Below are 115,343 nucleotides of genomic sequence, written 5' to 3'. Positions count from 1 at the left end.
AAAAATAAAACCTCTAAGACCCCAGTTCTTGGGATTACAGGAACGGGTGGTGCTGGAAAATCTTCATTAGTTGATGAGCTTGTTCGTAGATTCTTGATAGATTTCCCGAACAAGACCATTGGATTGATCTCTGTAGATCCATCTAAGCGAAAAACTGGAGGAGCCTTGTTAGGGGATCGTATTCGTATGAATGCTATCAACTCTCCTAGAGTATATATGCGCTCATTGGCAACAAGGCAATCTAACCTTGCTTTATCTAAATATGTTGCAGAAGCGATTGAAGTATTAAAAGCTGCAGAATTTGACCTTATTATTTTGGAAACTTCAGGTATAGGTCAATCAGATACTGAAATTCTTGAGCATAGTGATACGTCTTTATATGTGATGACTCCAGAATTCGGAGCTGCAACACAACTTGAAAAGATAGATATGCTAGATTTTGCAGATTTAGTAGCGATCAATAAGTTTGACAAAAGAGGTTCTCTTGATGCATTAAGAGATGTAAAAAAACAATATATGCGTAATCATCAGTTATGGGATATTCCTCAAGATGATTTACCAGTATACGGAACAATTGCTTCGCAATTCAACGATCCAGGAATGAATACACTCTATAAAGCCATTATGGATAAGGTTGTAGAGAAAACAGGAGCTGATCTTTCTTCAGATTTTCATATTTCTAAAGAAATGTCTGAAAAAATATTCGTAATTCCACCTAGTAGAACCAGGTATTTATCCGAAATCTCTGAAAACAACAGAGCTTATGATAAAACGGCCTACGCACAGGTAGAAGTTGCTCAGAAATTATATGGTGTATACAAAACTATTTGTAGTGTTGCTAACTTAGATTTTTTAGACTTATCTAAAAATGGTATTGATGAAGAGAGTCTAAGAAAAGCTAAGAACAGTGATAATGAAGATTTTTTAAAGTTATTGTTAGCCGAGTTTGATAGAATCAAATTGAATCTAGATCCTTATAATTGGGAAGTAATTATAGGATGGGCGGCAAAAGTTCAAAAATATAAAGACCCTATTTATTCTTTTAAAGTTAGGGATAAAGAAATTAAAATAGAAACACATACTGAGTCACTTTCTCATAGTCAAATTCCTAAAGTAGCACTACCTAAATATCAAGCTTGGGGAGATATCTTACAATGGTGTCTGCAAGAAAATGTTCCAGGAGAGTTTCCTTTTGCATCAGGATTGTATCCTTTTAAACGTACAGGAGAAGATCCTACAAGAATGTTTGCTGGAGAAGGAGGTCCAGAACGAACTAATAGACGTTTTCATTATGTGAGTTTAGGGATGCCAGCAAAACGTTTATCTACGGCTTTTGATTCTGTAACTCTTTATGGAAATGATCCAGATCATAGACCTGATATATATGGTAAAATAGGAAATGCAGGAGTATCTATTTGCTGTCTTGATGATGCCAAAAAACTATATTCTGGTTTTGACCTTACTCATGCAATGACATCTGTTAGTATGACTATAAATGGTCCTGCTCCGATGTTGTTAGGGTTTTTTATGAATGCTGCGATTGATCAAAACTGTGAAAAATACATTAAAGAAAATGGTCTAGAAACTGAAGTAGAAGCTAAGATCAAAAAAATATACAAAGAAAAAGGAATTACACGACCAGCATATCAGGGAGATCTTCCAGAAGGTAATGATGGGTTAGGATTGATGCTATTGGGAGTGACAGGTGATCAAGTGTTACCTGCAGATGTATATACAGAAATAAAAGCAACGACATTAAATACAGTTCGTGGAACAGTACAAGCAGATATTTTAAAAGAAGATCAAGCGCAGAATACATGTATTTTCTCTACAGAATTTGCACTGCGATTGATGGGAGATGTACAAGAATATTTTATTGAAAAACAAGTTAGAAACTTTTATTCGGTTTCTATTTCTGGATATCATATAGCAGAAGCTGGAGCTAATCCTATTACACAATTAGCACTTACATTGGCTAATGGATTTACCTATGTAGAATACTATTTAAGTCGTGGAATGGATATCAATAAGTTTGGACCAAACTTATCGTTTTTCTTCTCTAACGGAATTGATCCAGAATATGCTGTAATTGGTCGAGTAGCTCGTAAAATATGGGCAAAAGCGCTAAAAAATAAATATGGCGCAAATGCCAGAGCGCAAATGCTTAAGTATCACATACAGACATCAGGTCGTTCATTACACGCTCAAGAAATTGATTTTAATGATATTCGTACAACCTTACAAGCATTATATGCGATATATGATAATTGTAATTCATTACATACAAATGCGTATGATGAAGCGATCACCACTCCAACAGAAGAGTCTGTGCGTAGAGCGATGGCAATACAGTTAATTATCAATAAAGAATTAGGATTGGCTAAAAACGAAAATCCAATCCAAGGATCATTTATTATTGAAGAATTAACTGATTTGGTAGAAGAAGCTGTATTGACAGAATTTGATAGAATTACTGAGCGAGGAGGTGTATTAGGAGCTATGGAAACTATGTATCAAAGAAGCAAAATACAAGAAGAAAGTTTGTATTATGAAACCTTAAAACATACAGGAGAGTTCCCAATTATTGGTGTAAACACTTTTTTAAGCTCAAAAGGATCTCCAACAGTAACTCCTGGAGAAGTAATTCGTGCAACAGAAGAAGAGAAACAATATCAAATCACAATGCTGAATGAATTGCATAAAGGTAATGTAGATGCAACTTCTGAATTACTAAAAGATTTACAGTATAAAGCAATCAATAATCAAAACATTTTTGAAGCATTGATGGAGGTTTGTAAGAAATGTTCTTTAGGTCAGATTACGTCATCTTTATTTGAAGTAGGAGGTCAGTATCGAAGAAATATGTAAAATAACTACATAGAAATACTTGAAATCCCGTTTTTAAAAACGGGATTTTTCGTTTCTAACAGTTTTTCTATCTTTAGAGAAACACAACTCATCATGAAAAGAATACTTCTAACCTTGCTTATTTGTAGTAGTACTTTTGGGCAACAAAACTCATTAAAAGCATTAGTCGGAGGAACGTTAATTGATGGTTTTGGTGCAACTCCTATAAAAAACAGCGTCATTATTATAGAGAATGACAAAATCAAGGCGGTAGGTACAACTAAAACCTTAAAAGTTCCCGCAAATGCAGAGGTGATTTCTACAGAGGGAATGTCCGTGTTACCAGGATTATGGGATATGCATGTACATACTATGATCAATGGTCATGCAGATTATTCATATTGGGATAAAACATATCCTCCATTACTGGAAAATGTTATTATGCCTTCGTCTGCAGAACAATTATTTACTAGTGCAAGAGATCTTGGAGCTCCTCTTAAAGAAAGTATTTCGGTTAGAGATCGCATTAATAATGATGAAATACCTGGTGCTACGTTGTACGTTTCAGGACCGTTTATTCAAAAGAAACCTTATCCAGGAACCGAAGCTTTTCGTTGGGGAATCAATGGAGTAGAAGATGCAAAGAAGAAAATTAAAAAATTAGCTGATGCAGGTGTAGATTGCGTAAAACTAATCGATCAGGATCAAATGACTGCAGCAGAGTTACAAGCTGTAGTTGATACAGCCCATAAATACAACTTAAAAGTGGTTGCTCACGGACATCGCCCTCAAGAAATAAAAGCAGGACTTAAAGCAAATGTAGATTGTTTTGAACATACAGGCTTATCATCAGCTCCCAGATATCCCGATGATGTAATGAAAGCCATACAAGAACGAACTGCACAAATGAATCTTGGCCCATTATTTTGGTGTCCCACAGTAGAAGGTTTGTATAATTATGAATATGTAAGAGATCATGGAGAACATCTGGATAATGATTCGTGGCATCGAGGATTACACGATACGATCGTAGCAGATATAAAAAACAGCTTTGCACATAAAGATCGTTTACCTTATTTTCAATTAACACCGTTACGAAAACCAACATTAGAAACTAAAATTAAACAATTAATGGAAGCAGGAGTAGTGCTTATGATAGGGACAGATAGTGGTATCCCCATGAAATTTCATAGTCAGTCTACTTGGAATGAATTGGATGTCTGGGTCAATGAGTTTGGGATTGATCCCATGTATGCAATAAAAGCAGCTACCTATTGGCCATCAGTTTGGATGGGAGTATCTGATAAGGTAGGTACAGTGACAGAAGGGAAATATGCAGATATTATTGCAGTAAAAGGTGATGTGCTGCGTCATATTAGTCTGTTGCAAAATGTGGATATGGTGATTAAACATGGAAAAAAATATAAATGATTTTACGACAAATAATAATGCTTTGTATTTGTGCAACAACTTTTGCGCAAACATATGAATCTGGAAAAATTGTAGATTCTATTTCTGTATCGGGAATGACGGATGAAACATTTGCATTGTATCTACCTAAATCGTTTGATCCGAATATAGTATCTCCAGTGGTTTTTGTTTTTGATCCAGGAGCTGAAGGTAAAAGAGGAATTACTCAATTTATTAAAGCATCAGAAACCTATGGATATATCTTAGTCTGCTCTAATAATACTAAAAATGGTCCATACGATCGTAATTTTGAAATCACGAATCGATTATTCGAATTTGTCTTTGCTAATTTTAAGATTAAGCAAAATGAAGTATACTTATCAGGGTTTTCAGGTGGGTCACGACTAGCTTCAGCTATTGCAGTATTGACTGATCAAATCGCTGGAGTTATAGGTTGCGGAGCTGGTTTTTCTTTAGAACAATCTCATATCCCAACTACTCAAAGATTTGTTTACGCAGGTGTTTGTGGAAACAGAGATATGAATTATCAGGAAATGATCAGGGCAAAGGGATATTTACAGAAATTAAATTTTACAAATACTTTGATTACTTACGATGGAACACATAGCTGGACTCCTTCGGATCAGATTCTAAAAGCATTCGATTGGTTAGAAATTCAGTTACATATTAAAGAGGTTAAGGTCAAAGAAACTTCAGAGATTTATAAAAGTTATCAGAAGATGTATAATCTTGCATTAAAGGCTGAAAGAGAAGAAGATTTGTTAGTAGCAGTAGAAAATTATGAACGTACACTTACTACATATAATTCTTTTTATCGTTTAGATAGTATAAAAAATAAGCTTACAGAAATCCATAATAGTAAAGCATATAAAAATGTGCTGAAATCAGTATCCAAAGCCTTTGATAAGGAGAATGAACTAACCAAAATGTTTACGAAACGTCTTTTTGAGGATTATAAGAATCCTGATAAGATTAATGTGAAATGGTGGCAAAAAGAATTATCCAAATTAGAAAAATTTGAGGATGAGGATATAGAAATGAAAAAAATGTTAGAACGGTTACGTTTTCAAATCTTCGCTATAGCCCATTCTATGAATAACCCTAATTTGTATACTTCTAATGAAAAACAAAAAGAATTGACATATCTAATTCGTAAGCTTGTCTATCCAGAATTTAAATAAAGATATTACAGAGACATCATCCAACTACGTTGTAATCTCTTAAATTTTTTGAGTTCTTTACGCAAGAGTTTTATAAAGTCTTTACCATTACTTTCAGAACGTTCCAGTCTTTCGCAGTTTTTATATAATTTGTTAGTTAGAGACTCCAACGAAATGGCGTGTTTAATGCGATCATTCTGAAAAGGTTGATTTTCTGCCTTAATAATTTCTGGAACCAAAGAATCTGACTGTTTAACAATATCTCCAGTAAAGTAAATAAATGGATTTTCGTTTCCATTTTTTTCTAATGGAGAAAGATCGTGCACAAGATATTTAGAAATACTCTTCGATAATATCAATATTTCGAGAGCCTTCTTGTACAGAATTTTATTTTTAGGGCTTTGTTCCATTGCTATTCCAAAAATAAGAGTATTTATAAGGATATTACTTTTTAGTTTAAGGTATAATTGTTAATTTGCTTTAAAAAATAATGTATAATTCTTTTTTTACTTAAAATAGTTATGGATGTAACAAACTGGAAAATTCTTCACCTATTACAGCAAAATGCCAGATCATCTAATGCAGAAATTGGAAGGAAAGTTGGGTTAAGTTCTCCCGCAGTTGCTGAGCGAATTAAAAAAATGGAGGATTATGGGATTATAGAAGGGTATACAGCAAAGGTTTCTTATGCCAAAACAGGATATCAGTTAAAGGCAATTATAACATTAAGAGCTTTTATGGGACGATTGAAACCTTTCTTGTCAAAAATTTCAGGATTTAATGAAGTCTTAAATTGTTATCGAATTACTGGTAATGAAAATATAATTATGGAAGTGGTATTACAGGATCAATCACATCTTCAGAGTTTTATAGATAGGCTTATTACTTATGGAGAAGTTAAAACACACATTATTTTATCTAATGTGGTAGAGAATAACCCAATTCTGGATAGAAGAGAATTAATAAAATAGAATATATACTATCTTTAGAATATTATGTACGCTACCTTAGAACATTATGTAACAGCAATAGTATGCCTAATTACTGCTTTTGTAATTCATCGAATATATTACAAAGAAAAAATAAAGAACCAGTTTTCGATATCAATTATTGGGATTAAATGGTTTGGTTTTGCAATTTTTTTGTGGGGTTTTGGAGCATTTATTAATATAATTTTAGTGCAGCTAATGGAGATAAAAACAACAGACAAAGTTGTTATTTATTTGGGAGTACTAATCTCGCTAGCGAATTCTCTTAGTATTCTACTTTCTTTACCTTCAATTGAGCATCATAAGGAGCGTAACATTATGGTTAGAATGGTACAACGTTTTTCTGAAAAAGAATTTATTACTCTTTTTAGTGGTGTACTTATAATGATTGCTTTTGTTTTTATTGTCACTTCATATAGTAATACAGAGATTAGCAATAATTTTATTTGGCTAATTGATATTCCAATTTCTTTGATTGTAGCATTTGCATTACTCAATGAACTGAATAAAGCATTTGCAAATCGAAATATGAAATTCATGGTATTTCCTTGTTTTGTTTTATTTATACTAATTGTGGTTGCGGTTACCCATCGAATTATTCCTCAGGATAAGGTGTTAGAATTTATGGATCAGAAATTTTGGGGTTTATTAGGAGTAATTACGGGTTTATCGTTTAAGTTTTTATTTATTTTATTGTTCTCTATACTTTTATACAGTTGGAAGTTTCTTTCTGAAAAAGAGCTAAAACAAACAGAGTTAGAAGTGCTATTACAGGAAAAATCTGAATTATTAAGTACTCAGGAAAAACTTAAGATAGCTAACGAAAGTCATTTAGATACAATTTCTTCATTACAAAAACGAATACAAGAAAAAGATATTAAAATTGATTCTTTGAAAGAATCTACCCGAATAGTGTTATCAGATAGGCAAAAGGAAGTGCTAGGTAATCTAGGAGTTTGCGGCACTAATAAATCCTATACAGAAATTGCTGATGAAATGAATATTAGCGTAGATGGTTTCCAGACTCATATCTATCAAATTAAAAAAGTGCTTAAAATTAGTGGAGCAGATGGAAAAGAACAGCTTATAGCATTCGCTAAAAACAACCAACTGTTACAATATGCTAGTATACAATGTGATAATACTGATTAAGCATATACTTAAGCATTCTGATTTTTAAATTTCATCACTGCGTAACCTTTTGTTATAATTCCTTTTACCTAATCTTCGTCTGAAAATCATAACAAAAAAACAGATGAAGAAAACAATAGTAAGCTGCATTACTTTTTTTGCATACACCTATGTTAATGCTCAGGAAGCATATCAAGAATCTTTAGATCAACGTATCAATGATGGATTTAAAAATGCAACAGATTGGTTTGTAGATGCGATTTTTGAAGAAATTCCGATAACATCTGAAGTTGGAATTCCTTGGGTTTTGGTTGTTTTATTATTAGGAGCTTCTTATTTTACTATATACTTTAAAGGGATAAATATTAGGAGCTTTTTAACATCAATTCGTATCGTTAGGGGTAAATATGATGATCTAGAGGAGTCCGACACTCTAGAGGTTTCAGAAAATGTTCATACTACAGAAGGAGATTTACCAGATACAATCAGAATAGAAGGAGGTGATGGAGAAGTAAGTCATTTTCAGGCTTTAACTGCAGCTTTATCAGCAACAGTTGGGTTAGGAAATGTGGCAGGTGTTGCAATTGCATTATCTATTGGTGGACCAGGAGCTACTTTCTGGATGATTTTAGTAGGATTTCTAGGTATGGCTTCGAAGTTTGTAGAGTGTACATTAGGTGTAGCATATAGAGAAATTGATGAACATGGAACTGTATATGGTGGACCAATGTATTATTTGAGTAAAGGCTTAAAAGAAAGAGGATTTGGTGGTTTAGGAAAGGTGTTGGCAATTATTTTTGCTATTATGTGTGTTGGAGGATCTTTTGGCGGAGGAAATATGTTTCAGGCGAATCAGGCATTTAAATTGTTTGAACATGTGACTGGAGCCGAAAATAGTTTTATTCATGAAAAAGGATGGTTGTTTGGTTTGATTATGGCAATTTTTGTGGCCATTGTTATTATTGGAGGAATTAAAAAAATAGCAAAGGTTACCGATAAGATTGTTCCTTCCATGGTTGTGGTGTATGTAGTAGCTGTAATTACGGTAATAACGATTAATTACAAGATAATACCTGAAGCTATACTTGCTATTGTTGATGGCGCTTTTAGTGCAGAAGGAATAAGCGGAGGAATAGTAGGGGTTATGATTCAGGGCTTTAGAAGAGCAGCTTTTTCTAATGAAGCTGGGATTGGATCTGCTTCTATAGCACACGCAGCAGTAAAGACTAAATATGCAGCTAGTGAAGGGTTGGTAGCATTGCTAGAGCCGTTTATAGATACTGTGGTGATTTGTACTATGACTGCAATGGTTTTAATTATCACTGGACAGATTGAAGTTGGAGCTCAGATATCAGATGAGCAAGGAGTATTGCTTACAGCTAGCGCGTTAGAAAGTGGTATTTCTTGGTTCCCATATGTTTTAAGTGTGGCAGTCATTCTTTTTGCTTTTTCATCCATGATTTCCTGGTCTTATTATGGGTATCAAGCTTGGTCTTATTTGTTTGGAAGAGAAAAATACGTAGCGTACATATATAAAACTATATTTTGCATCTGTGTAATTATAGGATCCGCAGCGAGTTTAACAGCAGTTACAGATTTTTCTGATGCAATGATTTTTTCAATGCTTGTACCTAATATGATAGGGTTATTTATAATGGCTCCAAGAGTGGCAAAAGAACTTAAGAAATATAGAGAAGCAATCTCTAAAAATACTTTTCTATAATTGATTAATTAATTCATTTTGGCATAAGATTTGATACTATATAAGTGTATAGAATTTATCTGCATCTTGTGTGAGGACATTAGGTTAGAAACTAAAGATAGTACGGGAAAAAGATAGGAAAAACGCTCAATTTAAACGTTGAGCGTTTTTTTATAGATATGATTTAAGAATGCTTTTCTTTTCCTATTTTTAGGTGCAATAAAACATATATATGGATAAAATACAGGAATATTTAGAGATTGGTATTGATAAAATAGTCTTTTTTGCTCCAAGAATTATTGGTGCAGCGTTAATACTTTGGATTGGATTCAAGGTCATTAAAAGAATACTGAAATTGATAGATACTGCATTAAAGCGGATGAATATTTCTGATACGATGCGTCCGTTTCTTAGTTCTATTATTTCGGTATTGTTAAAAATTGCGATTCTTTTTATTGTGATTTCTATATTAGGTGCTGATCTATCTGGTTTTGTAGCAATTCTTGCGGCAATTAGTTTTGCTGTTGGGCTTTCACTTCAAGGAAGTTTAGGAAATTTCGCTTCAGGGATTTTAATTATGTTTCTGAAACCATATCAAATTGATGATTGGATACAGGTTGGAGAATCTTTTGGAAAAGTTCAGGAGATAGGCATTTTTAATACAATAGTAACAACTCCAGGAAATAAAGTTTTAATTATCCCTAATGCTAAGATCACTGATGATGTAGTTGCAAATTATTCTAAGAAAGGATTGATTAGATTAGAAATAGGAGTTACGATGCCCTATAATGAAGACTTTCCTAAAGTCAAAAAAATTATTGAAGATACCTTAAATCCTATAGAAAAGATATTAGATACCCCAGTTCCTGAAATAGGAATAGAAAATTTTGATTCTCATAATATTTTAATCGCGGTAAGACCTTATGTGAAACCTGATGATTTTTGGGAAGTGACCTTTGTAGCTCATCAAGAGATCAAAAGAGCTTTTAGCGAACATAATATAAAAGTAGCATATTCTGAAGGAGTAGAGTTAGGAAGTATTGGAGTATAGTATTCATTACTATTGTTTTTAATGCTGCAATAAAAGGTGTTTTTTGTGACGTTATTTTTTAACCAAAATTGAATTGATGTGATATTACATTTGATTAGAACTGTTTTGTTAAGTACATTTTTGTGCACAATTGCACAATCATATGGTCAAGAAAGGCTAAGATTGAAAAAAGGTGTAGTCATTGATTCTTTAAGTATTCCCTCTAAAGAAGGAAGTAATTATAGCATATACTTGCCCAAATCTTTTGATTTAAGTAAAACTTGGCCAATACTTTTTGGATTTGATTCTACAGGCAATGCGAATGCCATCACTACACTGTTTAGTAAGGCTGCAGAAGAATTAAACTATGTTGTAGTAGTTGCCGATTTTCCCGAAAAATCAAACATTAATGATAAATCGGATTATGTACCGTTAATTATGGAACATATTTTTTCTCTTTTGCCAATTCATAATAGAAGAATTTATGTAACAGGTATCGGTGAGGATGCGACACTAAATAGTTTGTTACCTATTATATATAAAGAGTTTAATGGTGTAATCGCAATAAATAACACTTACTATTATAACGAATCTGTTAAGGTAAGAAAAGACTTCTCTTATATAGGAGTAGTACATGATAAAAATTTTAGGTATCAATATTTTTTGAATACAAAAAAGTACTTAAAAAGGAAATCTGTACCTACAGATATATATGTCTATGATAAAAATGAAGCCCTTCCATTACAAAGTCTAATGAAAAAAGCTTTGTTATCTTTTACATTACAAGATATGTTAAAAGGTAAAATACTAACAGATTCTACTTGGGTAAAACAAGCATATGAAAAAGACCTTAGAGAAGTAGAATTATTAGAAAAGAAAAAAGCCTACTTACATGCATATGATGAGTTAACAAGAATAAGGAATAAATATCATTTATTTTTTGAGACTGATTTTTTAAAAGAAGAACAAAAAAGAATTAAGAAGCTCAGTGTGTATAAAAAAGAAAAAAGATTAAGATCAAAATATCATAATAGAGAAGGGTTTCTACGAGAGACATTGTTTTTGTCTTTAGAAGAGGATGTTGAGTTTAGTCAATATGAGAATTTAGGTTGGTGGCAATATCGAATGAATGAATTAGATACGCTAATAGTATCGAATGAAAAATATGCCACTAATATGGCTTTTAGAATAAAAGGATACCTCAAAAACCTTATTAAAGAATATAAAAAAGAAGATAAGACTAAAGAAGAACAAGTATTGGATCAAAAAATATTTTTAAATGTTTTGAGTACAATAGTGGATAAAGAAGATTTCGAATCGTATCGAAATGTTATTTCTTTTAGTGCGATGGATCAAGATTATGAAACAGCACTTTTTTACTTAGAAAAAATGTTACAGCATGGATTTAAGGACATAGAACAACTGTATGTAATAGAAGGTACATTGGCATTAAAATTATCTAAAGAGTATAATGAACTAATTAAAAAGTATTTAGGCACCTCTAAATACCACTCTTTTGAATAACCTTTTGGATTAGATTTTGTGTATTTTAACGGGTTTAATTAACACTTAATCGTTATTTTGTTAATAACTTTTTGTTTTACTACCGTTTTGGTACAGAAATTAATATATCTTTATAACTATAAAAAAGTATGTAATGTGTGTTCATTAAAATAAGATTTCAAGAAATATGACGATATGGTTTTGAAATTTTTTTTGGAATACACATTGGGATAAATTAAGTGTGAGGATATTAGTCTAAAGACCCCAAATCTAATAACTAAAGAGAGTACGTAATTTACCCATAAGCAAAAGTGATCTTACCTAAGATCACTTTTCTTTTTTTATAAAACCTCAAAATCAGGAATTCATAGATATATTCACGGGACATTTTTAGTCTTTATTCTCTTTAAAATGTTAAAAAACACACTATTTTGTGTATTTCATCGAATATTTATGTTTTTTAACGTGATTATTTTTGGATTAACAGTTTTTTTACAATATCTTTACTACAACTTAAAAACACTTTGATGTATGGCCAGAATTAACATTTTAACCTGTGTGACGATACAGATTTAAAATTTTAGTTTGGAATACGTCGGGGCTCATTAGGTGTGAGGACATTAGTCTGAAAGACCCCAAATCTGGAAGCTAAAGAGAGTACGTGATTTGCCCTAAAATTGAAAAAAGCGTTCTGTAAAAGGAACGCTTTTTATATGTATAATGTTTTGTTACTTTTCAGAAATAATCAAATGAGGAACTTCTTCAAGGTTCCAGTCAATAACAAGACCTCTTGCAAGCGATCTTGCTATTTCTGCTCCATATAAATACTCGCACAGATATAAAGCCGCCTCAAAACTTTTAGCACCACCAGCAGAGGTAATATATTTACCATCATGAACAAATAAAACGTCTTTTCTAATATCTAAACCAGGAAACATAGTACGCATCTTGTCTATATCACTAGGAAAAGTAGTCGAAACAACATTGTTTAATATTCCTGCTTTAGCAAGCACAAAGGCACCATCGCAATGAGAAGTCATATATGTGGCAGATTTATCGACCGTTTTTACAAAGTTTATCATAACATCATCTTCTAGGTCTGAATCTAAATGATGTTCAGCACTTGGTACAACCAGAATATCAATTTTTGGTAAAGAATCTTTTGTGTAATTATAATCTGGGATGATCTTTACTCCTTCAAATGTTGTAATAGGCGCATCTGTATTGGCAACAGTAAAAACATTCATCTGCTTGATGTTTTCACGATATTGCGTATGCTGGAAAATGTCAAAAGGTGCAGTAAATTCAGTATTGTAGGTGCCATCCATAATTAAGAAAGCCACGTTGTAACGGTTAGGCTCTAATTTTGGAAATGTTTTTTTCTTTTCAGCTGTGTTAACTTGTTCAGCTGTATTTACAATAGATTTTTCTGTTTTCTTTTCTTTACAACCAAAAACAATTATGGTTATAATAATGAGGCATAGATGTTTCATATGATGATTTCTTAAAAATGTGTTACAAAAGTACAGCTGTTTCTTTGTTGATTTGTCGTTTTACAAGAAACAATAAAAATGTTCCAATAGCTGCAATTCCTGCCATAAATAACCATGCATTATGGTAACCATATATATTGATAAATTGCATTCCAGAATTATGACCTAGGATATGTGCTACCGAAAAAGACATGCTATACAATCCCATATAGGCACCTTGCCTTCCCTTTTTTGATCGATCTAATGCAAAAGCGTTTCCAAAAGGAAAAGAAATCATTTCGCCAATTGTTGCGACAATCATCCCAATAATAACAATACCTGCCCAAGGAGTGATTAACAGTAAAATAAAACTAATTCCTGTAAGAATAAAACCACTGATTACATTTCCGAGTTTAGAAAGAGATGTTGATTCCAGATAGGCAATTAAAGGCATTTCAAAAACAAAAATTAATGCTCCATTCAATGCCAATATCAATCCTATATTTTTTTCTGATAATAGGTGCACCTCTTTGTAGTATAATGGTATTGTAGAAAAATATTGCACAAAAATAAATCCAAATAAAGTCAATGCGATTAGAAAAAGAATGTAAATTCCGTCACTGTGAGCTGGAGTAGGGTTATCTACTACAATTTCTTTATCAATAATTCTGGCTTTTTTAGGATGTAATGTTTTAATCATAATGAAACCAGCGATAACACAAGTAATTCCATCAACCCAAAACAATCCAGAATAACCAATCGTAGCGATGATTAATCCTCCTAATGCTGGTCCCATAGAGAATCCTAAATTTATTGCTAATCGGATAAAGGTTAAAGATCTGGTTTTATTTTCGGGTTTGCTATAGGCACTAAGTGCAACAAAAAAAGCTGGTCGAGCAGCATCAGCAATAGCTATAAGTACAAAAAAACTAATGCAAATACTCCAAAAACTGGTAAAGTATTGAACTATAAAGAATGATATTCCTGTTAGAAATAACGATCCCAGTATTACTTTATAATAACCAATCTGATCACTTAATTTACCACCAATCCATGCGCCAAGCAAAGAACCAAGCCCAAAACTTGTCATTACCCAACCAATTTGGCTTAGAGAAAAACATAAATCATCAGAAAGGTATAAAGATAAAAATGGGATTACCATTGCTCCCATCCTGTTAATCAATGTGATAAGTGCTAACCACCAAACCTCTTTGGAAAGACCTGAAAAAGTATCAATATAATTAAGTAGAAGTTTCTTCAATTTTAAAGAGGTTGGTTGTTTAATAACCCGCAAAAGTAACTGTTTGTCTAAAAATTATATACAATTTTAGAGAATATTAACTTGTTTATTACTAATGCTTTGTACTTTTGCAAAAAAAAAATAAGGGGACGTGTATAGATTATCTTTTTTATTAATTCTATTTTTTAGTAATGTAATTGCGCAAGATTCTACTGCGATTCATAGAGTTTTGGTATTCCAAGAGGAACTTAATAGAGATTTTGCTTCTGAAGAAGAATCACCATTAACTCCGAAGGATTTTAAAGAATTTAAAGAATTAGAATTTTTTGACATTGATACTACTTATAGTGTTTTAGCTTCCTTTGTGCGTACACCATATGAGACGCCTTTTATTATGAAAACGACAACCAATCGTGAACCGATTTATGTAAAGTATGGTGAGGCTCATTTTGTACTTCAGGAGAAAGAATGGGTTTTGAATATATATCAGAACCAAGGCTTAAAAACACAACCAGAATATAAAGATTATTTGTTCTTACCATTTACAGATTTGACTAATGGAGAAACTAGTTATGGAGGTGGACGTTTTATGGATCTTAAAATTCCAGAAGGAGATACTATTGTGATTGACTTTAACACAGCCTATAATCCATATTGCGCATATAGTGCAAGATATTCTTGCCCTATTCCACCAGAAGAGAATCATTTGGAGTTAGAGATTCCAGTTGGTGTTAAGAAATATAAGAAACACGAAGAAAATAAATAAAAAAGCGTTCTGAATCTATCAGAACGCTTTTGGCATAAACAAACAATATATTAAACGTATCGTAATATATTAGAATTTATAGATTGCTCCCAGAACAAAAGAAGAAAGACTTTTTGTAGCTTCTCCATCATTATCTAAGAAGAAATCCTCGGATGTAGTGTCTAATCTCAATTCAGGTTTTAGTGTTAGATTACCGATATCGTAACTTCCAGTAAGTGTAGCTGCAATAACGCTACCGTCACCTTCTCCATCAAGACCAACTACTCCTGTTAAACCGTTATTAAATACAGAGAAATATTCTCCTCTTAATCCTAAGGTGAATTTTTCTGTAGCTTTAAGTTGTGGGTATAATGCAATACCATAGAATCCCGAAGCATCAGCATCTCCTTGGTCTTCTGTTGTTAAGTAAGTTGCATTAACACCTAGATAAAACTTGTCTGCAAGATCCCATCCAGTAGTAAGATCGGCTTGAAATGTTGGGCCAACAAGTCCTGGTTCACCTTCGTTTCCATATCTAAAATTTAGATATGCACTACCATTGTCGGCAGAGTATCCTAATTGAGCTCCAAAAATATAAGTATCAAAAGGGTTGTTTTCTGTGTAGTCGGTAGGATTCATAACCGCTATCATAGCTGACCATTTTTCGCTAAGCGCAAAATCTGCCTTAAGTCCTGTATGAGAAAAAGGCCCATATGAGAACATATATGAAGTTGAATAATTAAAGTTTCCTACTGGAGAAATTACTTCATAACCAAGAAAGGTGTTGAAATTACCAAAAGTAAGTTTGAATTTTTCGGTTACATTCCAGTATGCATATAATTGATTTACAATTTGAGCAGAACCATCAGAATTAAAGACAGCGTCTTCACCTCTTTGGCCATATACAAGATCTGCTACAAATCCTACTTTTTCTCCTTCATAACCAAGAATTACGTTAGCCATTCCCAAAGCGAAACCAGATTGATTTGCAAAAGAAGTAGCTGGTGCGGTAGAGTTGTCATTTTGTGCTCCAAAATTATATCTAAAATACCCATCTACTGATCCACTAACAGAAAAGTTATCGAACCATTTTTTTTCTTCTTCTTCCTGCGCAATTGAAGCGAAACTAATTAGAGCTAAAGAAAAAAGAGATACTTTTTTAAAAAGATTTGTTACGGTTTTTGTTTTCATAATAAACATTAATTGGTATTAATTTGTTTTTAATTGGTGCTGTAAAATTATGTTAAAACGATTTTACCCCAATAAAAAAAGGGGTATAACGCATCATTTTTATGTATTTTTTATTTTAACCCCCTAAAAAATTAGGCATTGATGGTTATAAGGTTAAATTTTAGGAATTTGAAAGTGCGTTTTCTAACTTTTTAACTTTTTTATGGAAACTTTAAAAATGAAAGTAAAATCCTTAACCATTTTCAGAATAATAAAAACACTAAAGAATAAAACAAAAAGGTTAGATGTATTTAATAATTCTATACACCAACATCCTGTTATTACATTAATAAAGTAATAGGATATAAATAAGAGCCTTGAAGTATACTTATTTATAAAAACTCTCTTCTTGATCATTAGCGATACTTGACTAAGAGTTCTATGTAATACCTATAATTATATATAGAATAGAGTAAATCAATTGAATGTTTGTATTAATAATTTCAAAAATCATTCGAAATAACCAATCTAGGTTTAATAAGTCTTGAATGATTAACTATCCGTTTTTTATCCCACACAAAAGAAAATAAAGAAAGATTGTAGGCATTTTTTTTATCTGGATATAAAGTGAATTTAAGAAAGAATAGATATTAAGAAGTGCAGAGAAGCAGGTCTTTATATTATTCTATCTGATTGCAATATGATCTTACCCAATACCCTAATCATCGTTTGATTTATAAATAATATATAACAATTTCACTGCTGAAATAATTATCTAAACAGAAGGTATGAAAACAAAAAATGTTAGTTTGTCAGTACTATTACTGATACTTGTGACACATTTCACTTATGCACAAGAAAGATCCATTTCTGGTAATGTATCGTCATCATTAGATGATGCACCATTACCAGGTGTTAATGTTGTTATTAAAAATACAACAAACGGAGTTCAAACGGATTTTGATGGTAATTACACTATCAGGGCATCTAAAGGACAAACGATAGTATTTTCATATATAGGTATGAAAAATACTGAAGTGATTATAGGCGATAGCGCAACAATTAATGTGAAGATGGAAGAAGACCTTTCCACATTACAGGAAGTTGTTATTGAAGGGTACCGAACTAGGCCAAAAGCTAAATCGACGATAGCTTCAGTTACCATTACAGCAGAATCTATTGAAGGTAGATCTAATGCAAGTACTATCCAAAGTTTGGCAGGTCAAGTGGCTGGTTTGGATATTTCTACAGCAGATGGACAGCCTGGAGCTAATTCTTTAGTTCAGATAAGGGGTGTTAGTTCCATAAATGGAAATACAGAACCCTTATTTTTAATGGATGGGATTCCAATTAATGAAGATAATTTCAGAAGTTTAAATCCCAATGATATCGAATCTATATCCGTTATTAAGGATGCTGCGGGAACTTCAATATTTGGTAGTAGAGGAGCTAATGGAGTTGTTGTTATAAAAACGAAAAAAGGAACTGTAGGTTCTGGTCTAAAGGTCAGATATACAGGAATTCAAAGTTTTGCAACATTACAAGGGCATGATTACAATTTACTGTCAACTCCTGAGTATTTGAGATTAGAACGGGATCGTAACGTAGGAAGAGGAGGAACAGGTGGTGTTAATGGAGGACCTTTAACAGATGCTGAGATTGCTGAACAACCAGAAACAGATTGGCTTGATTACTTTTTAAGAACCGCCTTGACCGTAAATCATAATATTTCTTTTAGTAAAGGTGGTGAAAGATCATCATCCTTTACATCACTAGGATACTTTGATCAAGAAGGAATATTAAGAAATACAAACTTAAAACGTTTCAATTTTAGAAATAACGTAAGTGGGACTTCACGAAATGATAAATTTAATTATTCCTCAAATTTTACTGCAAATTACTCTAAAAGTGATATTGCTGGTGATGTAGGAAGTACTGCGGTCAATAGAAATCCATTTTACGGAGCTAATTCATCATTACCTTATTTTACTCCAGAAGATTATCCTGGTGGTGCGGTTCTTGCTCAGGATTTTAGACTGGCAAATACTCCTTTATATATTATTGATAGGCTGTTAACGTATGATCGTCTAGAAGAAGAAGTGAAAATTATTGCAGGATTTTCTGCCGACTATAAAATATTTAATGATTTAACCGCTAAAATCAATTTTGGAGGAGATTATGAAAACATTATATTCTCTCAATCCGAAGGTCCAAATTCTAGAAATTCACTTCGTTTTGCCCAAAACGGAAATACAACTCCTGGATTTCAAGATCAACAAACAACACGAAATTTTGCATTCAATAGTACGGTATCTTTAAATTACAATAAAATTTTAGGTCAACACACTATTGATGCTAGTGCTTTTGTAGATTACTTTAAAGCACATTTTCGCACATTCGGATTTAGAGCAAATGGTTTAAATCCAAGAACTTTTTTTCCTGGAGATGGCAGTGGTTTTGTAGATGATAATGGAGATAATGATTTCTTTGTAGATCAAGCAAATTCTAATAGATTAGATGCAGGTCTATTTTCTTATTTTGGTAATGTAGATTATGATTATGATACTAGATATGGTATTTCTGCTACAGTAAGACGTGATGCGTCTTATAGATTTTCTACTACAAACAGATGGGGTACATTCTATTCGGTTGGTGCACGATGGAATATTTCTAATGAAAATTTTATGGAATATTCTGTATTCAATGATTTAAAGTTAAGACTGTCTTATGGTACTACAGGTAATCAAAGAATAACGGGTAATACATATTTTTCTGGAGGAGATTTACCTTTTTCTTTCTTTGGGACTGGTCAAGGCTATGCTGGTACAAATGCTATCTTTTCAAATCAAATAGGAGTTAATACTTTAAAATGGGAAGAAGTGACACAAGCTAATATTGGTTTAGATTTTGGACTTTTTAATAGCAGACTTAGAGGTAGTGTTGATTTTTATAGAAAAAAGACGAAAGATTTATTTCAATCATTACCAATTACTTTGATTAATGGTCAAGGGACCGTAGATGCCAATGTTGGTGATTTAACCAATACAGGTGTAGATTGGAATCTTTCTTACGACCTTATTAAAGGTAATGACTTAAAAGTAACACTAAACTTTTTAGGGAACTATAATAAAAATGAGTTAGCCAATTTACCATCAGAAACAGGAGAAATTCTAGGTATTGGTAGAAACGGAGGAAGAATCTTTGAAATCAAAACAGTGCGTTATGCTGGTGTAAGTCCTGCTACAGGTAATTTATTGTTTTTGGATGTTAATGGCGATTTAACTGAGAATCCCAATTTTGATAGAGATGCAGTATGGACAGGAAAAAATAATACTCCTGATGCTTCTGGTAATTTTGGGTTTGACATAAATTATAAAGGTTTTTATTTGACTACTCAATGGAATTATGTAATTGGGGTTGATCGATTTGATTTTGATTATGCTGGTTTCATAGACAGAGATCTTATTGGTGATTTTCAATTATCAGGTGATATTCTTAATGCCTGGACACCAGATAACCGCATAACAGATATTCCTAGTTTAGATGCTACAAATTTGGATGTCGCTTCGGATAGATTTTTAAGAACCTCTGATTATTTAAGACTTCGATTTTTAAATGTAGGATATGTTTTTCCACAAAAATTCTTAAAAGGAACCAGAATTGACAGGATAAAAATATTTGGAACTGCTGAAAATTTATTCACATTTTCAGAATGGAGAGGGTATGATGCAGAGGCTCGTTTTGGTACAAGAACCTACCCAACACCAAGAATATTATCATTCGGAATTGAATTAGGATTATAAAAAAATATAAAAATGAAAACATTAAGATTTATACTTATACTATGTTTAGCATTTCTTTCTAGTTGTGAAGATGCTATAGATATTCAACAAGTAGGAAGGATCACTCCAGAAGTAGCTTTTCAGAGTTTAGAAGATTTGTCGGATGGATTAAGCGGTGTATACATTGCATACGATGCCGTACAGGATATAGCATTTTCAGCAGTATTTACGGATGAGGTTTCTATTGGGGTTGAAAGTGGAGGACAAGGATTAGTAGATTATACATTTCAACTAGATGCCACTTCTAATGCTGCAGATTCGTTCTGGTCAAGAGGTTATTTTGAAATAAATAGAGTGAATAGATTGATCGCAGGAGCAGAGTTTGTTACACCAGAAACCGATGAACAGGAAGAATATGATAATATATTAGGACAAGCTTATGCATTGAGAGCATTTTCTCACTTTAAATTATTGACGTATTATTCTACCGACCTTACGGATGATAATGCATTAGGAGTTATTGCTGTAGATTTTGTGCCAGGAATTGATCAGAAGTTACTTAGGAATACAAATGGTGAAGTTTTTGCTTTGATTGAATCTGATTTAAATACTGCAGAGAATTTATTGAGTACGCAGTCTAGTTCAATATTTGTATCCAAAGATTTCATAACAGCTTTGAGAGCAAGAATGGCGGCATATCGTCAACAATATACTGCTGCAGCTTCATATGCAAACCAACTTTTAGCGACTTACCCTCTTGCAGATCAAGGACAATACTTTAATATGTATCTAGATACAGATGTTAGTGAGATTATATTTAAATTAGAACGAACTGTTGGTGATGCTTATGATCGTCAAGGTACATCAGGCCTTGTTTCTTCTACTGGATGGGCAGGTGGGCGATTCGCTTTTACTAATGCTACAATTGATGGAGGACCCTATTTCGAAATGGGTAGATCCTTATTTAATTTACTAGATACAGGAGATATTAGGTTTAATGTGAACATTTCACCGAGCTCTATAATATCTCCAGATTATCAAAATGCTACGGATTTTGTGAATGAAGATGTATTGGTTATTAATAAGTATCAAGGATCTGACAATCAGCCGTTAATGAACGATTTAAAAATATTTAGATCTTCAGAAATGGTGTTAATATTGGCAGAAGCAAGCGCTAATGATGGAAATATTAATGGTGCTAGTAACTCTACAGCTGCATATATAAAGCAATTACGAGATGCTAGATTTGGAAGTGATCAAACCTTACCAGTATATGCAAATCAAACAGAGGCCTTTGCCGCTATTTTGAATGAAAGACGAATAGAGTTTGCTTTTGAAGGTCATAGATATCTTGATTTAAAGAGATTAGGCGAACGTGCTGGTCAAGGAATATCAAAAGACCCATTGGATTGCGAGTTTAATGGAGCATGTACATTGCCAGTTACTGATCATAGATTTACATTACCAATTCCACTTAGAGAGCTAAATGCGAACCCAGGTTTGCGTGCACAACAAAATCCAGGGTATTAATAAAGAAGAAATAGAAATTATGAAAAAATATTTTTTGATAACATTGTTAACAACGATTATTTTATCTTCTTGTGAAGAGGATAAAATACTCTTCGACGGAAACCAAGCGCTAGTAACTTTTTCGGCAGGAATAGTTGATCTCCCAATCGAGATAGATGCTACTGGATCTGTAGATGTAATTGCAAATGTAACTACGTTAAGTACATCTGAAAGAACTTTTAATGTAGCTGTTGTAGAAGATGAAACAACAGCAGGACCAACTACGTATTCTTTTGGATCTATTGTGATACCAGCGAATTCATATCATGGAACTCTCACTATTAACGGGGTAGATGATAATGTAACACCAACTCCAGAGAAGTTAGTTTTGAAAATTATTGAAGGTCAGGATTTTGTTACACCTGATGAGAATTTGATTGTTAATATTTTTCAGGTTTGCCCAGTGAGTGATACACTTTTTACAGGGATGTATAGAATTGATGAAATTACACCTTTCCTACCTTTTAGTGGCCCGACATTAAATAATGGAGGTGTCGTGGAAATTACATCAGATGGATTGACGAGAGTATTTAATACTCCTAATTTTCCCAATTTTTGCTCTGCACCGATACCTTTCACTTTTAACTTAGTCTGTAATGAAACTGTTGTAATTATCCAGAACACTAATTGTGCCTGTAATAGTGGCACCGATTGGTTTGGACCAAGCACAAGTGGTAACTCAAGTTACGACCCTAGTGATGACTCGGTATTTGAAGTTACTTTTTCGAATGATGTACAAAACGATTGTGGTTCAGGACCTGTTCAAACTACATATAGATTTACTAAACAATAAAATGTTAGTTAAATTCCTTAATTAATTGTTTTAGATATTTATATGGATAAATAAGGAATAATGAGGTTATTATCTCACCTCATTATTCTTTATACATATTTATTTTTTTAAATAGTAAAAACTCTAATTTGTAGAAAAGACGGATTAATTGACAACGTTGAATTTTCAGCAAATAAAGGGTGGATAACTAATAATAATCAGAATAAGACCATTTTTGTTAAGCAATTTCATTAAACTTTGCTTTTATGAATATTTGAGTTCGCCACCATATAGACCTCTTATTCTGAATTAATGTACAGCATCCTTCTGTAATAGACTGGATGCTGTACTTTTTTAGAATAAACTATTTTATTATTAGTTTAAAGCTTGATTGCCCTGTTCCTCTGTTCTTATTCTATATGTATTTTGTATGTCTGATACAAAAATTTTTCCATCACCTATTTCACCCGTTTTTGCAGCATTAATAATGGTGTGGATGGTCTTTTCTTCGAATTCATCAGATACAACTATAGATAAATACCTGCGTTGTATATCTGAAGTATCATAACTTATACCTCTATATACATGACCTTTTTTTTCATTTCCAACACCTGTTACATCCCAATATGTAAAGAAGTTAACTTCGATTTCATGTAATGCATCTTTTACTGCTTTAAACCTTGATTTTCGTATGATTGCTTCTATTTTTTTCATGTGATAACGTTGTTTAGAGATTAGTGAATTCTAAAACTGTGATTGATACTGGATTAAAAATAATAGTTTCTTATTTTACGATCCACATCCCTAAAAATACTAAAAGAAAGCCTATAATAAATGAGCCAATCGTATACATGAAAAAACTTAAGAAATCACCTGAACGTAAAAACAGATGATTTTCATAAGCAAAGGTTGAAAAGGTAGTGAATCCACCACAAAATCCAGTTGCAAGTAATAAAACCGTGTTTTGAGATACAGCATTATTTTTCAGCGCCAATCCTAAAATGACCCCGATAAGAAAACTCCCTAAAGCATTAGCAGCAAAAGTCCCATAAGGAATTCCATTTGTTGGGTCGTTTAAGAATTTACCAATAAGATATCTAGCTACACTACCAGTACCTCCACCAATAAACACCAGTATTAGCTGTTTCATTTAGAAGTATAATTTAAAATTGAGTACCACATAAAATTTAAGTTAAAGACACCTAAATTTTATGTTGTACGTTATTCTTATTGTATTGGGATATATATTTCTGTAATCCATTCTGCTGGATTAGGTTGTAAACCAGGATCGGTTCTGTATACTTCAAATGCGGGAGATGCTGCGTTAGCTTCTAAGCCATTATCATTAATATACTTATAACCAGCTTCCCAAGCTTCTTTCAGATTTGAAATATCTCCTTTTAAAGTAGTTTTTACGACTCTTTGTTTTGGTAGTGAACCACATAAAATATTACTATCCGTAGGAGTAATTACTTCTTCTCTAACTGGTATCCCTGTAGAATAAATAGCAGTCCCTTGTTCTTGATTGAATTCATTATATAAAGTAAAAGGCATACCAGTCTGTGGAAGGTTGTTTTGTTTTACATATGCCATTACCGCTGGAAGCATTTGTGCCATTTTCTGTGGGATTTCAGCAATTGATGAAGCTGTAGCACTATACATATAAAAACCACCTTTATGTTCTGTGATACCATCTACATTTACAGAGTATTCTTTCATTTTTTCATGTACAAAAACATCAAGTTTTTCTAAACCTTTACGATACATAGGCTTTAGGTTTTTAGAAAGTGTACTGTCTTGGGTCATCCAAAATGCTTTTTCCATAAAGGATTGTTCACCTTTCATTCCCCAGGTAACTTTGGTTTTTTTACCTTCTATTTTTTCAAATTTCCAATATACATCACTAATACTTTCGCCCATTGGTGTAATAAAAGTAATTTTTTGGTCTATGCTAGAAAATGGAGCTGTTTTAATCGTTTTCATACTTCCATCTCCTTGTGTCTCACTCTTCCAGCTATAAGAAGCACCATTGCCACTAGTCTGACTTGAATATTCCATGATTAAGTCGTCAGATTCATCCATCCAAGGACCCCACTTTTCCCACGTTTTATACTCATTAATAGTGTTAAAAAGTAATTCGTCTGGTGCATCGATAACCCTGCTTTCTTCCGCCTGAAATGTGCCATCTTTTGTTGCAACATATACACCACCACCAATGACTATGAGTAATAAAAGAAAAAATAAATATTTTATGATTTTCATGTTAGTTAGTTTAGATTGTTTGAGTAGCTAATATAATCAATTTTTAAAATGAGTTTTAGTCAATAGATTCTCAGAGAGTTAATGTCTGGGTACAAATGTAAATAGACTAAACAGAAAATTAAATCTTGGATTTTTTTTATTTCGTTACATTTGCTGAAAACAATAAACAAAAACAAATGAAACTTAATCGTATAGTATTTTTTATGGCTGTCAGCGTTATGCTAATAGCTTGTAAAAATGATCCAAGTATACAGGATCAGATTAATCAACAAGAAACAGAAAAGGAAGCTGTAGAAGAAAAATTTGACTACGTTGTAGAACAGTTTGCTGATATTAAGGTATTAAGATATCAAATTCCAGGATGGGAAAATCTTTCTTTAAAAGAGCAAAAATTAGTGTATTATCTTACACAGGCAGGTCTAAGTGGAAGAGATATTATGTGGGATCAAAACTATCGTTATAATTTAAGTATTCGTAAAGCACTAGAAAAAGTGTATACTTCATATGCTGGAGATAAAACAGCAAATGATTGGAAGGCTTTTGAAACATATCTGAAACGAGTATGGTTCTCTAACGGAATCCATCACCATTATAGTAATGATAAAATTCAACCAGAATTTAATAAAGATTATTTAAATAATCTTTTAACAGAGACTAACACTGAATTATCTAAAGAAGCAATTGAGGTTATCTTTAGTGAAGCTGACGCTAAGAAAGTAAATCAAGCTAAAGGTGTAGACAATGTAGCATTGTCTGCAGTTAATTTTTATGGCCCAGGAGTGACCAATGATGACGTAACATCTTTTTACGGAAAGATTAAATCTCCTGATCCGAAAAAACCACTTTCGTATGGATTAAATTCTCAGTTGGTAAAAGAGAATGGAGAACTTAAAGAGCGCGTGTATAAATCTGGCGGTTTATACGGTCAAGCTATAGATGAAATTATCAAGTGGTTAGAAAAAGCGCAAGGTGTTGCTGAGAATAAAGCACAAGGCGATGCATTAAGTTTATTGATTCAATATTACAAAACAGGTGATTTACAAACTTGGGACGATTATAATGTAGCATGGACAGCTGCTACAGAAGGGAATATTGATTATATCAACAGTTTTATTGAAGTGTATAATGATCCACTTGGATATAGAGGATCTTATGAAACAATCGTGCAGATTAAAGATTTTGATATGTCTAAAAAAATGGCTGTTTTATCAGAAAATGCACAATGGTTCGAAGATAATTCTCCATTGATGGAGGAACATAAAAAAGATAGCGTAGTTGGTGTTACATATAAGGTTGTAACGGTTGCAGGAGAAGCTGGAGATGCATCCCCTAGTACTCCAATTGGTGTAAATCTTCCTAATGCTAACTGGATTAGAGCTGCTGTAGGATCTAAATCTGTTTCTCTTGGTAATATCATAGGAGCGTATAACAATGCAGGTAGTTCTGGTCGTCTTAAAGAATTTGTACACGATGATGAGGAGTATGAATTAGAGAAAAAGTACGGTCAATTGGGTGATAAGTTGCATACAGCATTACATGAAGTAGTTGGGCATGCATCTGGTCAATTAAATCCTGGAGTAGGAGAGACAAAAGAAACTTTAAAGAATTATGCATCAACAATGGAAGAAGGTCGTGCTGATCTTGTGGGTCTATATTATTTAATGGATCCTAAATTACAAGAATTAGGGTTAGTAGAAGATTGGGAAAAAGTAGGAAAAGCTGCCTATGATGGATATATTAGAAATGGATTAATGACGCAGTTAATACGCCTTAATCTAGGAGATGATGTAGAAGAAGCACATATGCGTAATCGTCAATGGGTAAGTGCTTGGGCTTTTGAACAAGGAGCAAAAGATAATGTAATCGAAAAAGTAACTAAAGAAGGTAAAACGTATTATAATATTAATGATTATATGAAATTACGTGATATTTTTGGACGTTTATTAAGAGAAACGCAGCGTATCAAATCAGAAGGAGATTTTAAGGCTGCCGAAGCATTAGTTGAAGGATATGGTGTAAAAGTAGATCAAGCTATTCATGCAGAAGTGCTAAAAAGAAATGAGCAATTTACATCAGCTCCATATAGTGGTTTTGTAAATCCAGTATTAGTTCCTGAAATGAATGAGAGTGGAGAAATTATGAAAATAAATGTAACTCAGCCTAAGGATTTTGTAACTCAGATGTTAGAGTATAGCAAAACCTATGGTTTCTTACCTGAAGTGAATTAAAAAGTAGTATTGTAAATATATAAAACACCATTTGGTATAAATTCCAAATGGTGTTTTTTTATAGATGTATTATGAAGCAATATCCAATGCACCGATCTTAGTGAGTTGTCGTGTAACCATAATTTTGCTATCATCATCTAGGTTGCATTCAATTTGATTAATTGGCAATGGTTTATTTTGAGATAGTAAATTATTTAAAAAAGACTCACATGCTATCGGCATGGTTAATTTAAGATCATAGAATTTCACATCGATTTTTTTACAATTTGCAAGCATTCTAAATTTATTCTTTTCACGAATTTTGATTTTAGAATTGTGATTGATGTTGTCAATGTTTATTATTTGATGTAGATGACCTTGCGCTATGGGCTTTTGTCTGCTATAGAAATCATCGATAATTTCTTCATCGAGTTGCAATCCTTTAATCAGTTTTGTTACTACATTAGTGACCTCTTCAATTTCTTTGTTTTTGTTATTTTCATCCATAGCATGGAATTTAGTGAATTTCCTTAGAGGTAGAATATGTTTAGATTTTTCAATAAGAACCTCTGCCACATGTTCTGCCCATGTTTTTCCGAGGATACCTGTGGTAATATGTCCTGAGTTCTTGTTAGTACAATAAGCATCGTGTACAACTCCTCTTGGGATATATAATACATCTCCTTTCTCTAAAGTAAATTCATCTATCACATTGCCAGGAATGAATTCATCTTTTTCAAAAGGGGTTGTTTTATCTGCTAATGGTACCGATTGATCATATATACGCCAGTTTTTGGAGCCTTCAAATTGAAAAATAAATACATCATGTGTATCATAATGAGTAGAGAAACCTTGTGATTTTTTCGGAGTTAAATAAATATTTGTCTGTACGCGATGTTTGAAAAAGGTTTCTAACTCATTGGTTAATTTTCTTAAGCTGTAAATTTTGTTTTGAAGTCCAGACATAACTAAAGTACTTCCGCTTTCAAAAGCTTTAGAAAATTTTAGTGGATCTATAATATCAGAGTTTTTTATAGTGTATTTTTTATGATCAGGTTTCTCTGTTTTAGAATGATCTGCTAATCTAAAATCTGGATGATGGTTTGTTAGAGAAAATAAAATAGCATCAAGATCTTTTATGGATAATAGGTTTTCAAAAATGTTTCGATCTTTATTTTTGATAACTACATGCTTTTTTTCAAAATATTCATTAAAAAAAGTATTAGTAGTTAATGGATATAATATTTCCTGTAGATTCATCTTTAATATTTTTATGTGAATGGCGATTTTAAAATGGTTTAGCATATGCTATATGTAACCGCATAATGTTATAGGTTAAAAGGATTATGATAAGAACAAGCTGAGAGTATTAGAAAACTTGTTAGAAAAATGACTAAGCAGGTTTTCTTAAAAATATCACCTTTAAAAAATCGTAGTTGTTTGATGTTACTATATCCGTATCTGATCATAACTCTAATATTTGGTTTTGTTAAAATTACGGATGGGTTCGAAGCAAAAAAATACCCAAAAGAGGGTATTTTTCCAGTTACAGTTTTGTAAAATAATTAGGTAACTTTTTTTGTTTTTAAAATCGGATTCATCAAATTAATCCGAGTCTGCGCAATTAACTCCTGCTCCAATAGTATCTCCACTATTACTATCTGTGCATACAGGACTATCTGTAGTACAGGAAGTCAGTGCAAGTGATGATACGATTAGGGCAGAATAGAAAGTTCTTCTGAAATTGTAGTTTTTAGAAACATTATCAATTTCAAAATCTGAAAGTTTCAATTTTGTCATAATTAAATATTTTAAAGTTTTGCTGAAATTAAAAAGAGGTGAAGCATAAAAAAATACCCAGTTACAGGTATTTTTATGGCTAATTGATAAGATAATAGTCAATACATTTAGTTTTTTGTATATGATAATGTATTAGAGTCTCCACTACTTATACTGCCAGTAAATGTATTAACGGTACTGCCATTATCCCTAACGGTTATGGTATATGATGCAGAACCACCGCTAAAATGATTTACATAGAATTGATAGACGCCAGATGGTCCGCCATTAGCCCAAGTAATATTTTCTGAATTACCTCCAGCACAGTTTCCTGTGCAGTCGACATCCAATGCTCCGCCAGAGCTGGATTGTGTATTGTTAAATGATAATGTTTCACCATTTGGATCTCTTACATATAGGTCCAAGTCTGCACCACCTGACCAGGTTAAGTTAAATCTTGGACTCCCATCTTGTCCTGCGAGACCTCCGCAATCAGCAGCGTCCACTAAACCTTGGCAAGAAGGTTCATCACAATTACCACAAAGCATTGCGACATCTCTGATATTTGCTCTTGAAATATTACCCGAAGAAGTTTGTGCAAATTCATAACATTTGATATCATGGCATACCTGTGATAGGTCAGCACAAATTCCCTGATTAATCAAGAAATCAAAATTTCCTGTACCTGCTGTTGCTCCATTTGTATTTACTGGAACAAAATAAATGGGTCCACTAGTTCCAAAACGCATTCCAACAGCATTAACATTACCATTCGGAGCATTAAAGGATATAGAATTGGTCATGGCTTGTCCTGATGAAATAGGAACAACATTGGATGAACCAGCTCCTATAGTAATGGATTCATCAATTTGCACTGTACTTGGGTCTACTACAAAAGAACCAGGAGGTAACACTAAATTGTCGTTCATAAGGTTAGAAATTTGTACAGAATCAGAAATTCCTGGATTTCCAGAATCGCCATTGTCTTCACTACAACTGCTACATATCAGTAAACCAATAATCGTAAATAGATAAAAATTTTTCATTAGAAAGATGTTTTTTGTTTACATCAAATCTATCTTAGAAAAGAGCATAAAAAAATACCCAAAACAGGGTATTTTTGTTTAACAGTAGATACGTTGTAAGCGTTAAAAATCATACTTTTTTTCGATAGCATATCTCAGTAATTCTCCTTTTCCGTGAAGTCCTAGTTTCCGAATGATATTTTTACGATGTGTTTCTACGGTTGACACAGAATTAAATCTAATCGCTGCAATCTCTGAAGAGGTTTTTCCTTGTCCGATCAGTGTAAGTATTTCTCTTTCGCTTTTTGATAACACTTGCTTTTTTACTTGTTGAGCAGCTTCCTCAGAGAAAAACGAAGGATCAATGGTAGCATCATAATAAGTATTTCCTTTCATTACTTCTTGGATAGCTTTAAGAACTTCATCTAATGGAGAGTTTTTAAGCAAATATCCAGAAGCTCCTGCAGCTACCATTTGTCTTACAGCATCTTCTTGATCAAACATAGAAAAAGCAATGACTTTAGTATGTGGTAACTCTTTTTTGATAATTTTTGTGGCAGCTATACCATCAATTTTAGGCATTCTAATATCCATCAATACTACTTTGGGTCGTTTTCTCCGAACAATCGATAATAATTTCTCTCCATCATTAGCCATGCCAACAATACTTATTTCTTCTTCGTATTTCAATAATAAATGAATTCCATCGATTAAAGATTGATGATCTTCTGCTATAGCTACTGTGATCATATAGGTATGTTTATGATGATATTGGTTCCTTTTCCTACGGTAGAATCAATTTCGAATGTTCCTTCCATATGTTCTATTCGTTTTTCAATACTTTTTAATCCCATTCCATCTTTTTCGGGTAATATTTTAGCCTGAAAACCTTTTCCGTTGTCCTCAACTATAATATTCAGTAAAGAATCATGATTGGTAAGAGAGATATGAATTTCGGTTGCATTGGCGTGTTTAATGGTGTTGGTAATCAACTCCTGAATAATTCTGAAAATTGATATCTCTAAGGTATTGTCTAATCGTTCATCTAACCCATAATCCTGAACTTCGATTTGTAATCCATCACTATTAGAGGCTTTTTTAGCAAGGTTTTTTATTGCAGGTAATAATCCTTGTTTAGCCATAACTCCACTATTTTTTTCATGAGCAATCGTACGAACTTTTTGATAGGCTTCCTCTAGGAGGTTGTTTGTTTTGGTAAATAATTCTTCAATGTTCTCTACTTTTGGATTGTCTCTATTGTGTTGCAAGTGATCAAAATGAAGTTTTACTGTTGCTAGCGTACTTCCTAGATTATCATGAAGATCATTAGCTAATCGTTGTCGTTCTTTTTCTTGACCAGAAATCATAGCATCAATTGCTGTGAGTTCTTGTTCTTTGAGAAGCTTTTCGGTTTTTTGAATTTCGATCTCCCGTTCTTGTTCTGCAATGCGTTGCTTACGTTTGGTGTTTTTATAGATTAAAAATGCAATAATGAATCCAAAAATAAATAACGAAATAGAGCCAATTAACAAGTTCCTGTTTCTTTTCTCACGTGCCTCGGTTTTTAGGTTCGTATTAAGTAGTTGAACTATTTTTTTTTCTTTTTCAATGGTTTGATATTCGGTTTCTTGATTTGAAACTTTTAGTTTGTTTTTAGCTTGTTCAGCTTCTATCTCTGCTCTAAGATATTTATTGTTGAAAACTAAGTGTTTTTGTTCATCTCCTATAGCTTTATATGCTTGCGATTTATAGGAAAACACAAATTTCTCTAACAATTTATAGACGTAATCTTCTTTAAGAATTTTTACAGATTTTAATGTCTCTAATGATTTTTTTGGTTTTCCAGATTCTAATTCTAAAATTGCTTTGGTGATTTTAGTAGCTTCGAGCCTTTCTTTTTCGAAATATCCTAAATGCTCCTTTTCTAATGTTTTAAATGTTCTGTTAAGATAGAATTTCGCGCTATCATAATTTTTTCTATCAAGCAATCTGTAATGCGTTAAATGCGTTAAATCCCTCTTGGCTTCAAAAGCAGGCGATCTAAGATGTTCTAATTGTTCTTTTATACTATAGAAATATTCGGAAGAATAGTTCTTTAAAGACCTTTGCCTCACTCTGTAGTCATATAACCTTGATAAATTCTTCTCAAAATCATTGTAGGCATACTTTTGATACTCTTTTATGAAATATGTATAGGAATTGTCTCCAATCGCAATATGAAAACGTTCATATATTTCCAAAACGTATTGAATAGATAAGCAAACCATTAAAGAATCATTTTTCTCTTTTGCCAGATTTATACTTTTCTTCAATAGTTCATAGGCTTCAACTTCTTTTCCTTCTTTAATATATTTATGTAAAGCATTGTTGATTAGTTCTACGTTAAATGCGGTAGATGTTGAATCATTAGTATGTTTAAATACGTTTTGATTAAAATCGAAAATACCTTTAGATACAATCCCTAAGTACTCTTGAAGTTCTCTTTTTAAGGTAATATCAGAAAAGGTGTTTAAAACTAACATTGCCTTTTCGTATTCTCCTTTTTTAGTATATAAAAAAAAATCTTCCAACTCCTCTTGGGAAAAAGAGTTGAAAGAGATTATAAATGTGAATATGATTAATAAATGTTTCAAGCTTGATTAATTATTGTAGATAAATCAGGTGCACATATTCCTAGTCCAGGTGTTCCAATTCCTCCGTCATCGATACTTTTAAAAACACCGTTAGAATTATATGGACGTGTACCAATCTCGATAACAGTGTCTCCATCTCTTCTGTATCTATACGGATCAAGGTATTTAGTTTTTATTGGATCTTCTTCATTGTAAACATCTGAAGGAGGTAAATGTCTTTCTAAACCAGTTCTTAAAACAAAATCGTGATCAATAGGTTGTGGAAGTTTTAAAATTACTCCTTCCTGAATTTCGTTAAAATTAAAAGGTGAAATTTTTAGAATTATGTTTACGTCTACTCTGTTTACTTCGTCTGGAGTAACTGGATTTTCGTTTAAGCTAATTAAAGGAGTCCCAGAGAATCCCATTGTAATTTCTCCTCTAAAATTTTGTATTCTAAAGTCACAATTGTACTTATATTCTGTAACCCCGAAATCATTTGCTTCAGAATAAATCTGATTAAATTTTATATAGATCATATAAAAAGTATTGTAATCTTGGTTGCCTAGAATGGGTTGCCAGTTTTGATTGTTTAAATTAACACTGAATTTAAGGTTTTCGTGCGCCATTGTTTTTGAAATTTAATTTTTAAAAGATTTAATTTTATTCAGAGATTCTAATCTCAGATTTAATTCTTCAGGGCTTACCCATTTAGATTCTATCTGATAATCTGAAGGAAATGAGATAGGTTTTAATTGAATTTTTTCGTTTTTAATTCTTTTTCTTAATGTAATTGCATAGTTATCTAGGTAAATTTGATCATTCGGAATGATGTTGAAATCATAATCATTGTTAATTATTTTTTCAGTTAACACTGTAATCTCTCCAACAGAACTACTAGTTAACCCGCCTAACTGCCACATTTCAAGTATAGAATTAGAGCAATCTTCTATGGTGTCAGTTTGCACTGAATTGAATATGATGTCCTTTCTGTTTTTTATTTCGGTATTAGGATCTTGATCTAGTGTTATTGGAGTTTTTAGCAATGAATAGGCTTTTAGGAATAAGAAAGGATTATCAAAATTTTGATTCCAATTTTCATTGTTTTCGTTTTTTTCTTTAACTATTATTTTGTTAATAGTATTATGAACTTCAATTAAGTCTTTATCTGGGTTTAAATTTTTAGAATGATTTTCGTTTGATTTTAACTTAGATACCCACATTTCTTTAATTTTGTTTTTATAATTAGAGTAAAAACAATCAATAGGGTAATATTTTTCTTTGTATTCTTTTAGTGGATTGCTTATAAATACATACTCTGTGTTATTTTTTTTTCCAAAACCAGAAATCATTTCTAGATGAGGACCACTACCATTATTAGTTTTTAAAATTATTGGAGAATCATTGTCGATTAAAGTTTTTCTGATAAACTCATAGCTCTTTAATTTGTCTAAATAATTATTTACAGTGTCACATTCAAAACCTCCTTTAAGAAATACTTCTTTTATGTGTTCTGTCTGTATGGATAGGCTATCACATTTTTTACTAGTATCAAGGCCACAACATTTTTCATTAGACCTTAATGTTCTTCTGTTGAATTCGTAATATTGTCCATAATGCTGAACTAGATCACACATTTCTTTTCCTATAGATGAGGAAGCATCCAACCCTTTAATCATTTGTGAAAGGCAAGCGGCCCAACACCATTGAGATTTTGGTGGTTGGGATTCATACCGCATTTTTGTGAATTTATAAAAAGATATTACAGTGTCATTATTAAGTGACCCATTATTAATATTAGGAAGTTCTTTTCTAATATTTGAAGCTAATGAATTACTACTACTCTCTTCGATATAAATAGAAGACTCATTATTAGAGTTGCCTTTATACAATTTTGTTCCAAAGAATGAAGCTGCTACAATTATTAGAGTTGAAGAAAGTATTTTTTTTAACATATTTTCTTTTGATTTAACACTCCAAAACTCTTCAAAAAAATAAAACCATTCCATACCCGATACAGGGTATTTTTGTCATTTTTGATAAAAATACCAAAAACAAATCTAAGCTAGATAGTAAATGATACTAGCAATAATTATAAGTACTTAATTGAAAACTAGGGGTATAGTTTAATTACTCTGGTCGTAAATACGTCTTTAAGACAAAAAGTAACAAAATAAAGATAATAAAACCGATGAGAATGAAAATACTGCCTTTGTAATATTTACGGTGTAGCTTAAGATCCTTACGATAGCTAAATATCATCAAAATGATAAAAGCAATGACAAAAAATCCTGCAAATATTAACTGACCAGTACTGAACATATTTTGTTATTTTTACGGCAAAGATAACTTATTAGGAGAAATACATGAAAGATAAAATTGCTGCGGTACAGGAATTTCATACCGCGTTCGAAATAGGGTATAAAAATGAGCCAATAGCAGATTTGGGAGTAGCTAAAAATACCCTTCGTTTTAACTTAATGAAAGAAGAAAACGAAGAATACCTTGAAGCAGCCCAGAATAATGACTTGGTAGAAGTGGCGGATGCGCTAGGGGATATGTTGTATATTTTATGCGGAACTATTATTGAACATGGGATGCAATATAAAATAGAAGAGGTGTTCAATGAGATCCAACGAAGTAATATGAGTAAATTAGGTGAAAACGGTAAACCTATTTATCGTGAAGATGGAAAGGTACTAAAAGGGCCTAATTATTTTAAACCTAAAATCAAGGAAATATTAGATAGATAAAAACAAAAAAATCCGGAATATATTCCGGATTTTTTTATCATTTTAATTTCTTATAAAACTTACACCTTTACTCTCCATCCAAAGGCATCTTCAGCTTTATTATATTGTATATCCATTAATGCTTTTTTGAAATGAGAAGCATAAGAGTTTTCTTGTTTCTGTAATTCATAATGTGCTCCTTGATAACCAAAAGCTTTTACAGGACTTACAACAGCGGCAGTTCCTGCACCAAATATTTCTTTTAGAGTTCCATTATTAGAAGCTTCAACTATCTCGCTCACTTTTATTGGTCTCACCTGTACATCAAATCCTTGTTTTTCGGCTAATGCAATTAAACTCTTACGAGTAATCCCATCCAAAATTCTATCACTTGTAGGTGCAGTTAATAAAGTGTCATTTATTCTAAAGAATACATTCATCGTCCCAGCTTCTTCAACATATTCGTGAGTATTAGAATCTGTCCAAATAATTTGTTGGTACCCTTGCTCTTTTGCTAATTTAGTTGGATAAAATTGACCAGCATAATTTCCTGCTGCTTTTGCATACCCAAAACCTCCATTAGCCGAACGACTAAATTTTTCTGCGACCAATACACTAACATTTCCGCTATAATAAGATTGTGCAGGAGAACAAATGATCATAAAACGGTATTCATCTGCTTCTGATGCAGAAACACTAGGCTGTGTAGCAATTACAAAAGGCCTAATGTATAAGGAGTTGCCAAAACCAGATTTAATCCAATCATTATCTAGTTTTAATAAAGTATTTAGTCCATCAAAGAAATATTCTTCAGGAAATTCTGGCATCGCCAATCGCTCTGAAGATTTATTAATCCTATTAAAATTTTCATCTGGTCTAAATAAAAAAGTATCTCCGTTATCGTCTTTATAGGCTTTCATACCTTCAAAAACCGCCTGTCCGTAATGAAATACGCGAGCAGAAGGATCAAGAGTAAGAGGTCCATAAGGGACAATTTTTGGAGTTTGCCATTCACCATTAATATAGTCACAGACAAACATATGATCTGTAAAAACTTTACCAAAAGCTAAGTTTTCAAAATCTATTTGTCCAATTTTAGATTCATTTACTTTGGTGATTTCAATCTCTTGCGGAACTGCATTTCTCATCCGAGTAGTTATTTATATGGTTGTGAAAGTTTATATAATCAGTTGTTGTGTTCTTGAATTAAGTCAGAAAAATAATAAAATACTTACGTTGGCTGAAATTCTTAACAAAAATACCCTTTTCTTGTAAATTAAAAATTTTAAAAATGTTTAATTTTGCTAAACACCATTAATAATAATGTATTATGAAAAAAATCGCACTGCTTTTTGCAGGATTATCATGTTTGATCGCTTGTAACTCAACTCAAAAAGAAGAAGAGTCTTTCTCTGTTAAAGATGTTGCCATACAAGAGTATAATAATTTTGGAGGAGCAGTTTCATCTGATAAAATCTATTATAAAAATGTAATTGCCGAAAAATATCAAAACCTTGAAGAAGGAGATACTATTGATATAGCTTTTGCCAGTACCGTTAATGATGTGTGTAAAGCTAAAGGATGTTGGATGAAAGTGGCTCTTGATAATGGGCAAGAGACTATGGTGAAATTTAAAGATTATGGTTTTTTTGTACCTAAAGATATTGAGAAAGATTCTGTAATTGTTCAAGGTAAAGCATACGTATCTGAAACCTCTGTAGAAGAATTACGCCATTTGGCTAGCGATGCAGGAAAAACAGAAGCCGAAATAGCAGCGATTACAACTCCTAAGAAAACTTTTTCTTTTATGGCAGAAGGGGTTTTGGTAAAACAATAATGAAAGGTAATTTAAAACGTGAAATAATTACCACTTCTGATGGCTCTACTACCATTCATTTTCCAGAAATAGATGAACATTATCATTCTAAACATGGAGCAATCAATGAAGCCAAACATGTATTTATCAAACATGGATTTGATCATGTTTTAGCAACAAAAACAATTAAAGAATTAAACATTCTTGAAATTGGGTTTGGTACAGGTTTAAATGCCTTTATAACGTGCCTTGAAGCTATAAAGATTAATCAAACCGTTAACTATGTGGGTGTCGAAGCATATCCTGTTGCTATAGATGAGATAAAGCAATTAAATTATGTAGCGCAATTATCTGAACAAGATTTTAATGTAATATTTGATGCGATGCATCAATCTTCCTGGGAAATTCAGAATGAAATATCTCCTACGTTTTTGCTGACAAAACGCAAACAGTTTTTTAAAGATATAAAAGATCAAAATCATTTTGATTTGATCTATTTTGATGCTTTCGGAGCGAGAGTACAACCAGAACTATGGAGTGTAGATATTTTTAAGAAAATGTATTGTGCACTCGGTGATGTAGGTGTTTTAGTTACTTATTCTGCAAAAGGTAGTGTGAGGCGCGCCATGCAGGAAGTAGGTTTTGTTGTAGAAAGACTTCCAGGACCACCAGGGAAACGAGAAATGTTAAGAGCAACAAAAAAGAAATAACTATTGTTTTTTTGAAAGTTTAGGATAACCTTTAACGATTGTTAAACCTATAATAAAGAGGTAGGTTATCTTGAGCGCTGATGTTATTTTGCACTAAATTAAGTAATAATGAAAGTTTTAATTACTGGTGCTACTGGTCTTATTGGTCAGGAAATAGTTAGGGTATGTCATCTGTCAAAAATAGATGTACATTATCTTAGTACGAGTAAAAGTAAACTAGTATCTGAAAAGAATTATAAAGGTTTTTATTGGAATCCCAGTTCAGGAGAAATAGATATAGAATGTTTTAAAGATGTTGAAGTAATTATTCATCTTGTAGGCGCTACTGTTGCCAAACGTTGGACAAAAGCATATAAACAAGAAATTCTGGCGAGTAGAATACAAACTACTTCTCTTCTTTTAGATACTCTAAAGCATACAAAACATACTGTTAGACATATAGTATCAGCAAGCGCAATAGGGATTTATCCAGATTCTTTTCAGAATTATTATATGGAAGATTCTCTCGAAAAAGACACTGGATTTTTGGGCGAAGTAGTCCAGAAATGGGAAAAGGCTGTTCAGGAATTTGAGACATTGGATATAGAAGTAAGCTTGTTAAGAATTGGATTAGTTCTTTCTGATAAAGGAGGAGCATTTCCTAAGATAGCTAGCCCTATTAAACAAGGAATGGGAGCTGTTTTTGGAGATGGAAAACAATGGCAAAGTTGGATACATCTTCATGATCTTGCACGCTTATTTATGTTTATTGTAGAAGAAGAATTGACAGGGATATTTAATGCTGTAGCTCCTAATCCAGTATCTAATGAAAAATTGACTACAGTTATTGCTAATGAAATGGAAAAGAAAATAGTGCTACCTAATGTGCCAAAATTTATGATGAAATTACTGCTTGGAGAAATGCACTCATTGTTGTTTAGTAGTCAAAGAGTTTGTAGTAACAAAATCTTGCAAACTGGTTTTGAGTTTACATATGATAATATTGCTCAAGCAGTCGGAGATTTGGTTGAGTAATCAATAAAAAAAACCAACATTAATAATGTTGGTTTTTTTTATTTTAAAACGAAGCGTTTTATTAAGCTTTCTTTGCTTTTAGACTAATTTTTAATTCTATATCATCGTTGATGAATTTATCACCAATATCTGTGAATATAGATTTCGATGCATAGTTTACACCCCAATCAGTACGATTAATAGTGAAGATGTCAGTTGTAAGTGTCATTACATCACCTTCAGTATTAGCAGTAGCAGGAAAAGAAATGTTTTTCTTGATACCTTTTATTGTAAGATTTCCTTCGATATACATTTTTCCTTCTTTTTCAGAAATACCAGTAACATCAAAAGATGCCTGTGGAAATTTTGCTACATTGAAGAAATGATCTTGACTTTCTTCAGAAGCTCCTTTAAGATGACCTTCTAAGCCTGCTTTTTCATCACCTTCAAGATCTGTTACATTGATCGTATTCATGTCAATAACAAAAGATCCACTTTGTATTTTTCCATCCAAAGTTTTTAAGCTTCCTTTAGAAAGACTAATCGTACCTGTGTGTTGACCAACAGGCTTTTTTCCTGTCCACTCTATTACACTTGTAGCATTGTCTACAACGTATGTTTCTGCAGTAGCTGGAGCTTCAACTACTTCTTCAGCAGCACTCGCTTCAGTGTCATTTTTTTTATCACCTTTACAAGCGACAGTACTTGCTATAATGGCTATAAAAGCAAATAAGTTCATCAATTTGGTCTTCATAATAATTCTAGTTTATAGTTTTGAAAGCCAAAATTATTTTTTTAGAAAATGAATAGTCTTAAATATATACTAAAATATTCCTGTGACATTATGACATTTATTCAAAAATGGCAGTACTTTTGCATCTTCAAAAAAGAAACTTATAAAAGGTACTAGTTACATGAGTAAGAAAAGTAAAAATACAGAAGATGTAAAAGATCAGGTAGAAGAGGTACTTGATACAACGGTTGAGGAAACTGAAATTGAAGAAGTAGATGCAGAAACGCAGCTAAAAGAAGATTTGGAAAAAGAAAAAGATAAGTTTTTAAGACTTTTTGCAGAATTCGAAAACTATAAAAAACGTACTTCTAAAGAGCGAATAGAATTATTTAAGACTGCTGGACAGGAAGTTATGCAATCTATGCTGCCAGTATTGGATGATTTTGATCGAGCGATGAAAGAGATAGAAAAATCTGAAGATAAAGATTTGATTAAAGGCGTAGAGTTGATTCATAATAAATTGAAGGAAACTTTAAAAAACAAAGGTTTATCTGAAGTAACGGTAACCGCTGGAGACGCATTTAATGCGGATGATCATGAAGCAATAACGCAGATTCCTGCTCCTAGTGATGAGCTAAAAGGTAAGATTGTAGATGTTGTAGAAAAAGGATATAAGTTAGGAGATAAAGTAATTCGTTTCCCTAAGGTGGTAACTGGACAATAAAAAAGATATGAAGGAAGATTTTTATGATATATTAGGCATTAGTAAAGGTGCTACGGAAGCTGAAATTAAAAAAGCATATCGTAAAAAAGCGATAGAATATCATCCAGATAAAAACCCAGGAGATACATCAGCAGAAGAGAAGTTTAAAAAAGCAGCTGAGGCGTATGAGGTATTAAGCGATCCAGATAAGAAGGCTCGTTATGACCAGTTTGGCCATCAAGCCTTTGAAGGTGGCGGTGGTTTTGGCGGTGGTTTCGGCGGCGGCGGAATGAATATGGATGATATATTCAGTCAGTTTGGAGATATCTTTGGCGGAGGCGGTTTTGGCGGTTTCGGTGGAGGCGGCGGAAGACAACGTCGTGTAAAAGGTAGTAACCTAAGAATACGTGTCAAACTTACCCTAGAAGAAATCGCTAATGGTGTAGAAAAGAAAATTAAAGTAAAACGTAAGATTCAAGCTCCAGGAACTACGTATAAAACGTGTAGCACCTGTAATGGTAGTGGTCAAATGACCAGAATAACCAATACAATCCTTGGTAGAATGCAAACCTCTACTACCTGTTCTACTTGTGGAGGAGCTGGTCAGAGTATCGACAAAAAACCATCCGATGCAGATGGGCAAGGTTTAAAAATCTCTGAAGAAACGGTTAGTATTAAAATACCTGCAGGAGTAGAAGATGGAATGCAACTTAAAGTATCTGGGAAAGGAAATGAAGCACCAGGAAATGGTGTGCCAGGTGACTTGTTAGTTGCAATAGAAGAACTTGATCATGCAGAATTACAACGTGAAGGGGATAATCTTCATTATGACCTTTATATTAGTTTTTCTGAAGCAGCATTAGGAGCTTCTAGAGAGATCGATACAGTATCTGGTAAGGTTCGTATTAAGATTGAAGAAGGAGTTCAGAGTGGTAAGATATTACGACTTAGAGGAAAAGGTATTCCTAGTATTAATGGTTATGGCAAAGGAGATTTGTTGGTTCATGTAAATGTATGGACACCAAAAACATTAAATAAAGAACAAAGAGAATTTTTTGAAAGAATGGCGAAGGATGATCATTTCAGACCTAACCCAGATAGCAGAGATAAATCATTTTTTGAAAAAGTAAAAGATATGTTTTCTTAATAAAGTAGAAGTTTCTATTCATTTTAGAATCATTCTTCTATGCTAATTTTTGTTTAATAAAAATTCGTATATTTGAAACATCACTAGCGCATTTAGTGATAATTTTTCTTTTTCATAGCAATTTTTTTCCCATCCTTAATACTTGTATTCAGGGTGGGTTTTGTTTTTTTAAGCTTTTGTTTACTAGTGAGTTGTAGTATAACTAGTGTTTCTTCTAATCAATTATCATTCTCATTATGAGTACGGATCTACTTATGTATGGCTATTTTATTTTATTTCATTAATATTTTGACTTAATTAGCATAAGTTTTTGAATTTTCGAATAAATCACATTTTTATATATGACTCATCTTTTAGAGGTACAACATGCAACAAAAAAATTTGGAGATTTTATTGCTCTGAATGATGTTTCCATTCAAGTACCTAAAGGAAGTATTTTTGGGCTGTTAGGACCTAACGGAGCTGGTAAAACAACACTGATACGTATTATTAACCAAATTACGCTTCCAGATACAGGAAACGTGTTTCTTGATGGAGAACCATTACAACCACATCATATTAAAGATATTGGTTACTTGCCAGAAGAACGAGGCTTGTATAAGTCTATGAAAGTAGGAGAGCAGGCTTTATACTTGGCACAGTTAAAAGGACTTAGTAAAAAAGAAGCTATAGAGCGTTTAAAATATTGGTTTGATAAATTTGATATATCACATTGGTGGGATAAAAAAATACAAGAACTTTCTAAAGGAATGGCCCAAAAAGTACAGTTTATTGTTACAGTACTTCATAGACCTAAATTATTGATATTTGATGAACCATTTAGTGGATTCGATCCGATAAATGCAAATGTGATTAAAGATGAAATTCTACAACTGCGTGATGAAGGAGCAACCGTAATATTTTCTACACATCGAATGGAAAGCGTAGAGGAGTTATGTGATCACATAGCGTTAATCAATAAATCCAATAAAATACTGGAAGGGAAAGTTTCTGATATCAAAAGAAAATATAAATCAAATACTTTTGAAGTTGGTTTGTTATCAGAAAATAAAGATAATTTGCTGGAAACATTACAAAGCAAATTTAGTACTGAGCCAGCAGATTTTAAAACACTCGAAGATCAGCTAAAATTGAAAATATCTTTGGATGAAAAGACATCTCCAAATGAACTTTTGATGTTTTTAGCAGAAAAAGCACAAGTTGTACGATTCAATGAGGTAATACCAAGTGTTAACGAAATATTCATTAAAACCATTACAGAAAATGAGTAGTAATCTACAATTAATTATCAAGAGAGAATTTATTGCTCGTGTTCGTAATAAAACGTTTATCGTGATGACTTTTTTAAGCCCACTAATTATGGTGGGAATGATTGCATTAATCACCTGGTTAACAACTCTAAATAACGATGAGATTAAAAAAGTTGCTTTTGTTGATGAAACAGGATTATTTACAACTGACCTTAAAGATTCTGAAGAGGTAAAATATATTAATTACAGTAGTTTTGATCTTGAAGAAGCGAAAGACTCTGTGATTTCTAAAAAATTATATGGTTTATTATATGTTCCAAAGAAATCTTCTAATCGAGAACTATCAGAATCTATTCAGTTCTATGCAGAGGAATCCCCTAATTTTTCAGTGCTTAATACTATAGAACGAATTATCGCCAATAAATTAACAAAACAAAACTATAAAGCAGAAGGATTAGATTTATCAGCAATCGAAGGTTCTAAAGCAAGAGTAAATATTCAGATAGAAAACTTTTCTGGAGAGAAAACATCTAAAATGTCTAATTATGTTAAGATGGCTTTTGGAGGTCTTGCAGGATACCTATTGATGATGTTTATCATTATTTATGGTAATATGGTAATGCGTTCTGTAATCGAAGAAAAAACCAATCGTATCATCGAAATAATTATCTCTTCTGTAAAACCGATGCAGTTAATGCTGGGTAAAATTCTAGGAACTTCTTTTGCTGGGATTTTGCAGTTTTTTATTTGGGTTATTCTAGGTGGAATACTTCTTTTAGTTGCTACCAGTGTGTTGGGGATAGATCCACAACCAGTTGGTGTAGACCCTTCGATCGGATTACAAGAAAATAATCAACAGGAAATACAACTCTTGATGCAAGACATCTTGAAACTTCCTTTAGTAACTTTGGTGTTTTCGTTCTTTATATATTTTATAGGAGGATATTTCTTATATAGTTCTATTTATGCTGCTATTGGAGCGGCTGTGGACAGTGAAACTGATTCGCAACAATTTATGTTACCTATTATATTACCGCTGATGTTAGGGATTTATGTTGGTTTTTTTGCAGTGATAGAAAATCCTCATGGTACTGTTTCAACTATATTTTCTATGATCCCCTTAACGTCTCCAATTGTAATGTTAATGAGGATTCCATTTGGAGTGCCTTGGTGGCAGATAGTAATATCTATTCTGCTATTGATTGGAAGTATTATTTTTATGGTATGGATTGCAGGTAAAATCTATAGAATTGGTATCTTGATGTATGGTAAAAAACCAAGTTATAAAGAATTGTTTAAGTGGTTAAAATACTAACATGATTCAAGAGGAAATTACAGAACAAGTAAAAGAAGTGATCCAGGAGGATATTTGGGGAACCATCAAAAAATTTCTGGATTTTGAAATCTTTCATTTTGGATCTGATGAACATCCTATTGTATTGGATGTAGGTTTACTACTATTTGTAATTGTTATTTTTATATTCACTTCGATCTTTCTGCGATTTGTAAAAAAAGTCGTAACCCGAAAATTGAAAAATGAAGATAAGCTAAAGTTTCAGTCTGTATTTTCTTTCTCCAAATATTTCATCTATATCATTGTTATTCTGATAGCATTAGATAGTATAGGTTTTAATATTACAGCTGTATTTGCAGCTTCTGCAGCATTATTGGTAGGTGTTGGACTGGCACTTCAAACCTTAATACAAGATATCATTTCTGGAGTTTTTATTTTTGTTGATCAAACTGTGCATGTAGGTGATGTTATAGAGTTAGATGGAAAAATAGGAAGAGTAGAAGAAATTAAACTAAGAACCACACGTGCTGTAACTATAGATAATAAGGTATTGATTATTCCTAATCATAAATATCTAACCTCTACATTGTATAATTGGACTCAAAATGGATCGATTACCAGAGAATCTATAGAAATAGGTGTTGCTTATGGTAGTGATATCAAATTAGTTCAGGAATTACTTACCAAAATCGCTTTGGATAATGATAAAATTTTAAAAACTCCTGAACCGTTGGTGTTGTTTACTGATTTTGGCGATAGTGCATTGCAATTTAAATTAGTTTTTACAATGAATGATAGTTTTCAGGCATCAATCCCCAAAAGTGAAATAAGATTTGAGATTGATCGTTTGTTTAGAGAAAATAATATTAGTATTCCATTCCCTCAGCGAGAAATTACTATCTTAAAGCCAAAAGAATAATATATTAAAAGCCCCTTGATTTAAGTGATGAAACAAAAAAGCCTATTTCTATTTTGCATTTTTATATTCTGTAGTATAGCTACAATAAAATCTCAGGATACAAATCTAGCGAGAATAGAGTATGCATATATTCCACAATCAAAAAGCGATAATGTATATAGCCGTTTTAGGGTTTTAGGGAATTACCCGATTAAAATCAATGAGAAGGGAACCTATCTTGTGATGACTTTTCAATATAGATTGAATAGTTTACAACTCAAGGATGATATGATTTTTGAGAATAAGAAGGGTTTAGAAGAATTTCATACTATTGGATTCGAGTTAGGGTATACTTTTAAGATGAAAAATAACTGGAGATTTGGTGCAAAATTAGGAATACGAGTCTCATCTAATTTAGAAGCTTCAGGAATAGAAGGAGATGATTTTAGATACACTGGATCCTTATATTTTGTAAAAAGCTATGGAGAGAAAACATCTCCGAAAAGTGCCCGTTTAATATTAGGGTTAAGATATACAACTCCGGCAAGTATTAATTTTCCTTTACCAATTATTAATTATTCTAAGAAATTTCACCCGAAATGGTCATATGCTTTAGGGACACCCAAAACAAGTATTAAACATTTTTTCAATGAAAAAAATACGCTACAAGCCTTTATAGGATTAGATCGATTTTATGGAAACATACAGAATAATAGAATGTTTATTGATGAAAATGGAGAGACCAAAGTTGCAGAAAATGCATCAATGTTGATTATTAATAGTGCATTAGGATACGAATACTATTTTACGGAACACTTATTGTTCTATACATACGGAGGATATACCTTAAGCAATGAAATAAGGCTGCGAGATAAGAATCAAGAGAATGTTTTGGTTATCAATGATAGGAATACGTTCTATCTGCGTGGCGGAATTAAACTAAAATTATAATGGCAAAAATATTAGTTATTGAAGACGAAGCAGCAATCAGAAGAGTGCTGGTTAAAATATTATCAGAAGAAAGTGATAAATACGAAGTTTTTGAAGCAGAAGACGGATTAGTAGGTATCGAAAAAATCAAAAATGAAGATTATGATTTGGTATTATGCGATATCAAAATGCCTAAGATGGATGGAGTTGAGGTACTAGAGGCTGTAAAAAAAATAAAACCAGAAATCCCTATGGTTATGATATCCGGACATGGAGATTTAGATACCGCAGTGAATACTATGAGATTAGGTGCTTTTGACTATATTTCTAAGCCACCAGATTTAAATCGATTACTAAATACAGTGCGAAATGCATTGGATAGAAAAGAACTGGTCGTAGAGAATAAAATGCTCAAGAAAAAAGTCTCTAAAAATTATGAGATGATCGGAGAATCTACAGCCATTTCTGATATTAAAAATATTATAGAAAAGGTAGCGGCTACTGATGCCAGAGTACTTATTACAGGACCAAATGGTACAGGTAAAGAGTTAGTGGCACATTGGATACATCAAAAAAGTGATCGGTCTAAAGGAGCAATGATTGAAGTGAACTGTGCAGCGATTTCTGGTGAGTTGATAGAAAGCGAACTTTTTGGTCATGTAAAAGGAGCTTTTACTTCTGCCAACAAAGATCGTGCAGGTAAATTTGAAGCGGCAAATGGAGGTACTATATTTCTTGATGAAATCGGGGATATGAGTCTTTCTGCACAGGCGAAAGTACTTAGAGCTTTACAAGAGAATAAAATACAACGTGTAGGTAGTGATAAAGATATAAAGGTAAATGTTCGTGTAGTGGCCGCAACGAATAAAGATCTAAAAAAGGAAATTGCTGAAAATAGATTTAGAGAAGATTTATATCATAGATTAGCAGTAATCCTAGTGAAAGTGCCAGCATTGAATGACCGTAGAGAGGATATCCCTCTGTTAGTAGATTATTTTTCGAAAAAAATTGCAAGCGAACAAGGATCTCCTGCAAAAGCATTTTCTGATAAAGCAATAAAACAGCTACAACAATACGATTGGACAGGTAACATAAGAGAATTACGTAATGTAGTAGAGCGTCTAATTATTCTAGGAGGTAAAGAAGTAAGCGAGGAGGATGTTAAACTTTTTGCGGCTAAGTAAGAAGAATTCTTATATTGCGACCTATCTCTAATATATGTTCACCCCAAAATGAAGAGAATTCTATTTGTTTTTTTAATGTCATGTGTCTTGTTTACCGCAAAAGCTCAATACGAACCTAGTGCTATAAATTATGGTTTGGTAGTTTCAAAAGGTTTTGGTTTAGCGAATGAGGTAGGAGTAGGCGTAAGATTAGAGTATGCTACAAATTGTTATACTACGTTTTTAGGAGAATATAATAGATCTGTTGTTATCGGAGGAGAAGAAAATGAAGAAGGTTATAATGAATTGGGATTAGGTGTAAATTTAATTCTGTTTAATTGGTATCCAACAACAATTACTGCTGGGATAGGATATGTAGGAAACGATTCTTCTTTTTTTGAAAACATAGAAGATGATGCTTTTCTAGCCTTTAGAACAGGGAATTTTAATCACGGAGCACAGATCAAATTGAGAGCTTTACATCAAATTTCCGTTCCTGTACATATCTTTGCAGAACTTAATGTTAAAAGTCTAGGTAGAAGATATGATACTTTTCTTATTGGATTTAGCTATGACTTTGATGCAAGATAATTTTATTTTTATTTGATGATGAAAAAAATACTGGCAATCACCATTTTTCTTGTCTCTTTGAACATGTTTTCGCAAAACTATGAAAGAGGTAGTGTAGATTTTGGGCTAGGAGCGGTCATTAGTGTGGGCCTACAGGAAGAAGCTGGATTCGACATTAGATTTCAGTATACATCTTCTTCTCAAAAGACTACCTATCTAGGAGAATATAATCGGTTTTTTGTGAAGGAATTCGAAAATACAGAAGTATATAATGAATTTGGACTTTCCTATAACATACGATTAATTCATTGGGAAACCCTTAGTATAACTGGTGGTGTAGGATATGTAATAAACGATTATGAAGTGCTAAGTAGAGCCGAAGATACTTCTGATTTTTTCTTTTCTACAGGAGATATTAATCACGCAGGTTTCTTAAAATTTAGAGGATTGTATAATATTACTACACCGATACATATTTTTGTAGAGTTGAACCTCAAAAGTTTTGGCAAACGTTATGATACTGTCATATTTGGATTAACCTATTCTTTAGGTATTTAATCTTCCTTAACATTTTAGTTTTCTTAGCAATCTAAAACTTTAGTATCTTACCAGAGATAATACCAATCACATTATGAATAAAATTAATCCCGAAGATTTCAGAGTTTCTGAATCAATAGAATTGTCAAAAGTTGCAACCACTTATGACCTTGACGCTAGTGAAAAGAAAATTGAAAAAGAGCTAGAAGAAGTAAGAGAGAAGCTAGGTAAGTTTCAGGATACCATATACGCACATGATAAGTATGCCATATTGATTTGTTTGCAAGGAATGGACACTGCAGGAAAAGATAGCTTGATTCGTGAAGTATTTAAAGACTTTAATACAAGAGGAATTGTGGTTCATAGTTTTAAAGTACCGACAGAGTTAGAGCTTGGACATGATTATTTATGGAGGCATTATATAGCTTTGCCACAGCGAGGTAGATTTTCTGTCTTTAATAGAACACATTACGAAAATGTATTAGTCACAAGAGTACATCCCGAATACATTATGAGTGAAAATCTCCCTGATGTTAATTCAGTTGAAGATGTTAATGAAGCATTTTGGGAAAAACGTTTTGAACAAATAAGAAATTTTGAAAAACATATAGCAGAAAATGGAACGTTGATTTATAAATTTTATCTTCATTTGTCTAAAGAAGAACAAAAAAATAGACTTTTAAGAAGATTAGAAAAGAAAGAAAAAAACTGGAAATTCTCTAAAGGAGATCTCAAAGAACGAAAACTTTGGGATGAATATCAAAGTTGCTATCAAGAAGCTATTAATAAAACATCGTTGCCACATGCGCCTTGGTATGTAATTCCAGCAGATGATAAACCTACAGCAAGGTATATCGTAGCTAAAACATTATATGATACACTAACAAAGTTTGAAGATATTAAAGAACCAGAATTAGACAAAGAAACGCAGTCCAATTTGGAATTATATAAACAACAATTAGAAAACGAATAAAAGTATCTTATCGATACATCAAATAATATTTTATAAAAATACCTCCGTGAAAAATATAATCCTTACCATCTTTATAGCTTTTTCTATAAACGCTTTTGCTCAAACTAACAATACTCAAGAAGATTCTATTGCTATAAGAAAATTATATAACGCTTCTTTGTTAGAAGGAAAGAGTTATGCTTGGTTGGATCATTTATCCAATCAAATAGGAGCCAGATTATCAGGTTCTTTAAATGCACAAAAGGCGGTTGAATGGACAAAACAAGAGTTAGAAGATCTTGGATTGGATAAAGTGTGGTTGCAATCGGTAATGGTGCCTAAATGGACTCGAGGTGTAACAGAATTTGCATATATACAAACAGAACCTGGTAAAACTACTAATGTGCCAATATGTGCGCTTGGCGGTTCGGTACCTACCCCGATAGGTGGAGTTAAAGCTGAGATTGTAGAGGTAAAAGGATTTGAAGATCTTCGTAAACTTGGTACGGATAAAATAAAAGGCAAAATTGTATTTTATAATCGTCCAATGCAAGCAGACCTGATTAATACTTTTGAAGCTTATGGAGGATGTGTGGATCAGCGATATTCGGGAGCAGCTGAAGCAGCGAAATTTGGAGCAGTTGGAGTGATAGTACGCTCTATGAATTTGAGATTAGATGATTTTCCTCATACAGGAACTATGAGCTATGGTAATTTATCAAATATGGATAAGATTCCAGCCGCAGCTATTAGTACCAATGGTGCAGAGTTATTGCACTCCATGTTAACACTTAATCCAAAAATTAAGTTTTTGATGAATATGAACTGCCGTAGCTGGAAAGATGTAGAATCGTTTAACGTAATTGGCGAAATTACAGGGAGTGAATTTCCAAACGAATATATGATAGTTGGTGGACATCTTGATTCCTGGGATTTGGGAGATGGTTCTCATGATGATGGTGCTGGAGTAGTACAATCAATGGAAGTACTTAGGTTATTTAAAGAAACTGGATATAAACCAAAACGATCTATTCGCGTGGTTTTATTTATGAATGAAGAAAACGGATTGCGCGGAGGAAAAAAATATGCAGAAGTAGCAAAAAATAAAAGAGAAAATCATGTGTTTGCTTTAGAAAGTGATGCAGGAGGTTTTACACCTAGAGGATTTTCTTTTGACTGTGATAATGAGAATTTTTCGCAAGTACAAAAATGGAAACCGCTTTTTGAACCTTATCTTATTCATTACTTTTCTAAAGGAGGAAGTGGTGCTGATATTGGTCCACTAAAGAAAGATGGAATCGTTCTAGCTGGTTTACGCCCAGATTCACAGCGTTATTTTGATTATCATCATGCTAAGAATGATACTTTTGATGCAATTAATAAGCGCGAATTAGAGCTTGGAGCTGCTACCATGAGTGCACTAGTATATCTCTTTGATAAGTACGGAGTACGATAATTATTATTGTACAACTACACACGCTTCAAACTCTAAATGACCAAATTCATTGTTATGGACAACTATGTATGTCAAACATCTCAAAAAGTGTTAGTAACAATTAAATAAAAGAAAGAATTATTTCTCTTTTTATCAAATTCGGTTATTCATAATAATTCCTTTTCAAAGAAGCCTTTTGTCTAATATTGCTTGAAGAAAACAAAAACAATGTAAGTTGTTTCTTGTTTAAAATTTTAACTATTTTATGAAAATTTTCGTAAGAATTATTTGTAATAAATGATTTTTTGTTAAAAAACTGTAAGGTTTTACCATTGTGTAAGTTTTCTTTTGTTATAAAAAAGGAAATTTTGGAATTAAATTTCAACTGTTTTTTCTTAGTATCTTCTTAACAAAAGAATAATTCTGATATAAATATAGGTTAAGAATGATCATTTCGGATATTCTTTTAAAAGCACTGAAATAGGTATGCTAGAAGACTTATCTATAGAACAATCCCTGTCTATAAAATTATTGTTAAGATGTAGTAAAGGTATTTAACCTTACATTTTTACGCGGTAGTTGTTATAACTTTATTCATAGTTCAGATGGGCAGTACTATTGTAAATCAATAATTTACTAAACAAGTTTACCAATAGACGGTATCGATGAACGAAATAAATGTAAACATGAACTATCGTCATATCAAACATTCTTCACTTTATGTTTGATGTGGTTTTAGATGAAAAACACAAACTCAAAACTATATTAATTATGAAGAACCTTATAAAAACGAGTACAGTAGTACCTAAGTATTTGTTTTATCAAAAATGGGCTATACACATAGGATAGGACCATATTCTTAGAATTTTAATCTTCTAATTAACCTTTATATCTAGTTAAAATAAATCTATGATAGGTAGGTTAGCTTTTAATTTAAAATTGGTTAACCAATTTTAAATCGAATACTAAAGAATTCAAAACGAATTCTAATTCATTGGGATCGCATAATAATTAGGGACTTTACTCTGGAACGCATAGAACTATTTTCATCCAGTTATTGACCATTTCATTAAATAATCAAATAAAAACACGAATCTAAAAACTATACTAACAATGAGAAATTTTATTAAAATAAGTATGATGTTAATGTTGTACTTATTCTGTGTTAAATCAACAGCACAGTTTAATTATGGAGAAGCTTTGCAAAAGTCATTGCTTTTCTATGAAACACAACAATCGGGAAAATTACCTGATTGGAATAGAATAAGTTGGCGATCCGATTCTGGAGTAAATGACGGTGCTGATGTGGGACTAGATCTTACAGGAGGATGGAATGATGCAGGAGATCATGTTAAATTTGGTTTCCCAATGGCTTTTTCTGTAACCGCCCTTAACTGGGGGTTTTTGGAATATAAAGAAGGTTATGATACAGCCAATCAAACCGAACATTTTAAAAGAAACATAAAATGGGTAACAGATTATTTTATTAAATGTCACCCATCACCTAATGTTTTTTATGCACAAGTGGCAGATAGTAAATCTCAAGATCATAATTTTTGGATGCCTGCAGAGATGGTTGATGTACATCCAATGTATGGACAACGTAAGTCATATGCGTTAACCACTAGTAATCCAGGAACAGATGTCGCTTGCGAAACCGCCGCAGCACTAGCTTCTGCAAGTATTATCTTTAAAGACAGTGATCCAACTTATAGTGCAACATTATTAAGTCACGCTATAGAATTATACGAATTCGGTGATAATCACAGAGGACTGTACACATCAGAAGGTAATATACCAGCAGTAGGAACCTACACATCAGGAAATTATCAAGATGAGTTAACTTGGGGCGCACTTTGGTTATACAAAGCTACAGGAGATCAAAAGTATTTAGATAAGGCCGAAGCAGAATATGCGCAACCAGATTTTTTATGGAGTCTTGTTTGGGAAGATAAATCTTATGGAAACATGGTTTTGTTATCTATAATAACAGGAAAAGAAACATATAAAGCAGATGCTGAACGTCACTTGGATTGGTGGCAGCAAGGAAACGGTGGTGTGAATTATTCGCCAGGAGGTCAGGCACATTTAACACAATGGGGATCTTTACGTCATGCGATGAATGCTTCTTTAACAGCTCTTATTTATAGTGATAATGTGAATACCCCTAAGAGTAATCAGTATCGTAATTTTGCTATCAATCAGGTAAACTATGCATTAGGAGATAACCCTAATAATAGAAGTTTAGTTACTGGATTTGGAGTAAATCCACCAACAAAACCACATCATAGAGGACAGCATTCCAGTTGGAGCAGAAGTAGTGCAAATCCTGTAGAATCAAGACATACGATGTGGGGAGCTTTAATGGGAGGACCAGCCAAACCCGATGATTTCTTTGAGGAAGATAGAGATGATTTTCAGGCTAATGAAGTCGCGACAGATTACAATGCTTGTTACCAAGGAGTACTGGCAAGAATGGTGATGGAATTTGGAGGGTCATCATTACCTAATTTTCCACAACCAGAAACTCCTGGATTAGAATTTGCTAATGAAGTTAAATTAAATAATGATCAATCTCGATTTACCGAGGTAGCCATTTGGTTAAATAACCGTTCTGGATGGCCAGCAAGAGTTCCTAACACACTTAAAGCTCGTTATTTTATTGATATTTCTGAAGGTATTGCTGCTGGATTTAATGCTGGTGATTATGAACTTACCGCTAGAGGAGCAGGAAATACTACCACAACAGGTCTACAAGAATGGGATGCTGGTAGTAATATCTTTTATGCAGAGATAGAGGTAGACCAAGATAAGATGCCTTTTCCAGGAGGACAAGGAGAGTATAGAAGTGAAATCCAGTTAAGAATTTCATTACCTACTACTGCACCAGAGACAGCTTGGGATGCATCAAATGATTTTTCTTATCAGGGATTGACAAGTGGCCTTCAAATTTCGGATAATGTTCCTATTTATGCTGATGGTATACTGGTAGGAGGAAAAGAACCTAATGGAGGAGAAGTACCTACAGCCTCATTTACAGCAACTCCAGAATCTGGAACTGCACCTTTAGAAGTGTCTTTTGATGCGTCGGGGTCTTCAGATCCTAATGGAGATACAATAACTTACAGTTGGGATTTTGGTAATGGACAAACATCATCTGTTGTAGACCCATTAATTACATATACATCTATCGGATCATATTTAGTAACGCTTACTGTAAGTGATGGAGCAAATACTTCTTCTGAGTTTACAAGAACTATTACTGTGCTCGATGGTAATATAGCGCCAATTGCTGAGTTTTCTGCAAATCCAACTACAGGAGTAGCTCCAGTTACCGTAAGTTTCGATGCATCGGGATCATCTGATGAGAATGGAGATTCATTAACTTATATTTGGGATTTTGGCGATGGAGAAACTGGATCTGGAATTTCTGTCAATCATGAATATACTACAATAGGAGAATTTGAAGCAAAACTTACAGTAAGTGATGGTAGTAAAGAAGATAGTAAAACAACATCTATTATAGTCACAGATGGAAGTCCTGTCGCTTCTTTTACAATGAGTGCAGATTCTGGAATAATACCATTAGACGTTGTTTTTGATGCATCAGGATCTTCTGATCCTGCAGGAGGAAATCTTACTTATAGTTGGGATTTAGGCAATGGAGATACTGCATCTACAGTAACAACTTCTACAACATATACAGAAGTAGGACAGGTCACAGTTAGACTTACGGTTACAAATGCTGCTGGTGATACTGACTCAGAAACAAAAACAATTAGTCTGACAGATGGCAGTGTAAGTTGTACTTTTAATACACCAATTTCGAATCCATTACCAACGATAAATTCTGAATTCCAAAACATATTTGTGTTGGGAGATGGTGGCCCTAACTTTGATAATGTAACTAAGTTTAATATAAACTGGGATTTGGCAAATAACGGCCTATATCAGTTTTCGATGAATACCAATAATGGTACTCCAAATTGGTGGAATGATTTCTTACCTAAAGTGACTCAAAATTTTAATGCGTCTCAACCAGAAATAACAATTACTGACTCAGGATTTGCAGGATTTGATGGTACGTACTATGCTACAATTGATGAAGGCAATTTTGTGTTAGTTTCTAAAGTAGGCGGATTTACTATTTATTTTAGTACAACAGCAACTGCACCTGATTGCGATAGCACTACGAATCCAACAGCTCCAGATGGCGGTACTATAGTTGGTGGACCTTTTATATTTACCGTTGGAGATGGTATAGCAGATAATGTTTCAGGGATTACCTTATCAGGAAATGAGGGTACAAACTTTCAATGGGTAGTAACTGATGATCAAAATAACATTTTAGGTTTACCTGCTAACATTGAAGCGGTTGATTTTGATGGAGCAGGAGAAGGAACTTGTTTGATCTGGCACTTAAGCTATGAAGATGGTTTACAAGGATTAGTCACTAATAATAATGTTTCGGATTTGATTGGAGATTTTGATTTTTCAAACTCAATTTCTGTAATAAGAAATGTAGTCAATCCAGTTGGTCCAGATGGCGGTACTATAGTTGGAGGGCCTTTTACATTTACCGTTGGGGATGGCATAGCAGATAATGTTTCAGGAATCACCTTATCAGGAAATGAAGGGGCGAACTTTCAATGGGTAGTGACTGACGATCAAAATAATATTTTAGGTTTACCAGCGAATATTGAGGCGGTTGATTTTGATGGAGCAGGAGAAGGAACTTGTTTGATTTGGCATTTGAGCTATGAAGATGGTTTACAAGGGTTAATTGCTAATAATAATGTTTCAGATTTGATTGGGGATTTTGATTTTTCTAATTCAATCTCTGTTGTTAGAAACCCTGTAACAGATGGAAATGATTGTAGTTTTGATACACCGATATCTTCAGCATTGCCTTCTATCAATAATAGATATGAGAATATATATGTTCTTGGCTCTGGAGGTCCAGATCCGAGTAACATTCGAGAATTTTCTATCAACTGGGATTTGGCAAATAACGGATTGTATCAATTTGCTATAAATACTAATAATGGTACACCTGATTGGTATATAGATCTTAGAGGAAATCTAACGCATAATTTTAATACTTCACAACCTGAAGCAGTATTGTCAGGAACTCAAGTTTCTGGTTTAGATGGAGCGTATTGGGTGAATGTGGATGGAGATAATTTTGTAATGGTTTCTAAAAATGGTGGATATACGCTTTATTTTAGTACTACTTCAACTCAGCCTAATTGTGATAATACTGGTGGAGGAAATACTAATCCTGTAGCTGATATTTCTGCAACACCAATTTCTGGAGAAGCTCCATTATTAGTGACATTTGATGCTTCTGCCTCTACTGATGAGGACGGAGATGCATTAAGTTATAGCTGGGATTTTGGAGATGGAAATACTGGTGATGGTGTTACTACTGAAAACACCTTTGTATCAAAAGGTACATATTCGGCTACGTTAACAGTTACAGATGGAAATAATGGAATAGACCAGGCAGTAGTAACTATAACAGTTACAGATGGAGATATTATAATCAATCCTCCTACAGGTGATAATGCCTATATAGATCGTTTTATAGAAATGAGAAATGAGTTCTATGATCCAGCGAATGGATATTTTAGTGCAGATGGATCTCCACATCACTCTATAGAAACATTAATCGTAGAAGCTCCAGATCATGGTCACGAATCAACCAGTGAATTATATTCATACTGGTTATGGCTAGAAGTTATGAATGGTAGAATAACCAAAGATTGGGCTCCTCTTAATAACGTTTGGAATAAAATAGAAGAGTTTATTATTCCAACAACAGCAGACCAACCAACAAATGCGGCATATAATGCTTCTTCTCCCGCAGCATATGCAAGTGAATTTCCATTACCAAGTGATTATCCAGCACCTCTTAGTTTTAGTGCTCCTGTTGGATCTGATCCAGTTTCTCCTGATTTGACAGCTACCTATGGTGCAGATATTTATCAAATGCATTGGTTATTGGATAATGATAATTTTTATGGATATGGAAACAGAGGAGATGGCGTAAGTACACCATCTTACATTAATACTTTTCAAAGAGGTGAACAAGAGTCTGTATATGAAACAGTGCCTCATCCATCCTGGGAAAGTTTTGAGTGGGGCGGATCCGATGGATACCTACCATTATTTATTGAGGATCAAAATTATGCCAAGCAGTGGAGATATACAAGTGCTCCAGATGCTGATGCCCGAGCAGTGCAAGCAATGTACTGGGCACAAGTGTATGCAAAAGAACAGGGCGCGAGTTTAGGAAATCTAGATTTAGATAAAGCATCAAAAATGGGAGATTTCTTACGATTATCGATGTTTGATAAATATTTTAAGCCTATGGGAGTGCAAAGTGCTACTAGTGGAGCAGGATCTGGATATGACAGTGCACATTATTTGATGTCGTGGTATATGTCCTGGGGAGGATCAGCGGATCCTGCTTCACAATGGGCTTTTAGAATTAGTTCTAGCCATTGTCATTTTGGATATCAAAACCCTGTAGCGGCATATGCCTTAACTCAGGTAGATGAATTGAAACCACAATCTCAAAATGGAGAAAGAGATTGGAATGAAAGTCTAAAAAGACAAATGGAGTTCTATACCTGGTTACAATCTAAAGAAGGAGCGATTGCAGGTGGCGCAACCAATAGCTGGAATGGAGATTATAGCTCATATCCTGCAGGTAAATCTACATTTTATGATATGGCTTTTGATACAAATCCAGTATATCATGATCCAGGAAGTGGAACTTGGTTTGGATGGCAAGCATGGTCAATGGAGAGAGTAGCAGAGTACTATTATATTACTAATGACCCAATGGCAAAAAGTTTAATGGATAAGTGGGTTACTTGGGTTAAAAGTGAGGTGAAACTAATCGGAGATGATGATTTTGAAATACCAGCAACACTGGAATGGACAGGAGAACCAGATACTTGGGATTCTAATAATCCAGGAAACAATACCAACCTTAGTGTTGTGGTTACCGATTATGGAAAAGACCTTGGTGTAGCAGCATCTATGGCAAAAGCTCTTATTTATTATGCAGCCGCTACGCAGAAACATGCGGTATTTGACACCGATTCTCGTGATTTAGCGAAAGAAGTGCTAGATAGAATGTGGAATAAGTATAGAGATGATAAAGGAGTATCTTCTCCAGAAGATAGAGGAGATTTTAAAAGAATCTTTGAAGAAGAGGTATATATTCCAAATGGTTTTATTGGAACCATGCCTAATGGTGATGAGATCAAACCAGGTGTTACATTCCTTGATATTAGATCAGGATACAAGAACGATCCTGAATTTGAAAGATTAGAAACAGCTTATAATGCAGGGCAAGATTTTACGCAACGCTATCATAGAAGCTGGGCTCAGATCGAAGTGGCATTGGCAAACGCAGAGTATGGATTCTTTTTTGGAGATGAAGAACCAAGTAATAAGGTTCCTGTAAATCAATTTAAAGTAAGCACTACGCCTAATCCTGCCACAGACTACATCAATATCTCTACTAATTTTGAAATGAAAAATACCAGAATTAGAATAATAGATATTGCTGGAAATGTGATTAGAAAAGAACCTATGCTAAATAAGCAAAAATCTACTAGACTTTCTGTAGAAGAATTACCTTCTGGTCTATATATCTTAGAAATTTTCGATATAACTACTGGAGAAAAATTTAGAAATAAAATTATTAAAAATTAAGATTTAAAAGGAGAGAGGTTGTAAAAACCTCTCTTTTTTTTATAGCCCTCTTCTAGTTTAATATATAGGAATTAAAATACATTGTTATTCTTATAATTTATATAAGAATACCTATGGATTTGGGTAGCCTTTTTATGTAAACTAATTCGATTAAATAGATTATAACAGCTCGTAATAGTGAAAAAAATATATACATGAAACGATTCGTAAATTATTTAGTACTACTGCTATTGTTATGCAATAGTGCATCAGGAATTTTGGCACAACAGCAAAATTTTTTGACAGCTTCAGGAAATAAATTGTATGATAGTACAGGGAAAGAGGTACGACTTACAGGAGTGAATTGGTTTGGTTTTGAAACTTCTCTATATAGTCCTCATGGTATTTGGAGTAGAGATATGAAAAGTGTGTTACAACAAATTAAAGATTTAGGTTTTAATACGATCAGAGTGCCTTGGTGTAATGAAATGCTCAATCCAGGAGCAAGTGTTAATATTAATTCATATGGAACCGATCCTTACACTGGCATTTCTCCCATGAATGAGGAAGAAACAACAGTAAGTACACCAATAGAGTTATTAGATATTTTTGTTCGATGGTGTCAAGAAAATGATATAAAAATTGTTTTGGATAATCATTCTCGTGCAGCTGATGGGTTTTTAAATGAAGCCTATTGGTATACTCCTGAGTATTCAGAAGAACGATGGATTAATGATTGGATTTTTATGGCAGAACGTTATAAAGATTTTTCAGCTGTTGTGGCAATGGATTTAAATAATGAACCTCATGGATCTTCTTGGGGGAATAGTAATCCAGCTACAGATTGGAATAAAGCGGCAGAACGATGCGGTAATGCGGTACTGGCAGTAAATCCTAATGTCTTGATTATGGTAGAAGGTGTTGGTGAGTTTGAGGGAGATTCTTATTGGTGGGGAGGACAACTTAAAGGAGCAGAAAAGTATCCAGTACAGTTGTCAAAACCAGAAAAATTAGTGTATTCAGCACATGAATACGGGCCAGAAGTATCTCAACAAGATTGGTTTACAGTATCTAATTTTCCTCAGAATATGCCAGGTTTATGGCAGGAACATTTTCATTACTTATATGAGAATAATACTTCACCACTTTTTATTGGAGAATTTGGAATTAAAGATCAAGATGCGTTTAATGGAATAGCATATACTTGGTTTACAGAATGGATGGATTTTATGGGTGGGATCTATTCATGGACTTTCTGGACCATGAATCCTAATTCTGGAGATACAGGAGGTATTTTACAGGATGATTGGACCAGTGTTAATCAATGGAAACTGGATGTTCTTAACCCACATTTTGCGCCATTAATTCCTAATGTAGTCGGAGGAACAGGTAATCTGCCTCCAATAGCAAGTTTTACTGCTAATGTAACTACAGGAGATGCACCTTTAACAGTTGAGTTTGATGCTTCGAATTCTTCAGATCCAAATGGGGATACATTGACGTTTGATTGGGATTTTGATGATGGAAGTGTTGCAACGGGAATTGGAGTATCGCACCTGTTTACTGTGCCAGGAACATATCAAGTAAGTGTAACTGTCAATGATGGATCACTAAGTGATATAGAAATACTAACAATTATAGTTAATGATCCGGATACCAATACTCCATCGGTGATCGCAAACATAACATCCGACGTTACAGGAGGAGAGGCTCCAGTAACAATTAATTTTGATGCTTCGGGTTCTACTATATCAGATGGAAGTGCATTAACATATAACTGGGATTTTGGAGATGGTACAACAAGTACAGGGATTACAGCATCTCACGAATATACTAGTAAAGGAAACTATACAGTTACCTTAATAGCATCCAACGGAGATGGAATTTCGGATACAGATACGGTAACAATTGTAATAACAGAATCTAATAATGGAAATGATTGTAGTTTTGGAGCACCTCTATCTAATCCATTACCTTCAATAGCTAATGTTGCTTATACTAAGATATATGTCCTAGGTTCTGGAGGCCCTGATTTAAGTAATGTGACAAATTTTACCATTAATTGGGATTTACAAAATAACGGGTTGTGGCAGTTCTCTATGAATACTAACGATGGAATTCCTAGTTGGTGGAATGATCTGAAAAATAATGTGACTAGTCAGAATTTTAACGCTATACAACCAGACATTACCCTTGCTGGAACTGGATTTCCTAATCTAGATGGGGCTTATTACGCCGCTATGGATGGAAACAATTTTGTATTAGTGTCTAAGAGTAAGATTTTTACGATTTATTTTAGCAATAGTGATACAACTCCAAGTTGTGCAAATTTACTAAAGGATCCTGTTGTAGATCATAACTTTCGATTAGAAACATATCCAAACCCAATAGATGATGTTTTGTCAATAAAACTAACAGATTCAATGAATGGGGCAAGAATTAATATTGTAGATATTACAGGAAGGATAGTAAAAACTATTAAGGTGCAATCAAAAGTAAATACAATCGATGTAAGCACTATAGAACTCAAATCTGGTTTATACTTTATTAAACTTAATCATAATAAAGAATCCAGAACCAAACGAATTATCAAACGATAAATATTGAATATAGAGGGAGCTATGATTTTTAAAGATTAGCTCCACTCTTTTTCTTATTATAACCGCTCGAAATAAGCTTTGTTTTTCTGTTAAAAAAGAGTTAAAAAACAATGTAAGATAGTAGGATGATCTTCCTCTAAACTTTATAAAGCAGTAAAGAAAATCATCAATAGCGAATTGATTTTAAATCGAATTCTAGCCATGTTTAAACGAATTCTGCTGCTTAAGTATCACATAATAGTTTTCTTAAAAACAACAAGATTAAAGTCTACTAAATTTAACTTTTTCCTTGTTAATTAATACTTGTTAAATATTGTTAACTAGAGAGTTATTGTGTTTTTTCGGATAGAATTAAATGCAATAAAAAACGTTCTTTGAATACTTATATACAAACCAATAAATATCTTAAAACCATACACACAAAGACAATTTAAATCATGAAACTAACTAAACTCAACGTTTTATTAATATTCTTATTTCTTGGATTTTTGCTACAAGCACAAACTCCAGAAGGAGAATTAAAAAGGTGGCATAAAGTCACTTTGACTTTTAACGGTCCTAATACATCAGAGACCGCGAACCCAAATCCATATTCGGATTATCGATTAGAAGTAACATTTACACATCAAGGAAGTAACAGGAGTTATAAAGTTCCTGGATATTTTGCTGCCTGCGGTAATGCAGAAAATAATGGTTGTGATTCTGGAAATAAATGGAGAGTACATTTTGCACCAGATCAAACAGGAACCTGGAATTGGACCGCCTCATTTAAGTCTGGATCTAATGTGGCTATAAATACTGGAGGTTCTAATGCAGGATTTATGAATGGAGATACAGGATCTTTTGATATTGCAGAATCCAATAAGTCGGGGAGAGATTTTAGAAGTAAAAATTTAGGAAGATTGAAATATGTTGGGCAACACTACCTAAGACATATAGGTACTAATCCTAACAGTCCTAATGGTGATTGGTTTATAAAAGCAGGAGCCGATGCGCCAGAGAATACTCTTGCTTATGATGATTTTGATAATACACCTAACAGAGGAAATAGACGTAAATCCTGGAACCCTCATCAACAAGATTATGTAGCGGCAGATGCTGGAGATTATACCTGGAATGGTGGAAAAGGAACAGAGTTATTAGGAGTAGTCAAGTATCTTTCTGATAAAGGAGTGAATGCGTTTTCATTTCTTACATTGAGTCTGCATGGTGATGATGAAAATGTGTTTCCTCATGCATTAAAAGTTAGTATCAATCAGTATAACGGATACGGAGATGGTGATCAATGGAACAAAGGAGTGCACAAAGATAGATTCGATGTATCTAAACTTGCGCAATGGGAAAAAATATTTGAATATGCTGATAAGAAAGGAATGTATATGCATTTCAAAACTATGGAGACTGAAAACGATAATATAATGGATGGAAATGCTTTTGGGCGTCAGAGAAAATTATACTATCGAGAGTTAATAGCTCGTTTTGGACATCATTTAGCACTTAATTGGAATCTGACTGAAGAAACCACCATACCAGATAATGTTGTAAAAAGTACAGCGAGTTATATAAAACAAGTAGATCCTTATGATCATCTTGTGGTAATACATACCTATCCTGGACAACAAGATCAACGATATAATCCTTTATTAGGGAATAATTCTGAACTTACAGGAGCTTCAATCCAAACAGATAAAAGTAAGGTACATAATGATGTTAAACGTTGGATAGAGAAATCAAAGAATGCAGGAAAGAAATGGGTAGTAGCAAATGATGAACAAGGAAATGCTCAGATCGGAGTGGATCAAGATGGTAAAGATGATAAGTTAGTACGCCATCGAGTATTATGGGGTGCATTAATGGCTGGTGGAGCTGGTGTTGAATATTATTATGGATATAGTACAGGCCAGACAGATTTAACCGCGCAAAATCATAGATCAAGAGATGGAAAATATGCCGATGCTGCTAGAGCATTACGATTTTTCAATAATTATTTACAAGATGATTTGATAACTATGACTTCTTCAGATGGAGTAACATCTGATAATAATGATTATGTCTTAGCTAAAGCGGGAGAAATATATGCCGTTTATAGACCTAATGGAGGTACTACAGGTTTGAGCTTGCCTTCAGGAAATGCAGAATATAATGTACAATGGTATAATCCACGTAGCGGTAGTGGTTTAACTAATGCTACTACCCTAAACGGAAATCTTGTAGCTCCTGATAATAATGATTGGGTAGCTCTAATTAAGAAAAAAGATGGAGGTGGTGGAGACCCTGATCAATGTGTAGCTTTAGAACAAAATGGGGTTGTAGCTGTAGAAGCAGAACATTTTGACAGTCAATCAAAAACTGATAATAGAGAATGGTATGTGTTGGATGGAAGTGGGTCCACACCTACACCAGATCCAGATCCAGATCACTCTTCTGGGGCAAGTGGAGGAGGATATTTAGAAATTTTACCCGATACAAGAGTTACACATGATGATCCTTTAGTTAATGGAGTTAGTTTTTCTAATACTGCAGGTCAGGTTGCAATCATTAATTATAAAGTAAAATTTACAACTCCAGGAAAATATTTTGTGTGGGTGAGAGCGCATTCTACAGGATCAGAAGATAATGGAGTTCACGTAGGACTGAATGGAAATTGGCCAGCTTCTGGAAACAGAATGCAATGGTGTTCAGGTAAAAACCAATGGACTTGGGAGAGTAAACAACGAACAAATGCAAATCATTGTGGAGAAGCACAAAAGATATATTTAGATATACCTTCTGCTGGGATTCATACCATATCCTTTTCTATGAGAGAAGATGGGTTTGAGATGGATAAGTTTGTGTTATCTAAAAGTTATACCAAACCTTCAGGGAATGGGCCCGATGAAGTTTTAGTAGATTGTGGAGATGAAAATAAACCTCCTCAAGTATCTATAACATCTCCAGTCGATGGAGCTAATTTTGAAATAGGACAAACGATTCCTTTAGTGGCAAATGCATCAGATACGGATGGTACTATAGCTAAAGTTGAGTTTTTTATAAATAACAGCTTAGCAGCTACTGAGCAAGTTATACCTTATGAAACATCCACGACTATCGCCAATGTGGGAAATTATACAATAATAGCAAAAGCTACAGATAATGATGGAGCTGTAACTACATCTCAGTCTGTAAATATTACAGTAGAAGATAATTCAGTTCCTCCAACTGATGTTATCAATATTCCAGGATCTTTTGAAGCTGAAGATTTTGAATTAAAATCAGGAAGCGTTCGTATAGAAAACACACCTGGAACAGCTTCTGATAAGAATTTAGGGTATATTAGAAATGGTGATTTTGCTAATTATTCTGTAAATGTTGATGCCAATAGCGAGTATACATTTGATGTATATGCTTCTAGTAAAGGTGTTGGTGGAACAATAGATATTTTAGAATCTGGATCTGTTGTTGGCTCAATAAATATTCCTGTTACTGGACAGTGGCATAATTATAAGAAATATACAACTACTGTTTCTCTTTCATCAGGTGAGAAGACGTTGCGATTATCATTTAAAGGAGGATCAGGATACCTGTATAATATCGATAAAATTAAAACAACAAAAGTTCAACCAGTAGAACAAACCGTAGCTTTATCTCCAATACATGATGCGTTCTTACAAGGATCTACCAGATATAATTCTGATATGGTTCGAGTAGAATTGAATAGAAGAACAGGATATTTGATGTTTGATCTCGGTTCAATTAATGGAACTATTACAAAGGCGGATCTTAAATTTACCGTTTATTCTGATGCAGGTAATGGAAATATAACCATCCATAAAGGGAATAATAATAATTGGACAGAAACTAATTTATCTAATGCTAATAAGCCAGCTAAAGGAACACAGTTAGGAACACTAAACGCTAATTTTCCAGTAGGTAGCACTAAAACAATACCATTGAAAACTGCGCAGATTTCTAAGGGTAAATTATCTCTGATAATAGATGCTCTTTCAGGTAATGATTTTGCATTTGCATCCAAAGAAAATGGATCGGTTGCTAGCGCTCAATTAGTCATAACTTACACTACTAATAGAGGTGACCTGGATAATTCTGAAGATATAACTCTTTATCCAAATCCTGCGGTGGATATGATTAATTTTTCTGGAGCTACAGCAGGTAAGATTATCAAAATATTTAATACAGTTGGAGTGCTTGTGAAGCAAGTAGTTCTTCAAGAAGGTCAAAACACAGTTGATATAAGTCACTTATCATCTGGATATTATATTGTAAATATATTAGAAGCAGGTAAAACGAATAAAATACTTTCTACTAAGAAAGTATTGAAACGTTAGAAGACTCTTTAATTCTTATCATATCAAGGATAGAATTTAAAGAGAGTAATAAACAATTGTAGTTTTAAGATTGTTTATCATCTATTTTAAGAGATAATAACACAATTCTACATGGCTTATAAGTCATTTATAGAGTGGTGTTATTGTTTCTTATTATAAATACCTAAAACTCTTTGTTCTTTTTGATTTGATAGAACAAAACTTATTTTAATCATGAAAAAAAATACAAATCAACTAGTAGTTTTATTGTTGTTCTTTGTGACAATTAATGTTTTTGCACAGCCAACACCTCCTCAAGGGAAAAAATGGGAAAGGGTAGAAGCACTTTCTGATGAGTTTAATGGTAATGCTCTGGATTTTTCGAAATGGGATGATCAAAGCCCTGAATGGAGAGGAAGAGTTCCTGGGATTTTTAAAGAAAACACCATAAAAGTAAAAGAAGGTAATCTGCAGATTACCAATTATAAACTACCTTCTCCAGAAGGAGCATATACACATGCTGGAGGTTTAGTAAGATCTTTAAAAAGCCAAACATATGGGTATTACGAATGCAAAATGAAAGCGAGTAGAACATTTATGTCTTCTACTTTTTGGTTATTCAATAAAAGAAATGAAGGAAGCGGCTGTGATGTTAGAACTACAGAATTGGATATAACTGAGACAGTAGGTGTTAACTCTAATGGTGCAAATTGGGTAAACAATACCATCAGAAATATGAATTCTAATACACATAGTAGAGGTACTACTTGTAATAGTACACCTGTTGGTCAAAAAGGAAATAAAGCTCCATTGGGAGAAGAATCCTGGAAGAATTACCATACTTATGGTGCTTGGTGGAAAAGTAAGAGTGAAGTTTTATTTTATTTGGACGGAAAATTTGTTGGTCAGATAAAACCACCAGCAGATTTTAATCTTCCTATGTATTTACGTTTGGTTACAGAAACCTATGATTGGAACCCAGTTCCACCAGATGGTGGTATGAATGGATCTGCTGATTCTAGAACTACATATTATGATTGGGTTCGTTCGTACAGATTAGTTGATGATAATAATCCTAATATCGCACCAACAGTAGAGCTTTTATCTCCTATAAATGGAACTAGCTTTGATATAGGTAAAACAATTCCGTTGAGTGCAAATGCATCAGATACAGATGGTACTATAGCTAAAGTTGAGTTTTTTATAAATAACAGCTTAGCAGCTACTGAGCAAGTTATACCTTATGAAACATCCACGACTATCGCCAATGTGGGAAATTATACAATAATAGCAAAAGCTACAGATAATGATGGAGCTGTAACTACATCTCAGTCTGTAAATATTACAGTAGAAGATAATTCAGTTCCTCCAACTGATGTTATCAATATTCCAGGTTCCTTTGAAGCTGAAGATTTTGAATTAAAATCAGGAAGCGTTCGTATAGAGAATACACCTGGAACAGCTTCTGATAAGAATTTAGGGTATATTAGAAATGGTGATTTTGCTAATTATTCTGTAAATGTTGATGCCAATAGCGAGTATACATTTGATGTATATGCTTCTAGTAAAGGTGTTGGCGGAACAATAGATATTTTAGAATTTGGATCTGTTGTTGGTTCAATAAATATTCCTGTTACTGGACAGTGGCATAATTATAAGAAATATACGACTACTGTCTCTCTTTCATCAGGTGAGAAGACGTTGCGATTATTATTTAAAGGGGCATCAGGATACTTGTATAATATTGACAAAATTGAAACTAAAAAGATTCAACCAGTAGAACAAACCGTAACGTTATCTCCTATTCATGATGCTTTTTTGCAAGGATCATCAAGAAATAATTCCAATATGATACGTATCGAATTAAATAGAAGAACAGGGTATTTGATGTTTGATCTCAGTTCGATTAATGGAACTATTACAAAAGCTGATCTTCAATTCACTATATTTTCTGATGCAGGTAATGGCAATATAACCATCCATAAAGGGAATAATAATAATTGGACAGAAACTAATTTATCTAATGCTAATAAGCCAGGAAAAGGATCACAACTCGGTACACTAAATGCTAATTTTCCTATAGGTAGTGTGAAGACAATACCTTTAAAAATATCTCAGATTTCTGGCAATAAACTTTCATTGATTTTAAATGCACTTTCAGGAAATGATTTTGCATTTGCTTCCAAAGAAAATGGATCGGTAGCAGCACCTAAATTGATAATTACCTATACTTCAAGTAGGGACAATGATACTAATCAGGATGATGTTAAGATATTTCCGAATCCTGTTACCAACTTCATTACTTTTTCGAGAGATATGACAGGTAAAAAGATAAAAGTATTTAATACCACTGGAATACTTGTACAGGAAATTGTGTTGACAACAGATAGAAATACTGTTGATATGAGCAATTTGCCATCTGGGTACTATATTATAAATGTATTAGATACTAGTAAAGCGAATAAAATAATCACTACTAAAAAAGTGATTAAACAATGATTTAACCACAGACTCAACTGGGGAAAGGGCTGTTCTATAATAGAGCAGCCTTTTCTTTTATGTTTAAAGTTGAGTTAATGATACCATATCTAAAAATTGAATCTCCTTATCTTTGCCAGTTCAAAAGCGGTAAATGTTAAATCAATACACAAAAGAGTTTAGTTATAATCTTAGGTTAGCTGCACCAGTTATGCTAGGAATGTTAGGGCATACTTTTGTGGGCTTGATAGATAATATTATGGTTGGGCAATTAGGGACCGCAGAACTTGCAGCTGTATCTCTTGGAAATAGCTTTATGTTTGTTGCCATGTCATTAGGAATTGGGTTTTCTACAGCAATTACACCATTAGTTGCAGAAGCAGACGGAGAAAATAATTTCAGTAACGGTAAATCTGCGTTTAAGCACGGATTATTTTTGTGTACTACACTTGGGATTGTTTTATTTCTAGGGATATTATTAGCAAAACCGTTAATGCATCTTATGAAACAACCAGTTGAGGTTGTAGAATTGGCAATTCCTTATTTAGATTTGGTAGCAGTTTCATTGATTCCTTTGGTAATTTTTCAAGCCTTAAAGCAATTTTCTGATGGATTATCTATGACTAGATATCCAATGTATGCAACCTTGATAGCAAATATTGTAAATGTAATTTTAAATTATGTGTTGATTTTTGGAAAATTTGGTTTTCCAGAAATGGGCATTGTTGGAGCGGCGATTGGTACACTGGTATCCAGAGTTGTTATGGTTGTGTTTTTATGGGTTTTCCTTCAAGGAAAAGAAAAATCAAAAGCCTTTGTAACCAATATCAAGTTTTTTGTACTACAAAGTGCTATGCTGAAAAAAATAATGAAATTAGGCTTTCCTTCAGCATTACAAATGTTTTTTGAAGTAGGAATTTTTACTGCTGCTATATGGATTTCTGGAATCTTAGGAAAGAACCCTCAAGCAGCTAACCAGATAGCGTTAAATTTAGCTGCAATGACCTTTATGGTAGCTATGGGATTAAGTGTTGCAGCGATGGTAAGAGTTGGAAATCAAAAGGGACTGCAACAATTTAGAGAATTGAGAAGAATTGCTTTTTCAATTTTTGTACTTACACTTCTGATCGAGATTGTATTTGCTATATTTTTTATTGCTTTCAATAATATGCTACCTAAAATTTATTTGGATGTAGGTGATGTAGAAAATTTTGCAGATAACACAGAAGTAATAAGTATTGCTGCTAAGCTTCTAATCATTGCAGCGTTGTTTCAAATATCCGATGGAATACAGGTAGCAGTGCTTGGCGCATTAAGAGGTTTACAAGATGTAAAAATTCCAACATTAATAACCTTTATTGCGTATTGGGTTGTTGGTTTTCCGATTAGTTATTACCTAGGGCTATATACTGAATATAAAAGTACAGGTATATGGATAGGCCTATTGGCGGGGTTAACAACTTCTGCTTTTTTACTATATATAAGATTTAATTCTCTTAGTAAAAATTTGGTATTAAAAAAGGGGAATGTATCCCAAGCATAATAATCTTTTTTATAGTTTACAATATAGATAGTTTTACTTCGTTTCTTTTTTTGGACTAGTTTTTGTTACTTGTCAAAGTATATTTTATATTAAGAAATATTTAACTATATTTCGAATGTAACTAAACTGAAAAGAAAAGAGATGAATAGCCCAAAATCTAACCTTTGCCTTTTACTTATTATAATATTTATTTTAGGTATTAATCAAGATGCTAAAGCACAGAATTTAATTCCGAATCCAAGTTTCGAAAACACAAATGCAGCTGTTAAGAAACTTAAGCATGAAATGCGAAACTTTGGCGTAATTTCAAATTGGAAATCCCTTACGAATTCACCTGATGCGCATCACCCTGCGGTTAAGGATGTGAAATTTAGTCATAAAGCGCCAGGTTTCTTAAAACAATTTGGTCCACAAGAACCTAGAACAGGAGAAGGAAAAGTTGGATTGTATGTGACAAGTAATAATACAAAGGAGTCGATAGTTACTAAATTGATAAGTCCTCTAAAGGCAGGTAAGTACTATTATTTTCATATGTATGTGTCATTAGGAGAAGGACGTTCAAGTAATTCTTGTACCTCTTCTATCGGGTCTTATTTTACAGCCAGAGTTCCTAGAATTACCGAAACATCACAATATAAGTTGCATATAGAATCTTCTGAGATGGTGTGTGATACTAAAGAATGGACTAAAGTCTGTGGTGTGTACAAAGCAAAAGGTACAGAAAAGTATGTGTCCCTTGGTTATTTCTCTGATAATCCTAATGGGAAATCTTTAAAAGGAGGACCTTTTAGTGATGCGTATTATTACATTGATGATGTAGAATTAAGAGAAATGCAGGATGTACAAGGTGTTGCTGTGGATAATATTTGTAATATGGCTTTAGACTTTTCTGATATCGAATATTTGATTGGCGAAAGTGAAGTGTATGAAGAAATAAAAGAAGCCTTAGATTCTTATCTACAATACCTTAAGGTGTTTAAATTTGATAGTATAAAGATCGTTGGTCATGCGAATGACTCTGAAATAGAGTTCGAAAATGAAATCCTTTCGGCAGCCAGAGCAGGTTTTGTTAGAGAATATTTAGTTGAAAATGGAATTGATGAATCTTTAATAGAATATGCTGGAGTAAGTAACTCAGAGCCAAAAGAAGGAGAAGGAATAGATAATTCTGAATTAGGATCTAATGCTAGAGTACAAATTATCATAGAATAGATACTAAAAGTGATATCATATATTAAGAGGTAAGTTTTAATTTAAAATTTACCTCTTTTTGTTTTTGCTATTTTGAAGGTAAACTTCGTAGCTTTGTTACTTACTAATATTTAATATATGAGTTTTCCAAAATTCTTATTAGGAGATAATACAGATTACCCAGAAGCAATTTTTGTAATCCATACAGAATTCCCTCGTTTCGTTATTAATTTAGAAAACGATGAAGTAGAATGGATGGAGGAGTTTGATAAAAGTGATGAAAAAGAATTAGAAAGTGAAGCTGAGAACTTATTTCAGGCTGCTAATGATTTTTATGATCGAGAGATTGAACGTTACGATGAGTAATTAATTTTTTAATGTAAGTAGTGATTATTTATATCTTATGGAAGAACTTATACAATTAGATAAAGACCTGTTTTTATATCTTAATAATTTAGGATCTCCTTTTTGGGATGGATTTTGGCTATTTATGACTGAAAAGTTATATCAAATCCCATTATATGTATTGTTACTATATTTCTTTTATAAATATTTTGGTATTCGAGGAACAATAATAACACTTCTTATTGTAGCTGCTTTGATAGCAGCATCAGATCAGTTATCTAATCTATTTAAAAATGTGCTTTTTATGCGACCAAGACCTTGCAGAGCGGATGGAGTCGGAGAGTTTACTCGTTTTATCGCTGAGAGATGCGGAAGACATGGGTACTTTTCTGCGCATGCAGCAAGTTCTATGGCGTTGGCATTTTTTACAGGGCTAGCATTACAAAAAAGATTAAAATACATCTTTCCGTTTATGGTATTATGGTCTATTGTGGTTAGTTATAGTAGGATTTATGTAGGTGTGCATTATCCAGGCGATATAATCACAGGTATGGCTATTGGGATTCTTTTAGGATTTGGAGCATATAGATTACATGTATTTCTGATAAAGAAATATGGGCAGATATAATTAAAAAAATATGTAATCCTTTTTTTTAAATAAAGTGCTTAACTAAATTTTAATGCTATAGAAAACTAGAGTTCTATAGCATTTTTTATGTGATAATTTCGTTATTGATTTAGATCTATGTTTACCTTTTGTTAGGAATGACACTAAATGGTAAACATTTTAATTATGAAAACTACATACTTCTATCGTCCTAGCTTTTTAATTATATTTTTCTTTTTATTAGGTATATCGTGTTCGAATGACGAAAATGTATCTATAGAACCAATGATAGATATATCAATATATAGAGGTACTCAAAGTCCTGGAGATGTTTGGGAATGGCAATTCGATAATATTAATAACAGAATAGTAGCGATATGGGATCAAGGAACCTTCGACGATACTGTAGATGATATTCGTATCGAAGGTGATTTCCAAAGGTTCTCTTCTGGGTTTATTCGCGTAAATATTGATACGGTAACTCCTTCAACACCTGAGATTCCAGATGATGGAACTGCTTTCTTTTATGCACTCGAAGTAAGTGAAATGGCATTGATAGTTAAACCAGAAGGAAGTATCAAAGGAGATGCAATCGCATTGGTAGCCGAAGGTGATTGTAGTATGGTATCAGACTCATACAATTATATAGTAACAGCACCTGGAAACGTTAGTTTTGATCCAGTTACAGAAGAGGCGTATGGCAGTATAGAAATTAATAGTAGTGGTATGATTTCGGGAATGAAGCAAAGCCTAGATTGCATTGTAACTACGTGTACAGTTTCTGGACCAATTAATGGATTTCCTGAAATGAATTGTATTGGTAATGGGCAGATTGAAGTTAAAGAAGGAGGAATAACTATTGCGCAAGGCCAATTTACCAATGCAGGTGTTATGATGATGGATTTTGGATTGGGAGAAGGAGGAATATATGCACTTAAAAAAGATACTGCGATATCGTTCAGTGATTTGGAGAATAATGTATATAATGGTATAGTTTACCAACCACAATCACTAAGTGATAAGACCTTGCCTGTTAAATTAAATTTTAATAAAAATACAGCAGGAGATATAGTTGGTAAAGGATATTTGTATACAGATATAGAAAATGATATAGTGGATTTGGATGAAAGTATAAGCATATTGCTAGATAGTATAACCTCAGGATTGATTACAGGAAGAGTAGTACACGGAGATAGCACAGAAACACCATTCGCAGCTGCGTTAATTGTGAATGAAGATCAGCAAATATTAGTGTTGAGTAGTACAACAAATGAATCAGGAAACCCTCCTTTTGTGTTGATGTTAACTAAGAAATAAGGTTATATATTACAGTATTTTATTTTTTTGAAAGTTACTACTTTTTATGTTTTGAGATAAAGATTGTATCCAAATAATTATATTTAGCAAAAATTATGATTGAGTTTAAATATATGGAGACTCAATAGACCTCAAATACATGAAGTATAAATATTACTACCTACTGATATTATTTGTTAGTATATCATTAAATGGACAAATATCAGATCGTTCTGAAGAAAATTCGTTTTTTATAATTCCTGAAGTTTTGTTAGGAAAAACCATGGAAGCTAATACGTTTTTCCCAAAAACGGATGTGCAAAAAGGCTTCTTTTTAAGTTTAGGAAATACTAACTTTTACGATGATAAAGAGTGGAAGGCTAGATTAGGGTATCCTAGAACAGGTGTTTCTATTGGATTTACGGATTTTGGGAATAAAGAAAAAGTAGGATATGCATATACTATAATGCCTTTTGTAGAATTTGGACTATTCAAGAAGAATAGACATCGTTTTAATTTTCATATTGCTTTTGGAGCATCTTATTTGAATAGACAATTTGATTCTGAAACGAATCCTTTTAATAAAGGAATTACTACAAAAGTTAATTGGTCTTATCGATCATTCTTGTATTATGATATTTTTAAAAGAAACAGACTCAATTGGCGTCTGGGATTAGGATACTTGCACCACTCTAATGGTCATACTAGATTACCTAATCAAGGGCTTAATTCATTCTTGTTGAGTGTTTCATCTATGATTAACTCTAAGTCGTTAAAACCCAAGGCGAATAGTGTTATAGAAAAACCTGAAAGAAAACGAACATCTCAAATGTATTTTTCGTTACGCGCAGGTATTGGGCAAAATGTACTTTCAGAAGTTTTTAATGATAAGAAGGAAGTATATTCTGGTGCTATTGCTATAGGAAAGGTCATTAATAAAACTTTTAAATATGGAGGTGGTTTTTATTATCGTTTTTATGAACATTATCATGATTATATTGTAAACGATGGTGAAGTTGTAGTTGAACAATTTCCTCATTTTAGAGATAACCCAGCGCGGTATGCATCTAATTACGGATTGTTTGGTACTGCAGAATTGTTTTTGGGACACATAGGAATGGAATTCGAAATAGGACTTAATATATCTAAACCATTTTATAAAGTAGACTGGCAGATAAGTCAAGGCGAAACATATAATGGCGTATATGAGCCTGCAGAGTTGGATTGGTATTATGAAATAAAAAGAACTATTTCTAGTAGGATGGGCTTAAAACTATATCTTATAAATACAAACAAAGCACCTAAAAACAACCTGTTCATTGCGGCGCATATCAATGCTAATTTAGGTCAAGCAGATTTTTCTGAACTAAGTTTAGGCTATGTATATCGATTAGATATGTAATGTTATGTAATCTCTTTGTTAAGTTTTAATAAATATTTTGCCGCAGCAAAAGGAGTTATTTTATGCTGTTGCACAGCTGCTATTTGTTCTGACAGTACATCCTTAATCTTAGGATCGTTATAGAAAGAATTTTTTAATTGCTCTTCGATAGTTTGTAATAACCAAAATTTGTTTTGTTGAATTCGGTTTTTTTCAAAAAAGTCATTTTTAGTCGTAATCGCCAGATATTTCAATATAAGTTTCCATACATCTTCAATCCCTAGATTTTCTATGGCACTACAAGTTAAAACTTCTGGAGACCAACTGCTATCAGCAAGCGGGTAGAGGTGAAGTGCTTTTCTAAATTGATTTTTAGCTTCACGAGCACGTTTAAGATTATCTCCATCAGCTTTATTGATTACGATAGCGTCTGCCATTTCTATAATCCCTCGTTTAATTCCTTGTAATTCATCTCCAGCTCCTGCCAATTTTAATAAAAGAAAAAAATCAACCATACCATGCACAGCCGTTTCGCTTTGCCCGACTCCAACAGTTTCAATAATTATGATGTCATAACCTGCTGCTTCACAAAGAATAATAGATTCACGAGTTTTTTGCGCTACACCACCTAAAGAATTTCCAGAAGGAGAGGGCCTAATAAAAGCCTGAGGAGACCTTACTAGTGATTCCATTCTTGTTTTATCGCCTAATATACTGCCTCCAGAAATTGTGCTGCTAGGATCTACTGCTAGGACGGCTACTTTTTTCCCTTTATTAATCAAGAGATTTCCTAAAGCCTCAATGAAAGTACTTTTTCCAACTCCAGGAACTCCTGTGATTCCTATTCTTATGGATTTATTAGCATATGGCAAGCATTTTTCAATAAGTAGCTGAGCTTTTTTTGAGTGCTTTTTTTGAGTACTTTCTACCAGCGTTATTCCTTTACTTAAAAAAGTGGTGTTTTTAGAGACAATTCCTTCAAATATTGGAGTTATAGATACATCTTTTCTTTGCAAGTTTTTAAATCGATCAATAGCACTCTGATTAGTACCAGAAGGTGTTTTAGAAGATTGATCTTGATGTTCCATATGATTTGTGTTCACAATATAGCTTTAGCACAAATTTATAAATTCATTTTAGTAAACTTGTTATTATTTTGAGCAATAAGAGTAGAAAACGGTTAGCTATGATTTTAGAGGTATCGCAATGGCGGTTTGATCCCAGGCAAGATACATGATAGTAAAATTATTTGCTTCTTCAAAGTAAATAGAAAATTGTTCTACAACATTTAACAATCTATGTACTGGAACTTCTATAGTTAATACATCATATTCGGGATCTCTTGCTGGTGTACCATCTATCAAACTTACGCCCCAATCATATTGATACCCGTTAAATATAACTTTCCATGAATCTTGATTTGGTACGGTCCATAAACTATAAGTTCCTTCTTTTAGAATGCTGCCATCAACAAGAATGTCGTTATCTGTTGTAAAGGTTGTAGCTTCATTAGCTCCAGTTCGCCATACTTCTCCAAAAGGAACTAAGTCACCAAAAATTACTCTCCCTTTTTTCGAAGGTCTATTATAGAATACCTCGAAATTTGCCTTTTTACTACTATGTTCTACAATCTGTTCGGGACTATGTTTTTTTGTGCTAGATCTTAAAAAGGATCTCCCAACTAAACCAACAATTACAATTGCTACTACAGCAATTAGCAATCGCTTTAAAAGTTTTGACATACTATAAATTTTGGTAGTTAAAGATAATCTATTTTAAATTTGAATATACATATATTTATGTATTTTTGGGCTCTTACTACTCATTTATGGTCGAAAAATCCTATAAAAAATTTACTTCAGATATTACTTTTACAGATGATACTTATGTAATAATAGGTTCTGGTATCGGAGGCCTTAGTACTGCAGTTTTTTTAGCAAAATCAGGAAAAAAAGTGGTGGTATTAGAACAGCATTATACACCTGGAGGGTTTACTCATACTTTTAAAAGGCGTAAGGGATTGGTATGGGATGTAGGAGTACATTATGTGGGAAATATGGAAGAAGATTCTGGACTTCGTAGGATTTTCAATTATTTGTCTGATAATAAGTTAAAGTGGGATCCGATGGGAGATCCTTATGATGTAGCGTATATAGGAGATCGTAAGTTTGAGTTCGTTGGAGGGAAAGAAAATTTCAGGCAAAAGTTTTATGAATACTTTCCTGATGATACATTGGCAATTGATAAATACCTTGAGTTACTTCAAAAATCAACAAAAAAGAACTTGATGTATTTTGCACAAAAAGCTTTTCCAGGATTACTAAGTATTACGTTAGGACCTATATTTAGAAGAATGCAAAGATCACTTTCTGAAAGAACAACCTATGAGGTGCTAAGTAGTATTACTGATAATCAGGAACTCATAGCAGTTTTATGTGCTCAATGCGGAAACTATGGTTTATCTCCAAAAGAAAGTAGCTTTGCATCCCATTGCATTGTGATTAATCATTTTATGGAAGGAGGTCATTATCCAAGAGGAGGTGCAAATCGTATCCATGAAACTATTATTGATAATCTGGAATCACTGGGAGTTCAGGTATTTATTAAAGCGAAAGTAGATAAAATCATTACTTCTAAAAGATCTGTAAAAGGCATAGTAATTAATGGTAAAGAACATGCTTGTAAAAGGGTAATTAGTAACGCAGGAGCTCATAATACATTTCAACATTTATTAGCTCCAAAAACTATAAGAAAGAAACACATAGCGTTAAAAGAAATTAAACCTTCTACCTGTCACCTATGTTTATATATTGGATTAAACAAAAGTGATGCAGCATTAAAATTGCCAAAGTATAATATATGGTGGTATGCAGATAAGGATACGGATCGAATTTTAAATGATAAGAACAATTTATCAAAAGACCAGTTGTCATTTGCATATATCTCATTTCCATCAGCAAAAGATAGTCTTTGGTCTTCAGAACATCCCGATACTGCAACTATACAGTTAATAGGTAGAGCCTGGTATGAGGATTTTAGTAAATTCGAAAATGAACCTTGGTTAAATAGAGGAGAAACATATAATCAGATCAAAGATAATTTTAAAAATAAAGGATTGTCTTTATTAAAAGAGCTGTATCCTCATTTAGAAGATCATATTATTCATGCAGAGGTCTCTACACCTGTTTCTACTCGTAAATTTAGTAATTACAGTAAGGGTGAAATATACGGCGTTACTCATGCACCTGATCGATATAAATCTAGAGCATTACGACCAAGAACACATATAAAAGGCTTGTATCTTACGGGTCAGGATATCACATTGGTTGGAGTTGGCGGAGCCATGGCAAGCGGAATATTAACTGCAGCTACAATCATCAAATGGAATATGAGTAAACAATTTAAAGAAATTTCGGCTAAATATTAAGCTTTTCTATATATGATGCATTACCCTTGTAAAATTCATAATATTGACAGCACAAGCATTTCTCTGAGTAATCAATGCATCCAAAATAGATTTTGGTAATTGTTTGGTTTCGAGAAAATCATCTATATGATTAATAATGGCTTTTGTGCAATCTACATTGTTTTTAATTAAGTGAATTACATTTTCAATTTCTTTAGAATTTGGGCTGCTATTTAAGTTGGCTGTATCGGACATTTTTTAAGACATATTAATTATTAAATTTATTATTTTAGAAATAGTAGGTATTTATTAAAAATGCTTACTTTGTTGGTCGTTAATTTTTTATTAATATTTTGATATTCAGCACCTTCTGTTTTTTTAGGTATTTTTTATGTTTAATTTTGCAACAGCTGAGTATTGAACCTCGTCTTTAGTAAAGAATAGTAATTAGAACAGTTTTAAAGAAGTAATCACTAACCAAAATACGTATAAGTTTGTTACAGAGCGAGCTAATAGAACAATGTAGGTCTAATGATCGTAAAGCACAGATGAAGCTTTATAATAAGTACTGTGATGGTATGTATTATGTGGCTTTAAGATTCCTTAAAGATCCTTTTGAGGCAGAAGAAGCTATGCAAGAATCTTTTATCAAAGCTTTTATGAAACTCCACCAATTTACAGGGGATGTGACCTTTGGAGCCTGGCTTAAGCGTATAGTGATTAACAAGAGTATTGATATGCTCAAAGCAAAAAAAATGAACATGGTTGCTATTAATGAACAGGTGATGGGTACAGTAGAAGAGCAGAATGATTGGTCTGTTTCTGATTCTACTACAGTTGATGAAGTAAAGGCTGCAATAGAAAGATTGCCAGAAAAATATAAATATGCTGTAATGTTATTCTTGATTGAAGGATATGATCATAAAGAAATCAGCGAAATATTAGATATCACTCCAGTGGCATCAAGAACTTTAGTACATAGAGGAAAAAAACAGCTTCAGGATCAATTAAAACATTTAAGAGATGGGACAGGATATTAGAGAGTTATTAAAACAGGATAACAGGATTCCTACGGAACATTTAAGAAAAGGACATGAACAACGTTTTATGTCTAGATTAGAAGAAGAACTGCCTGCTAAAGCCAGAAAATTTAATTATGGATGGCTTAGAGTAGCGGCAAGTGTTGTTGTAATTCTTTCGGTCTCTATGTTTGCTTTTAATGAATTTGGAAGCAATAGTATCGATGGACCTCAGATGGTGAATGTAGATACACCTTTAGTAAAAGATGCTAAGGTAGTGTTAACAAAGCAAACATCACCACTTGCGGAAATATCTCCAGAGTACGAAAAAGCAGAAAACTATTTACTTACCAGTATAAAGTTTGAATTATCTCAGATTACCGTTGACGATACAAATAGAGAATTGGTAGAAAGTTTTATGAAAAGACTTGAAAATTTAGATAAAGAATACCAAGATCTTAATAAAGAATTAATTGAAGTCGGTCCAAACCTACAAAGTGTAGAGGCAATGATGGAGAATTTAACATTGAGACTTGCACTCCTAAACAGACTAAAAGACAAACTAAAAGAATTAGAAAAAATTGAAAATGAAAATTACACTGATATACAAGCTTAATTTTATTACTCTAAGTGTAGTATGTTTTGCAGGGTTATTTGCCCAAGATAAACAACATAAACTTAGTGAGAAGTTTGTCGTAAATAATGATGTTATAATTAATTTAAATACCAGCCATACTCAGGTTGTATTTGAGACTTGGAATAAAAACTCGGTTGAGATAGAAGCTTATATAGAAGGAGAGAATATTACCGAAGAAAATAAAGAACGCTTATTACATAATTGGCGAATCGAAGCAATTGGTAACAGTCGTGAGATTACTTTAAATTCTATTACTGGAAATTTTTGGAGAGGAAACATATCAGCTACATCTAATAGGAACCTTCCAGAATCTCAGATGTTAGGATTAATGATTACCGATATGTTGGGGCCTATTTTAAAAAATATCGAAAACAATCCCATGCCTAGTGCACTTTCTGAAAACTTGGCTAGTATGAATTTTGATACAAACAAGTATAAAGAAAATGAGGAAAAGTACATCCAGCAGTGGGGAGATCAAATAAAAGAAAAGTTTGGAGATAACTATGAAAATGTAGTAAAAAACTGGACGAATGAATTGAGTAAAAATGCAAATAAAATACAATCTCAGGTAGCGATTACTCCTCAAAATTGGGAAGGAGAAGAATTTGCAAAAAGAATGCAAGCTTGGGCCTCTCAATTCTCTGGAGATATAGAAATAACGCAAAGAAACGGTGCTAACGTTATGGTCTATAGTTATAGTAGTAATTCATCAGTTAATTCGGGAAAAATAGATAGAATTGTAAAGGTGAAAATGCCTAAAGCTGCATTACTTAAACTTAATATTCGCCATGGTGATATTAAACTTGCTGAGAAAACTACCAATATGATAGCTTCTTTATCGCATACAAGCTTAGATGCTAATATTATAGAAGGTGATCGTACCTTCGTGAGAGTTTCTTATTCTCCTGTGTCTATTAAACAATGGAATAGTGGTAGATTGGCTGTAAATTATGTGAAAAATTGTAGAATTCAGAATGCTAAGAATCTAAGAGTAAATGCAGATTCGAGCAATATTTTTATTCAGGAATTAGAAGAAAATGGAGCTATATCTGGTAGTTTTGGAGCGATTACTATTGCTAATCTTTCAGAATCATTTGATACCTTAGACCTCGCTGTTGAGAATAGTGATTTTAAATTAAATCTGCCTAAAAATGCTTTTAATATATCCTATAGCGGAGTACAGAGCAGAATCTCTTTACCAAAAACAATAGAAGCAAAAGCAAGAAAAAACTTTGGAAATGTATTTGTTAATGGGTTTCATAAAACTCGTAATACAGATAAAGTGATCACCATCAATGCAAAATATAGCGATATCATATTACAATAAATTTTTTATAATAGTGTGTTAATTGTAGAAAGTCCTGCTAATCAATATGGTAGGACTTTTTTTACAACCGTTTTTATGTCTTTTTTGTAAATATAAGATTACATTTTTTAATTGAAACAACCCTTGTTTGTGTATTTCATCTGGAATAAGAAAAATTAAGCTAAAAATTACATAGACCCTTTTAGACAATCTGTTTTTGTAGTAAATTTAAAGTGGGAAAATACAAATCATATTAATGTAATTTTAGTAGCTTATGAAAAAATTATTACTAATTTTTTCTTTATTCTGTGCTACAGTTTTGTTTGGGAATAATTGGTCAGATGAAGATCTTATCGTTAGCCGTAACGGAGATATTATAACTGTAGTGGATTTTAAAGATGGGGACAAAGTAAAATTGTTTGAGTTAAGAACAGGTAAAATTATTACCTACAAAACCAAAAGAGGAATCTTCGATCTAAGCCAACTTCCAATTGGTAAATACCTTTTAATCGATAAAAAAGGACGAAAAGTTGTTGTCGAGAAGAAATTCGTTGACGAAGAACATTACGTTAAATAAAAATAGTTCAAAAGAACTAAGGAATGATTTATAAATTACACGGGTTAATGTTAATTTAATTATCATTTTACACGTATTGTTAACATTATTGTTAGGAAATCAGAACTATTAGACTTTTCTTTTTTGAGGTATTCACCTAGATAATGTGCTTTTCATCTATGTTTTTAATAAAAAACAAACCTAAAACACTGACAAACAGTGTCTTGATGTGGTAAAGTGTGGAAAAGTGACATTTTTGTGTCATTGGTCGAAAATCAAAATCATTTGATCTAAAAGTTGCCTATTTTCTTCGTCTAACGATAATTTAACAATATTATTGTAAGGTAATCACGTAATAATATTACAATTTAAAAATCCAGACAATGAGAACTTTAGCATTTATTTTCGGTTTACTTTTCTTCGTAAATCTTAATGCTCGTAATAATGATGACAACTTGCAGATTGCAAGAGAAGGTCTTGTTGTTGTTGTGGTTGATTTTAAAGATGGAGACAAAATTAAGTTGTTTGAAGTAGAAACAGGTGATCATATATTGTCTAAAACAAGAGGGCAAATAGATCTTAGTCAATTACCATCAGGTAAATATTTGTTAGAAAATAATGAAGGTCAGTCTGTGGTTATAGAAAAAACAGATATCGATATCATAATAGATGAAGCATTAGGAACTGATTATATAGTAGAAAGAGATAGTGATGCAATGCCAGTTAACGATATGAGCGTTGAGGAAGAGTTAGAAAATTACTATTCTAAATCTGAATTAAATCCTTTAGACATTTTAAGAGAAGGAGATCTTGTTACTGTATTAAATTTTGAAGAAGGAGATAAGATTAAATTATTTGAAGTAGTTGATAAAGTTCACGTATTATCTAAAACAACTGAAACGGTTGATTTAGCACAACTACCTGCAGGTAAGTATATTTTAGAAAACAACTATGGACAGTCTGTTGTGATTGAGATGTTTGAAGATGTGCAAGATGGTACTATAGTAGCTTATAACTAGAAAAATTAAAATTTATTTATTTATAAATAAGTAGAATTTGGGGGAAAGACCTATCAGAAATGATAGGTCTTTATTATTTAAAATAAACTAAGGTGATTATTTGTCTAAATTTTTGGTCATTGTAAAACCGGTAAATAATCCTGCACCAGCCATTAAAAAGATAGTACCTGGAAAAGCAATTTCTTCTTCTATTCCTAAGGAGTAATGAAGAATACCAGCAATAAAAATACCTAATCCAATACCCATAAGTAATAAGGAGAAATTAAGAATAAATACTTTCCATACTGGAGTAACTCTTTTTTCTTTACTACTGTAAAAAATTGAGGCATCTGCTCCTTTATCAATAAGGGCCATTCTTTCTTTATTCCTTGCAGTAACAAATAAATAAAAAATACCAAAAATACATGCAAATATGGATAGTGGTATTAGTGCGTCGATCAAACTCATAATGTTAAATTTAAAGATTAAACTGTTCGTTTTTTAACTATGACGTTTACTATTCCTATCTGGTTACAAAAATATCAAGAAAAATATATTTTGTATCTTTTTAGTAATATGGTGTAACCTGTGATCAGAATGTATCGTCTTATGAATAAATGAACCATCAATCAGATCAATATTATATAGAGCAAGTGCTTGGAGGAGATACTAATGCGTTTTCGTTCTTAGTAGAACGTTATCAGAATCTGGTATATACTGTAGTGTATAGAATGATTAGAAATAATGAAGAAGCCGAAGAAGTAGCGCAGGATGCATTTATAAAAGCGTATAAATCATTATCAAATTATAGAGGAGAAGCTAAATTTTCGACTTGGTTATATACGATTGCATATAGGAAGAGTTTGGATGCTATTAAAGCAAAAAAACGATTTACTTCTACAGAGTTGATAGAGGAGATAAGCGAAGGTGAGGCAGGATTGGTTAACGATGCATTAAGTTATTTGCAAGATAAAGAAAGAAAGCAAATAATATCTGATAGTATACTTACGCTCCCTGAAGTGGAAGCAGCAATTATAACATTGTATTATTATGATGAGAAAAGTGTAAAAGAAATTAAGGAAATCGTAGGATTAACAGAAGATAATATAAAAATAAAGTTATATCGAAGTAGAAAAAAACTATATTCGATATTGAAGCATCATATTTCACCAGAAATAAATACTAAAAATGGACAAGCAATATAATGATATAAAGAACTTGGTTAAAGAAGCTGGTGTAGAACATCCATCTAATGATTTTTTACATAACGTAATGAACGAGGTAAAAATCACTTCAACAAAAGCATCTACCTTATATACACCTTTGATATCTAAAAAAAGTTGGATGATGATTAGCGTTTTTTCTATTGGTCTATTAGCTTTCGGTTTATTTCTATCCGAAGGTACTTCGATTATGGATAGATTAGAACTTTCTTTTCTTGCTGAAAAAGGCTTTAAGAACCCTCTTGCTGGTTTTAAGTTCCATACCACTACGATCTATGGAATTATATTTATGACTGTATTGTTTGTTGTTCAGATTACAATAATTAAAAGGAGAATTGATAGAAGGTTTGCTTTGTGAATTGAAGAATTTATACTACTAAAATCATAAAATATTTTTTAAACTTCAATACATTCTCTATTTTACATACTTGTTTGTTATAATTAGTTTATGAAACAAAGAGTATGTATTATTGGAGCAGGACCAAGTGGTATTACTGCACTTAAAAATTTAAAAGATAAGAACCTGGATGTTGTTGCGTATGATCGTAATAATGAAGTAGGAGGGAATTGGATTTTTTCTGAAGACATAAGTCATTCTAGCGTATTTGAAACAACTCATATCATAAGTTCCAAAACATTATCTCAATACGAAGATTATACTTTTGATGATTTTGATCCTTCTGTAGCAGATTATCCATCTCATGATGAATTAAGAAGGTATTTTCAGGCGTATGCAAAGCAATTTGATCTGTATCCTTATATAGAGTTTGAAACAATTGTAAAACATTGTAAACGGATTAGTGATAAAGAATGGAATGTTATAATTGTACAAAACGGAAAAGAAAGATCCGAGTCGTTTACCGATTTAGTAGTTTGTAACGGACATCATTCAGTTCCTAGGATTCCAGAGTATCCTGGTAGCTTTAAAGGAGAATTTATGCACTCGCATACTTATAAAAAAGCTGCTCCTTTTAAAAACAAAAGAGTTTTGGTGATTGGTGGTGGTAATTCTGCCTGTGACGTTGCCGTAGAAACCAGCAGAGTAAGTAAAAGAACAGCTATTAGTTGGCGTAGAGGATACAGAATCATACCTAAGTTCTTTTTTGGGTTGCCTTCGGATATAGTAGGAGCTAGATCATCTTGGCTTCCTGTAAAAATCAGAAGCTGGTTTAATGATAGGTTGCTTAATATACTATTGGGTAAAAATAAATTGTATGGCTTGCAAGAGGTTAAAACAAAGTTTGGCGAAACACACCCAACTATTAATGATGAATTGCTGTATAAAGTAAGGCATGGAAAAGTCCATCCTAAGGTAGATATAGAAAAACTCGATCAAGATACAGTTCATTTTAAAGATGGAACTCAAGAAGATTTTGATGTGATTATTGCCTGTACTGGGTACGTGTTAAAGCATTCGTTTTTTGATACATCTTTGATTGATTATAGTACAGGTGCAGTTCCATTATACCTAAAGATGTTTCATAAAGAATATCATAATTTATTTTTTGTGGGAATGTTTCAGCCTTTAGGTTGTATCTGGCCAGGATCAGAATTGCAAAGTAAGGTATTGGCTAATTATTTAACAGGAACATGGAACATGCCAGTAAATATCAAGAAACTCTGCGAAAGAGAAGTTACGCATCCGCATTATAAACAGATTGATACTCCAAGACATACAATAACTGTAGATTATCATAAATTTAGAAAGTCTTTATTAAAACAGCTGCCTAAGAACTGGATTTCTAAAGAACCAAAAATTACTTCAAAAAGTGCTTAATGACTATTCACCGCTTTTCTCAATTTATTGAGAGTATTTCTCAAGATTTTATTCCAGTAATAGATACGGGTTTTTTAAAAGAAGAATATGTTGCTATTGATTTATCAATACATAATAATAAGCTAAATGCAATAGATGTATCATCATCTAATGAGTTTGAGGATTATATAGAGGCATATTTGATTTCGAAAAGAGCTAAGGTCGCCTATGGAGGTTATAATGAAACACGCGCAATTTATAATAGAAGCGTACATTTTAATCAACAAGATCCAGAAACCGAACGTAATATACATTTGGGGTTGGATGTTTGGTGTGATGCTGAGACTAAGGTGCTTGCTCCTTTAACAGGAAAAGTTCATAGTTTTCAGAATAATGATAATTTCGGGGATTATGGACCAACTATTATTTTGGAACACATAATTAAAGATGTTACTTTTTATACGCTATATGGACATTTAAGTAAAGAGTCTATATCTACTATAGAAATAGGGCAACGTTTTGTCGAAGGTGATGTATTAGCAGTTTTAGGAGATGCAACCGTAAATGGCGACTATGCACCACATTTACATTTTCAGATTATAAAAGATATGCAAGGAAGTATGGGGGATTATCCTGGCGTATCTAATAAAAGAGATCTTGATTTTTTTCTTCAGAACTGCCCAGATCCCAATCTCTTATTGAAAATTTGATATAATTACGACAGTTTACTTATTGAATAGGAATGAATTAGCATAATCAATAAAGTAATTTCATCCTTTCATATAGGATGAATGCTATTCCTATTTTAATAAAAAAGAACTTTAAAACGGGTAATGTGTGTTTTTTGACGGTTAAAATAAATACTTAATCTGATTTTTAATGCACTTACATTTTATAAATACCTGAAAATCAATTATTTAATGTTTATTTTAACATATTTTTGGTAGTTTAACGAAAATACGGACTGTTTCGTCTAAAAGTCTGATTACTAGTTGGTGGGGTAAGTATTTAGCATTATACTTGTAAGGTAAAACAGTAATACTTTAACTTCTAAGCCCCCAAAATTATGAAAGTTACAGCCTTAATATTCAGTTTATTATTATCTATTTCAATCTTTGCTAACACGGATAGTGAACTTGCAGTTTACCAAGATGGTTTAACTGTCGAGGTGGTGGATTTTGAAGATGGAGATAAGTTAAAATTATTCGAACTTGAAACTGGAGATCATATTTTATCAAAATCTTATTCACGTATAGATCTTAGTCAATTACCTGTTGGATCATATTTATTAGAAAATAGCGCAGGAAAGTCTATCATTATTGATCGTTTAGAAGAAGAACTTATGATTGATGGAGCTGTAGTTATGCAGGATGAAGAGTTTGCTCTTGATGGGGATGCAGAAATTGCTTTAGAGGAGAATGAAGAAATAAATGCAGAAGAAGAGTCTATTGAAAGTTATGTAGGTTCACAGAAAAACCAATTAGCTATTCAGAGAGAAGGTAGTGTTATTGTAGTATTGGATTTTGAAGAAGGAGATAAATTAAAATTATTCGAAGTTAAAGATACAATCCACGTATTATCTAAAACTACAAATGTTATAGATTTAAGTCAATTACCAGTAGGTGTATATCTTTTAGAAAATAGTAAAGGAGATTCTGTAATTGTTGAAAAGTTTACTGAAGCTCAAAACAGCGTTACAGATCTATAATAGATAGATATTAAGGGGAAAATTAGTTAAAAAAAAGTAAAGCGGATTCATTTTGAATCCGCTTTACTTTTTTTGGTAAAATACAAAACGTTATTCATAAAAAATTTCCTTCAGAATATATTCCCATTGCCTTCACCATGAATAAAATACGACAGTAAGTTGTTTCTGATTGTCGATTTTCTTGGATAACTCTTTGCAAAGATCTTCATCGTTAATTCATGTCGAAGAATTAATTAATGAGTAATTATTACTTATATCCTTATAATACTCAATTGTTAAATGTTCTATCAGTGGGTTTAAGAATTAATTAAAGACGAATTGTTTTGTCGAATTTGATTGCCTTCCTCGATTAATCTTACAACCCAAGATTTTAAAAAAAATAGTTACGAACTCTGTGTTTTAGTAGCTATTAGCGCTAATATTTGATGATTTCTGTGACAGTGCTGTTATCAGAATAGATATATAGAAATGATGAGTAAAATAGATGTTTTATTCACAATAGGTGCTATTGGAATATATAAAAATAATACATAGAATTGTGATGTATTGTAATTTTATGTATATTTGTCCTATGTATTCAAAAGAACTACTTAAAGGAACCTTGTCAGTTATCATTCTGAATCTTTTATCAGAAAATGGGAGGATGTATGGTTATGAGATTTTTCAGCAGGTAAAAGAGCGATCAGATGGAAAAATCTTATTAAAAGATGGATCACTATATCCTGCTTTACAAAAAATGAAGAAGGATGGCTTGTTGACTTGTGAAGAAGAGTATATAGGTAAAAGAATTAGAAAGTATTATCTACTTACTACAGAAGGTAAGAAGGAGAAGGTCTTGTGTATAGAAGAGCTTAAAGATTTTATGTTAACTCTTAATAAAGTTATTTTTCCGAAGTTAGATATTATATGAAGTTAAGTGCAGAACAGGAAGAGAAGATCAAGGTCTTTGTAGATAAACAGGGATTAAAGTTACCAGCGTTGCGAGATGATATAATAGATCATTTATGTTGTGTTGTCGAGAGCGAGTTAAAAGCTGGTAAAACATTCGATCAATCATTTCAAGGTGCTATATTAGAATTAGCGCCTAACGGTTTGATCGACATAGAACGTAGAACATTTTTTTTATTAAACTCAAAACGAATTATTATGATGAAAAGATTAATGTATTTTATAGGATTTATTGGTGCGCTAACATTGACCGCAGGGATTACATTTAAAATATTGTGGTATCCTGGAGCGAATAAACTTTTTATAGCTGGCTTTTTATTGCTGTTATTAGTTTTTGTACCTATGTTGGCTTTCGATAGGTATAAAGTTGCAATTGCCAAAACACTTTCTGAAAGATTAAAGATTATTTTGGGCTGCGTTTCTGGTGTTATTGTAGGTTTATCTGGATTGTTTAAAATGATGCATTGGATGGGAGCTGAGGTATTGTTATTGGCAGGAGCTTTTATCTTTGCAATAGGGTATTTACCATTTTTATTCTTTACAATGTACAAGCGTTCCGTTGTCTAACACGATAATCTAAAATAATATAAAAGAACCCTGAAGTATTTAGCTTCAGGGTTCTTTTTATTTTAAAACCTTTGTAAGATCTATTCACTTACAAGTACCCATTCTCCTTTTTCAATTAGAGGGATGGCTTGTTTGTATTTAACCGTCTTATTTTCTCCACTCATTACATGTTTGATAGTGACTTTGTCATTACGACCAATTTTAGGTTGCTCGCGAACTATCGTTTCTGTTACTTGCGGACGTTGTTGCGTTTGTCCTGCGGCTCTGTTTTGAGCAGCACGTTCGTCCATATTAGGAATTTCTTCTTTAGAAGTTTCTAGTTTTTCTTTTCGACGTACTTGGCGTGCCTCAGAGATGTCCTGAGTATTACCAGTTGGCAATTCTCCTTTGAATAAGAAAGAAATAACATCTTTATTAACTTCTTCAATCATTGCTTTAAATAATTCAAAAGCTTCAAATTTATAGATTAATAAAGGATCTTTTTGCTCATGAACCGCTAGCTGTACACTTTGTTTTAACTCATCCATTTTTCGTAGATGTGTTTTCCATGCATCATCAATAATGGCTAGTGTAATATTTTTCTCGAAATCTGTTATTAATTGCTTTCCTTCTGTTTCATATGCTTTTTGCAGATTGGTTGCAACATTTAAACTTTTTACGCCATCAGTAAAAGGAACCAAAATACGTTCGTATTTACTAGAAGGGTCTTCATATACCTGCTTAATCACAGGATATGCAGCTTCCGCATTACGTCTCATCTTGTCCTGATAATGTTCGTAAGCGGCTTTGTAAACTTCTCCTGCTATGGTTAATGTGTCCATTTTCTCGAATTCCTCATTAGAAATAGGACTACTCATCGAGAAATAACGGATTAACTCAAACTCAAAGTTCTTAAAATCTTGTGCGTTTTTGTTTCCTTCGGTAATTACTTCTGCTGTGTCATAAATCATATTTGCAAGATCCACACGAAGACGCTCTCCATATAATGCATGATAACGTCGTTTGTATACTACTTCACGTTGTGCATTCATTACATCATCATACTCTAATAGTCGTTTACGAACACCAAAGTTGTTTTCTTCTACTTTTTTCTGAGCTCTTTCTATAGATTTAGAGATCATAGAATGCTGGATTACCTCACCTTCTTTCAATCCCATTCTATCCATCATTTTAGCGATACGCTCTGATCCAAATAAACGCATTAGGTTATCTTCTAAGGATACATAGAAGTTAGAACTTCCTGGATCTCCCTGACGACCAGCACGACCACGTAACTGTCTATCTACACGACGAGAATCATGACGTTCTGTACCTATAATTGCTAAACCACCAGCAGCTTTTACTTCGTCGGATAATTTAATATCTGTTCCACGACCTGCCATATTGGTAGCAATAGTCACTACTCCAGGATTACCTGCTTCAGCAACTATGTCAGCTTCTTTTTTATGAAGCTTAGCATTTAGTACATTATGAGGAACTTTACGAATAGTAAGCATTCTACCTAATAATTCTGAAATTTCTACAGAAGTAGTACCAATTAGCACTGGTCTTCCAGCTCGAGACAATTCGGTAACTTCTTCTATTACTGCATTATATTTTTCACGTTTAGTTTTGTATACTAAATCTTCTTTATCTTTTCTGGCAATAGGTCTATTGGTAGGAATCTCTACTACGTCTAATTTATAAATCTCCCATAGCTCTCCTGCTTCTGTAACTGCAGTACCAGTCATACCTGATAATTTTCCGTACATACGGAAATAATTCTGTAGTGTAACTGTAGCAAACGTTTGTGTAGCATCTTCAATTTTTACATTTTCTTTTGCTTCAATTGCCTGATGTAAACCATCGCTATAACGACGACCATCCATAATACGTCCAGTCTGCTCATCAACAATTTTCACTTTATTGTCCATTACTACATACTCTACGTCTTTTTCGAATAAGGAGTACGCTTTTAGTAATTGACGCAGTGTATGTATACGTTCACTTTTTACACTATATTCTCTAAATAAATCTTCTTTCTTTTCGGCTTCTTGTTCTTTAGATAATCCTAAGTCTTCAATTTTAGCAATTTCCATCCCAATTTGCGGAAGAACAAAGAAATCTGGATCATCTTTACCCGAAAGGTAATCAACACCTTTATCCGTAAGATCGATTTGGTTATTCTTTTCTTCTATTACATAATAAAGATCTGCATCAATCTTATGCATTTCACGATTGTTGTCCTGCATATAGAAATTCTCTGTCTTCTGAAGTAACATTTTTACTCCTTCTTCACTTAAGAATTTGATTAATGCTTTGTTTTTAGGAATTCCACGATACACTTGCAATAGCTTAAAACCACCTTCTTTAGTATCTCCTTCTTTAATTAATTTTTTAGCTTCGGCAAGAACTGTGGTTAAATATTTTTGCTGTACTCCAACGATATCAGCAATTTTTGGTTTTAACTCGTCAAATTCATGAATATCTCCTTTTGGAATGGGTCCAGAAATAATTAGTGGCGTTCTCGCATCATCAATTAATACAGAATCTACCTCATCAATAATGGCATAATTGTGTGGTCGTTGTACCAGATCTTCTGGAGCATGAGACATATTATCACGCAAGTAATCAAAACCAAACTCATTATTAGTTCCATAGGTAATATCAGCATTATATGCTGCTCTTCGTTCTGCTGAGTTAGGTTTATGATTATCTATACAATCTACGGTTAATCCATGGAATTGAAAGATTGGTGCCATCCATTCGCTATCACGACGTGCAAGATAATCATTCACAGTTACCAAGTGTACACCATTACCAGATAAAGCGTTAAGGTATACTGGTAGTGTTGCTACCAAGGTTTTACCTTCTCCAGTTTGCATTTCTGCTACTTTTCCTTCGTGTAATGCAATACCTCCTATTAATTGTACATCATAATGTACCATGTCCCATTTTACTTCTTTACCTGCAGCATCCCAGCTTGTAGACCAAATTGCCTGATCACCATCCAATGTAATATGATCTCTGGTACCAGAAAGCTCACGATCATACGCTGTAGCTTCTACAGTAATCGTATCGTTTTCTGCAAATCTTTTAGCAGTTTCTTTCACTATAGCAAAAGCTTCTGGTAAGATTGTATTCAATGTTTTTTCTGTTACTTCGTAGGAATCTTTCTTTAATTTGTCAATCTCTCCATAGATTTCCTCTTTTCTATCGATATCTTCGGTAGCATCAGCCTCATCGGTAAGCGAATCTATTTTAGTATTAATTTCAGCACGAGCTTCATTAATAAGATTCTTAAATTCTAATGTCTTAGCTCGAAGCTCATTATCAGAAAGTGCTGCAACACCCTGAGCAGCTTTTTTTATTAACTCAACCTTTGGTTGGATTTCTTTTATATCTTTTTTGGATTTATCTCCAACGAATACTTTTAATACAGAATCTAAAACTCCCATGATTTATGGTTATGTGTTTTTTTTAATGAGATTTTAATTTCAAAAATGAAACTAATTAGCTGAACCTCTTTGAGGTAACTTTTATGATAGACTCCAATTCTTGGAATCTACTGTGATCTCAACGCCTCAACGGCAATATTATACAATACTTTTAAGCTATATAATAGCTTTAAAAGTGGCGTAATTTACGCAAAAAAAAAGCCTCTTGCGAGACTTTTAATACTATTTAAATATTTTTTTAATATTCATCCTCATTCCAAAGATAATCTTCATCTGTAGGATAATCTGGCCATATCTCTTCTATAGAATCATACGAATCTCCTTCATCTTCAATGGATTGTAAATTCTCTACAACCTCTAGCGGTGCTCCCGTACGAATTGCATAGTCAATTAACTCATCTTTGGTTGCTGGCCAAGGTGCATCACTTAAATAAGATGCTAATTCTAAAGTCCAATACATATGCTTACTGGTTTAATTTTTTTGCAAAAATAATTTTTTAGTTTAAAAAGTCAAGTAAAAAATTAATTATTTAAACAATAATTATAAGAACGTGATTTTTTGAGGTCTCCCTTTACTAATTTTTTGGCGATTCCAAGAGATCAAGAATTTTTTTGAGGAATCCATTGTATCTCATCTGCCTGCAAATCATTGGACAACTTTCGTGCCAGTACAAATAGGTAGTCAGATAGTCTGTTTAGGTACTGCAAAGTGGTCTCCTCAAAAGGCTCTAATTCATACAAGGCAGTTGCTAAACGCTCGGCTCTTCTGCATACACAGCGTGCAATGTGACAGAATGACACAGTTTGATGTCCACCAGGTAATACAAAGTGTGTCATTGGCGGTAAGGATTCATTCATACGATCCATTTCGTTTTCTAAAAGTTCGATGTCTTCGATAGAAATAGTAGGGATGTTCAATCGTTTTTGCCCGCTTTTTAAAACTGCTTTTTCTGGATCTGTAGCCAATACTGCCCCAACTGTAAAAAGTTTATCCTGAATATTAATTAAAACCTGCTTACTTAATTCATCAATTTGTTGATCTCTAATCAAACCAATGTGAGAGTTTAACTCGTCCACAGTTCCGTAACTGTCTATACGGATATGGTGTTTAGGAACTCTGGTGCCTCCAAATAAGGCTGTAGTACCTTTATCCCCCGTTTTTGTATAAATCTTCATGTGTGTTTTCTTGATTGTCTATTTTGTGATTCGAAATATCTTTCTTTGCTTTTGTTAGCTGTATACAAATGCTATCAGTATATGCAGTAACCTATAACCATCTAAAGGTTATTTTTTCTTTTTGTTAAAATAATTCTTCCTAAAATCCCTTGTATCCCGATGATAAAGCTTTTTTTTATTTCTCCCAGAATTCCACCTCACAATAAAAAATAATAAGGCGATTCCAATTATTACTAATACAAGTTGGGTTTCTTCAGAAAGTGCATCAAACATGATTTTCTTCTTTTAGGGTAAATGTAATAAATAGTGGTGAGTATTTTAGTACTTAAATAAGACAGTATTGGAGTTAATAAGTAGTAGTTTGTTTGATGTATATTTTTTTACGGTCGACCTATAAACTCATAGGCATATAAACTAACAAACTCAGATACTATTTTAGTACATTTGTATCCCTATGGAATTTTCATCAAAATTATTAGAAAATGCAGTATATGAAATGTCGCAGTTGCCTGGTATTGGTAAACGAACGGCATTAAGATTAGTGTTACACCTGCTGCGACAACCTGAAACGCAAACCCAGCATTTGGTAAATGCTCTGGGAACCTTGCGTAAGGATGTTAAATTTTGTAAAAAATGCCACAGTATAAGTGATGTCGATGTATGTGATATCTGTAGTAATCCTAACAGGGTCCAAGATACAATTTGTGTGGTTGAAGATATTAGAGATGTAATGGCAATAGAAAGTACAAGTCAATATCGCGGTTTGTATCATGTTTTAGGAGGGAAAATAAGCCCGATGGATGGAATAGGGCCGCAAGATCTTACAATTAATACGCTTGTAGAAAAAGCAAAATCAGGAACAGTGCAAGAACTGATTTTTGCACTTAGCGCAACCATGGAAGGCGATACAACCAATTTTTATATTTATAAACAATTAGAAGGTGTAGAAATAAAAATAGCTACAATTGCTAGAGGAATTGGTGTAAATGATGAATTAGAGTATGCAGACGAAGTAACCTTAGGTAGAAGTATTGTTAATCGTATTCCTTTTGAAAATGCACTGAGAAGTTCATAATATGTTCCACTTTTAAAAGTCTATCTTCTGAAATTATCTGTAATCATCCTTAATTATAATGTACGTTACTTTTTAGAGCTTTGTATACTAAGTGTGCAAAAGGCTATTGTTGGATTAGATGCTGAGATTATTGTGATTGATAATAATTCTAAAGACAGTAGTTGTGCAATGGTTAAAGAACGATTTCCTGAAGTCACATTGATTGAGAATAAAGAGAATATTGGTTTTGCTAAAGCAAATAATCAAGGAGTCACTTTGGCAAAAGGAGAATATATCTGTATTCTTAATCCAGATACTGTAGTTGGAGAAGATACATTTATCAATATTATTAAAACATCAGAGCAGTTAATTCAAATGGGGATGGTTGGTCCTAGATTGATTGATGGAACTGGTAATTTTTTACCTGAGAGTAAACGCAATGTCCCTTCACCGCTAACATCTTTTAGAAGATTATTTGGTGTTAAACTGGGTAAAGTGAAAAACTATTATGCAGATCATATATCAGAAAAAGGAATAGGAGATATAGATATTTTAGTAGGAGCTTTTATTCTTGTCAAAAAAAGAGATTATCAATCTGTAGAGGGTTTTGATGAGGATTATTTTATGTATGGAGAAGATATTGACCTATCCTATAAAATGAAAAAGAAAGGCTTAGAAAACTATTATATTGGTTCGATTCCTGTAATTCATTATAAAGGAGAGAGCACAGATCGTAATACAGAATATATTAAACGATTTTATGGAGCAATGCGATTGTTTTATCGTAAACACTTTAAAAGTAACTGGGTATTAGATTTTATAGTCTCTATCGGAATCAGAATAACATCGATTATTCAATCTTTTAAAAACCATCATAAAGAAAAACGAGATATAGATCAATATTATCTAGTTTCGGAAAATGAATTATTAAGGCAACAACTTACTGATAAATTACAAAAAAAAGTACCTTTTATTGCTTTAGAATCTATACAGAATTTGGGATATACTAATAACGAACTTATCTTTGACAATGAGTTTATGAGTTTCGGTAACATTATTTATGAAATGGAACGATTAAAAAAACCGAACTTGACCTTTAAAATCAGGCCTGTAGGATGTAACTTTATATTGGGTAGTGATTTTAGTGATGGAAAAGGTGAAGTAATCACTTTTTAGAAAAACTTTAATAGATAAAAATTAATTTAAGAGCATAACTTTTATTAATTTCGCAAAAAATATAACTAATAAATACCTTTGATTAAGAATATGGCAAAATTTGAGCTTAAACTTCCAAAGATGGGTGAGAGTGTTGCAGAGGCAACAATAACAACTTGGTTAAAAGAAGTTGGAGAAACTATCGAAATGGACGATGCAGTATTGGAAATTGCTACAGACAAGGTAGATAGCGAAGTCCCAAGTGAAGTAGAAGGTGTATTGGTTGAAAGACTTTTTGAAGTTGATGATGTAGTAAAGGTAGGTGAGACGATAGCTATTATTGAAACCGAAGGAGAAGGTACTGTAGCTGAACCACAAGAAACGGTAGAAACAACCCCTGCAGCAGCAGAAGTGATCGAAACAGAGATCGCTGCTGTTACTGAAACAGTAACTGCTAAAACCGATTTTTCTGAGAGTTCTAAATTTTATTCTCCATTAGTAAAAAACATTGCTGTCGCAGAAGGAGTTTCTGTAGTAGAATTAGAAAATATATCTGGAACAGGTAAAGATGGTAGAGTAACCAAAAACGATATCCTACGATTTGTAGAAGATCGTAAAGCGGGCAAAACTACTGCTCCTGTTGCTCCAGTAGTATCCGAGGCAAAAGTAGCTTCTACAAAACCAGTTAAGAAAGCTGAAGCGCCTAAAGCAGCTCCAGTAGTTGCTTCTGGAGAGGATGAGATTATAGAAATGACCAGGATGGGTAAATTGATTGCTCATCATATGGTAGAATCTGTACAAACATCCGCTCATGTGCAATCATTTATTGAAGCAGATGTAACCAATATCTGGAACTGGAGAAAAAAGGTAAAAGGAGATTTCATGAAAAGAGAAGGAGAAAATCTAACATTTACTCCAATTTTTATGGAAGCGGTTGCAAAAGCAATAAGAGATTTTCCAATGATTAATATTTCTGTATCGGGAGATACGGTAATCAAAAAGAAAAATATCAATTTGGGTATGGCAGCAGCCTTAGCTGATGGTAATTTAATTGTACCTGTAATTAAAAATGCAGATCAGTTAAATCTTGTTGGGATGACTAAAGCGGTAAATGATTTGGCAAACCGAGCGCGTAACAATGCACTGAAGCCAGATGATATCCAGGGCGGAACTTATACAGTAACTAATGTGGGTACTTTTGGTAGTATCATGGGAACACCTATTATCAATCAACCACAGGTTGCAATTCTGGCGCTAGGAGCGATTCGCAAAGTACCTGCAGTCATTGAAACACCAGATGGAGATTTTATTGGTATCCGTTATAAAATGTTCCTGTCGCACTCTTATGATCATAGAGTGGTGAATGGAGCTTTAGGAGGGCAGTTTGTACAACGTGTAAAAGATTACCTAGAAGCTTTTGATGTAAATAGAGAATTCTAAGATAATTTAAATAAAAATCATCGAGAAACCACGACAAGAATTGTCGTGGTTTTTTTATAAATACAGATGGTTTTAAAGATATAATGTTTCAATTGGTTAAGAATTCTGATGATATCCCTTATACAGAAAAGCTAAAAAGATTAGATGTATAACTTAGGTATGGGCCTAAAAAATAGTGTGTTTTTCAAATATGGTATAATGTTCAATGCGATATGTATACACTATGCCAGTATAGTTTTTAATTCTGCACATGTTTTTGTAACAAAATGAGTAGTATAGGTACTAATAAATAGTTAGCATACAATTTAAAATTAAACTCAACACTATGAAAATTAATGAAGCATCTAAGTTTTTTAAGAATCTAGTTACTGAAACGGATGAAAAATCCGAAATACGAGTATATAAAAAATTCATTGCTATTTTATCTCAGTTGGACAATAGGGATTTATCTGATGAACAGTTACAGGCAATCGAAGATAGACTAGATGTTTTGGCTGTTGATGTGGATCGAGATAATAGAAAAAAATATTTCAAGCAAAAACTTACTGAGTTTTCGAGTTATTTAAAAAAAGAACTTTCTCTAATATCTGAGGAATATTTTATTGCTATGGGTATGAGTGTCGGTATGTGTTTGGGGATGAGTTTAGGAATGACCTTTGGAATCATTTATGGAGGTTCTAATGGCTTGGTTTACGGAATGACTTTCGGAATGATGATTGGTATGTCTATAGGATTGGCAATTGGTGCCTCGATGGATACTAAAGCAAAGAAAGAAGGTAAAGTATTAGTTACAAAAAGCATTTAAAATCTTCAATAGATATTTGTCGTTCTATGACCAGTGCATATGAATAGGATAGGTATTTATGTTAGATAGCTTTTCTTCAAATAGCATCTTTCTAAGATAAATTGTTTCTTTTTAGTATCCATAATGATATGATTACCTAGATTTTAATCATGTGAAAACATGTAATCTCAACAATATTCTGATTTATCTTATGGTTGCATACCAGCTAACGTAAAACAGAGCTTATCTAGATTTTTACTATCAGGATGAGAAAAATTTACGTTGGATAGAATAATCACTCCTTTTTTGTTTTTAATATCCAATAACATAGATGACATATAGCCACCAGTGGCACCATTATGAAAGTAAAGTTCATTACTTTTTTTAGTATTGATGATCATCCATCCTAGAGCTACTGAACGTTTTTCGTTTTTTTCAAATGTTTTAATTCTTTGAAGATTTAGAATGTTATTTATTGTAAAATTCGCCTGTGCAAATTTTGCTAAATCTTCTACATTCGAATTAATAGCGCCCATACCATGCATACTAGAAAAGGTCCAGGCAGGTACTTTATCGCCTTTAGGACTCAATCCAGATACCAATCTATTCTCCACAATTGAGGGTAGAGAAGAAGATGAATTCATTTTATAAGGAATAAATATTTTTTCTTGTAATAAGGTTTCAAAGTTTTTTCCAGATACTTCTGATAGAATATGACCTAGTAACCCTACACCAAGATTGGAATAAGCCATTTTAGTTCCAGGAGTAGTTTCTGGAGCTAGTTTTTCCTGTAAATATTTTTCGAATTTATCTTGAGTGTAGTTTTTATAAGGATCATCCATATTCAGGATTGAATTCATAAGCATTCCCTTGGGAAGTCTCGGTAACCCAGAAGTGTGATTGGATAAACTTTTTAGTGTTATGAACTTACCGTCTTTTTCAATGTTGTGTAGTGGTGTGTTGAGGTATTGTTGTATTGGTGCAGTTAAGTCTACTTTTTCGTTATACACAAAATCTGCAAGTAAGGTAGATGTAAATACTTTGGAGATGGATCCAATCTGAAAAATTGAATCTGAATTTTGTACGGTATTAAGAGCTCCTTCTTTCCGAAGTATTCCGTAATAAGAAACAGTATCTCCATCGATAAAAGCAAAAGACAATTGCGTGTTATCAGGAAAGTTTTTAGTGTATTTGAAAATACTATCTACTTTTTCTTTAGTGATGTTTTCTTGTGTGATTAATGATGAAGTAGCAGGGGTTATTTCTACCTTATTTGCATTTTTGAAATAAAAAAATAAGGCTGCAAGTGCTGCAATCCCAAGTAATATAAGACTCCCCAGTATGATTAAAAATGTTCTCATGTAAATTGTATATACCCTAATAAGTATATAAAACCAATGAAATGTTACTTATGTAGAGGGAATATTTTTTGTTCTAATGCCTTATTTTTTTAGAAAAGTCTGCTAGTAGAAGTTTTTTTTCGGGTTATGACCTCTATAAACTTATCAAAATCAGTTATTGGATGATGTAATTTGTTACCCTTTTTAGCAAAAGGAATGCGAATATTTTTTCTGTTATATCCTTTAAAATACATGGAATCCCAAAATTGAGGAGAAAGCTGATTATGTTTACTGTCAATATCGATCTCTATAAAATCAATTTTTTTATTTTTTAGTTTTTGTATCAAGGTGTCACATGTAGCACAATCTTTCTCAGTATAAATAAGAAGGCCATATTTTGATGAAGAAGGAGTAGAGGAGACATCTTTCGTTTTTTCTTTTTTAACATCAATGTTTTGAAGTTCTGCGTTTACAATAAGATCATAGGTATAAGACGATGCAACATCTGTAAGCGGAATCAATGTTAGCATTTGGATCTTACTATTAGCAGGAATAGTTTTAATAATCGGTCTTTGAGCACTTCGTCTATATCCAACAGGATTTATCTTAAGAAAAACACTTTTTTCAGCATTGGTATCGTTTTGGACATAAAGAATTGTACGTTTTTTTTGTACTTCTTCTACTAAATGTACAGCTTTTTCTTGTGCAAACCCTATGGTATAACAAAGAATGCATAATATATAGATGGGAATATTATAAGAACAGGTTTTAAGAATTCGTTTCATATTCTTTTTGTAGTAAAGATAATTGATTCGGCTTTACTTTAATAAAAAAAAATACCAACTCTTTTTACCCTCTAAATAAGAAAAATCGATCTTTCATCTTTTCGATTTCAGAATTCTTATTGGTAACGATATAGTCAATTGCTTCTGTGGTGAAATGCTGGCCTTTTTCTGTCAGCGAAACAATATCATTATTAATGATAATCATATTGTTTTTTAAAGCAAGGTCTAGTACTGATTTAGCCTTAACTTTTTGCCAGTTTATATGCTCGTTAAGATGTTGTACGTGTCTTTCTGTTTCATCATCTGTGTGATTTCCTAAATGCAGTAAGAAGGTGAGTAAAGAAACTTCAATACGCTGTTGTCTTTGACGATATAAAACAGAAAAATATCCTTTATTAGGTGCAAATAAATACACTGCCAGAAAAAGTATGCCTAGTACACTAGTCATGGATCCTGATATTGAAGTGTCTAATCCGTGGGCAACCCAATATCCCGCTATGGCAGAAATGACTCCAAAAATACAGGCAAGCAATATCATTTTTTTTAGATCATTAGTAAGTAAATAAGCAGTGGCAGCAGGAGCAATCATAAAAGCAATTACCAGAATAGCTCCAACAGCATCAAAAGCTCCAACGGTAGTAATCGATGCTACTGTCATAAGTCCATAATGCATAACAACAGGCGATAATCCTAGAGCAGCTGCAAGACCAGCATCAAATGTGCTAACTTTTAGTTCTTTGAAAAAAGCAAAAAGTAATCCTAGAGTAATTAATAAAATAGAGCCGATAATCCATAAGGATTTTGGACCAAAATCCATTCCGCTTGCTATTAATCTATCAAAAGGAGCAAATGCAAGTTCTCCTAATAAAACGGCATCAATATCCAAATGAACATCATTTGCGTTTTGGGCAATCATAATGACTCCTATACTGAATAGAGCAGGGAAAACCAATCCAATTGCGGTATCTTCTTTAACTAATCCTGTTTTTTGAATAAACTCTACTAAAACTACAGTGAGCACTCCACTTAATGCGGCTAATAATATTAATAGTGGAGAAGAAAGATCATGTGTGATAAAAAAACCTATTACAATTCCTGGTAGGATAGAATGACTAATAGCATCAGTGATTAAAGCCATTTTGCGCAGTACCAAAAAAGTCCCTGGAATAGCACAGGCAATAGCAACCAAACTTGCAATCAATTGTATTTCAATCTGTGCACTACTCATTTTCTGTATCCGTTAATTGATTATATAAATTTGATGCAGTTTCATATCCAGATGTTGTTAATGACCACATATTCCCTTGGATTGTTACGTAATTTTTGTCTTCCAATTTTTGTAAGGATCGTTTAGTAAATCCTTGAAAATTATTCAGAATTTTGATCGCATGAGGATGAGAAATATCTTCATGATCTCTGGCGATGTTATACATAAATGAAAGTGTTTTGTGTAATTGAAGATCGTTTCGATTTTTTCTAAAACGAATTTCCCTAAATAATAAACCACGCCCTGGAGAAAAAATAAAAGATACCAACACAAAAACTGCAGCAACTAATACAATTACAGGTCCTGTAGATAAATTGTTGTGACTAGCACTAATAGCAGTACCAAGTACTCCAGAAGATGCTCCAAAAATTGCTGCAAGAATTACCATAACGGATAGGCTGTTTGTCCATTGCCTTGCTGCCGCTGCTGGAGCTAGGATCATTGCACTCATTAAAACTACTCCAACCGTTTGTAAACCTAAGACGATAGCAATAACGATGAAAGTAGTAATTAGAATGTCTAAAAACTTGATATTGAATCCTAAGGTTTTAGTATAATCAGCATCAAAAAGGGAAATTTTAAGTTCTTTCCAAAAAAGTAATAAAACAATGAGACATATTCCTGTAACAATTGACATCATCCATACGTCACTTTCTAATAATGTTGCTGCTTGTCCGAAAAGATAATTTTCTAATCCAGCCTGATTGGCATTTGGTAATTTTTGGATATATGTGAGTAACAACATCCCAAACCCAAAAAAGAGTGATAGGATTAATCCCAAAGCCGTATCAGATTTAAGATGCGTTTTTTTAATAATCCCTCTAATCCAGAAACTACCTACTAAACCACTGATCAATGCGCCTAATAAAAATGCATTACTGTTTTTTGCTCCAATAATTAAAAAAGCAATCGCAATACCTGGTAAAGCGGCATGTGATATAGCGTCTCCTAATAAACTTTGTTTTCGCAATACGGCAAAGCTTCCCAACATTCCACAGATAGCTCCTAATACCGCAGTTCCTAACGTAATGGTACGCAATGTATAATCGGTAAAAACAAGCTCTATATATTCTAGAATATCCATGTTGCTATTGTTGAACGCTTACTTTGTAATTAATCCCGTATGTTTTAGTAAGGTTATCGTCGTTAAAAATATCTTTTACAGGTCCCGTTGCTATTTTCTTTACATTTAAAAATGTTACCCAATCAAAATACTCGGGTACTGTTTGCAAATCATGATGTACAACGATTACTGTTTTTCCAGCTTTTCTAAGTTCTTTTAAGATGTTAATAATAGCCTTTTCTGTCGTTGCATCAACTCCTTGAAAAGGTTCGTCCATAAAGTAAATAGAAGCATTTTGGACTAAAGCTCTGGCTAAAAAAATACGCTGTTGTTGTCCTCCAGAAAGCTGACTAATCTGTCTGCTTTTAAAAGCGAGCATTCCAACTTTTTCTAAGGCTTCAAGGGCAGCCTTTTTTTGTTTTTGCCCAGGCCTTTTAATCCAGCCTAAACTTCCGTATGTTCCCATCATTACAACATCTAAGGCAGTAGTAGGAAAATCCCAATCTACACTTCCTTTCTGAGGTACATAAGCAACAAGGGAGCGTTGTTTGTTATAGGGTTTGTTATATATTTTCACACTACCTGCTATAGGTTTTATAATGTCCAAAATCGATTTAATCAATGTAGATTTACCTGCTCCGTTAGGTCCAACAATTGCCATTAATACTCCTTCTGGTATAGCAAGATCAATGTCCCATAATACTGGTTTATAGTTATACGCTACGGTAAGGTCATCTATTTGTACAGCGATTTTGTTTTCCATTATTTTAGCGCGTTTATTATGGTGTTTACGTTGTATTCAAACATTCCAATGTATGTCCCTTCAATTGTTCCTGGATTGCCTAGAGCATCAGAATATAAAGTACCACCAATATTTACTTCATGATCTTTTGATTTTACCGCAGCCTGTAAGGCTTCTATTGTACGTTTAGGAACGGACGTTTCTACAAAAATAGCTTTTACTTTATTGTCAATAATAAAAGAAGCTAACTTCTGTACATCTTGTACTCCAGCTTCTGTGGCGGTAGACAACCCTTGTAATCCAACTACATTGAAATCATATGCTTTCCCAAAATAACTAAATGCATCATGTGCAGTAACCAATATTCTTTTTTCTTTTGGCAAGGTTTCTATCGTTGCTTTTAACTTGGCTTCAAGGAGTTCTAATTTCTCTATATATGCATTTCCGTTAGTTTCAAATGCTTCAGCATTTTTCGGATCTAATTCTTTTAGTTTTTTTATAGTAAAGGCAGTTACTTGTTTCCAGTTGCTGATACTGAACCATATATGTGGATCATAGTTAGATGCAAAATAATCTGATCCAATTAAGATGTTTTTATCTAAAACTTCGCCTATAGCTATAGTTTTGATATTTTGACTGCTCATTTTTTCAAATACTTCTACAAGTTTCCCTTCTAGATGTAAACCATTATAAAATATAACATCAGCATCTACTATCTTCGTAACATCACCTTCACTAGCTTTATATAAATGGGGGTCAACTCCAGAACCCATTAGTCCCTTAACAGTAATTAGATCACCGCCAATATTTTTGACAAGATCTGTGATCATTGTTGTTGTTGTAACTACATTAAGTTTTTGATTTTCATCTTTAACTTCTTTTTTACAGGAAAAAAGAATAGTAAAGAGACATATACCAATGATTCTATAATTCATTTAAGATAATTTTTTGAGTATTTTAATAAGTTGTTTAGCGCTTAAAAAAGATTGTTGTTGAAATATGATTTCGTATTTAGGGTTTAGAATTGTTAAGGTTGGATATGCAGTTTTGTTATTAACGGTTGCAAGCTCTTTAGCTAGTTGATGTACTCCAGTTTTGTTTCCATTAGGTTGAAAACGGAAAGAGTTGCTTAAAAAGTTGATAGTTTCTTGACTTTCACCATTTAACGAAGCGAAATAGAATTTTTCATTTAATCGTTGTATTATATCCTCATTCTTAAAAGTCGTGTTTTCCATGTTTTTGCAATACATACACCAATCTGTATGGATAAAGATAACTAAAGGTTTTGGAGCTATCTTCATTTTGTCCTCAATAGATTCAAAAGATTCAATCTTTAGTTGTGCTGCTATATTTTGATATGCCAGAGATAAAACTAAGAATGATATTATTTGAAAAACTTTCATCTTTTATTGGATTTATAAGGAATAACGAACACCTAGAAAACCTCTTATTCCTTGATTAGAGGCGTATATATAAGTAGTGTCAAAATCTGGTCCAAATGGATCATCAGCCCCAGCAATTAAAAAAGGATTTCCTTGACTAGGAGTCCAGTCTAATAAATTTTTTACACCTCCATATATTTCCAGATTGTTTTTTGATTTATGTGAGAATTGAATGTTTTGTATGCTCCACCAAGGAGATTTGTCTCTTCGAGGATCATCGGGACCTTGAGTTGCTAATTTCATAGGACCATATACGTTTCCTGTATAGTCTAAAGTTAAATTAAGAGATTGTATTTTATAACTGATTCCCCAGGTCCCTGTATAGCTTTCCGTGAGTATCTGACGCGTAGTAACTCCATTTTCTGTGTTTGAGACATTTAGTCCACTCATTCCTAATGTAAATTTTAGGCCATTCGCAAGGTTGATGTTGGTGTTAAGGCTGACTCCTGTAGATACAGCGTGCCCATCTAGATTTCCATATCGAATTTCAGAAGGATTTGTTTCATAATCAGGGATGATAGCATTTGTGAAATATGTATACCAAGCTGATGCATCAAAACTCACAAAAGTTCCATTATCAAAAAATATCTTTTTGAGATAGTTAAGGTTTACATTATAAGATTCTTCGGGATTAAGGTCTTCTTCAATTATCACATCACGGGAACCTGTAAGAGCCGCATGATCTTCTGTAAAAAGATTAACTACTCTAAATCCAGTGCCGGCATTTAATCTAAAAATATTTTTGTCGTTAATACTCCATTTATAAGCAAATCTTGGAGTGAAAATACTTCCATGTCGATTGTGATAATCTAATCTTGCTCCTAATAGAAGTTTATGTTTGGGCGCTATGGTAATTTCATCTTGTAAGAAAATACCTGGAGTATTTGTTTCTTCAGGATTATTTTGATCATTTACAGCTGTGGCTGGTGTGTTATCATCATAGTATTGATATCTATACGCAGCACCGAATAATAGATCGTGAGATTTTAATTTTTTATCCCAAGTTAATTGAGTAAAACCAATTCGTTGTTTTGCTTGATAAGATACGGTTCCGTAATATGAATTTTGATCATGATCTGTATAAGAAAAAGATAGGGTTAAGGGTTCTTTTACGGGTAATTCATAATTACCTAATATTTCATAACGTTCAGTGTATATACTCTCTCCATATATTTGATCACTTCCTCTAAATTCTGAACTCCAATCATTTTCTCCTCCCCAACGATCTTCATAATAAAACCTGCCAGCAAGTGTAAAGTTTTTTCCACTTTTTCGATTAAAATTCCATTTATTAAAAATGGATATACGATCTTGTAATGTAAGATCAGTGAACCCATCCTCATTATTATCTATAACTTGATCATAATAAAAATAATTGATACCAAATAATGCAGAAGCGTTTCCCAGTTTAGTTTTAAAACCAAAATCTACATTAGTTTCACCCCAACTAGTAGCAAAAACATCAGTGCTTATTTCAGGTGCATCATTTGGGTTTTTAGTAATAACATTGATAAGTCCACCTACAGCTTCACTTCCGTATAACGATGAAGCAGGGCCTTTTACAACTTCAATTCTATCAATTAGTGAGTTAGGTATCCCAGATAACCCATAAACAGTAGATAATCCGCTTACAATAGGCATTCCATCAATCATTACTAGTGTGTAGGGACCTTCAAGACCATTAATATGTATGTCTCCAGTATTACAGATACTACAGTTTAATTGAGGTCTTACTCCATTTATGTTTTGTAAGGATTCAAACAAATTAGGTGTTGGGTTTTTCTTGAAAAATGTTGGAGAGTAGATTTCTACAGGAACTGGACTTTCTGATCGACTTACAGGTTTTAATGTCCCTGTGATTACTACTTCATCAAGGGTTGATCCTTGCGACATAACAAGGTTTATTTTATTTTTACCTGCAACTATAGATACTTTTTTCTTGATAGGAGTGTATCCTGTAAATGAAGCAATTACTTTATAATTTCCTATAGGTATATTTTCTATAATAAATGCTCCGTGCTCATCACTTGAACTTCCTAACTCGGTTCCTTCGATAAATATATTGGCAAAAGGTAATGTTCCATTATCGTCATATATTATTCCTTGTAATGTACCATTTTGCGCTTTAACATTATAAAAAGTGGAAAGAAGACAAACTAAATAAATAAAGTTAGTTATATTTCGTTTCTTTATTAGTGGCATATATTTGTAATTATTAACTTTACAAAACTAAAAAAGTTAGCTATGACTAACAAATTAAATTTGAATAATTTAACAAAAAGCGAAGAAGACTATTTAAAAGCTCTTTTTCAGTTGCTTATAGAAGACGATTCTTCTAAAGTAGGAAACAATCAACTTGCTGAATATCTTAAGGTGTCACCAGCCTCTACCAATAATATGATTAAGAAGCTTAAGGCTAAAGGGTATGTAGTAAGCGAGAAGTATGGTAAACTTGAATTAACCGAAGAAGGTAAATCTATTGCGGTACGTCTGATTCGAAAACATCGTTTATGGGAAACTTTTTTGTGTAATTATTTAAATTTCACTTGGGATGAGGTGCATGATGTAGCAGAACAGTTGGAGCATATAAAGTCACAAAAGTTGATTAATGAGCTGGATCGTTTTATGGATTTTCCGACAAAAGATCCTCATGGAGAAGTTATTCCAAATGCAGATGGAGAGTATTCGGTTATGCCGAAGATTACATTGTCATCTCTTTCTGAAGGAGATATTTGTCAATTGGTTGCGGTAAACGATGGGTCTGTTAATTTTCTCAGATATGTGTCTAAAATCGGACTAGCATTAAGTAGCGAGATAAAAGTATTAGAAGTTAGAGAGTTCGACAGCTCTATTAAAATCCAATTTAATGATATAGAAGAAACGGTTACCAGAAAATTTGCAGATAATGTTTTTGTGAAGGTGAAAATAGTCTGATATAATAATAAATGTTAAAATAATGCGTGATAATATTAGATTGTAAGTAATACATATTATCTTTGGAACACACAATCAATTTATGGAGCTTAATTTAAAAAGACCGATATGTTTTTTCGATCTAGAAACTACTGGTATTAATATTTCTAAAGATCGAATCGTGGAGATTTCTATCCTAAAAGTTTTTCCTAATGGTAATAAGGAAAGTAAAACTTGGCTTGTTAATCCCGAGATGCCAATTCCGCCAGAAACTACCGAAGTACATGGGATTACAAATGAAAAAGTAGCAAATGAGCCTACTTTTAAGCAATTAGCGTCCAATGTTAGTGAGATGATCAAAGGATGTGATCTGGGAGGATTTAATTCTAATCGTTTTGATATTCCTTTATTGGCAGAAGAATTGTTGCGTGCTGATGTGGATTTTGATATGAAGAATACTGTAGCGGTAGATGTGCAGACTATTTTTCATAAAATGGAGAAAAGAACGTTATCTGCAGCGTATAAGTTTTATTGTGATAAAGATCTGGAAGATGCGCATTCTGCTGAGGCCGATACAAATGCTACCTATGAAGTTCTGAAAGCCCAATTAGATCGATATCCCGAGTTGGAAAATGATACTAAGTTTTTGGCAGAGTTTAGCTCGAGAAAACAATTTGCTGATTTTGCTGGTTTTATAGCATATGATAAGGAAGGAAAGGAGATATTTTCTTTTGGAAAACATAAGGGTAAGTTGGTAGAAAAGGTAATGGAAGAAGAACCAGGTTATTTTGGATGGCTTCAGAATGCTGATTTTCCATTGTATACTAAAAAAGTACTTACAGCGGTTAGACTTCGCAAATTAAATAATAGCCTTAAATTATAATTCTCTCTATATTCAGTTTTATGAAGCTTATTTGCATAGGTCGCAATTATACGGATCACATTGAAGAGTTAGAAAATGAAAAACCAACGGATCCAGTGGTTTTTATGAAACCCGATACCTCTATTCTGTTAAAAAAGCAACCTTTTTTTATTCCTGATTTTTCTGATGATGTCCATCATGAAGTTGAAATTTTGATAAAAATCAACAAAGTTGGAAAGCATATTGATAGAAAATTTGCACATAAATATTACAACGAAGTAAGTTTGGGAATCGATTTTACTGCAAGAGATTTGCAGAGTAAATTGAAAGCTAAAGGATTGCCTTGGGAGAAAGCAAAAGCTTTTGATGGAGCTGCTGTTATAGGGAATTGGATTGCAAAAGAGAACTTTTCTGATATCAATAATATTGACTTTAGGTTGGAAAAAAATGGAACAGCTGTTCAGAAAGGGAATACTAAATTTATGTTGTGGAAGATTGATGAATTAATAGAATATGTGTCAAAATATTTTACTTTAAAGATTGGAGATGTTATCTTTACAGGAACACCAGCTGGAGTTGGAGCTGTGAAAGCAGAGGATACATTGACTGGTTTTATAGAAGGACAACAAACTTTTTCAATAAGAATTAAATAAATGAGCAAACGGTATAGCTTAGATAGTGTAAATGAATTGTCAGGAGGAGATGATGAATTTATAATTGTGTTAGTACAAACATTTTTGGAAGAAATACCACCCGATCTTGATAGCATGGTTGAAGCGGTAAATAATGATAATCCTCAGACGGCATATCAGTATGCTCATAAAATGAAACCAAACCTTCAATTGTTTGATATTGATTTGTTAAAACAAATTAAGCAAGTAGAGTCTTGGTCTAAAACTGGTAAAGATAAATCAGAAATTTTACCAACTTTAAATCATATTGTTGCTACAGTGAATGGAGCAATTGAAGACCTGAAAGCTGACTTTCAATAATTATGCTCGCAGAAATAATTACGATAGGAGATGAAATCCTTATTGGTCAAATTGTAGATTCTAATTCTGCTTTTTTAGGAAAAGAGCTTAATAAAATTGGAATCGATGTATATCAGATTACTTCTATTCAGGATGATAAACAACATATTCTTAAAGCGTTAGAAGAAGCAAAAAACAGGGTTGATGTAGTGTTGATTACAGGAGGATTAGGTCCTACTAAAGATGATATTACGAAACATACGATTTGCGAATACTTTAATGATACCTTAGTTCAGAATGATGATGTTTTAAAGCATATAGAAGTGCTATTTGAAAAATACATTAAAGCACCTGTTACGGATATTAATAAGATGCAAGCATTAGTTCCAGCTACTGCAACGGTCTTGATGAATAATTATGGCACTGCTCCAGGAATGTGGCTTGAAAAAGATGATACCGTTTTTGTCTCTATGCCAGGAGTTCCTTTTGAGATGAAAAATCTAATGAAGGATGAAGTACTCGTAAGGCTACAGAAAAGATTTGATCGACCATATATTATACATAAAACGGTATTAACTTATGGTCTTGGAGAAAGTGCGCTAGCAAAAAAAATTGAGCATTGGGAAGATAATTTACCTTCATTTATAAAACTTGCATATCTTCCTAATCTAGGTAGAGTTAGATTGCGTCTTTCTGCTCGTGGCGCAGACGAAAACCTTTTAAAGGATACTATCGAAACAAGAATTACCGAACTACATAAGCTTATAGGTGATATTATTGTCGGTTATGAAGAAGATGAATCTATAGAGATGATGATAGGTAAAATACTTCTTTCTCGCGGTCATTTTTTGGCGGTTGCAGAAAGTTGTACTGGAGGAAAAATTGCACAATCTTTAACTGCTAATGCGGGAGCTTCTTCTTTTTTTAATGGAGGAGCAGTTACCTATGCAACCCAAACTAAAATGGATATATTGGGTGTGGATGCAGATATAATCAAAAAGTACTCGGTAACAAGTCATGAGGTAGCAGAAGCAATGGCATTGGGAGTAAAAAAAGTGTTTAAATCTGATTATGGAATTGCTACTACAGGTAATGCAGGACCAACAAAAGGAGATGGAGATGCAGAGGTGGGAACCGTTTTTATTGCTATAGCAACTCCTGATCGTGTTTTTTCAGAGAAATTTGTATTTAGCAATTTAAGAGAGCGGATTATTGGAAAGGCGGTAAATAAATCTTTTGAGCTGCTTTTTAAAGAGTTGAACTAGATAAGTTTAGATTATTTAAGTAATCCATTTTTTGCCCAGTCTATTGCGTCTTGGATATTTTTAAAATGATAAAAAGGCCTTTGTGCAAAGTGTTTTTCTATTTTGATTGACATTTCACTTGTCTTATTATGAGTAACTACTCCGTAGCCTTTAAAATTGTCCATTTGTATCAATGGGCAATACATATAGTCGGTAGGAAAAATAGAATGAGAATGTATTCTATCAGATATAAAGCTAAAGGGTTCTCCGTTTCCAAAATGTTTTTGTACAATAGGGATTAGATCTTGTAGTTTTTCCAGTGTGATCACTTCTCCTTCTTTAATTTCTGCAATGAAATATCTGTCATAAAAATAATATGCTCCTAAGGCTAGATCATATTTTTGTACTAAGAGATCATCTGATTTAGATTTCATAACTCTATTTTTTTATTAGTGTTATTTAGGTCGGAAAAACAGAATGATAATTTCATGTTAGTGTTTGATTATTAGTATTTTATTTGGTTTCAAACGTTATAGTTAATAACTAATTAAAAGTTAAGATGATATTGCGTTTTCTTGATAGTTACAGTGTTTTATGTAAATCGAATCTTGTATGATATTATAAAATCAATCCCTCGCGATTAATTCTGTACCCCATTCAATAGCTTCTTCTAAGTTATCAAAAATTTTTGCTGGCGCCTGAACAAATGATTTTTCAAATTTTGCCATTCTAGTGTCTTTAGCATTATATGTTACTACAGCAAAACCTTTTGCATTGGGATAAAGTTCAACGAACTTATAATGTCCTGTTGGTGCAAAGGAGTATGAGTTTATTCGATTTGCGATATAAAAAAAAGGTGTTTCGTTTCCATAATACGTTTTGATTAGCTCAAACAATGTAGTCGAATTTTCTACGCTTAGTAGAATACCTTCTTTAATCTCAGATATGAGAAAGTTTTTGTAGAAATAAAATACGCCAATTGCAATGTCATGGGTCTTGACAAGATTTTTATTGGGGTTATGATTCATTTAGGATAAGGCTTTTAATTTACTTAAAAATAGAAAAAAGTTAACAAATCATTAATAGGATTTTCAGGAATTTGCAATCAAGTTTATTGTGATATTTCTGATTTATGTTTGGGTTTAATCTCGTGCAATCAATTCATCAACCCAAAGTACAGCTTCATCTAGGCTATCAAAAATTCTTGTTTCGTTTTCTAGAAAAGATTGTTCTAAAGCAGCTACTTTGTTATTGATTGCGTCATAAGTCACTACACCATACCCTACGAAATTAGGGAATAGTTTAGAGGATTTAAAATGTCCTGTAGGAACAAAAGAATAAGAGTTTTTTCGATTCGAGATATATACAAAAGGAGTAGAAGTTCCGTAGTATGAGTGTATTAGTTGAAATAGATCTGCGCAATTTTCAAACGTAAGTATAATTCCTTCTTTTATTTCAGAAATTACGTGATTTTCGTAAAAATAAAATACTCCCATAGCAAGCTCGTGCTTCCTAATAAGCTTCTTGTCAAAATTATGAATCATTTTTAAATGAAATGTTTTCCAATTACTTGTGTAATATATTATTTTTTTAATAATTAATCAATAAAAGCCTTATTTTAATTAACAAACCATAGCGTTATAGTTAATTTATTAATGAATTATTAAGAATTGTTGAATGTTTAATCGTGCGGAATTAGCTCATCTACCCAAAGTATTGCATCTTCAATACTGTCAAAAATTTTAGTAGGAATATTGAGAAATGATTGTTCTAGTGAAGCTATTTTATCATTAATATGGTTGTAGGTGATTACTCCATACCCTTTTATATTAGGGAACATTTTTGCAGACTTGAAATGAGAAGTAGGTTCAAAAGAATAAGAGTTCTTTCTATTAGATATGTATACAAAAGGGATATTATTACCGTAGTACTCCTTTGCTAGATGAAATAATTTAGCGGCTTTGTCAAAACTTAAAGAAATTCCTTCATTCATTTCTGAGACCACAAAATTTTTATAAAAATAAAATGACCCAATTTCAAGATCATGTTTTTTAATTAAGTTTTTGGAGATATTTTGAAACATAGCAATATGGGTTTTTGCTCTAAGATACGATTTAGTGTTTTAAAAATCAATGATTTATTGTGAGATTTTTAGCATTTTTTTAGTAGGATAACACTGTTAATAGATAGTTGAATTGAGGTTATTGTGGATATAAGCTATAAAAAAAGCGGATTTTTTGAATCCGCTTTTTTACTACTTAATTACCTCATATCAAGTAGTTAGTTACAGTTATGAAAACTAACTGGTGTAAAAGTAATTGCTATAGATGACTTCTTATATAGGTATAAACCCCTGTTTTGTCGAATATTACTATAGTTTAAAAGGGTTATGTCATATCTTTGTTGTGCATAAAAGAAGGTTGTCAAAGGTTCTGTCTATATACATTAAGACTGTAAAACTCGATATTTGATAGGACATTTAAAAAAAAATGACAAAAGAGGAAAAAAATTACAAAACTATTATTGGTGGTTCGGTAAATAATTCGTTAATTTGCACCCTGTTTTGAAATAATACCAAAATCAAGAAGAGATGTCAAGAGTTTGCGAGCTTACAGGTAAAAAAGCAATGGTGGGAAATAATGTTTCTCACGCAATGAATAAAACAAAACGTAAATTCAACGCGAATTTAATTAAAAAACGTTTTTATCTTCCAGAAGAAGATCGTTGGGTTACACTTAAAGTGTCTACTGCAGCACTAAAAAATATAAATAAAAACGGTATTGCTGCTGTTTTAAAAGAAGCAAGAGCTAAAGGTTTCTTAACTAAATAAATTAGCTTTTAAAAAGATATTATAATGGCAAAGAGAGGTAATAGAGTTCAGGTAATCTTAGAATGTACAGAGCACAAAGGATCTGGTAAACCAGGTACATCTAGATATATTACAACTAAGAATAAGAAAAATACTCCTGATAGAATGGAATTAAAGAAGTTTAATCCTATTCTTAAGAAAATGACTGTTCATAAAGAAATAAAATAAGACAATGGCAAAGAAATCAGTAGCATCGTTGCAAACAGGATCAAAGAGATTAACAAAAGCCATCAATATGGTTAAATCTCCAAAAACAGGGGCATACACTTTTGTAGAGTCTATTATGCAGCCTGATGCAGTAAATGACTTTTTTAAGAAAAAGTAATTCGTAAAAAGATATTTTAAAAAGAAGCCGTTTCAATTTTATTGGAATGGCTCTTTCTTTTTATATTTATACAACCATAATGGTGTGTTTCATATTTTAACTATATAGCATTCTGAATACAATATATGAGCTTGTTTAAAAAAATATTTTCTTCAGAGAAAAAAGAAACCTTAGATAAAGGGTTAGAGAAATCTAAAACTAGTTTTTTTACTAAGTTAAGTAAAGCTGTAGCTGGTAAATCTAAGGTTGATGATGATGTGTTAGATAACCTCGAAGAGGTTTTGGTGACTAGTGATGTTGGAGTAAAGACAACGATTAAGGTAATAGAAAGGATAGAAGACCGTGTATCTAGAGATAAATATATGGGTACAGATGAACTTAATCAGATATTAAGAGAAGAAATCGCTGGTTTATTATCCGAAACTAATTCTGGTGAAGCTACAGAATTTGATATTCCTGAGAATAAAAAACCTTATGTCTTAATGGTTGTTGGTGTAAATGGAGTTGGTAAGACTACAACAATAGGTAAATTGGCATATCAATTTAATAAAAAAGGCTTGAAAGTTGTGTTGGGTGCTGCGGATACTTTTAGAGCCGCCGCAATTGATCAATTACAAGTTTGGGCAGATCGTGTTGATGTTCCTATCGTAAAACAAGATATGGGTAGTGACCCCGCATCTGTTGCTTTTGATACTTTACAATCAGGAGTGAATCAAGATGCAGATGTTATTATAATTGATACAGCTGGACGTTTGCATAATAAAGTGAATTTAATGAACGAGCTTACTAAAGTAAAGCGTGTTATGCAAAAAGTGATCGGAGATGCTCCTCATGATGTTTTGTTGGTATTGGATGGTTCTACTGGACAGAATGCATTTGAGCAGGCTAAACAGTTTACTGCTGCTACAGAAGTAACGTCATTAGCGGTTACTAAACTTGATGGAACGGCTAAAGGAGGTGTTGTTATTGGAATCAGTGATCAATTTCAGATTCCTGTAAAATATATCGGAGTAGGAGAGGGAATTGAAGACCTTCAGGTGTTTAATAAATATGAATTTGTGGATTCGTTTTTTAAGTAAAATACAACTGTTACAAAATAGTTAAAAAGGTGTTATGATGTATTCATAGCACCTTTTTTTTTATACTTTCATTCTGTGAATACTATTATAACTATTTTTCTATGAGAAGATTACTATACGTTTTTATCGCACTTTTGATTTTTATTTCTTGTAAAAAGGAAAAACAAGAACAGCAAAAAGAATTACAGCCTAAAGTGGTGTGGGAATCATATGATGAAACTGAAGATTTAGCCGCAACTCAAAAATTAACACAAACCAGAATGCATCTTAAACTGGTAAATTCTAAAATTCTAGATAAGAATGATATTTGGAAATCTTTGGAATCAGAGTTGGACTATTTCTCTGAAGACGATTATAATAGGTTAAAGAAGTTTGTGATAGAAAAGAATATACCTTCTATTCAACAAAGTGTGAAAGATGGTTTGTTGTCGTATGAAGAATTGACTAAGTTTTATATATATCGAATTAGAAAGTATGAAAGCGATAATTCAATGTCTTTAAATTCGGTAATATCATTAAACCCAAAGGTAGTTGAACAAGCTAGAGCATTAGATAAGATAGATAAGAATACTATTGATGTAAATTCAGTTTTCGGGATGCCGATAATGCTTAAAGATAATATTGGTGCCGAAGATATGAAAACAACAGCTGGTGCTATTGCATTACAAGAAAATGAAACAACTAATGCTTTTATTACTAAAAGATTGCTGGATCAAAATGCTTTAATTTTAGGAAAAGCTAACCTTAGTGAATGGGCATATTTTCTTTGTATAGGTTGTCCAGTAGGTTATAGTGCAGTTGGAGGACAAACACTTAATCCTTATGGTAGAATGGTTTTTGAAACTGGTGGTTCCAGCTCAGGAAGCGGCGTTACCGTTGCAGCTAATTTTTGTGTAGCAGCTATTGGAACAGAAACAAGTGGATCTATTTTATCTCCTTCTAGTCAAAATTCTATTGTTGGATTGAAACCAACCATTGGTTTGTTAAGTAGGTCAGGTATTGTTCCAATATCTAGTACTTTAGATACTCCTGGACCAATGACCAAAAATGTTATTGATAATGCAATCTTGTTAAATGCGTTGATTGGTAAAGATGAGAATGATTCTGCTTCTGTGGCTACAGATGCTAATTATCTATTATCTGTTAAAGAGGGAACAATAAAAGGAAAACGCTTTGGTGTGATTAAGGAATTTTTAGAAGATACAGTATATGCAAATGCTGTAGATAAAATTAAAATAGCTGGAGGAGAGATTGTAGAAATTGAACCCAAACAAACTCCTTTACCAGGCTTTTTGAGTATTTTAAATATTGATATGAAGAACGATCTTCCTACATATATTAATTCACATGCAAGTGATAATATTACTGTTAGAACTATTCAGGAGGCAATTGCTTTTAATATACAGGATACGCTAACAAGAATCCCTTATGGGCAAGGAATATTTGAAGGGATAGTTAACGATAGTACAACAACAGAAGGTTTAGAAAACATAAAAGAGAATCTTATGAAAGTGGCACGTAATTA

The 115,343-nt window shown here is 32.8% G+C and carries 101 protein-coding genes (2 of these 101 cut by a window edge); 65 read left to right on the top strand and 36 right to left on the bottom strand.

Features of this window, described 5'->3' with window-relative positions; translation table 11 throughout:
- From QBK95_RS02625 to QBK95_RS02615, 3 genes are all read left to right on the top strand, one after another.
- Positions 1 to 2,868, top strand: the 3' portion of a protein-coding gene (locus QBK95_RS02625; protein ID WP_280930261.1) for a methylmalonyl-CoA mutase family protein. Its footprint begins 567 nt before the window's first position; the window shows 2,868 of its 3,435 coding nt (coding positions 568-3,435); its start codon lies off the left edge, out of view; its stop codon occupies positions 2,866 to 2,868.
- Between the two features lie 93 nt (positions 2,869 to 2,961).
- Positions 2,962 to 4,278 (top strand): amidohydrolase family protein, encoded by a 1,317-nt coding sequence (locus QBK95_RS02620; protein WP_280930259.1) that lies wholly within the window; start codon positions 2,962 to 2,964, stop codon positions 4,276 to 4,278.
- Positions 4,275 to 5,459, top strand: coding sequence for an alpha/beta hydrolase (locus QBK95_RS02615; protein ID WP_280930256.1), 1,185 nt, complete (start codon positions 4,275 to 4,277; stop codon positions 5,457 to 5,459). The genes QBK95_RS02620 and QBK95_RS02615 overlap by 4 nt, the downstream gene beginning before the upstream one ends.
- A 5-nt stretch (positions 5,460 to 5,464) precedes the next feature.
- Here QBK95_RS02615 and QBK95_RS02610 read toward each other — a convergent pair whose 3' ends face one another.
- Positions 5,465 to 5,764 carry a hypothetical protein gene (locus QBK95_RS02610; protein ID WP_348637315.1) on the bottom strand — a complete coding sequence of 100 codons (300 nt, stop codon included), beginning with the start codon at positions 5,762 to 5,764 and terminating at the stop codon, positions 5,465 to 5,467.
- A gap of 195 nt (positions 5,765 to 5,959) precedes the next feature.
- Here QBK95_RS02610 and QBK95_RS02605 point away from each other — a divergent pair, with 195 nt between their 5' ends.
- The 5 genes from QBK95_RS02605 to QBK95_RS02585 all read left to right on the top strand — a co-directional run bounded on the left by QBK95_RS02605 (position 5,960) and on the right by QBK95_RS02585 (position 11,814).
- Positions 5,960 to 6,409, top strand: coding sequence for an Lrp/AsnC family transcriptional regulator (locus tag QBK95_RS02605; RefSeq protein WP_445012615.1), 450 nt, complete (start codon positions 5,960 to 5,962; stop codon positions 6,407 to 6,409).
- Between the two features lie 24 nt (positions 6,410 to 6,433).
- The gene (locus QBK95_RS02600) at positions 6,434 to 7,579 is read left to right on the top strand and encodes a helix-turn-helix transcriptional regulator (protein ID WP_280930253.1); all 1,146 of its coding nucleotides are present in this window, start codon (positions 6,434 to 6,436) and stop codon (positions 7,577 to 7,579) included.
- A 103-nt stretch (positions 7,580 to 7,682) separates the two neighbouring features.
- Positions 7,683 to 9,281, top strand: a complete 1,599-nt coding sequence (locus tag QBK95_RS02595; protein ID WP_280930251.1) for an alanine/glycine:cation symporter family protein — start codon at positions 7,683 to 7,685, stop codon at positions 9,279 to 9,281.
- A gap of 211 nt (positions 9,282 to 9,492) precedes the next feature.
- A complete protein-coding gene (locus QBK95_RS02590; protein WP_280930249.1) occupies positions 9,493 to 10,311 on the top strand; it encodes a mechanosensitive ion channel family protein in 819 nt (272 codons plus the stop codon).
- Between the two features lie 162 nt (positions 10,312 to 10,473).
- Positions 10,474 to 11,814, top strand: a complete 1,341-nt coding sequence (locus QBK95_RS02585) for a hypothetical protein (RefSeq protein WP_280930247.1) — start codon at positions 10,474 to 10,476, stop codon at positions 11,812 to 11,814.
- Positions 11,815 to 12,521: 707 nt separating this feature from the next.
- Here QBK95_RS02585 and QBK95_RS02580 read toward each other — a convergent pair.
- Complete coding sequence (locus QBK95_RS02580; RefSeq protein WP_280930245.1) at positions 12,522 to 13,286, bottom strand: DJ-1/PfpI family protein; 765 nt, start codon at positions 13,284 to 13,286, stop codon at positions 12,522 to 12,524.
- Positions 13,287 to 13,308: 22 nt separating this feature from the next.
- The gene (locus QBK95_RS02575) at positions 13,309 to 14,526 is read right to left on the bottom strand and encodes an MFS transporter (RefSeq protein WP_280930243.1); all 1,218 of its coding nucleotides are present in this window, start codon (positions 14,524 to 14,526) and stop codon (positions 13,309 to 13,311) included.
- A 130-nt stretch (positions 14,527 to 14,656) separates the two neighbouring features.
- Between QBK95_RS02575 and QBK95_RS02570 the strand changes: the two genes are divergently transcribed.
- A complete protein-coding gene (locus QBK95_RS02570) occupies positions 14,657 to 15,271 on the top strand; it encodes a DUF1684 domain-containing protein (protein WP_280930241.1) in 615 nt (204 codons plus the stop codon).
- Between the two features lie 69 nt (positions 15,272 to 15,340).
- Here the strand turns inward: QBK95_RS02570 and QBK95_RS02565 are convergent, their stop codons facing one another.
- Positions 15,341 to 16,441, bottom strand: coding sequence for a porin (locus QBK95_RS02565; RefSeq protein WP_280930239.1), 1,101 nt, complete (start codon positions 16,439 to 16,441; stop codon positions 15,341 to 15,343).
- Between the two features lie 767 nt (positions 16,442 to 17,208).
- On the opposite strand from QBK95_RS02565, the gene QBK95_RS02560 reads away from it, so the two are divergent.
- From QBK95_RS02560 to QBK95_RS02550, 3 genes are read left to right on the top strand one after another with little or no spacing between them, the layout of a single operon-like run.
- Positions 17,209 to 20,223, top strand: coding sequence for a SusC/RagA family TonB-linked outer membrane protein (locus tag QBK95_RS02560; protein ID WP_280930237.1), 3,015 nt, complete (start codon positions 17,209 to 17,211; stop codon positions 20,221 to 20,223).
- Between the two features lie 12 nt (positions 20,224 to 20,235).
- Complete coding sequence (locus QBK95_RS02555; protein ID WP_280930235.1) at positions 20,236 to 21,732, top strand: RagB/SusD family nutrient uptake outer membrane protein; 1,497 nt, start codon at positions 20,236 to 20,238, stop codon at positions 21,730 to 21,732.
- A gap of 19 nt (positions 21,733 to 21,751) precedes the next feature.
- Positions 21,752 to 22,564: a hypothetical protein gene (locus QBK95_RS02550; RefSeq protein ID WP_280930233.1), complete on the top strand. Its 813-nt coding sequence runs from the start codon at positions 21,752 to 21,754 to the stop codon at positions 22,562 to 22,564.
- Between the two features lie 354 nt (positions 22,565 to 22,918).
- On the opposite strand, the gene QBK95_RS02545 is transcribed toward QBK95_RS02550, so the two are convergent.
- The 3 genes from QBK95_RS02545 to QBK95_RS02535 form a co-directional block, all read right to left on the bottom strand.
- On the bottom strand, positions 22,919 to 23,257 hold the full coding sequence (locus QBK95_RS02545; RefSeq protein WP_280930232.1) for a P-II family nitrogen regulator: 339 nt from the start codon (positions 23,255 to 23,257) through the stop codon (positions 22,919 to 22,921).
- Between the two features lie 70 nt (positions 23,258 to 23,327).
- Complete coding sequence (crcB, locus tag QBK95_RS02540) at positions 23,328 to 23,693, bottom strand: fluoride efflux transporter CrcB (RefSeq protein ID WP_280930230.1); 366 nt, start codon at positions 23,691 to 23,693, stop codon at positions 23,328 to 23,330.
- A 77-nt stretch (positions 23,694 to 23,770) separates the two neighbouring features.
- Positions 23,771 to 24,805 (bottom strand): SRPBCC family protein, encoded by a 1,035-nt coding sequence (locus tag QBK95_RS02535; RefSeq protein WP_280930228.1) that lies wholly within the window; start codon positions 24,803 to 24,805, stop codon positions 23,771 to 23,773.
- A 176-nt stretch (positions 24,806 to 24,981) separates the two neighbouring features.
- Here QBK95_RS02535 and QBK95_RS02530 point away from each other — a divergent pair, with 176 nt between their 5' ends.
- Entirely contained in the window at positions 24,982 to 27,033 is a 2,052-nt protein-coding gene (locus QBK95_RS02530; protein ID WP_280930227.1) for a dipeptidyl-peptidase 3 family protein, read from the top strand.
- A gap of 69 nt (positions 27,034 to 27,102) precedes the next feature.
- Here QBK95_RS02530 and QBK95_RS02525 read toward each other — a convergent pair whose 3' ends face one another.
- The 8 genes from QBK95_RS02525 to QBK95_RS02490 all read right to left on the bottom strand — a co-directional run bounded on the left by QBK95_RS02525 (position 27,103) and on the right by QBK95_RS02490 (position 34,750).
- Complete coding sequence (locus QBK95_RS02525) at positions 27,103 to 28,272, bottom strand: cupin domain-containing protein (RefSeq protein ID WP_280930225.1); 1,170 nt, start codon at positions 28,270 to 28,272, stop codon at positions 27,103 to 27,105.
- Positions 28,273 to 28,617: 345 nt separating this feature from the next.
- Complete coding sequence (locus QBK95_RS02520) at positions 28,618 to 28,812, bottom strand: hypothetical protein (RefSeq protein ID WP_280930223.1); 195 nt, start codon at positions 28,810 to 28,812, stop codon at positions 28,618 to 28,620.
- A gap of 107 nt (positions 28,813 to 28,919) precedes the next feature.
- On the bottom strand, positions 28,920 to 29,837 hold the full coding sequence (locus QBK95_RS02515) for a YfaP family protein (RefSeq protein WP_280930221.1): 918 nt from the start codon (positions 29,835 to 29,837) through the stop codon (positions 28,920 to 28,922).
- A 102-nt stretch (positions 29,838 to 29,939) separates the two neighbouring features.
- Positions 29,940 to 30,566 (bottom strand): response regulator transcription factor, encoded by a 627-nt coding sequence (locus tag QBK95_RS02510; RefSeq protein ID WP_280930219.1) that lies wholly within the window; start codon positions 30,564 to 30,566, stop codon positions 29,940 to 29,942.
- On the bottom strand, positions 30,563 to 32,449 hold the full coding sequence (locus tag QBK95_RS02505) for a sensor histidine kinase (RefSeq protein ID WP_280930217.1): 1,887 nt from the start codon (positions 32,447 to 32,449) through the stop codon (positions 30,563 to 30,565). Before QBK95_RS02505 ends, QBK95_RS02510 begins: the two co-directional genes overlap by 4 nt.
- Positions 32,446 to 33,057 carry a hypothetical protein gene (locus QBK95_RS02500; protein WP_280930215.1) on the bottom strand — a complete coding sequence of 204 codons (612 nt, stop codon included), beginning with the start codon at positions 33,055 to 33,057 and terminating at the stop codon, positions 32,446 to 32,448. Before QBK95_RS02500 ends, QBK95_RS02505 begins: the two co-directional genes overlap by 4 nt.
- A gap of 12 nt (positions 33,058 to 33,069) precedes the next feature.
- Complete coding sequence (locus QBK95_RS02495; protein WP_280930213.1) at positions 33,070 to 34,437, bottom strand: papain-like cysteine protease family protein; 1,368 nt, start codon at positions 34,435 to 34,437, stop codon at positions 33,070 to 33,072.
- 121 nt (positions 34,438 to 34,558) lie between these two features.
- Complete coding sequence (locus QBK95_RS02490) at positions 34,559 to 34,750, bottom strand: hypothetical protein (RefSeq protein ID WP_280930211.1); 192 nt, start codon at positions 34,748 to 34,750, stop codon at positions 34,559 to 34,561.
- A 44-nt stretch (positions 34,751 to 34,794) separates the two neighbouring features.
- On the opposite strand from QBK95_RS02490, the gene QBK95_RS02485 reads away from it, so the two are divergent.
- Positions 34,795 to 35,181, top strand: a complete 387-nt coding sequence (locus QBK95_RS02485; protein ID WP_280930209.1) for a pyrophosphohydrolase domain-containing protein — start codon at positions 34,795 to 34,797, stop codon at positions 35,179 to 35,181.
- A gap of 59 nt (positions 35,182 to 35,240) precedes the next feature.
- On the opposite strand, the gene QBK95_RS02480 is transcribed toward QBK95_RS02485, so the two are convergent.
- The gene (locus QBK95_RS02480; protein WP_280930207.1) at positions 35,241 to 36,308 is read right to left on the bottom strand and encodes a branched-chain amino acid aminotransferase; all 1,068 of its coding nucleotides are present in this window, start codon (positions 36,306 to 36,308) and stop codon (positions 35,241 to 35,243) included.
- Positions 36,309 to 36,490: 182 nt separating this feature from the next.
- Between QBK95_RS02480 and QBK95_RS02475 the strand changes: the two genes are divergently transcribed.
- The 3 genes from QBK95_RS02475 (at position 36,491) to QBK95_RS02465 (ending at position 38,700) form a co-directional block, all read left to right on the top strand.
- A complete protein-coding gene (locus QBK95_RS02475; protein WP_280930205.1) occupies positions 36,491 to 36,997 on the top strand; it encodes a DUF4920 domain-containing protein in 507 nt (168 codons plus the stop codon).
- The gene (gene mnmC2 / locus QBK95_RS02470) at positions 36,997 to 37,686 is read left to right on the top strand and encodes a tRNA (5-methylaminomethyl-2-thiouridine)(34)-methyltransferase MnmC2 (RefSeq protein WP_280930203.1); all 690 of its coding nucleotides are present in this window, start codon (positions 36,997 to 36,999) and stop codon (positions 37,684 to 37,686) included. Before QBK95_RS02475 ends, mnmC2 begins: the two co-directional genes overlap by 1 nt.
- A 108-nt stretch (positions 37,687 to 37,794) precedes the next feature.
- A complete protein-coding gene (locus QBK95_RS02465; RefSeq protein WP_280930201.1) occupies positions 37,795 to 38,700 on the top strand; it encodes a TIGR01777 family oxidoreductase in 906 nt (301 codons plus the stop codon).
- 61 nt (positions 38,701 to 38,761) lie between these two features.
- Here the strand turns inward: QBK95_RS02465 and QBK95_RS02460 are convergent, their stop codons facing one another.
- Positions 38,762 to 39,433 (bottom strand): YceI family protein, encoded by a 672-nt coding sequence (locus QBK95_RS02460; protein ID WP_280930199.1) that lies wholly within the window; start codon positions 39,431 to 39,433, stop codon positions 38,762 to 38,764.
- A gap of 160 nt (positions 39,434 to 39,593) precedes the next feature.
- Between QBK95_RS02460 and QBK95_RS02455 the strand changes: the two genes are divergently transcribed.
- The 21 genes from QBK95_RS02455 (at position 39,594) to QBK95_RS02355 (ending at position 73,767) form a co-directional block, all read left to right on the top strand.
- Positions 39,594 to 40,136 (top strand): nucleotide exchange factor GrpE, encoded by a 543-nt coding sequence (locus QBK95_RS02455; protein ID WP_280930197.1) that lies wholly within the window; start codon positions 39,594 to 39,596, stop codon positions 40,134 to 40,136.
- Between the two features lie 7 nt (positions 40,137 to 40,143).
- The gene (dnaJ, locus tag QBK95_RS02450) at positions 40,144 to 41,262 is read left to right on the top strand and encodes a molecular chaperone DnaJ (RefSeq protein WP_280930195.1); all 1,119 of its coding nucleotides are present in this window, start codon (positions 40,144 to 40,146) and stop codon (positions 41,260 to 41,262) included.
- A gap of 341 nt (positions 41,263 to 41,603) precedes the next feature.
- Complete coding sequence (locus tag QBK95_RS02445; protein ID WP_280930193.1) at positions 41,604 to 42,533, top strand: ABC transporter ATP-binding protein; 930 nt, start codon at positions 41,604 to 41,606, stop codon at positions 42,531 to 42,533.
- Entirely contained in the window at positions 42,526 to 43,827 is a 1,302-nt protein-coding gene (locus tag QBK95_RS02440) for an ABC transporter permease (RefSeq protein WP_280930191.1), read from the top strand. Before QBK95_RS02445 ends, QBK95_RS02440 begins: the two co-directional genes overlap by 8 nt.
- 1 nt (position 43,828) lies before the next feature.
- Complete coding sequence (locus tag QBK95_RS02435) at positions 43,829 to 44,725, top strand: mechanosensitive ion channel family protein (RefSeq protein ID WP_280930189.1); 897 nt, start codon at positions 43,829 to 43,831, stop codon at positions 44,723 to 44,725.
- A 27-nt stretch (positions 44,726 to 44,752) separates the two neighbouring features.
- Positions 44,753 to 45,655: a DUF6268 family outer membrane beta-barrel protein gene (locus tag QBK95_RS02430; protein ID WP_280930187.1), complete on the top strand. Its 903-nt coding sequence runs from the start codon at positions 44,753 to 44,755 to the stop codon at positions 45,653 to 45,655.
- Complete coding sequence (locus tag QBK95_RS02425; protein ID WP_280930185.1) at positions 45,655 to 46,818, top strand: sigma-54-dependent transcriptional regulator; 1,164 nt, start codon at positions 45,655 to 45,657, stop codon at positions 46,816 to 46,818. The genes QBK95_RS02430 and QBK95_RS02425 overlap by 1 nt, the downstream gene beginning before the upstream one ends.
- A 48-nt stretch (positions 46,819 to 46,866) precedes the next feature.
- Positions 46,867 to 47,388 carry a hypothetical protein gene (locus QBK95_RS02420; RefSeq protein ID WP_280930183.1) on the top strand — a complete coding sequence of 174 codons (522 nt, stop codon included), beginning with the start codon at positions 46,867 to 46,869 and terminating at the stop codon, positions 47,386 to 47,388.
- Positions 47,389 to 47,403: 15 nt separating this feature from the next.
- Positions 47,404 to 47,925 (top strand): hypothetical protein, encoded by a 522-nt coding sequence (locus tag QBK95_RS02415; protein ID WP_280930181.1) that lies wholly within the window; start codon positions 47,404 to 47,406, stop codon positions 47,923 to 47,925.
- Between the two features lie 73 nt (positions 47,926 to 47,998).
- Positions 47,999 to 48,877, top strand: a complete 879-nt coding sequence (locus QBK95_RS02410; RefSeq protein WP_280930179.1) for a PPK2 family polyphosphate kinase — start codon at positions 47,999 to 48,001, stop codon at positions 48,875 to 48,877.
- 46 nt (positions 48,878 to 48,923) lie between these two features.
- Positions 48,924 to 50,312: a M20/M25/M40 family metallo-hydrolase gene (locus QBK95_RS02405; RefSeq protein WP_280930177.1), complete on the top strand. Its 1,389-nt coding sequence runs from the start codon at positions 48,924 to 48,926 to the stop codon at positions 50,310 to 50,312.
- A 1,092-nt stretch (positions 50,313 to 51,404) separates the two neighbouring features.
- Positions 51,405 to 58,022 (top strand): glycoside hydrolase family 48 protein, encoded by a 6,618-nt coding sequence (locus tag QBK95_RS02400; protein ID WP_280930175.1) that lies wholly within the window; start codon positions 51,405 to 51,407, stop codon positions 58,020 to 58,022.
- A 194-nt stretch (positions 58,023 to 58,216) separates the two neighbouring features.
- Entirely contained in the window at positions 58,217 to 60,601 is a 2,385-nt protein-coding gene (locus tag QBK95_RS02395) for a cellulase family glycosylhydrolase (protein WP_280930173.1), read from the top strand.
- A 437-nt stretch (positions 60,602 to 61,038) separates the two neighbouring features.
- Entirely contained in the window at positions 61,039 to 64,926 is a 3,888-nt protein-coding gene (locus tag QBK95_RS02390) for a carbohydrate-binding protein (protein ID WP_280930171.1), read from the top strand.
- A gap of 213 nt (positions 64,927 to 65,139) precedes the next feature.
- Positions 65,140 to 67,404, top strand: a complete 2,265-nt coding sequence (locus tag QBK95_RS02385) for a carbohydrate-binding protein (protein WP_280930168.1) — start codon at positions 65,140 to 65,142, stop codon at positions 67,402 to 67,404.
- A gap of 133 nt (positions 67,405 to 67,537) precedes the next feature.
- Positions 67,538 to 68,926 carry an MATE family efflux transporter gene (locus tag QBK95_RS02380; protein WP_280930166.1) on the top strand — a complete coding sequence of 463 codons (1,389 nt, stop codon included), beginning with the start codon at positions 67,538 to 67,540 and terminating at the stop codon, positions 68,924 to 68,926.
- A gap of 141 nt (positions 68,927 to 69,067) precedes the next feature.
- Entirely contained in the window at positions 69,068 to 70,138 is a 1,071-nt protein-coding gene (locus QBK95_RS02375; RefSeq protein ID WP_280930164.1) for an OmpA family protein, read from the top strand.
- A gap of 117 nt (positions 70,139 to 70,255) precedes the next feature.
- Positions 70,256 to 70,483, top strand: a complete 228-nt coding sequence (locus tag QBK95_RS02370) for a DUF8828 family protein (protein WP_280930162.1) — start codon at positions 70,256 to 70,258, stop codon at positions 70,481 to 70,483.
- A 37-nt stretch (positions 70,484 to 70,520) separates the two neighbouring features.
- Positions 70,521 to 71,090, top strand: coding sequence for a phosphatase PAP2 family protein (locus QBK95_RS02365; RefSeq protein ID WP_280930160.1), 570 nt, complete (start codon positions 70,521 to 70,523; stop codon positions 71,088 to 71,090).
- Positions 71,091 to 71,255: 165 nt separating this feature from the next.
- Complete coding sequence (locus QBK95_RS02360) at positions 71,256 to 72,386, top strand: hypothetical protein (protein WP_280930158.1); 1,131 nt, start codon at positions 71,256 to 71,258, stop codon at positions 72,384 to 72,386.
- 139 nt (positions 72,387 to 72,525) lie between these two features.
- Positions 72,526 to 73,767, top strand: a complete 1,242-nt coding sequence (locus QBK95_RS02355; protein WP_280930156.1) for an acyloxyacyl hydrolase — start codon at positions 72,526 to 72,528, stop codon at positions 73,765 to 73,767.
- A gap of 2 nt (positions 73,768 to 73,769) precedes the next feature.
- On the opposite strand, the gene meaB is transcribed toward QBK95_RS02355, so the two are convergent.
- Positions 73,770 to 74,834: a methylmalonyl Co-A mutase-associated GTPase MeaB gene (gene meaB, locus QBK95_RS02350; protein ID WP_280930154.1), complete on the bottom strand. Its 1,065-nt coding sequence runs from the start codon at positions 74,832 to 74,834 to the stop codon at positions 73,770 to 73,772.
- Between the two features lie 96 nt (positions 74,835 to 74,930).
- On the bottom strand, positions 74,931 to 75,488 hold the full coding sequence (locus tag QBK95_RS02345) for a DUF2911 domain-containing protein (protein ID WP_280930153.1): 558 nt from the start codon (positions 75,486 to 75,488) through the stop codon (positions 74,931 to 74,933).
- A gap of 86 nt (positions 75,489 to 75,574) precedes the next feature.
- On the opposite strand from QBK95_RS02345, the gene QBK95_RS02340 reads away from it, so the two are divergent.
- Entirely contained in the window at positions 75,575 to 77,173 is a 1,599-nt protein-coding gene (locus QBK95_RS02340) for a phytoene desaturase family protein (protein WP_280930151.1), read from the top strand.
- Between the two features lie 6 nt (positions 77,174 to 77,179).
- Here the strand turns inward: QBK95_RS02340 and QBK95_RS02335 are convergent, their stop codons facing one another.
- Complete coding sequence (locus tag QBK95_RS02335) at positions 77,180 to 77,407, bottom strand: hypothetical protein (RefSeq protein WP_280930149.1); 228 nt, start codon at positions 77,405 to 77,407, stop codon at positions 77,180 to 77,182.
- 293 nt (positions 77,408 to 77,700) lie between these two features.
- Between QBK95_RS02335 and QBK95_RS02330 the strand changes: the two genes are divergently transcribed.
- The 5 genes from QBK95_RS02330 to QBK95_RS02310 all read left to right on the top strand — a co-directional run bounded on the left by QBK95_RS02330 (position 77,701) and on the right by QBK95_RS02310 (position 81,689).
- A complete protein-coding gene (locus QBK95_RS02330) occupies positions 77,701 to 78,192 on the top strand; it encodes an RNA polymerase sigma factor (protein WP_445012618.1) in 492 nt (163 codons plus the stop codon).
- Complete coding sequence (locus QBK95_RS02325; RefSeq protein ID WP_280930145.1) at positions 78,176 to 78,787, top strand: hypothetical protein; 612 nt, start codon at positions 78,176 to 78,178, stop codon at positions 78,785 to 78,787. The genes QBK95_RS02330 and QBK95_RS02325 overlap by 17 nt, the downstream gene beginning before the upstream one ends.
- Complete coding sequence (locus tag QBK95_RS02320; protein ID WP_280930142.1) at positions 78,759 to 80,135, top strand: hypothetical protein; 1,377 nt, start codon at positions 78,759 to 78,761, stop codon at positions 80,133 to 80,135. The genes QBK95_RS02325 and QBK95_RS02320 overlap by 29 nt, the downstream gene beginning before the upstream one ends.
- 253 nt (positions 80,136 to 80,388) lie before the next feature.
- Positions 80,389 to 80,691: a hypothetical protein gene (locus QBK95_RS02315; RefSeq protein ID WP_280930140.1), complete on the top strand. Its 303-nt coding sequence runs from the start codon at positions 80,389 to 80,391 to the stop codon at positions 80,689 to 80,691.
- A 362-nt stretch (positions 80,692 to 81,053) separates the two neighbouring features.
- Positions 81,054 to 81,689 carry a hypothetical protein gene (locus QBK95_RS02310; protein ID WP_280930139.1) on the top strand — a complete coding sequence of 212 codons (636 nt, stop codon included), beginning with the start codon at positions 81,054 to 81,056 and terminating at the stop codon, positions 81,687 to 81,689.
- Between the two features lie 96 nt (positions 81,690 to 81,785).
- Here the strand turns inward: QBK95_RS02310 and QBK95_RS02305 are convergent, their stop codons facing one another.
- The gene (locus QBK95_RS02305) at positions 81,786 to 82,136 is read right to left on the bottom strand and encodes a DUF6249 domain-containing protein (protein WP_280930137.1); all 351 of its coding nucleotides are present in this window, start codon (positions 82,134 to 82,136) and stop codon (positions 81,786 to 81,788) included.
- A 149-nt stretch (positions 82,137 to 82,285) separates the two neighbouring features.
- Between QBK95_RS02305 and QBK95_RS02300 the strand changes: the two genes are divergently transcribed.
- The 7 genes from QBK95_RS02300 (at position 82,286) to QBK95_RS02270 (ending at position 87,870) form a co-directional block, all read left to right on the top strand.
- On the top strand, positions 82,286 to 82,873 hold the full coding sequence (locus QBK95_RS02300; RefSeq protein WP_280930135.1) for an RNA polymerase sigma factor: 588 nt from the start codon (positions 82,286 to 82,288) through the stop codon (positions 82,871 to 82,873).
- Positions 82,857 to 83,249 (top strand): hypothetical protein, encoded by a 393-nt coding sequence (locus QBK95_RS02295; RefSeq protein ID WP_280930132.1) that lies wholly within the window; start codon positions 82,857 to 82,859, stop codon positions 83,247 to 83,249. Before QBK95_RS02300 ends, QBK95_RS02295 begins: the two co-directional genes overlap by 17 nt.
- 90 nt (positions 83,250 to 83,339) lie before the next feature.
- Positions 83,340 to 84,668, top strand: coding sequence for a flavin-containing monooxygenase (locus tag QBK95_RS02290; protein WP_280930130.1), 1,329 nt, complete (start codon positions 83,340 to 83,342; stop codon positions 84,666 to 84,668).
- Entirely contained in the window at positions 84,668 to 85,357 is a 690-nt protein-coding gene (locus tag QBK95_RS02285) for a peptidoglycan DD-metalloendopeptidase family protein (protein ID WP_280930128.1), read from the top strand. The genes QBK95_RS02290 and QBK95_RS02285 overlap by 1 nt, the downstream gene beginning before the upstream one ends.
- Positions 85,358 to 85,713: 356 nt before the next feature.
- Complete coding sequence (locus tag QBK95_RS02280; protein WP_280930127.1) at positions 85,714 to 86,355, top strand: hypothetical protein; 642 nt, start codon at positions 85,714 to 85,716, stop codon at positions 86,353 to 86,355.
- A 571-nt stretch (positions 86,356 to 86,926) separates the two neighbouring features.
- On the top strand, positions 86,927 to 87,265 hold the full coding sequence (locus tag QBK95_RS02275) for a PadR family transcriptional regulator (RefSeq protein WP_280930124.1): 339 nt from the start codon (positions 86,927 to 86,929) through the stop codon (positions 87,263 to 87,265).
- A complete protein-coding gene (locus QBK95_RS02270) occupies positions 87,262 to 87,870 on the top strand; it encodes a hypothetical protein (protein WP_280930122.1) in 609 nt (202 codons plus the stop codon). The genes QBK95_RS02275 and QBK95_RS02270 overlap by 4 nt, the downstream gene beginning before the upstream one ends.
- An 80-nt stretch (positions 87,871 to 87,950) precedes the next feature.
- Here the strand turns inward: QBK95_RS02270 and secA are convergent, their stop codons facing one another.
- The 3 genes from secA to QBK95_RS02255 all read right to left on the bottom strand — a co-directional run bounded on the left by secA (position 87,951) and on the right by QBK95_RS02255 (position 92,483).
- Positions 87,951 to 91,307: a preprotein translocase subunit SecA gene (gene secA, locus QBK95_RS02265; RefSeq protein WP_280930120.1), complete on the bottom strand. Its 3,357-nt coding sequence runs from the start codon at positions 91,305 to 91,307 to the stop codon at positions 87,951 to 87,953.
- A 238-nt stretch (positions 91,308 to 91,545) separates the two neighbouring features.
- Positions 91,546 to 91,767 carry a DUF2795 domain-containing protein gene (locus QBK95_RS02260; RefSeq protein WP_006989959.1) on the bottom strand — a complete coding sequence of 74 codons (222 nt, stop codon included), beginning with the start codon at positions 91,765 to 91,767 and terminating at the stop codon, positions 91,546 to 91,548.
- A 140-nt stretch (positions 91,768 to 91,907) separates the two neighbouring features.
- Complete coding sequence (locus QBK95_RS02255; RefSeq protein ID WP_280930096.1) at positions 91,908 to 92,483, bottom strand: cob(I)yrinic acid a,c-diamide adenosyltransferase; 576 nt, start codon at positions 92,481 to 92,483, stop codon at positions 91,908 to 91,910.
- A 454-nt stretch (positions 92,484 to 92,937) separates the two neighbouring features.
- Here QBK95_RS02255 and recR point away from each other — a divergent pair, with 454 nt between their 5' ends.
- The 4 genes from recR (at position 92,938) to QBK95_RS02235 (ending at position 96,937) form a co-directional block, all read left to right on the top strand.
- Positions 92,938 to 93,558, top strand: coding sequence for a recombination mediator RecR (gene recR / locus QBK95_RS02250; protein ID WP_280930093.1), 621 nt, complete (start codon positions 92,938 to 92,940; stop codon positions 93,556 to 93,558).
- A gap of 27 nt (positions 93,559 to 93,585) precedes the next feature.
- The gene (locus tag QBK95_RS02245; RefSeq protein WP_280931068.1) at positions 93,586 to 94,713 is read left to right on the top strand and encodes a glycosyltransferase family 2 protein; all 1,128 of its coding nucleotides are present in this window, start codon (positions 93,586 to 93,588) and stop codon (positions 94,711 to 94,713) included.
- A 90-nt stretch (positions 94,714 to 94,803) separates the two neighbouring features.
- Positions 94,804 to 96,132 (top strand): dihydrolipoamide acetyltransferase family protein, encoded by a 1,329-nt coding sequence (locus QBK95_RS02240; RefSeq protein ID WP_280930091.1) that lies wholly within the window; start codon positions 94,804 to 94,806, stop codon positions 96,130 to 96,132.
- Between the two features lie 325 nt (positions 96,133 to 96,457).
- A complete protein-coding gene (locus QBK95_RS02235; protein WP_280930089.1) occupies positions 96,458 to 96,937 on the top strand; it encodes a hypothetical protein in 480 nt (159 codons plus the stop codon).
- Positions 96,938 to 97,125: 188 nt separating this feature from the next.
- Here the strand turns inward: QBK95_RS02235 and QBK95_RS02230 are convergent, their stop codons facing one another.
- From QBK95_RS02230 to QBK95_RS02195, 8 genes are all read right to left on the bottom strand, one after another.
- The gene (locus QBK95_RS02230) at positions 97,126 to 98,277 is read right to left on the bottom strand and encodes a serine hydrolase domain-containing protein (protein WP_280930087.1); all 1,152 of its coding nucleotides are present in this window, start codon (positions 98,275 to 98,277) and stop codon (positions 97,126 to 97,128) included.
- 89 nt (positions 98,278 to 98,366) lie between these two features.
- Positions 98,367 to 99,041 (bottom strand): hypothetical protein, encoded by a 675-nt coding sequence (locus tag QBK95_RS02225; protein WP_280930085.1) that lies wholly within the window; start codon positions 99,039 to 99,041, stop codon positions 98,367 to 98,369.
- A 64-nt stretch (positions 99,042 to 99,105) separates the two neighbouring features.
- On the bottom strand, positions 99,106 to 100,269 hold the full coding sequence (locus QBK95_RS02220) for a metal ABC transporter permease (protein WP_280930083.1): 1,164 nt from the start codon (positions 100,267 to 100,269) through the stop codon (positions 99,106 to 99,108).
- On the bottom strand, positions 100,262 to 101,392 hold the full coding sequence (locus tag QBK95_RS02215) for a metal ABC transporter permease (protein ID WP_280930081.1): 1,131 nt from the start codon (positions 101,390 to 101,392) through the stop codon (positions 100,262 to 100,264). The genes QBK95_RS02220 and QBK95_RS02215 overlap by 8 nt, the downstream gene beginning before the upstream one ends.
- A gap of 4 nt (positions 101,393 to 101,396) precedes the next feature.
- Positions 101,397 to 102,134 carry a metal ABC transporter ATP-binding protein gene (locus tag QBK95_RS02210; RefSeq protein ID WP_280930079.1) on the bottom strand — a complete coding sequence of 246 codons (738 nt, stop codon included), beginning with the start codon at positions 102,132 to 102,134 and terminating at the stop codon, positions 101,397 to 101,399.
- The gene (locus QBK95_RS02205; RefSeq protein WP_280930077.1) at positions 102,134 to 103,048 is read right to left on the bottom strand and encodes a metal ABC transporter solute-binding protein, Zn/Mn family; all 915 of its coding nucleotides are present in this window, start codon (positions 103,046 to 103,048) and stop codon (positions 102,134 to 102,136) included. The genes QBK95_RS02210 and QBK95_RS02205 overlap by 1 nt, the downstream gene beginning before the upstream one ends.
- Complete coding sequence (locus QBK95_RS02200) at positions 103,049 to 103,516, bottom strand: thioredoxin family protein (protein WP_280930075.1); 468 nt, start codon at positions 103,514 to 103,516, stop codon at positions 103,049 to 103,051.
- Between the two features lie 12 nt (positions 103,517 to 103,528).
- Positions 103,529 to 105,757 (bottom strand): TonB-dependent receptor, encoded by a 2,229-nt coding sequence (locus QBK95_RS02195; RefSeq protein WP_280930073.1) that lies wholly within the window; start codon positions 105,755 to 105,757, stop codon positions 103,529 to 103,531.
- Positions 105,758 to 105,799: 42 nt separating this feature from the next.
- Between QBK95_RS02195 and QBK95_RS02190 the strand changes: the two genes are divergently transcribed.
- From QBK95_RS02190 to QBK95_RS02170, 5 genes are all read left to right on the top strand, one after another.
- Positions 105,800 to 106,489: a metal-dependent transcriptional regulator gene (locus tag QBK95_RS02190; protein WP_280930071.1), complete on the top strand. Its 690-nt coding sequence runs from the start codon at positions 105,800 to 105,802 to the stop codon at positions 106,487 to 106,489.
- A gap of 82 nt (positions 106,490 to 106,571) precedes the next feature.
- A complete protein-coding gene (locus tag QBK95_RS02185; protein ID WP_280930069.1) occupies positions 106,572 to 107,351 on the top strand; it encodes a 3'-5' exonuclease in 780 nt (259 codons plus the stop codon).
- 20 nt (positions 107,352 to 107,371) lie between these two features.
- Positions 107,372 to 107,983, top strand: coding sequence for a fumarylacetoacetate hydrolase family protein (locus QBK95_RS02180; RefSeq protein WP_280930067.1), 612 nt, complete (start codon positions 107,372 to 107,374; stop codon positions 107,981 to 107,983).
- Positions 107,984 to 108,322, top strand: a complete 339-nt coding sequence (locus QBK95_RS02175; protein ID WP_280930066.1) for an Hpt domain-containing protein — start codon at positions 107,984 to 107,986, stop codon at positions 108,320 to 108,322. It abuts the gene before it with no gap.
- Between the two features lie 2 nt (positions 108,323 to 108,324).
- A complete protein-coding gene (locus tag QBK95_RS02170) occupies positions 108,325 to 109,566 on the top strand; it encodes a competence/damage-inducible protein A (protein ID WP_280930064.1) in 1,242 nt (413 codons plus the stop codon).
- 11 nt (positions 109,567 to 109,577) lie between these two features.
- On the opposite strand, the gene QBK95_RS02165 is transcribed toward QBK95_RS02170, so the two are convergent.
- From QBK95_RS02165 to QBK95_RS02150, 4 genes are all read right to left on the bottom strand, one after another.
- Positions 109,578 to 109,979: a hypothetical protein gene (locus QBK95_RS02165; protein WP_280930062.1), complete on the bottom strand. Its 402-nt coding sequence runs from the start codon at positions 109,977 to 109,979 to the stop codon at positions 109,578 to 109,580.
- Positions 109,980 to 110,171: 192 nt separating this feature from the next.
- Positions 110,172 to 110,573 carry a hypothetical protein gene (locus QBK95_RS02160; protein WP_280930060.1) on the bottom strand — a complete coding sequence of 134 codons (402 nt, stop codon included), beginning with the start codon at positions 110,571 to 110,573 and terminating at the stop codon, positions 110,172 to 110,174.
- 114 nt (positions 110,574 to 110,687) lie between these two features.
- A complete protein-coding gene (locus tag QBK95_RS02155; RefSeq protein WP_280930059.1) occupies positions 110,688 to 111,089 on the bottom strand; it encodes a hypothetical protein in 402 nt (133 codons plus the stop codon).
- 137 nt (positions 111,090 to 111,226) lie between these two features.
- The gene (locus QBK95_RS02150; RefSeq protein ID WP_280930057.1) at positions 111,227 to 111,628 is read right to left on the bottom strand and encodes a hypothetical protein; all 402 of its coding nucleotides are present in this window, start codon (positions 111,626 to 111,628) and stop codon (positions 111,227 to 111,229) included.
- 507 nt (positions 111,629 to 112,135) lie between these two features.
- Between QBK95_RS02150 and rpmB the strand changes: the two genes are divergently transcribed.
- The 5 genes from rpmB to QBK95_RS02125 all read left to right on the top strand — a co-directional run.
- On the top strand, positions 112,136 to 112,375 hold the full coding sequence (gene rpmB / locus QBK95_RS02145) for a 50S ribosomal protein L28 (RefSeq protein WP_280930055.1): 240 nt from the start codon (positions 112,136 to 112,138) through the stop codon (positions 112,373 to 112,375).
- A gap of 24 nt (positions 112,376 to 112,399) precedes the next feature.
- On the top strand, positions 112,400 to 112,582 hold the full coding sequence (gene rpmG / locus QBK95_RS02140) for a 50S ribosomal protein L33 (RefSeq protein ID WP_280930053.1): 183 nt from the start codon (positions 112,400 to 112,402) through the stop codon (positions 112,580 to 112,582).
- A gap of 4 nt (positions 112,583 to 112,586) precedes the next feature.
- Complete coding sequence (locus tag QBK95_RS02135; protein ID WP_280930051.1) at positions 112,587 to 112,739, top strand: DUF4295 domain-containing protein; 153 nt, start codon at positions 112,587 to 112,589, stop codon at positions 112,737 to 112,739.
- 125 nt (positions 112,740 to 112,864) lie between these two features.
- On the top strand, positions 112,865 to 113,818 hold the full coding sequence (gene ftsY, locus QBK95_RS02130; protein WP_280930049.1) for a signal recognition particle-docking protein FtsY: 954 nt from the start codon (positions 112,865 to 112,867) through the stop codon (positions 113,816 to 113,818).
- 101 nt (positions 113,819 to 113,919) lie between these two features.
- Positions 113,920 to 115,343, top strand: the 5' portion of a protein-coding gene (locus tag QBK95_RS02125) for an amidase family protein (RefSeq protein ID WP_280930047.1). 247 nt of this gene lie beyond the right edge of the window; only the first 1,424 of its 1,671 coding nucleotides appear in the window; it begins with the start codon at positions 113,920 to 113,922; its stop codon lies beyond the right edge, outside the window.

Source organism: Aquimarina mycalae, from assembly GCF_029906345.1.
Classification (GTDB): domain Bacteria; phylum Bacteroidota; class Bacteroidia; order Flavobacteriales; family Flavobacteriaceae; genus Aquimarina.
This window is presented reverse-complemented; position numbering and strand designations above follow the sequence as displayed.

Coding starts and splice junctions, on each gene's coding strand:
- QBK95_RS02620 (WP_280930259.1), top strand. CDS start 2,962: ATGAAAAGAATACTTCTAACCTTGCTTATTTGTAGTAGTACTTTTGGG.
- QBK95_RS02615 (WP_280930256.1), top strand. CDS start 4,275: ATGATTTTACGACAAATAATAATGCTTTGTATTTGTGCAACAACTTTT.
- QBK95_RS02605 (WP_445012615.1), top strand. CDS start 5,960: ATGGATGTAACAAACTGGAAAATTCTTCACCTATTACAGCAAAATGCC.
- QBK95_RS02600 (WP_280930253.1), top strand. CDS start 6,434: ATGTACGCTACCTTAGAACATTATGTAACAGCAATAGTATGCCTAATT.
- QBK95_RS02595 (WP_280930251.1), top strand. CDS start 7,683: ATGAAGAAAACAATAGTAAGCTGCATTACTTTTTTTGCATACACCTAT.
- QBK95_RS02590 (WP_280930249.1), top strand. CDS start 9,493: ATGGATAAAATACAGGAATATTTAGAGATTGGTATTGATAAAATAGTC.
- QBK95_RS02580 (WP_280930245.1), bottom strand. CDS start 13,286: ATGAAACATCTATGCCTCATTATTATAACCATAATTGTTTTTGGTTGT.
- QBK95_RS02565 (WP_280930239.1), bottom strand. CDS start 16,441: ATGAAAACAAAAACCGTAACAAATCTTTTTAAAAAAGTATCTCTTTTT.
- QBK95_RS02560 (WP_280930237.1), top strand. CDS start 17,209: ATGAAAACAAAAAATGTTAGTTTGTCAGTACTATTACTGATACTTGTG.
- QBK95_RS02555 (WP_280930235.1), top strand. CDS start 20,236: ATGAAAACATTAAGATTTATACTTATACTATGTTTAGCATTTCTTTCT.
- QBK95_RS02550 (WP_280930233.1), top strand. CDS start 21,752: ATGAAAAAATATTTTTTGATAACATTGTTAACAACGATTATTTTATCT.
- QBK95_RS02545 (WP_280930232.1), bottom strand. CDS start 23,257: ATGAAAAAAATAGAAGCAATCATACGAAAATCAAGGTTTAAAGCAGTA.
- crcB (WP_280930230.1), bottom strand. CDS start 23,693: ATGAAACAGCTAATACTGGTGTTTATTGGTGGAGGTACTGGTAGTGTA.
- QBK95_RS02535 (WP_280930228.1), bottom strand. CDS start 24,805: ATGAAAATCATAAAATATTTATTTTTTCTTTTATTACTCATAGTCATT.
- QBK95_RS02530 (WP_280930227.1), top strand. CDS start 24,982: ATGAAACTTAATCGTATAGTATTTTTTATGGCTGTCAGCGTTATGCTA.
- QBK95_RS02525 (WP_280930225.1), bottom strand. CDS start 28,272: ATGAATCTACAGGAAATATTATATCCATTAACTACTAATACTTTTTTT.
- QBK95_RS02520 (WP_280930223.1), bottom strand. CDS start 28,812: ATGACAAAATTGAAACTTTCAGATTTTGAAATTGATAATGTTTCTAAA.
- QBK95_RS02515 (WP_280930221.1), bottom strand. CDS start 29,837: ATGAAAAATTTTTATCTATTTACGATTATTGGTTTACTGATATGTAGC.
- QBK95_RS02510 (WP_280930219.1), bottom strand. CDS start 30,566: ATGATCACAGTAGCTATAGCAGAAGATCATCAATCTTTAATCGATGGA.
- QBK95_RS02500 (WP_280930215.1), bottom strand. CDS start 33,057: ATGGCGCACGAAAACCTTAAATTCAGTGTTAATTTAAACAATCAAAAC.
- QBK95_RS02495 (WP_280930213.1), bottom strand. CDS start 34,437: ATGGAATGGTTTTATTTTTTTGAAGAGTTTTGGAGTGTTAAATCAAAA.
- QBK95_RS02490 (WP_280930211.1), bottom strand. CDS start 34,750: ATGTTCAGTACTGGTCAGTTAATATTTGCAGGATTTTTTGTCATTGCT.
- QBK95_RS02485 (WP_280930209.1), top strand. CDS start 34,795: ATGAAAGATAAAATTGCTGCGGTACAGGAATTTCATACCGCGTTCGAA.
- QBK95_RS02480 (WP_280930207.1), bottom strand. CDS start 36,308: ATGAGAAATGCAGTTCCGCAAGAGATTGAAATCACCAAAGTAAATGAA.
- QBK95_RS02475 (WP_280930205.1), top strand. CDS start 36,491: ATGAAAAAAATCGCACTGCTTTTTGCAGGATTATCATGTTTGATCGCT.
- mnmC2 (WP_280930203.1), top strand. CDS start 36,997: ATGAAAGGTAATTTAAAACGTGAAATAATTACCACTTCTGATGGCTCT.
- QBK95_RS02465 (WP_280930201.1), top strand. CDS start 37,795: ATGAAAGTTTTAATTACTGGTGCTACTGGTCTTATTGGTCAGGAAATA.
- QBK95_RS02460 (WP_280930199.1), bottom strand. CDS start 39,433: ATGAAGACCAAATTGATGAACTTATTTGCTTTTATAGCCATTATAGCA.
- QBK95_RS02455 (WP_280930197.1), top strand. CDS start 39,594: ATGAGTAAGAAAAGTAAAAATACAGAAGATGTAAAAGATCAGGTAGAA.
- dnaJ (WP_280930195.1), top strand. CDS start 40,144: ATGAAGGAAGATTTTTATGATATATTAGGCATTAGTAAAGGTGCTACG.
- QBK95_RS02445 (WP_280930193.1), top strand. CDS start 41,604: ATGACTCATCTTTTAGAGGTACAACATGCAACAAAAAAATTTGGAGAT.
- QBK95_RS02440 (WP_280930191.1), top strand. CDS start 42,526: ATGAGTAGTAATCTACAATTAATTATCAAGAGAGAATTTATTGCTCGT.
- QBK95_RS02435 (WP_280930189.1), top strand. CDS start 43,829: ATGATTCAAGAGGAAATTACAGAACAAGTAAAAGAAGTGATCCAGGAG.
- QBK95_RS02430 (WP_280930187.1), top strand. CDS start 44,753: ATGAAACAAAAAAGCCTATTTCTATTTTGCATTTTTATATTCTGTAGT.
- QBK95_RS02425 (WP_280930185.1), top strand. CDS start 45,655: ATGGCAAAAATATTAGTTATTGAAGACGAAGCAGCAATCAGAAGAGTG.
- QBK95_RS02420 (WP_280930183.1), top strand. CDS start 46,867: ATGAAGAGAATTCTATTTGTTTTTTTAATGTCATGTGTCTTGTTTACC.
- QBK95_RS02415 (WP_280930181.1), top strand. CDS start 47,404: ATGATGAAAAAAATACTGGCAATCACCATTTTTCTTGTCTCTTTGAAC.
- QBK95_RS02410 (WP_280930179.1), top strand. CDS start 47,999: ATGAATAAAATTAATCCCGAAGATTTCAGAGTTTCTGAATCAATAGAA.
- QBK95_RS02400 (WP_280930175.1), top strand. CDS start 51,405: ATGAGAAATTTTATTAAAATAAGTATGATGTTAATGTTGTACTTATTC.
- QBK95_RS02395 (WP_280930173.1), top strand. CDS start 58,217: ATGAAACGATTCGTAAATTATTTAGTACTACTGCTATTGTTATGCAAT.
- QBK95_RS02390 (WP_280930171.1), top strand. CDS start 61,039: ATGAAACTAACTAAACTCAACGTTTTATTAATATTCTTATTTCTTGGA.
- QBK95_RS02385 (WP_280930168.1), top strand. CDS start 65,140: ATGAAAAAAAATACAAATCAACTAGTAGTTTTATTGTTGTTCTTTGTG.
- QBK95_RS02380 (WP_280930166.1), top strand. CDS start 67,538: ATGTTAAATCAATACACAAAAGAGTTTAGTTATAATCTTAGGTTAGCT.
- QBK95_RS02375 (WP_280930164.1), top strand. CDS start 69,068: ATGAATAGCCCAAAATCTAACCTTTGCCTTTTACTTATTATAATATTT.
- QBK95_RS02370 (WP_280930162.1), top strand. CDS start 70,256: ATGAGTTTTCCAAAATTCTTATTAGGAGATAATACAGATTACCCAGAA.
- QBK95_RS02365 (WP_280930160.1), top strand. CDS start 70,521: ATGGAAGAACTTATACAATTAGATAAAGACCTGTTTTTATATCTTAAT.
- QBK95_RS02360 (WP_280930158.1), top strand. CDS start 71,256: ATGAAAACTACATACTTCTATCGTCCTAGCTTTTTAATTATATTTTTC.
- QBK95_RS02355 (WP_280930156.1), top strand. CDS start 72,526: ATGAAGTATAAATATTACTACCTACTGATATTATTTGTTAGTATATCA.
- meaB (WP_280930154.1), bottom strand. CDS start 74,834: ATGGAACATCAAGATCAATCTTCTAAAACACCTTCTGGTACTAATCAG.
- QBK95_RS02345 (WP_280930153.1), bottom strand. CDS start 75,488: ATGTCAAAACTTTTAAAGCGATTGCTAATTGCTGTAGTAGCAATTGTA.
- QBK95_RS02340 (WP_280930151.1), top strand. CDS start 75,575: ATGGTCGAAAAATCCTATAAAAAATTTACTTCAGATATTACTTTTACA.
- QBK95_RS02335 (WP_280930149.1), bottom strand. CDS start 77,407: ATGTCCGATACAGCCAACTTAAATAGCAGCCCAAATTCTAAAGAAATT.
- QBK95_RS02330 (WP_445012618.1), top strand. CDS start 77,701: ATGAAGCTTTATAATAAGTACTGTGATGGTATGTATTATGTGGCTTTA.
- QBK95_RS02325 (WP_280930145.1), top strand. CDS start 78,176: ATGGGACAGGATATTAGAGAGTTATTAAAACAGGATAACAGGATTCCT.
- QBK95_RS02320 (WP_280930142.1), top strand. CDS start 78,759: ATGAAAATTACACTGATATACAAGCTTAATTTTATTACTCTAAGTGTA.
- QBK95_RS02315 (WP_280930140.1), top strand. CDS start 80,389: ATGAAAAAATTATTACTAATTTTTTCTTTATTCTGTGCTACAGTTTTG.
- QBK95_RS02310 (WP_280930139.1), top strand. CDS start 81,054: ATGAGAACTTTAGCATTTATTTTCGGTTTACTTTTCTTCGTAAATCTT.
- QBK95_RS02305 (WP_280930137.1), bottom strand. CDS start 82,136: ATGAGTTTGATCGACGCACTAATACCACTATCCATATTTGCATGTATT.
- QBK95_RS02300 (WP_280930135.1), top strand. CDS start 82,286: ATGAACCATCAATCAGATCAATATTATATAGAGCAAGTGCTTGGAGGA.
- QBK95_RS02295 (WP_280930132.1), top strand. CDS start 82,857: ATGGACAAGCAATATAATGATATAAAGAACTTGGTTAAAGAAGCTGGT.
- QBK95_RS02290 (WP_280930130.1), top strand. CDS start 83,340: ATGAAACAAAGAGTATGTATTATTGGAGCAGGACCAAGTGGTATTACT.
- QBK95_RS02285 (WP_280930128.1), top strand. CDS start 84,668: ATGACTATTCACCGCTTTTCTCAATTTATTGAGAGTATTTCTCAAGAT.
- QBK95_RS02280 (WP_280930127.1), top strand. CDS start 85,714: ATGAAAGTTACAGCCTTAATATTCAGTTTATTATTATCTATTTCAATC.
- QBK95_RS02275 (WP_280930124.1), top strand. CDS start 86,927: ATGTATTCAAAAGAACTACTTAAAGGAACCTTGTCAGTTATCATTCTG.
- QBK95_RS02270 (WP_280930122.1), top strand. CDS start 87,262: ATGAAGTTAAGTGCAGAACAGGAAGAGAAGATCAAGGTCTTTGTAGAT.
- secA (WP_280930120.1), bottom strand. CDS start 91,307: ATGGGAGTTTTAGATTCTGTATTAAAAGTATTCGTTGGAGATAAATCC.
- QBK95_RS02260 (WP_006989959.1), bottom strand. CDS start 91,767: ATGTATTGGACTTTAGAATTAGCATCTTATTTAAGTGATGCACCTTGG.
- QBK95_RS02255 (WP_280930096.1), bottom strand. CDS start 92,483: ATGAAGATTTATACAAAAACGGGGGATAAAGGTACTACAGCCTTATTT.
- recR (WP_280930093.1), top strand. CDS start 92,938: ATGGAATTTTCATCAAAATTATTAGAAAATGCAGTATATGAAATGTCG.
- QBK95_RS02240 (WP_280930091.1), top strand. CDS start 94,804: ATGGCAAAATTTGAGCTTAAACTTCCAAAGATGGGTGAGAGTGTTGCA.
- QBK95_RS02235 (WP_280930089.1), top strand. CDS start 96,458: ATGAAAATTAATGAAGCATCTAAGTTTTTTAAGAATCTAGTTACTGAA.
- QBK95_RS02230 (WP_280930087.1), bottom strand. CDS start 98,277: ATGAGAACATTTTTAATCATACTGGGGAGTCTTATATTACTTGGGATT.
- QBK95_RS02225 (WP_280930085.1), bottom strand. CDS start 99,041: ATGAAACGAATTCTTAAAACCTGTTCTTATAATATTCCCATCTATATA.
- QBK95_RS02220 (WP_280930083.1), bottom strand. CDS start 100,269: ATGAGTAGTGCACAGATTGAAATACAATTGATTGCAAGTTTGGTTGCT.
- QBK95_RS02215 (WP_280930081.1), bottom strand. CDS start 101,392: ATGGATATTCTAGAATATATAGAGCTTGTTTTTACCGATTATACATTG.
- QBK95_RS02210 (WP_280930079.1), bottom strand. CDS start 102,134: ATGGAAAACAAAATCGCTGTACAAATAGATGACCTTACCGTAGCGTAT.
- QBK95_RS02205 (WP_280930077.1), bottom strand. CDS start 103,048: ATGAATTATAGAATCATTGGTATATGTCTCTTTACTATTCTTTTTTCC.
- QBK95_RS02200 (WP_280930075.1), bottom strand. CDS start 103,516: ATGAAAGTTTTTCAAATAATATCATTCTTAGTTTTATCTCTGGCATAT.
- QBK95_RS02195 (WP_280930073.1), bottom strand. CDS start 105,757: ATGCCACTAATAAAGAAACGAAATATAACTAACTTTATTTATTTAGTT.
- QBK95_RS02190 (WP_280930071.1), top strand. CDS start 105,800: ATGACTAACAAATTAAATTTGAATAATTTAACAAAAAGCGAAGAAGAC.
- QBK95_RS02185 (WP_280930069.1), top strand. CDS start 106,572: ATGGAGCTTAATTTAAAAAGACCGATATGTTTTTTCGATCTAGAAACT.
- QBK95_RS02180 (WP_280930067.1), top strand. CDS start 107,372: ATGAAGCTTATTTGCATAGGTCGCAATTATACGGATCACATTGAAGAG.
- QBK95_RS02175 (WP_280930066.1), top strand. CDS start 107,984: ATGAGCAAACGGTATAGCTTAGATAGTGTAAATGAATTGTCAGGAGGA.
- QBK95_RS02170 (WP_280930064.1), top strand. CDS start 108,325: ATGCTCGCAGAAATAATTACGATAGGAGATGAAATCCTTATTGGTCAA.
- QBK95_RS02165 (WP_280930062.1), bottom strand. CDS start 109,979: ATGAAATCTAAATCAGATGATCTCTTAGTACAAAAATATGATCTAGCC.
- QBK95_RS02160 (WP_280930060.1), bottom strand. CDS start 110,573: ATGAATCATAACCCCAATAAAAATCTTGTCAAGACCCATGACATTGCA.
- QBK95_RS02155 (WP_280930059.1), bottom strand. CDS start 111,089: ATGATTCATAATTTTGACAAGAAGCTTATTAGGAAGCACGAGCTTGCT.
- QBK95_RS02150 (WP_280930057.1), bottom strand. CDS start 111,628: ATGTTTCAAAATATCTCCAAAAACTTAATTAAAAAACATGATCTTGAA.
- rpmB (WP_280930055.1), top strand. CDS start 112,136: ATGTCAAGAGTTTGCGAGCTTACAGGTAAAAAAGCAATGGTGGGAAAT.
- rpmG (WP_280930053.1), top strand. CDS start 112,400: ATGGCAAAGAGAGGTAATAGAGTTCAGGTAATCTTAGAATGTACAGAG.
- QBK95_RS02135 (WP_280930051.1), top strand. CDS start 112,587: ATGGCAAAGAAATCAGTAGCATCGTTGCAAACAGGATCAAAGAGATTA.
- ftsY (WP_280930049.1), top strand. CDS start 112,865: ATGAGCTTGTTTAAAAAAATATTTTCTTCAGAGAAAAAAGAAACCTTA.